This is a genomic window from Microbacterium sp. LCT-H2 (genome assembly GCF_001866135.1).
Classification (GTDB): Bacteria; Actinomycetota; Actinomycetes; order Actinomycetales; family Microbacteriaceae; genus Microbacterium.
Genome location: NZ_MODW01000004.1, coordinates 56,354 through 168,598 on the forward strand (window position 1 = coordinate 56,354; position 112,245 = coordinate 168,598).

The window sequence follows — 112,245 nt, forward strand, 5'->3', positions numbered from 1 at the left end:
CAGACGGCCGACCTTGGTCGAGAGCACGTACTCGTCCCGCGGCTTGGTCTGCAGGAAGGCTCCGAGCCGGCGCTCGGAGAGGCCGAGGCCATAATGCGGGGCAGTGTCGTAGAAGCGGATGCCGCTCTCCCACGCCGCGTCCAGCACCGCCCACGCGTCATCGTCGGACAGCTCACGGAACAGGTTGCCGACGTTCGCGGCACCGTAGCCGAGGGTCGGGACGGTCAGGCGGTCAGGCGTGGACATGCGCACCCGTCCAGGTGTACTCCGCGATGCTGTCGGCCTTCATCTCCATGCCCGTACCCGGCGCGGTCGGGGCCATGTAGGAGCCGCCCTGGATGTCGGTCGGCACGACGAAGTGCTCGTGCAGGTGGTCGACGAACTCGATCAGGCGGCCCTCGCGGGTACCGGAGACGGCCACGAAGTCGAACATCGACAGGTGCTGCACGGCCTCGCACAGCCCCACGCCGCCGGCATGCGGGCACACCGGCACGCCGAACTTCGCCGCGAGCAGCAGGTTGGCGATGTTCTCGTTGACCCCCGCGACGCGGACGGCGTCGATCTGCATGACCGAGATCGCGTCGGCCTGCAGGAGCTGCTTGAAGATCATCCGGTTCTGCGCGTGCTCACCGGTGGCGACACGGATGGGCGCGACGCCGCGGGCGATCTCGGCGTGGCCGAGGATGTCGTCGGGGCTCGTGGGCTCCTCGATCCAGGCGGGATGGAACTCGGCGAGCGCGTTGACCCACTCGATGGCCTCGGATACCTCCCAGCGCTGGTTGGCGTCGATCGCGATCGGGAAGTCGGGCCCGCACACCTCGCGCGCCTTGCGGAAGCGGCGGATGTCGTCCTGCAGGTCGGCGCCCACCTTGAGCTTGATCTGCGTGAAACCGTCGGCCATGGCCTCGCGGGCGAGGCGCTCGAGCTTCTCGTCGGAGTAGCCGAGCCAGCCGGGGCTGGTCGTGTAGCCGGGGTAGCCGGTGGCGAGGAGCTGCTGCTCGCGCTCGGCCCGGCCGGGCTCCGCCGCGCGCAGGATCTCCAGCGCCTCCTCGCGGGTGAGGGCGTTGGTGAGGTAGCGGAAGTCGACGAGGTCGACGAGCTCCTCCGAGGTCATCCGGGCGAGGAGCTGCCAGAGCGGCAGGCCTGCGCGCTTGGCCTTGATGTCCCACAGCGCGTTGACGACCGCGCCGATGGCCATGTGCATGACGCCCTTCTCCGGGCCCAGCCAGCGGAGCTGCGAGTCGCCGATGATCTCGCGGAACGTGCCGCCCATGTCGTCGAGGAGCGGTTCGATCTCGCGCCCGACGAGGTGCCCGGCGAGCGCGTCGATCGCGGCGACCTGCACATCGTTGCCCCGGCCGATCGTGAAGACGAAGGCGTGCCCCTCGATGCCGTCGCCGGCGTCCGTGCGGACGACGACGTACGCGGCGGAGTAGTCGGGGTCCGGGTTCATCGCGTCGGAGCCGTCCAGGCTCAGCGACGTGGGGAAGCGGATGTCGGTGGTGTCGAGGGCGACGATACGGCTCACGGGGTTCCTCTCCATGCGCGGGTCATTCTTCCGCGCGGATCTCTTGGAGTGTAAACATCCGATGTCTATACTGTCAACGAGACCGGCCGCTGAGCAGCGGCCTCCCGAACGATCAGGAGAATCATGAAGTTCGCGCGGCTCGGCACCCCGGGGGCGGAGATCCCCGTCCTCCTGGAGGGTGACCGCTACCTCGACCTCCGCCCGGTGACATCCGATGTCAACGGCGACTTCCTTGCGGGAGACTTCGTTTCCCGCGTCGCCGCCGCCCGCGACGCCGGGGAGCTCTCCGAGCTGCCGGACGCCGCGACGATGCGCATCGGCGCCCCGATCGCCCGCCCGAGCGCGGTGATCTGCATCGGCATGAACTACGCCGCCCACGCCGCGGAGTCGGGGTCGGAGCCGCCGACCATCCCCATCATCTTCCTCAAGACCCCCAACACCGTCGTCGGCCCGAACGACGCCGTGACCATCCCGCGCGGGAGCGAGAAGACCGACTGGGAGGTCGAGCTCGGCATCGTCATCGGCACCCGCACCGCGTACCTCGACTCCCCGGAGGAGTCGATGGCGCACGTCGCCGGCTTCGTCGCCGCGAACGACGTGTCGGAGCGCGACTTCCAGATGGCGGTCTCCGGCGGGCAGTGGTCGAAGGGCAAGATCGCCTTCGGCTTCAACCCCACGGGTCCGTGGCTGGTCACGCCCGACGAGGTCGACCACCAGGCGCTCGGCCTCCGCAGCTTCGTGAACGGCGAGCCGCGACAGGACTCGAACACGAGCGACATGATCTTCACGGTCGAGCAGATCGTGCACCACCTGTCGCAGTACGTGACGCTCGAGCCCGGTGACCTGATCCTCACCGGCACCCCGCAGGGCGTGGCCCTGTCCGGCAAATACCCCTACCTCAGCGCGGGCGACGTGGTCGAGATCGAGATCGACGGCCTCGGCCGTCAGCGCCAGGACTTCATCGCATGGGAGGCAGAGAAGTGACCCTTCGACAGGCTCAGGGACCCGACGCCGGCACGGAAGGCCTCGTGGCCATCGTCACCGGTGGCGCCTCCGGCATCGGCGCGGCGATCGCCGACCGTCTGCACGCGGACGGCGTCACCGTCGCGGTCCTCGACCGCGACACCACCCACGCCGACGAGCGCTTCGCCGCGTTCACCGCCGACGTCTCCGACCGCGCGAGCGTGGACGCCGCCGTGGCCGCCGTCGCCGAGCGCTTCGGCCGCATCGACATCGTCGTCAACAACGCCGGCATCGGTGCACAGGGCGACATCGCCGCGAACGACGACGACGAGTGGGCGCGCGTCCTCTCCATCAACGTCACCGGCATCGCGCGGGTGACGTCGGCGGCACTGCCCTGGCTGCGGAAGTCCCCGGCCGCCGCGGTGTGCAACACGGCCTCGATCGCGTCGACCACCGGGCTCCCGCAGCGGGCGCTGTACTCCGCGTCGAAGGGCGCCGTGTCGGCCCTGACCCGCGCGATGGCCGCCGACCACCTGCGTGAGGGCATCCGCGTCAATGCGGTCAACCCCGGCACCGCGGACACCCCCTGGGTCGGACGCCTGCTCGACTCCGCGGCCGACCCCGCCGCAGAGCGGGCCGCGTTGGAGGCACGACAGCCCCACGGACGCCTGGTGAGCCCGGACGAGGTCGCCGCCGCCGTGGCCTACCTCGTGAGCCCCGCCGCGGGCTCCACCACGGGCACCTTCATCGAGGTCGACGGGGGGATGGCGCAGCTCCGCCTCCGCCCCGAGTGACCCGATCTTCCCGACGGCCCGGTGTCTCCCCGCGAGACCCCGGGCCGTCCCCGTCCCGTCCCGCCGTTCCGCCCCCAGCCGGGATCAATCCCGCTCCCCCGCCCCGCCCCGCACGCCCCTTTCTCATCCCGCACGCCGCCCGCTCCCCGCCCACCTCACCATTCGGGATCAGAACCGCCCCTCCATCCCGATCCCCAGGCCCCTTTCTCATCCCGCACGCCGCCTCGCCGCGCGGGCGGGATCAGGATCGTTCCCCGGTCCCGCTGCCGCGGACCGTTTCCCACCCGGCACGCCCCGAGGCGCCCCGGCGGGACGACCGTGAGCGTTACGGCACCCATCCGGCCGGGATCAGAAACGGGCCCGGACGGGGCTCCGGAGGTGGCATATTGCACTCCCCGCGAAAGGGGGTGGGGGTTAGGGGGAGTAGACGGAGGTGGCGGTGGCGTGGAAGAGGGCGTCGTGATCGATGCCGCGGGAGGAGGCCCACGTCGCCACGGCGTCGGCCCAGCGGCTGCGCGCGGTCGGCTGATAGGTGGGCGTGCCGTCGGCGGGAGGCTGCGTGCCACCCGGCTCCGCGGGACCGACCGCCGACACGGGCCAGTCACTCCCCCACATCAGGCGCTCGGGACCGAAGACGTCGGCCGCGGTGTCGAGGAAGGGTTCGAGCTGCGCGAGGCTCCAGTCCCCTCCGGCCTCCGCGGGCAGCCCGGACACCTTGCAGAACACCCCGGGGTGTCGCGCGAGCTCGGCGAGGTCACGCTCCCACTCCACCGAGGGCGTGCGCGGAGCAGAAGCCGTCCCGACCTCCGGCTTACCCAGGTGGTCGAGCACGATCCGCAGCTCGGGGATCGCGCCCGACAGTCGTGCGACGTCGGGGAGCTGCCCCGCCCGCACGCACGCGTCGAAGGTCCACCCGTGCGCCGCGACCTCCCGGGCTCCGGTGATGAAGGCCGACGAGAGCATCGCGCCGTCCGGCTCCCCCTGCAGCAGGTGACGCACCCCGACCACCAGGGGCTCCGCGGTGAGACTCTCCAGGTGCACCGTGGTGTCGGTCCCGCGGTCGAGCCGAGCGCCGGCGACGATGCCGACCACCCCGAGGCGCTCCGCCTGCCCGGCCACCCACCGCACCTCCGCGAGGAAGTCGTCCTCGGTGGTCTCGGCCTGCACGAACACGGCCCGCTCGTCCGTCGCCCGCTCCACCCGCGCACGCTCGAGCTCGTCGGCGCCGAAGCGCCCCGCGAGCGGCCCTTCGAGCCACGTGTACCCGAGGGCTTCCGGGTCCCACAGGTGCAGGTGCGAGTCGAGGATGCGCATGTCCCCATCCTGCCGCAGACATCGGATGTTGTGCGAGGATGAGCGCCATGGCAGTCACGGACGAGGCGATCGAGAAGATCAAGGCGATGATCGTGTCGGGCGAACTGGCCCCCGGCGATCGCCTGCCCCCGGAGAAGGAGCTGTCCGAGCGTCTCGGCCTCTCCCGCAACTCCATGCGCGAGGCGGTCAAGGCGCTGGAGGTCATCCGCGTCCTCGACGTGCGGCGCGGCGACGGCACCTATGTCACGAGCCTGGAGCCGCACCTCCTGCTGGAGGCGATCGCGTTCGTCGTGGACATGCACGACGACGACTCGATGCTGGAGATGTTCGCCGTCCGCCGGATGCTCGAATCGCAGGCCACCGGTCTCGCGGCGACCCTCGGCACGGATGAGGCGATCGCGGCCCTGCAGGAGGAGGTGGAGGCCGTCGACGCGTCCGTCGGGATCGAGGAGCTCGTCGATCACGACATCCGCTTCCACCGCGAGATCGTGGGCATGGCGGGCAACGCCTACCTCGCGAGCCTCATCGAGCACCTGAGCAGCCAGACAGTCCGGGCGCGCGTGTGGCGGGGTCTCACGGAGGGCGGCGCCGTGGAGCGCACCCTGTCGGAGCACCGCGCCATCGCCGATGCCATCGCCCAGCGCGACTCGGCACTGGCGACCTCCCTCGCCACGGCCCACATCGCGGGTGTCGAGCGGTGGCTGCGACAGGCCGCGTCGGCCTGAGCCGTCAGGCCCCGAGGCGCTGCATCGCGGCGTCGAACTCCGCCGCCGAGCTGTCGCTCACCTCGTGGAACAGCAGCTCGTCGAGCACGTCGGGCGCGGCGGTGAAATACGGGATGCCGGCCGCGCGGAGCCCCGTGATGTGGTCGGCCGAGCGCAGGGAGGCGGCGAGGACGTTGGCGTCGCTGCCCGCGCACATCTCCTGCATCCGGGCGATGAGCGCGTCGCCGTCCATGCCCGCGTCGCGCATGCGCCCGAGGTAGGGCGCGATGTACTGGGCGCCGATCGAGGCGCACGCGAGCGCCTGCGCGACCGAGTAGACCGCCGTGACGAGGACCGTGGCCCCGTCGCGGACGAGGGCCGAGGCCGCCGCGAAACCGGCTGCGGTCGCGGGCACCTTGACCGCCACCCGGTCGCCGAGCGCACGGATGCCCTCCGCGTTCCGGAGGAAGGAGTCCGTGTCGCCGCCCCACGTCTGGAAGAACACCTCCCGTGCGCCCTCGTCCACCCAGCGCGCGTAGAGGTCGGGGATCTCCGCGGCCGTCCGCCCGCCGCGTTCGAGGATCGTGGGGTTCGTCGTCACGCCGTGCACCACCCCGGCGGAGAGGAGCCGCGAGACGCGGTCGGTGTCGGCGCTGTCGACGTACAGGCGGGGCGCGATCGCGGTCATCGGGGTCTCCTCGCGGGCAACCTGTCGTTACAGGTGGGGCTTCGGCTAATGTAATGACAGCTCCCGAACCTTGTCAAAGGACGGGAGTCCCGCGCTGTCGAGGAGGATCAGGAGCGAGATGACACCCGCACACCCCGGCGACCGCTCCGGCGTCGTCATCGTCGGCAGCGTGACGGCCGACGTCACGACCTTCTCCCAGCGGCTTCCCGCACGCGGCGAGACCATCCTCGGCGACGAGTTCACGCTGATGCTCGGCGGCAAGGGCGCGAACCAGGCCGTCGCGGCCGGACGCTCCGGAGCCCGCACGAGCTTCGTCGGCTGCGTCGGCGACGACCTGTTCCACGACCTGGTGGTGGACGGGCTCGCCGCGGCCGGCGTCGACCTGGCGCATCTGCGCACCGTGCCGGGCCCGACCGGCATCGCGCACATCCGTGTCGACGCCTCCGCGCAGAACGACATCGTCATGGTGCCGCTCGCCAACGCCGCCCTCAGCACGGCGCAGATCGACGAGGCCCTCGCGGCTCTCGCCCCGACGACCTCCGTCCTGCTCACCCAGCTCGAGACCCCGTCCGCCCTGACCGCCCACATCACCGCGCGCGGTCGCGAGCACGGGATGACCGTGATCCTCGATCCGGCACCGGCGGCGGAGCTGGCACCGGAGATCTGGCGGAGCATCGACATCGTCACCCCGAACGAGACGGAGGCGTCGCTCATCAGCGGCATCGAGGTGACCGACGCCGCCTCCGCCGAGCGCGCCGGGCACTGGTTCCTGGAGCAGGGCGTGGGCGCCGCGGTCATCACCCTGGCCGGGCAGGGGTCGTGCGTCGTCACCGCCGAGGGGGCCACCGTCGTCCCGCCGTTCCCCGTGGAGGCCGTCGACACCACCGCCGCGGGCGATGCCTATGCCGGCTACCTCGGTGCCGCGCTCGCGAGTGGAGCGGCCCTCACCGACGCGGTGCGGCTGGCGACCGCCGCGGGCGCCCTCACCGTCACGAAGCAGGGGGCCTCACCGAGCCTCCCCCACCGCGCCGACGTCGAGGCCTTCCTCGCCGCGCGCACCGCGGCCGCCGTCGCGAACTGAACCAGGAGCACACGATGCGCAAGACCTCGACCACGATCAACCCGGCGCTCTCCCGCGTCATCAGCGAGACCGGGCACACCGATCTGATCGTCGTGACCGACGCCGGGCTGCCGATCCCGCCGGGCTCCGAGCGCATCGACCTCGCCTACCGTCCCGGTGCCCCCGCCTTCCTCGACGTGCTCGACACGGTGCTCGCGGAGCTCGTGGTCGAGGGGGCGACGGTGTCGGCCGAGGTCGCCGAGAAGAGCCCGGAGGTGCTGGACGCCCTGCGCGAGCGCTTCGCCGATGCGGAGTTCGAGATCGAGCTCGTCCCGCACGTCGAGTTCAAGCAGCGCACGCACGCAGCCCGCGCCTTCGTGCGCTCGGGGGAGTTCACGCCGTACGCGAACGTGATCCTGCACGCGGGGGTGGCGTACTGATGTCCCTCATCGAGGATGCGATCGACCGCCACAGCGCGGCGCCGATGTACGACCAGCTCCGGCAGCTCATCATCGACGGCATCGCCCGCGACGGTCTGCAGCCGGGCGACCCTCTTCCCGGCGAGCACCGGCTGTGCGAGCGCTACGGCATCTCCCGCACGGTCGTGCGCCAGGCGCTCGCCCAGCTCGAGCACGAGGGACTCGTCGAGCGGGTGAAGGGCAAGGGCACCTTCGTCTCCCGCCCGCGCACGAGCGAGAGTCTCGTGCACACGCTCGTCGGGCTGTACGACGACGTCGAGCGGCGCGGCGGCCACGTGCACAGCGACGTCCTCCGGCACGAGCAGACCGTCGCCGACGAGGAGGTCGCCCTGGCGCTGGAGGTGCCGGTCGGATCGCCGGTGATCGTGCTAGAGCGACTGCGGCACGTCGACGGCGAGCCCTGGTCGCTCTCCACCACGTGGATGCCGGAGGCGGTGGGCGCGGTGACGCTCGGCGCCGACCTCACCGAGGCGTCGCTGTACCGGCTGCTCGCCGACCACGGCATCATCGCCACGCACGGCGTCCGCTCCGCCGAGGCGACGGTCGCCACGCACGAGCAGGCCCAGCATCTCGGTGTGAGTGCCGGCTCCGCCCTCCTCCGCCTGCGCAGCATCAGCCGCAGTGAGGACGGGCTGCCGATCGAGTACTTCATCGCGTATCACCGTGGCGACCGCTCGCGCTTCGAGTTCCAGCTCCAGCAGGAGCAGTCCCAGGCGTCGCTGATGCACGTGGACGGATCGGGCGGCGCCTCCCCCGCGGGCACGGTGGGCTGACCCCGGCCCCGGTACGCTCAAGGGCATGAGCGACTGGACCAGCACCGCGATCGCCCTGCTGGAAGCAGATGCCAACCGCAGCGCCGACACGCACCTGCACCTGTTCCCGCTGCCGCCGGAGTGGGGCATCGACCTCTACCTCAAGGACGAGTCGGTGCACCCGACCGGCTCGCTCAAGCACCGCCTCGCGCGCTCGCTCCTCCTCTACGGGCTCGTCAATGGGCGCATCCACGAGGACACCACCCTCGTGGAGTCGTCGAGCGGGTCGACCGCGGTGTCGGAGGCCTACTTCGCCCGGATGCTGGGGCTGACCTTCATCACCGTCGTACCCCGGTCGACGGTGCAGGAGAAGATCGACCTCATCGAGTTCTACGGCGGCACCTGCCATTTCGTGGACCGCGCGGAGGACATGTCCCCCGAGGCGCAGCGCCTGGCGGCGGACTGCACCGGGCACTACCTCGACCAGTTCACCTACGCGGAGCGTGCGACCGACTGGCGCGGCAACAACAACATCGCGGACAGCGTGTTCGGCCAGCTCGCCCAGGAGCGGCATCCGATCCCCCGCTGGATCGTCACGGGCGCCGGCACCGGGGGCACCAGCGCCACGTTCGGCCGCTACGTGAAGTACCGCCGCCATGACACCCGGATCGCCGTCGTCGACCCCGAGGGCTCGGCCTTCTACGACGGCTGGGCGGGCACGGTCGACCCGCCCGCCGGACGCCCGAGCCGCATCGAGGGCATCGGGCGGCCGCGGGTGGAGGCCTCCTTCGTGCCGTCCGTGATCGACGAGATGATCCAGGTGCCGGACGCGGGCTCCATCGCCGCGATCCGCCTCCTCCGCGAGCGCACCCTGCACTGGGCGGGCGGCTCCACCGGCACGAACCTCTACGGCGCGTTCCAGCTCATCGCCCGGATGCGTGCCGCGGGCGAGACCGGCAGCGTCGTGACCCTGATCTGCGACAGCGGTGTGCGGTACGCCGGCACGTACTACTCGGACGACTGGGTGGCACAGCAGGGGTGGGATCTCGCGCCGCACCGTGCGCGGCTGGAGCGGTTCCTGGAGACCGGGGTCTGGGCGGAGTGATCCTCGGGTTACGCTGACCCCATGACCACACTCATCCTCACTGTCGCGGGTGCCGATCGTCCGGGCCTGGTGGCCGCCGTCGCCGATGTCGTCGATGCCCATGGCGGCAACTGGGAGAACAGCTCCCTCGCCGAGCTCGCCGGCACGTTCGCGGGTGTCATCGAGGTGTCCGTGCCGACGGAGCGCACCGGGGAGCTCGAGACCGCGCTCCGCGGGATCCAGGGCCAGGGTCTGCTCACGCTCTCGGTGCTCACCGGCACGCCGGGGCCATCCGAGGACGAGGAGCAGCTGCTCGTGATGCAGGTGCTCGGCAACGACCGCCCCGGGATCGTGCGCGAGGTGTCGGCGGTGCTGAACGCGCACGCCCTGAGCATCGAGGAGCTCACGACCGAGACCCGGGAGGCCGCGATGGCCGGCGGGCGGCTGTTCGAGGCGTCGGTGATCGCGAAGGTCCCGCCGACGGTCGACCTCGACGCCCTGCGTGCCGACCTCGAGCGCCTCGCGTCGGAGATCCAGGTCGACATCAACCTCGGCTGACCCCCGTTCGAATCGCCTGAATGGCTCCATCCGGCCGCCGGATGGGACCAATCGGGCGATTCGAACGGGAGTCAGAGGCCGGAGTACCGCCGCACCCAGTACTCGGTGTAGGCGACGTGGGCGGACGCGGCGGCCGAGGCCGCGACGGGATCCGCGGCGGCGAGGCCGCGCAGGATCGCGCGGTGACCGGCGTCGGAGTGGATCTTGAGCTCCGCGGCATCCTCCGGGTCGGAGATCCGGTAGGCACGGGAGCGGGAGCGCAGCACGTCGATCAGGCTCGTCAGGGCCTCGTTGCCCGCCACCGACGAGATGGCCATGTGGAACTCGTGGTCGAGGCGGGACTGCGCCTCGAAGTCCGTCGTCGACTCGATCTCGGTGAGCACCGCGTCGAGCGCGGCAACCGTGTGCTCGTCGATCCGGGCCGCGGCGAGCGCCGCCGCATGCGGCTCGAGCACCCGTCGGAGCTCCGTCAGCTCCAGCACCCCGGCCATCGGCAGCAGTCCGACCGTGAGGGAGAGACTGCCGATGAGGTCGGCGGCGCGGAGCTCGCTGACGTAGCTGCCGGAGCCGTGCCGCGTCTCCAGCACGCCCAGTGCGGCGAGGGTGCGGATGGCTTCGCGGAGCGATCCCCGTGAGACGCCGAGCCGTTCGCACAGCTCCCCCTCGCTCGGCAGCCGGTCGCCGGGGCGCAGGGCACCGTCGGCGATGAGAGCCCGCAGGCCGTGCAGCGCCGTGTCGAGTGCGCTCATCGTCATCCTCTCTGCCACTCCCCCATCCCTCGTGAAGTCTGTCGGACACACCGGTCGCCGCAAACTCGTATGACAACTATGTTTCATCTCTCCGGTTTCGTAGCCAAAAGCGAAGGCGTGTGGCAAAGTTGTGCAACAACTCGCCCCCACTCATCGATGAGGTCCGATGCCCGCTCCGCAGTTCCCCGCTCCGCTCACGCTGAACTCCGGCCTGCGGGCGCGCGACGCCTGGCCGCTCGACCCGACCGTGATCCACCTCAACCACGGGTCGTTCGGGGCCGTGCCGTCGGTGGTGGTCGCCCACCAGGACGCGCTGCGCCGCCGCGCCGACCTGAGCCCCGTCGAGTGGTTCCCTCGGATCGCGGAGCGGGTGCAGGACGCCAGGCAGCGGACGGCCCCGTTCGTCGGAGCGCGCGCGGAGGACAGCGTGTTCGTGCCCAACGCCTCCGCCGCGGCCACCGTCGTCTACAACGCCCTCCAGCTCGACAGCGGCGACGAGATCCTCGTGACCGACCAGGGCTACGGCGCCATCACCATGGGCGCCGAGCGCCTCGCCCGACGCTTCGGCGCCTCCGTCCGCACGGTCGCCCTGCCCCTGCTCGCGGATGACGACGAGATCGTGCAGCTCTTCGCCGACGCCCTCACCCCGCGCACCCGGCTGCTCGTCGTCGACCAGATCACCTCGCCCACCGCCCGCCTGCTGCCCACCCGCCGCATCGCCGACCTCGCGGCCGAGCGCGGCGTGCGCACCCTCGTCGACGGCGCCCACGCTCCCGGTCTCATCCCGGACGCGGCAGCCGCCGCCGGCGGCGACTGGTGGTTCGGCAATCTGCACAAGTGGCCCTGCGCCCCGCGCGGCTCCGCCCTCCTCGTCACCACCGCCCCCGACCGCGACGAGCTCTGGCCGCTGATCGACTCCTGGGCCGCGCGCGAGCCGTACCCCGAGCGCTTCGACACGCAGGGCACGATCGACGCGACGACCTACCTCGCCACCCCCACCGCGATCGAGTTCATCGAGGCCGAGTTCGGATGGGCGGCCGCCCGCGACGCCATGGCCGCACGTGCCGACGCCGGTGCCGAGCTCATCGCGGAAGCCCTGCGCCCCTTCAGCGACGAGGACCCGCTGACCCCGCTCCCCTCCCCGGTGCCGTCCATGCGGCTCATCCGGCTGCCGCTCGGCCTCGGCGCCACCCGCGAGGAGGCCGACGCGCTGCGCATGGACCTCCTCGACGAGGTCGGCGTGGAGACCGCGTTCACCAGCTTCCGCGGCGTCGGCTACTTCCGCCTCTCCGCGCACCTGTACACGGAGGCGTCCGACATCGAGGCGTTCGTCGAGCGCTGCGTCCCCGCGATCCTGCGCCGCGCCGGCATCCGCCCCGCGGACGCCCTCATCCTCCCCTGACCCGCATCACCTCCCGCACGACCCACCCGAACACCCACCCACCCCCACCGAGAGGCACATCGTGAAGAACAAGATCTTGACGACCGCAGCCGGAGTCGGCACCGTCGCCGTCCTCGCACTCACCGGCTGCTCCGGAGGCTCCGGCTCGTCCGGCGGCGACGGCAGCGTCACCCTCCAGATGGTCGAGAGCCTGACGAATCCGGCGCGCACCGAGCTACTCCGCGGACTGCTCGACGAGTTCGAGAAGGACAACCCCGACATCACCGTCACCCTGGTCTCCCCGCCCACCGAGCAGGCCGACCAGAAGATCCAGCAGATGCTGCAGTCCGGCAAGGGCGTCGACGTGCTCGAGGTGCGCGACATCACCGTCGGGCCGTTCGCGAACAACGGCTGGCTCTACGACCTCGGTGCCGATCTGAAGAAGTGGGACGGCTGGGACGCGCTGACCGAGAACGCGCAGTCCGCCTCGGTCGCGGAGGACGGCAAGAGCTACTTCGTCCCCTACGGCTTCTACGGCCTGTCGCTGTTCTACCGCACCGACCTCGTCGAGCAGGCCGGCTTCGACGGCCCGCCGCACAGCTGGAAGGACCTGCTGGAGCAGGCGTCGGCGATCCAGGACCCGTCGAACAACATCTACGGGTACGCGTTCCGTGGCGGTCAGAACGCGAACAGCAACGTCGTCGCCGCGATCGAGGCCTACACGATCGACGGCCTCGACACGGAGGACGCGTTCCTCATGGAGGACGGCTCGACGATCTTCGCCGCCCCCGAAGCGCAGGAGGCCGTCGACGACTACTTCGACCTGTTCAAGGAAGCCTCGCCGCCGTCCGCCGTCTCGTGGGGCTACCCCGAGATGGTCGCCGGGTTCACCAACGGCACCACGGCCTTCCTCCTGCAGGACCCGGAGGTCATCGCGACGGTGCAGGACTCCTCGCTGACCGAGGACCAGTGGGACACCGCGCCGCTGCTCGTCGGCCCGTCCGGCAAGGCCGCACAGCCCCTCGCCGTCGCCGGCTGGGGTGTCGCGGAGAACAGCGAGCACAAGGAGGCCGCGGTGAAGCTCGTCGAGTTCCTGTCGTCCGCCGAGCCCGCCACCGAGTTCGCGCAGGCGAACAGCCTCGTCCCGATCATCGCGGCCGCCGCGGACGACGAGTTCTACTCCACCGGCCCCTGGACGAGCTACGTCACCATGACCGAGGACCCGGAGACCTACGTCAACGTGCGGCAGCCGCGCGGCGTGAGCTGGTGGACCGAGTGGATCCAGAAGTCCGACCAGGACGTGCAGAGCGTGCTGCTCGGCAACATGTCCACCAAGGACCTCCTCGCCTCGTGGGACGCGTTCTGGACCGAGAAGTACGCCGCGGAGAAGGGTTGATCCGTGGCCCGCACCATCCGTGAAGGGGGCTCCGTCGGCACCGCCGGCGGGGCCTCCCCGGCATCGCGTCGCCGCCCCTTCCGGGGCCGCACCGCCCTCACGCTGCTGGCCTTCCTCGCGCCCGCGATCGTCTTCGTCTGCTGGTTCACCTACTGGCCGATGCTGCAGGGCGCCCGCATGGCGTTCCACGACTGGAACCTGTGGGATCTCACGTCGACGCCGTTCGTCGGCTTCGACAACTTCCTCGCCGTCTTCCGCGACCCGGCGTTCCCGACCGTGGCCTGGAACTCGGTGCTCTGGGTGGTCGGCTCGCTCGTGCCGCAGCTCGTGATCGGGTTCCTCATCGCGCTCGCCCTGCGCAAGCGGTTCCGCTTCCGCGGCCTCTACCAGGCGCTGGTGTTCTTCCCGTGGGCGGTGTCCGGCTTCCTCATCGGCATGCTGTTCCGCTGGATGTTCAACGCCGAGTTCGGCGTCGTCAACGACCTGCTCATGAAGGCCGGTCTGATCGACGCCCCGCTGCCGTGGCTGGCCGACCCGAAGCTCGCGATGCTCGCCGTGATCGTCGCGAACATCTGGTACGGCGTGACCTTCTTCGCGATCATGATTTTGGCCGCTCTCCAGTCGGTGCCGGACGAGATGCTGGAGGCGGCGAGCCTCGACGGCGCCGGCAAGGTGCGGCAGCTGTTCTCGATCATCATCCCCTACATCTCGATGACGCTGCTGCTGACGATCCTGCTGCGCGTGATCTGGATCTTCAACTTCCCCGACATCATCTACGCGATGACGAACGGCGGCCCGGCCAACCAGACCCACATCATCACGACGTGGATGATCAACTACACGCAGCAGGGCAACTACGGCATCGCGAGCGCCATCGGGCTCATCGTCGTGGCGTTCCTCATGGTGTTCTGCGCGTTCTACCTGATGGCGATGCGGAGAGTGCAGCGATGACCATCACCTCATCCGTCCGGACCGGATCCTCGGTCACGGAGACCCGTCGCATCACGGTGCCCGACCCGAAGGCCGCCCCGCGTCCCAGGCCCCGCGTCACGGTGGGCGGCGTGGTGCGTATCGTCGGCCTGGGGCTGTGGCTGCTCGTCACGCTGTTCCCGCTGTACTGGATCACGCTCACCGCGTTCAAGTCGCCCGGGACCATCAACCGCTTCCCGATCGAGTACTGGCCGAGCGAACCCTCGCTCGACAACTTCACGAGCCTGTTCGAGAAGAGCTCGTTCGGGACGTTCCTGGCGAACTCGGCCATCGTGGCGGTGTCGGCGGGCGCGGTGGCGACGCTCATCGCCCTGCTCAGCGCCTACGTGCTGGCGCGGTTCGAGTTCCGCGGCAAGGGGGCGGTGCTCATCGCGTTCCTGTTGACGCAGATGATCCCGGCGTTCATCGCCCTCGGACCGCTGTACTCGATGATGACCGACCTCGGCCTCGTCGACACCAAGCCGGGCCTCATCCTCGTCTACATCGCGATCTGCATCCCGTTCTCCACGGTCATGCTGCGGGGCTTCTTCGAGAACGTCCCCGACGCGCTGGAGGAGGCGGCGATGATCGACGGCTGCTCGCGTCTCGGCGCCCTGTTCCGGGTGCTCGTGCCGGTGATGACCCCCGGCATCATCGCGGCGTTCATCTTCAACTTCGTGAACTGCTGGAACGAGCTGTTCCTGTCGGTCGTGCTGATGAACACCGACGCGAACCGCACCGTGCCCTCGGCACTGAACGGCTTCATCTCGACGTTCAACATCGACTGGGGCTCCATGAGCGCCGCGGCCGTGCTGACGATCCTCCCGACGATGGTGATGTTCGCCCTCGCCAGCCGCTGGATCGTCCAGGGCCTGACGGCCGGGGCCGTCAAGGAGTAACCCGCCCGAATCGCGCAAATGGTCCCATTCCCGGACGGAATGGGACCATTTGCGCGATTCGAAGGCCTAGACGAGCCGGGACTTCGGCGACACCGAGTACGTGTGCTCGGCGTCGCGGTTGACCGTGTCGCCGAGGGCCTCGTCGATCGCGGTCATGGTGTCGGCGTCGAGCTTCACGCCGGAGGCCTTGACCGTGTCGGCGAGCTGCTCCGGACGGGAGGCGCCGACGAGGGCCGCCGCGACGTTCGGGTTCTGCAGCACCCACGCGATCGCGAGCTGCGGCATCGACAGCCCCGCCTGCTCCGCGATCGGCTTGAGACGCTGCACCGCGGTGAGGATGTCGTCCTGCAGGAAGCTCTTGATGAAGCCCGCACCCGAGTTCTGATCCGTCGCCCGAGACCCCTCCGGCACCGGCTGACCCGGGAGGTACTTCCCGCTCAGCACGCCCTGCGCCATCGGCGACCAGACGATCTGCGAGATGCCGAGCTCCTCCGACGTGGGGACGACCTTGCCCTCGATGACCCGCCACAGCATGGAGTACTGCGGCTGGTTGGAGATGAGCTGGATGCCGAGCTGCTTCGCCAGGGCGTGCCCCTCACGGAGCTGCTCCGCGGTCCACTCCGAGACGCCGATGTAGAGCGCCTTGCCCTGACGGACGACGTCGGCGAAGGCCTGGAACGTCTCCTCCAGCGGGGTCTCGTAGTCGAAGCGGTGCGCCTGATACAGGTCGACGTAGTCGGTGCCGAGACGCGTCAGCGAACCGTTGATCGACTCGAAGATGTGCTTGCGGCTCAGGCCGGTGTCGTTCGGGCCCTTGGGGCCGGTCGGGAAGTAGACCTTGGTGAAGATCTCGAGGCTCTCGCGACGCTGGCCCTCCAGCGCCTTGCCAAGCACGACCTCAGCGGCCGTGTTGGCGTAGGTGTCCGCGGTGTCGAACGTGGTGATGCCGGCGTCCAGGGCGGCGTGCACGGTCTTGACCGCGGCGTCGTCCTCGACCTGCGAGGCGTGCGTGACCCAGTTGCCGTACGTGATCTCCGAGACCTTGAGACCGCTGTTGCCGAGATAGCGATAGTTGACCATGGACCCACGCTAGTCCCGCCAGGGGAACGGCGGGCCGGATCGGCCGCGATCGTCAGGCCGTGGCAGGGGTCGGCCCACGGCGGCCGGATGTGATCGCGGCCCCGACCAGCACGCCGACCGCGGAGAGCGCGCTGACCGCGTACAGGGGCAGGGCCCAGGGGGAGGCATCGGCGCCGCTGATCCCGAAGGTGTCGGCGAGGCCCATGCCCGGGCCGAACGACGCGACGAAGTAGGCCGGCGCCCCGCCCATGAGCAGCGCGAGGAACGTCATGCCGGCGACCACCGCGGGCGCCCGGGTGAGGAGGCAGACGACGGCCGTCCCGATGGCCAGGCACACGCCCGCACCGAGGATGCCGAGGACCGTCGGCGGCATGAGGCTCTCCCCGGCGTTCGACATCGCGGCCCGGACCTCGTCGAGCGAGAGGCCGCCCGGGGCCGCGGCGAGCGGATTGAGCACGAGGATCTGCACCGCGGCGAGGGCGGCGTACGCGGTGACGGCGAGCACGCCCGCGACGCAGATCCAGAGGGTGGGGCGCGGCACCGGTGTCATGCGGTCACCCTAGGCAGGGCTGCTGAGAGTCTCCCGGTACTCGCGCCAGGCGTCGCCCAGGCGGCGCACTCCCTCGGTGAGCACGTCGTCCGGCGCGGTGAACGGCAGGCGCACATGGTCGTCCGGCGCGGCGGCCGAGACCGCGAAGGCCCCGGTGCCCGCGATCGAGACCCCGTGCGCCGCGGCGACGCGCGCGAGAGCCGATGCGGAGCCGCGAGGCAGCGCCGCCCACAGCGCGAGTCCACCCCGTGGGGCGTCGGAGGTCCAGTCAGGGAGGTGCGCGGCCATCAGCTCCTGCAGCAGGAGGAGCCGCTGCTGGTGCACGCGGCTGTTGGCGCGGCGGAGCTCCGTCGCGTGCGCGATGAGGTCGAGCGCGAGGAGCTGGCCGGGCACGCTCGTGGACTGGTCGGCAAGCTGCCGGGCACCCCGGAGCCTCCGCACCAGCACGGGGTCGGCCCGCAGCCACCCGATCCGCAGCCCGGCCCAGGCCCACTTCGACACGGACTCGACGACGAGTACCGGGGCATCCGGCCGTTCCGACGCGAGCGTGGGCGGCACGACCCCGTCGAACGAGATCCCGGCGACGACACGGTCCTCGATCACGGGGACCCCGTACTGCGCGGCGAGCTCGGCCACGCGGTGCCGGGCCGCCGCGGGAAGTCGCGTCCCCGTCGGATTCTGGTGGTGCGGATTGAGCGCGACGAGCACAGGACGAAGCCGGGCCATCGCCTGCTCCAGCGCGTCGACGTCGAGGCCGTCCGCGCCCATCGGCACGCCGTGCACGGTGCCACCGCGCAGCCCCACGGAGTCGGTCACGCCCGGCCAGGTGATCTCCTCCGCGAGCACGACGTCACCCGGTTCCACGAGCGCGTTGACTACGAGGCTGATGGCCTGCTGCGCGCCATGGGTCACGAGGATCTGCTCGGGCGTGGTCGGCGTCCCCTCGGCACGGTACATGTCGGCGATGAGTTCGCGGAGCGCGGGGAGCCCGGCCGGGTCGGTCTCCGGGAGCAGGGCGAGGTCGAGCCGCGGCTGGTGGTCGCGGATGAGCTGGACACCGAGGTCCGGGATCTGCGGCACCGTGCGGAGCAGATCGATCGCGTTGGGGAGAGCCGAGAACAGGGCCTCGCCGCGGCCGGGACGGCGGTCAGCCGCGGGCGCCGTCCTCGCGCCCGAGACCCTCGTTCCGCTGCCCTGCCGGCGCTCGACGAGGCCCTGCTCGGCGAGAGAGGCATAGGCGGACACGACCGTGCCCCGCGAGACCGCGACCACCGCGGCGAGGGCGCGTTCGGCAGGCAGGCGGTCGGCGGGGCGCAGCTCACCGCCGCTGATCAGGGCGGCGATCGCCGCGGCGAGTCGCGTGGAGAGCGTGCCGTCGCCGTGCGCCCAGCGGCCGAGGCGTGCGGCGAGGGCGGTCGCGGACACCTCCCCGGCCTGGACGAGGGGCCCGGGGACCGATCCGTGGGCCACCGGCACCGCATTGGCCCTGTCGAGGGTGTCCATGAGATCCGATTCTGGACCAATGACAGTTCTCACGACCAGCTTCGGGCTCGATCTCGGTCCAATCGACCCGGATTGGACCATCGGCGAGCTCCTCGCATGGCTCGAGGACGACGCCCGCACGCACGACTCATCCCTCCGCGAACCGCTCGCCCGCATCGAGGCCGCCGTGACCGGCACCCCGTGGCCGACCGCCCCGTCCCCGGTGGCCCCGTCCACGGTCGCCCTGATCCGCTCCCTCGCGGTGGCGTCTCGGTCCGGGGGCCTCTCCCGCGTTCGAATCGCCCACTTTGCTCCGAATCCGGCCGGAATGGAGCAAAGTGCGCGACTCGAAACGAGTCAGGTGGCCTGAGCCCCGGCGCCGGAGGCGGGAGTGGTGACGATGTCGGCGCGGTCGCGGAAGCCCTCCGCCGTGACCCTGTCCAGCGCGACCTGCTTGCGGATGGCGAGCGCCTTCTCGTACAGGCTGGGGTCGCCGTAGCTCGTGAGCACCTTCACCAGCACCGGCAGCAGCTCGATCATGAAGAACAGCGCCGCGATGAGGATGTGCGCCCAGAGGATCGCGGGCTCCTTCTCACTCAGGCGGTTGAGGCCGCTGATCTGGCTCAGCAGCCCCACTGCCCCGGCGTTGCCCTGCGCCACGGAGTCCGCGCGGGCGTTGTAGGCCGCGAGCGCCTGCTCGTACGTGTCACGCGCGGCGGGGAGTTCATCCTTCGCCTGCTGACGGTTCTGGGACTCCGAGGCCGTGGTGTTCTCCTTGGCGGCGCTTCCGGCCGCGGCGAGCTCCTCGTTCGCGGTACGGAGCTGGGCCGCGAGCGCGTCGTAGGTCTGCTGGGCCTCGGCGAGCTGGGCCTGGGCGGCCTGAGAGCTCGCGCCCTCGCCGTTCACGCCGGTGCAGCCGGGGACGGTGCCCGCGCCCTCGCCCGTGAGCTCGCACTGGTACAGCGTGCGCGCCTGGTCGATCACGGCCTGCTGCTCCGTGAGCTTGGCCGTCAGGTCGTCGACCGTGGACTGGGCGGCGGACTCGGTCGCCGACGACGATTCGGTCCCCGCGACGATACCCGTGGCGGCCTGGTTCTCCAGTGCCGCGACGCGCTCGGACGCCGCGTCGAGCGCCTTCTTCTCGGGTCCGGTCTCGAGTGCCTCCTGATCGGCCTGCGCCTGGACGATGTTGGTCGCGGCGACCTCGCGGGAGATGTCGTTGTGGAAGATCTGCAGCACGAGCGGTTCCGCCACGACGAATCCGATGATCGCCGCCATGATCACGCGGGGGATCGCAAGGCCGATGAGCTTCCAGACGTTGCGGGTCGACGTCATGGTCGAGGTGAGGAAGCGGTCGAGGTTGAAGATGATCAGCGCCCACACGATCGCGAGCGGGATGGCGAGCCAGACCGCTGCGCGCACGCCGGTCGTGAGGGCGAAGAGCATGGAGATCGCGCTGACCAGGGCGGTGCCGGCGAGCACGAAGAACATCTGCACGAACCGCGGGGTCTCGCCGGGGACCCGGTCGAGGATCTCGCCCTCGGCCCCGCCGAGGATCGCGAGAGCACGGAGGCGCTCGGCGGCGGTGCGACGACGACGCGGCTTCCGAACGCGCTGCGGGCGGACCTTTCGCTCGGGGACGGGCTCCGCGTCGACCGGAGCGTCGGGCGCCGTCACCGGCTCGGGCGTCGGGTCGTCGGACGCGACGTCGGGCTGCGCGGACGTGTCGCCGGTCGGCTCGTACTCGCGCAGGAAGTCGAGGTCATCCGTCTCGGCGTTCGGGTCGCCGTCGAGGATGATCCGACCCTGCGAGTCGAAGCGACCCGGGCGGTGGGCGGAATAGGGCATCCCGATAATCTACGAAACTCCGCCTGTGCATACCGTGGAAGATCCCTTGGACGGGCCTTCGAGTCGCGCGAATGGTTGCATCCAGGCCGGATGTGGAGCCAGGTGAGCGATTCGAACCGGGGTCAGGCCATCGCCGCGGCGGCAGCCTCGTCCTCGGTCGTCGCGACGAGCTGCCCGCAGGCGCCGTCGATCTCCTTGCCGCGGGTGTCGCGGAGGGTCGTCGGGATGCCGGCGTCGTTCAGCCGCCGCACGAATTCGTCCGTGACGTCCTTCTCCGACGAGGTCCAGATCGAGCCCGGCGTCGGGTTCAGCGGGATCGGGTTCACGTGCACCCACCCGCGACCGCGCTGGTTGAGCTTGTCCGCCAGGAGGTCTGCCCGCCACGCATGGTCGTTCATGTCCTTGATGAGGGCGTACTCGATGGACACGCGGCGCCCGGTCTTGGCGTAGTAGTCGTAGGCCGCATCGAGCGCCTCGTCGACCTTCCACCGCGAGTTCACGGGGATGAGCTCGTCGCGCAGGTGGTCGTCGGGGGCGTGCAGCGACAGGGCGAACGTGACGGGGATGTTCTCGTCGGCGAGCTTGCGGATCGCGGGCACGAGTCCCACCGTCGACACGGTGATACCCCGGGCGCTCATGCCGAGACCGTCGGGCTGCGGGGCGACCATCGTGCGCACCGCGTCCATGACGCGCTTGTAGTTGGCGAGCGGCTCCCCCATGCCCATGAAGACGATGTTCGAGACGCGCTCCATGCTGTGATCGTCGCGCTTCTTGCCGCCCAGCTCGCCGTTCGCGATGGCCCGATTGGCCCGGACGATCTGCTCGATGATCTCGGCGGTGGACATGTTGCGCGTCAGCCCCGCCTGGCCCGTGGCGCAGAACGGGCAGTTCATGCCGCAGCCGGCCTGGCTCGACACGCACAGCGTGATGCGGCCGGGGTAGCGCATGAGGACCGACTCGACGAGCGCGCCGTCGTGCAGACGCCAGAGGAACTTGATGGTGTCGCCGCGGTCGGTCTCCAGCCGCCGCACCTCGGTCATGAGGGGCGGGAGCATGCCGGCGACGAGCTCGTCGCGGATGCCGGCGGGGAGGTCCGTCATCTCCGCGGGGTCGGACGTGTAGTGGCGGAAGTAGTGCGTGGCGAGCTGCTTGGCGCGGAACCCGGGGAGTCCGAGCTCCTTCACCTTGTCGATGCGCTCGGCCGGGGTGAGGTCGGCGAGGTGGACCGGCGGCTTGCCGCGCTTCGGGCTCGCGAACTGCAGCAGGGGGCGCCCCTCGGCGTCCTTCTTCTGGGTCCACCCCTCGGTCGCGGGGCGCACCTGTGGGGCCCGCGTCTCGCGGATCGCCCCCGAACGGGACGACGCGGGCGCGGTCGCGGGGCGCGTCTCGGGTGTGCGGGGGTTCTCGGCCATCCCTCCAGGGTACCGGGATGCGGGTGGGAGGCGCCTGGGCACGATCCCTGTCGCGGAGCGGGGCCGACACTACTTGTAATGACAAGTTGCGGTGCGGAAGAATGGGCGCATCCCCCTCGATCAAGGAGCAGCATGTCCGAACGTCTCGCCCGCGCCCGCACCACCGGCATCCTCGCCGTCCTCCGCGCCCCGTCGCCGGAGCTGGCTCTGGAGGCCTCGGAGGCGATCATCCGCGGCGGAGTCTCCGGCATCGAGGTGACCTTCTCGACCCCCGACGCGCCGGCCGTGATCCGTGAGCTCATTGCCCGCCACGGAGACGCCGCGTACATCGGCGCCGGCACCGTCACGACGGCGGAGCAGGCGACCCAGGCCGCCGACGCGGGTGCCGCGTTCCTCGTCAGCCCGGGAACCCTCCCCGACCTCACGCGCACCATGCTCGACACCGGCCGCGTCGTGATGACCGGCGCGATGACGCCGACGGAGGTCATGGGCGCCCTCGAACTCGGCGTCGACGTCGTGAAGATCTTCCCCGCCTCCCTCGGCGGCCCCTCCTACCTCGGTGCGCTGCGCGGGCCCTTCCCCGACGCCCCCCTGATGCCCACGGGAGGCGTGAAGCCCGACAACCTCGCCGACTGGTTCGCCGCCGGCGCGGTCGCCGTCGGTGCCGGTGGAGACCTCGCGAACGGCACCGCGATCGCGAACGCGGACTGGGCCGAGATCGAGGAGCGCGCGGCGCGCTTCGCGGCCGCGCTCGCTGCCACGCGGGGCTGAGCCGTCGACCTCCGGGATCATTTGGTATACCGGATGCATGTGGATGCGGCGGAGTGCGGCGGTGGGCGTGCTCGCGGGGACACTGCTCCTCGCCTCGGCCTGCACCGCTGCACCCTCGTCGCCCCACACGGCACCGATCCCGGAGGTTCCCATGACCGACGCCACGTCCGACCTGCTCGCCGCCGCCGCCGCGGGAGACGGTGACGCCGTCCGCCGCGCGCTCGACACGGGTGCCGACATCGAGGCCCGCGGCGACGGCGGCATGACTTCCCTGATCGCGGCAACCAAGGCGAACGACGTCGACGCGGCACGTCTCCTGATCGAGGCCGGCGCCGACGTGAACGCGAAGGACGACATCCAGGACTCCGCCTACCTCTACGCCGGCGCCCGCGGGCATGACGAGATCCTGCGGATGACCCTGGCGCACGGCGCCGACCTCCGCAGCACGAACCGCTTCGGCGGCACCGCGCTGATCCCCGCGTCCGAGCGCGGCCTGCTGCCGACGGTCGAGATCCTGCTGGACGCGGGAGTCGATCCGGATCACATCAACAACCTCGGCTGGACCGCCCTGCACGAGGCGATCGTGCTCGGCGATGGGTCCGCCCGCTACGTCGAGGTGGTGCGCGCTCTCCTCGACGGCGGCGCCGATGCGACCATCCGCGACGGCGACGGGGTGCTGCCGCTGGACCTTGCGACCGACCGCGGGTACGACGCCATCGCCGCTGAGCTCCGGCGGTGACAGCACTCGATCCCTGGGCCTGGGCCGCGCTCGGCGTGGCCGCGGTCGTCATCGGGATCTCGAAGACCGCTCTTCCGGGCGGCAGCATCCTCGCGATCGCCCTGTTCGCCGCGGTCCTCCCCGCCCGCACCTCCACGGCGGCGACACTTCTGCTGCTGATGGTGGGCGACGTCTTCGCGCTCCTCGCCTATCGACGGCACGCCCACTGGCCCACGCTGCTTCGGCTCGCACCGGCGGTCGTGGCCGGACTCCTCCTCGGCTTCGCCTTCCTCGCCCTGACCGGAGACGGGGTCGTGCGCCGCGCCATCGGCGTGACCCTGCTGCTGATGATCGCCGTGACGCTGTGGCGGCGATGGCGGCAGGCGCGGGCGGAGCAGGAGGCGGCGGCGCGGGGCGGCGCGCTGCTGGCCGGCGTCTACGGCACGCTCGGGGGCTTCACGACCATGGTGGCCAACGCGGGCGGGCCGGTCATGTCGATGTACTTCCTCGCCACGCGGACACCCGTCCAGGTCTTTCTCGGCACCTCCGCCTGGTTCTTCGCGATCATCAACGTGATCAAGGTGCCGTTCCTCGCCGGCATCGGACTGTTCACCGGGCCCGTGCTGCTCACCGATGCGATCCTCGCGCCGCTCGTGGTGCTCGGCGCGCTGCTCGGGCTGCGGGTGGCGCGGCGCCTGGACCAGCGGCTCTTCGACCGCATCGTGATCGTGCTGACGATCCTCGGCGCCGTGTACCTGCTGCTCTAGCCCTTGGACAGGCTCTAGCCCTTCGACGGACTCAGGGGCCCAAGCGTGGGTCGCTGAGCCTGTCGAAGCGCATCAGTCCAGGAAGATGTCCGGGAACAGCGCGCTGTCCGGAGTCCCGGGGACGGCGGCGTAGCCCGAGAAGTCGGTGACGCCGTTCGCCTCGAGCACGTCCTCCACGATCAGCGACTGTCCCGTGTACGTGCGCGCCGGCTGGGTGAGCACGGCGTAGGCGGCGTCGGCGTAGATGTCGGCGGTCCGACTCGCGGCCATCACCTTGTCGCCGCCGAGGAGGTTCTGCACCGCGGCCGTCGCGATCGTCGTGCGCGGCCACAGCGTGTTGGCGGCGATGCCGTCGGCCGCGAACTCCGCCGCGAGTCCGAGCGTGACCATCGTCATCCCGTACTTGGCCAGCGTGTACCCGGTGTGCGCGCCCAGCCACTTCGGCGTGGGATTCAGGGGCGGCGAGAGGGAGAGGATGTGCGGGTTCTCGGCGTCCTTGAGGATGGGCACGGCGGCCCGGGAGAGCATGAAGGTGCCGCGGACGTTCACGTCCTGCATCAGGTCGTACTTCTTCGCGGAGAGGTCGAGTGACCGGGAGAGGTCGATGACGCTGGCGTTGTTGAGGACGATGTCGATCCCGCCGAACTCGCCCTGCGTCTTCATGACGGCCTCGGTGATCTGGTCGTCGTCCCGCACGTCGCCCACGATCGGCAGGGCCTGGCCGCCGGCGGCGCGGATCTGCTCGGCCGCACTGTGCACGGTGCCCTCAAGTTTCGGGTGCGGGGTGTCCGTCTTCGCGAGCATCGCGATGTTCGCCCCGTCCGCGGCCGCGCGCAGGGCGATCGCGAGGCCGATCCCGCGGCTGCCGCCCGACATGAGGATGGTCTTTCCGGCGAGTGTGCTCATGGTTCTCGTTTCGAATCGCTTGATTGGCTGGATTTCCGGGTCGAATCGGGTCATTCGGGCGATTCGAAGCCGGGAGGGGTCACCGCGGGGCCATGCGGATGGCGCCGTCGAGGCGGATGGTCTCGCCGTTGAGGTAGCCGTTCTCGACGATCTGCTGCACGAGGGCGGCGTACTCGTCCGGGCGTCCGAGACGAGCGGGGAACGGCACCTGCTGTCCGAGGGAGTCCTGCGCCTCCTGCGGAAGCCCCATGAGCATCGGGGTCTCCATGATGCCGGGGGCGATCGTGCACACGCGGATGGCGTGACGGGCGAGCTCGCGGGCGATCGGCAGCGTCATGGCGTGCACGCCGCCCTTGGACGCCGAGTACGCCGGCTGCCCGATCTGTCCGTCGAACGCCGCGACGCTCGCGGTGTTGACGATGACGCCGCGCTCCTCGTCGTGCAGCTCGTTCGCGGCGATGACGGCGGCGGCCTGGGAGATCACGTTGAACGTGCCGACGAGGTTGATCCGCACGATCCGCTCGAAGTCGGCGAGCACGGCGGGCGTGCCGTCCCGGTCGAGCACCTTGGCGGGCGGGGCGATGCCGGCGCAGTTGACGACGACCCGCAGCGGTGCGGCGGCCTGTGCCGCGGCGACGGCGGCCTTGACCTCGTCGACGCTCGTCACATCCGCGGGCACGAAGAGACCGCCGAGCTCGGACGCGACCTCCTCCCCCTTCGACGAGCCGAGGTCGATGATCGTGACGTGGGCTCCGGCGGCGGTGAGCCGACGGGCGGCGGCCAGCCCGAGTCCGGAGGCGCCGCCGGTGACGAGGGCACCCTGTCCGCTGATCTGCATCTGAAGTTCTCCTTCGAACGTCGTCGTGCGACATGCCTGGAACGCAGTCCCAGCCTATGCGGTTCTTGGTGTCACCGCAGGCCCGCCGCGTCGACCCGAGCCTACGACACGGAGGTCGGGCAGGATGAGGAGGTGAGCATTCCCGCAGCCTCCGTCGAGATCCCCGCCCGGGTGCGCGAACTCGCCGCCGGGGCCGGGCTGACCCCGGTGTGGCGCAACGCGATCGGCGGCCTGACCTTCCGCACGGACGACGGCCGCTACATCAAATGGGGTCCCCGCGATCCCGAGGCGAACATGCGTGACGAGGCCGAGCGGATGCGCTGGGCCCGCACCTGGATCACGGTGCCCGAGGTGCTCTCCCAGGGCGAGGATGAGGCGCACGAGTGGCTCGTGACCGCGGCCCTCCCCGGCAGCAGTGCGGTGGATCCGCGCTGGGCGTCGTCCCCCGAGACCGCCGTCCGCGCAGTCGGGCTCGGCCTGCGCCTGCTGCACGACGCCCTCCCCGTCGCGGAGTGCCCGTGGACGTGGAGCCCGGCGGAGCGCATCGCGAACGCGGCCGCCCGCGGCACGCTGGTGCCGACCGACCTGCACACGCCGCCGTCGGTCGACCGGCTGGTGGTCTGCCACGGCGACGCGTGCCTGCCGAACACCCTGCTCGACGACGACGGCCACCCGCTCGCCCATGTCGACCTCGCCGCGCTCGGGGTCGCCGACCGATGGGCGGACATCGCCGTCGCCGCCATGAGCACGCTGTGGAACTTCGGACCCGGCTGGGAGGACACCCTCATCGCGGCCTACGGCGTCGAGCCCGACCACGTCCGGCTGGAGTACTACCGACGCCTCTGGAACGAGACCTGATCCCGCCCCGGCTCACGCCTCCGGGTGCGCGTCGCTCAAGAGGCTCCCGTCGGCGGGGCGCCGATCCCACGAGGGCTTCCGCAGCGCGTAGAAGAGCAGCGGCGGGGCGCCGAGCACGACGATCACCGCCCCGACGATCCACGGGTACGCGGCCGCCGGGAACGCGGTGAAGCCGTCGGGCGGGATGAAGGCGAGCAGGAACGCCGCGAGGCAGGCGAAGAACCCGACCCCGGCGACGAACGGGAGGGCCTTCACGCGGTAGGCACGGGGGACGTCCGGTGCCTTCCGCCGCAGCACCATCGCCGAGGCGAACATGAGCATGTACATGATGAGGTACAGCGCGGCGGCCATGTCGATCAGCGCGACGAAGGCCGCGCTGACGTTGGGCACGATGATGAAGATCGCCGCGAGGATCGTGACGATGGTCCCCTGGAGCATGAGGATGCCCGACTGGACCCCGGCCTTGTTCCGCTTCTGCAGCAGCGGCGGGAGCAGCCCCGTCTCCGCCGCCGCCAGCACGCCCTTGGACGGACCGGCGACCCACGTCACGACCGAGGCGAGGGCACCGGCGGCGATGAGCGCGGAGACCACGGCCGTCGCCCACCCCATGTCCCAGTGGTCGAAGTACTCCCCGAACGCGAGCATGATGCCGTTCGTCAGCCCGAGCTCCTTCTTCGGCACCGCGACTGCGATCGCGATGGTCGGCAGGATGAAGACGAGCAGGATGAGGCCGGCGGCGAGGAACACCGAGCGCGGGTAGCCCTTGCCCGGATCCTTCATCTGGTTCACGTGCACCGCGTTGACCTCCATGCCGGCGTAGGCCAGCACGTTCGACACGATCAGCACGATGGATGCGAGACCCGTGAACGGCGGGATCACCGCCGAGGCCTCGAGCGGCACCTGGCTCTTCTCTCCGCTGAAGACCCACACCGCGCCGAACACGATGAGCAGCACCGCGGGGAAGAGCGTGCCGAGGATGCCGCCCCAGGAGCCGAGCTTGGCGAAGAGATCGCCGCCGCGGAGGGTGACCAGGGTGGCGCCCCAGTAGCAGACGATGATGATGACGGCGGTGAAGAACCCGGAGCTGGACAGCGAGGGGTCGAGGAACACGAAGGCGAGAGCGCCGGCCACGAACGCGAGCTGCGTCGGGAACCAGACGACGTTCTGGATCCACTGCAGCCACACCGCGGTGAAGCCCCACCGGTTGCCGAGGGCCTCGCGCACCCACACGTACACCCCGCCCTTCCAGCCCGTCGCGAGCTCCGCGGCGACGAGGGCGGTGGGGACGAGGAAGAGCACCGCGGGGATGAGGTACAGCGTGATGCTGCCGAGGCCGTAGATCGCCATCGCGGGCAGGGACCGCAGGCTCGCCACGACGACGAGGGTGAGCAGGGCGAGCTGGCCGATGCCGAGGACGGCGACGGCGGGACGGGAGATGCGCGGCGTGGAGGTGGCGCCGGTGGCACCGGACTGCGGGGCGGACATGTCGGCCCCCTAGTGGTGGAACGCCGAGTCGGGGTGGTCGGACGGCATGGGAGCCGTGAGCGCGTCGAGGTGGGCCACCTCGGCGGTGATGGCGTCGAGCAGCTCGGCGGCCAGATCCATGCTGAGCCCGTTGCGCACGACGATCCGCTGCACCGTGAGGTCTTGGAGATCCGCGGGCATGGGGTAGGCGGGCACGAGCCAGCCGCGCATCCGGAGCCGATCCTGCAGGTGGTAGAGCGTCCACTTGTCGGTGTGCCCGTCCTTCAGGCGCCAGGCGAAGACGGGGATGTCGCTCCCGTCGTTCCACAGCTCGAACGCGTCGAGCTTCGCGATCCCCGCGGACAGGAACTTCGCCACGTCCTGCGAGGCCTGCTGCACGGCCCGGTAGCCCTCGAACCCGAGGCGGAGGAACAGGTAGTACTGCAGCAGCACCTGAGCGCCAGGGCGGGAGAAGTTCAGGGCGAAGGTCGGCATCTCCCCGCCGAGATAGCTCACCTGGAACACCAGGTCCTCCGGCAGCCACTGCGCGTCGCGCCAGACCACCCAGCCGAGACCGGGGTAGACGAGACCGTACTTGTGCCCCGAGGTGCTGATCGAGTGCACGCGCTCCAACCGGAAGTCCCAGACCAGGTCGGGCTGGAGGAACGGGGCGATCATCGCGCCCGAGGCGCCGTCCACGTGGATCGGGATGTCGAGACCCGTCTTCTCCTGGATCGCATCCAGCGCCGCGGCGATCTCGGCCACCGGCTCGTACATGCCGGTGTAGGTGACGCCCATGATGGCGACGACCCCGATGGTGTTCTCGTCCACGTACTTCTCGAGGTCGTGTCCGTCGAGCGTCTTGTGCTCCTCGCTGATGGGCACGTAGCGCGGTTCGACGTCGAAGTAGTTGCAGAACTTCTCCCAGCACACCTGCACGGCGCTCGACATCACGAGGTTCGGCGTGGAGGTGTCCTTGCCGGCGGCACGGCGGGCCTGCTGCCAGCGACGCTTGAACGCGAGACCGCCGAGCATGCACGCCTCGGAGGAGCCGATGGTCGAGGTGCCGATGCTCTTCGCCGCGTCCGGCGCCTTCCAGAGGTTCGCGAGCATGTGCCAGCAGTTGTCCTCGATGGCGGCGGTCTGCGGATACTCGTCCTTGTCGATCATGTTCTTGTCGAAGGAGGCCATGTAGACCTGCTTCGCCTCGTCGTCCATCCAGGTGCTGACGAAGGTGGCGAGGTTGAGGCGCGCGTTGCCGTCGAGGATGGTCTCGTCCTCGACGATCTGCTTCGCCGTCGCGGGAAGCGACTCGGAATCCGGGATGACGTGTCGCGGTGCGACGGTGGCCTCACCCGGCCGCGTGAAGAGCGGCTGGTCGTCGGCGGAGGAGATGCTCATGGGACGTCCCTTTCGGTCGGTGTCGATTGGCACTGTCTCCAGCGGACGCTAGACCGGCCACTCGCGCCACCTCTACGGGCCCTCGTCCGAAAGGGGTGAGGGTCAGGACGGCCCGAGGATGAAGTTCCAGGCGCCGGTCGCGACCGCAGCGGCGATCGCCGTCGCGGAGATCGCGGCCCCGACGGCGAGCAGAATCCACTCCGGCGCGCCGAAGCGCGACTCCCGCGCCCACGTCCGCCGTCCCGCCGCCCCGAAGCCGCGTGCCTCCATCGCGGTCGCGAGCTTGGCGCCGCGGCGGATCGACAGCACAAGCAGGGCGAAGGCCATGCCGATGAAGCGGCGGATGCGTCCGCGGTCGGCGACGCCGCGCGCCCGGCGGGCGAGCTCGAGGGCGCGCCAATCGTCGAGGAACAGTCCGGCCATGCGCAGGCCGGCGAGCGCACCCAGCACGAAACGGGCCGGAAGCCGAAGGATCTGCCCGAGGCCGTCGGCGAGGTCCGTGGGATCGACCGTGATGAAGAGCACCACCGAGGGCAGGGCGATCGCGAGCACCCGGAGCATCGTGGCGACGGCGAGCGCGAGCGACCCCTCGCTGATGCGGAGCACGAACCAGTCGACGTAGACGGTGCCGCTCGTCTCGCCGTAGAGGGCGATGGTGAGACCGGTCAGCGGCGCCGCGAGCCAGACCGGCCACGTGCGCACCCAGAACTCCCGCCAGCCGATGCCCGCGAAGAGGAACAGCACCGCTTCGAGCACCAGCGCGACAGCCGCCGACACCGGGTCGAGGGTGAGGACCAGCGGCACGGCGATGAGCGCGCTGACCCCGAGCTTCGCGACCGGATTGATCCGGGCGACGACGCCGGTGCGGGTGGGCGCGGGGGCGAGAGCCGTCATGCCGACGCCCCCAGCGCGAACCGCGTGGCGTGCAGGGCGCGCACCACGTCGAGATCGTGGGTGATGGTGACGATCGCGGAACCCTCGTCCCGCAGGGCGGCGAGCATCGCGACGAGCTCAGCCCAGGTGCGGGCGTCCTGACCGAACGTCGGCTCGTCGAGGATCAGCACCCGGGGTCGCGTGGCGATCGCGGCCGCGACCGTGAGCCGGCGCTTCTCTCCACCCGAGAGCGTGTACGGGTTCGCGGCCCTCAGATGCGCCAGCCGCAGCCGGTGGAGCAGCTCGTCGACACGGGCCTCGATCTCGCCTTCGGAAAGACCCAGGGCGCGGGGGCCGACCGCGAGCTCCTCGCGCACCGTCTTGCCGAGGAGCTGATGTTCCGGCTCCTGGAACACCATCCCGATCCGCGTGAGGAGTTCGCGGGAAGCCCAGCGGATCGGGGACGGATCCGCGCCCTGCGCGAGCACCGGGGCCGCGGACACGGCGCCGCTGACGGGAGGGAGGAGTCCGGCGAGGGTCAGACCCAGCGTGGACTTGCCTGCACCGTTGGGCCCGGTGATCGCGACGGCTTCACCCGCACGCACCTCCAGGTCGATGCCGTGTGCCACCGGACGCCCCTTCACCCGTGCGACCGCGAGGCCGCGCGCCGACAGCAGCACCTCCCCGGGAGCCGCCCGCGGTGCCGACGGCTCGGCGGGCGGCCGGCCGGGCACCCAGACGCCGTCCGCGGCCAGGCGCTCGCCCTGCGCACCGAGCACGTCCGCAGGAGTGCCGTCCGCCACCACCCCGCCGGCACCCAGCACGATGACCCGCGTGAGGAGCGGCAACCACACCTCGAGCCGATGCTCCACGACCACGAGGGTGGCGGGACGCGTGGCGAGCATCCGCTCCACCGCATCCCTGACCTCGCGCACGCCCTCCGGATCGAGGTTCGCCGTCGGCTCGTCGAGCAGCACCAGCCCGGGACCCATCGCCAGCATGCCGGCCAGGGCGAGGCGCTGCTTCTGACCGCCGGAGAGCGCCGCGGTCGGGTGATCGAGCGGCACGTCCAGTCCGACGCCGGCCATCGCGGCCTCGACGCGGGGCCAGATCTCGGCACGCGGCACCCCGAGGTTCTCGCACCCGAAGGCGACGTCATCGCCGGCACGGGCGAGGATCACCTGCGAGTCGGGATCTTGGAGCACGAGCCCGGCCCGCCCGCGGGCCGCCGCAGCGGGTTCGCCGTCGACGAGCAGCGCGCCTTCGCTCTCCCCCTCCTCCTCACCGCCGAGCACACCCGCGAGCCCGTGCAGCAGCGTCGACTTCCCCGCACCGGAGGCGCCGAGCACGAGCACGCGCTCGCCGGGCGCGATGCGGAACGAGACGTCGCGCAGCGCCCAGGCGAGGCGGCTCGCGTGTCGCCAGCCCCAGCCACGGGCCTCGACGCCGGCGGGAGCGAACTGCGCGGACATCAGACGCGGACGCGTGCCTCGCGCCCGGAGCCGAACCGGTCCAGAGCCCCGGTCGCCGCGATGCCGCGGGCGAGCACCCACGACAGCGCACCGGCGATGACCGCCCCGGAGATCACGGTGCTGACGAGGTAGATCGTCGTGAAGGCGGGACCGGAGCCGGCATACCAGAGGACGAGGTTGTTGATGCCGCCCGCGAGCGCGGCACCGGCCCCGGCGAGGATCGCGACGGGCAGCGACCAGCGGCGGTAGAAGAACAGCAGGAAGACCAGCTCGGCGCCGAGACCCTGCACGAGACCCGCCTCGAGCGTGAGGAAGCCGCCCCACTGGTTGCCGATGAGCGCCGAGACGACGGCGGCCAGCAGCTCGACGTAGATCGCGGCACCCGCCTTGCGGATGATGAGCCCGCCGAGCACACCCGCGAAGAGCCACGGGCCGTCGAGGAGCCCTTGGAGGCCGGGAAGCAACGGCTCGAGCAGGGCCTTCGGCCCCAGGTATCCGACGTTCCAGGCCAGGAAGATCAGACCGGCGGCGACACCGAGGACGCTGGCGACGACGATATCGATGACGCGCCAGCGCAGGTAGCCTCGCGCCGGAGCGGCCGTGGTGTTCCTCGACGGGGATGCGGACGTGGACGTACTCATGTGAACTCCTCCCTGCGCTGGCATGACCCAGATCAGGTTCGACGGTCGAAGCGCGATTCGCTCCCTCTCAGCCCGGCTCGCCGGACTCCCGTGGTTGTGCTGTCGATCCTACCGTCCGCGCGTCCCGCCCCGCGCACGGCGGATTCGGGGCCGGATTCGGTACCGTAAGCGAGTGACCGCTTCCGATCCCCCTGAAGAGGCGTCCGGCGGCGTCGGCGTCGACGCGCGGCCCGAAGACTCCGCACCCGCATCCGCCGCGCCCGCGGTCGATCATCCGGGTCCGGTTCCGGAAGCCGCGGCGTGGGCCGATGCCTCGGCACCGCCGACCGCACTGACCTGGGTGGACCCGTCGATCGTCGCTGCGGCCTCATCGACGCCCGAGTTCGATGCCTCGGCCGGCACGGAGGAGGAGACGGGATTGCTGCGCGACGCCCGGCTGCGGCCCGCGATCGCCGGACCCGGCCTGCTCGTCCCCCTCGGCGTCCTCGCCGGCCTCGTCGCCTCGTACGCCGGCACCACGCTGCTCTGGCCGCTGCATGAGATCGCCCCGACCGTCCAGGCGGTCGAGTTCACCCCCGTCGCCGCCCCCACCGCCGCGCTCGCCTGGCCGGCGGTCGGCGACGGGGCGGTCGGCATCGCCGGGATGACCACCGCGGCGTCGACCACCGCTCCGGTGAGCATCGCGAGCATCACGAAGGTCGTCAGCAGTCTCATGGTGCTGGACCGGCTGCCGCTGGCCCCCGGCGAACAGGGCCCGGAGTTCTCCTTCACCTACGCCGACAGCATCCGTTACTGGGACTATCGGATCGCCAATCAGTCAGCGCTCGATGTGCCGGTGGGCGGAGTGCTGACCGAGTACCAGCTTCTGCAGGGCACCCTGCTCGGTTCGGCGAACAACTACATCGACCGGCTGGCGTCGGAGATCTGGGGGTCCGACCGCGAGTTCGCCGCCGCGGCCGAGGTCTGGCTCGGCGAGCGCGGGCTCTCCGGCATCACCGTGGTCACGCCGTCCGGATTCGACGAGCGCAACGTCGCCACCCCGGAGGCCCTCGTGGCCCTGGGCGAGATGGCGATGCGGAATCCGGTGTTCGCCGAGATCGTGGGCACCCGGTCCGTCGACCTGCCCGGGGCCGGGACGGTCGAGAACACGAACGACATGCTCGCCGATCCGGGAGTCGTCGGCATCAAGACGGGCACCCTCGTCGGCTGGAACCTGTTGACCGCCAAGGACGTCGTCATCGGCGACGCGACGGTCCGGCTCTACGCCGCGGCATTGAACCAGGAGGACGACGAGGCGCGCCTCGCCCTCACCCGCGCCCTGTTCGCTCAGACGGAGGCAGCGTTGCAGGCCCAGGGCCCGGCCGTCCCGGCAGGCACGGTGGTCGGGCGCGTCCTCACCGTCTGGGGCGAGCGCGTCGATGTGGTCGCCGGTGAGGACGCCGATGTCGTGCTGTGGAACGGAGCGAGCGCGACGGCGACGCCGGTGTTCGATCTCGGAGAGGAACGCGAAGCGGACGGGACGGTCGGCACCCTGACCACGACCGGTCCCGTCGACAGCACCGAGACCGCCCTCGTCCTCGACGAGGACCTGGAGGGTCCGAGCCCGTGGTGGCGACTCACCCACCCCCTCGAGCTCTTCGGCATCGCCGGAGACGACTGAGCGCTGACGAACGACGCCCCACTCCGGATCCGGAGTGGGGCGTCGTTCGTGAGGCGGGTCAGGACGGAGACGTGGAGCCGTCAGCGCCGTCGTCGAGGAGTGCCCGAGCCGCTGCGGTCTCGGCCGCCGGGAGCTGGGCGCCGACCGCCGCTCCGGCCACCGCGTCCGTCGCCTGCTCCTGCGCGCTCGCCTCCTCGTCCGCGTCGCCGGTCACGACGACCGGCGAGGAGCCGGTGAGCGCGGCTTCGGCGTCGAGGTCGGTCGCCGCCTGCTCGAACTGCGACTGGTACAGGCGCCAGTACGCACCCTGCGCCGCGATGAGCTCGTCGTGCGTGCCCTTCTCCACGATGTCACCGTGCTCCATCACGAGAATGAGGTCCGCGTCGCGGATGGTCGACAGACGATGCGCGATGACGAACGAGGTGCGCCCCTGCCGGAGCGCGGCCATCGCGTGCTGCAGCAGCAGCTCGGTGCGGGTGTCGACCGCCGATGTGGCCTCGTCCAGGATGAGGATCGACGGCTGCGCCACGAAGGCCCGTGCGATCGTGATGAGCTGGCGTTCACCGGCCGAGACGTTCGACGCGTCCTCGTCGAGCACGGTGTCGTACCCGTCCGGAAGGGCGTGCACGAAGCGGTCGACGTAGGTCGCCTTCGCCGCGGCGAGCACCTCCTCGTCCGTCGCGGTCGAGCGCCCGTAGCGGATGTTCTCGCGGATGCTCCCGGCGAAGAGCCAGGGGTCCTGGAGCACCATGCCGGTGCGGGACCGCAGCTCGTCGCGCGTGATGGTCGAGATGTCCTGACCGTCGAGCGTGATCCGCCCGCCGCTGAGCTCGTAGAACCGCATGATGAGGTTCACGAGCGTCGTCTTGCCGGCGCCGGTCGGCCCGACGATGGCGACGGTCTGTCCCGGTTCGACGCGGAACGACAGATCGGTGATGAGCGGCCGCTCCGGCGAGTACGAGAACGAGACGTTCTCGAACTCGATCACGCCCTCCCCCTCGCGAAGCGCGGGGGCATCAGGGTCGTCGGCCTCCTGCTCGTCGGCATCGAGCAGGCCGAACACCCGCTCCGCCGACGCGGTGCCGGACTGCACGACCGCGGCCATGCCGCCCAGCTCCGACAGCGGCTGCGTGAACTGCTGCGAGTACTGGATGAAGGCCTGCACGTCGCCGAGGCGCAGTTGCCCGCTCGCGACCATGAGGCCGCCGAGCACCGCGATGCCGACATAGGTCAGGCTGCCGACGAAGGTCATCGCGGGCATGATGATGCCGGAGAGGAACTGCGCCTTGAAGCTCGCCTGGAACAGCTCCTCGTTCTCGGCCTTGAACTTGTCCAGAGCGTCCTGCTCACGGCCGAACACCTTGACCAGCGCGTGGCCGGAGAAGGCCTCCTCGACCCGGGCGTTGAGCCGGCCGACCTTGCGCCACTGCGTGCCGAAGGCCTTCTGCGACCGCGGTCCGATGACGCCGAAGATCACGCCCATGAGCGGGAGTGCCACGAGCGCCACGAGGGCGAGCTGCCACGAGATCGAGAACATCATCACGAGCACGCCGATCACCGTCAGCACGGCGGTGAGGGCACCGGACAGCGACTGCTGCATGGTCTGGGTGATGTTGTCGATGTCGTTCGTCACGCGGGAGATCAGCTCGCCGCGCTGCACCTTGTCGAAGTACGCCAGCGGGAGCCGGTTGATCTTCGCCTCGACGGACTCCCGCAGGCGCCACATGGTCCGGACCATGATGACGTTGATGACGTACCCCTGCAGCCAGCTGAGGAAGGCGGCCACGACGTAGATCGCCAGGACGGCGGCGATCACCCAGCGCAGCGCGTCGAAGTCGATGCCGTCGCCGACCCGGAAGTCGCCGAGCGCTCCGACCTGATTGGCGAAGTCGGTCTGTCCGGCGTCGCGCAGGGCGTCGACCACCACGTCCTGCGGCGTCCCTGCCGGGAATCCCGGGAAGTCGCCGCTGGGCTGGCCGAGCTGGATGGAGATGAAGCCGCGGTAGACGATGTTCGTCGCCTCGGCGAGCACCTTCGGGGCGGCGACGGTCAGCACGACCCCGATCGCTCCGAGGATCGACACGAAGACGAACCAGACCGCGGAGGGCTTGAGCAGCCCGATCATGCGGGCGAAGCTCGGACCGAAGTGGTCGGCCTTGCCCGGTGCGACGCTGTCCCAGTCGCCGGAGTTCTGCCGTGCGTGCTCGGCGAGCTCGGCCTCGTACTGCTCCTCGGCAGTGAGCTCCCGCTCGGTCGTGGGCGCGGCGGCCGCACCCCGTCCGCGACGGCGCCGGGTCTCGGCCCCCTGGGTCCCGGAGCTTGCCCCCTGGTTCCCCGAGCTTGTCGAAGGGTCCTGCTCGCTCATGCGTCCACCCCCAGCTGCGACTCGACGATCTCCCGGTAGGTCTCGCTGGTCTCCAACAGCTCCTCGTGCGTGCCGACTCCGACCATCGTGCCACCCTCCAGCACCACGATGCGGTCGGCATCGGTGATGGTGGAGATGCGCTGCGCGACCACGATCTTCGTCACGTGCGGGAGCTCCCGCCAGAGCGCCTGTCGCAGCCGGGCGTCCGTGGTGAGGTCGAGCGCGGAGAACGAGTCGTCGAACACGAGCACCTGCGGCCGGTGGACGAGGGCGCGCGCGATCGCGAGGCGCTGTCGCTGGCCGCCGGACACGTTCGTGCCGCCCTGGGCGATGCGGGAGTCGAGGCCGTCCGGCATCTCCTCCACGAAGTCGCGCCCCTGAGCGATCTCGAGCGCGTGCCAGAGCTCCTCGTCGGTGGCGTCCTCGCGGCCGTAGCGCAGGTTGGACGCGACGGTGCCCGTGAAGAGGAAGGGGCGCTGCGGCACGAGGCCGATGCTGTCCCACAGCGCCTCGACGTCGGCGTCGCGGACGTCCGTGCCGCCCACGTGCACCGCACCACCCGAGACGTCGAACAGGCGCGGGATGAGCGAGACGAGCGTAGTCTTCCCCGATCCGGTGGAGCCGACGATCGCGACGGTCTCGCCCGGCTCGGCGGCGAAGCTGATGCCGGTGAGGACCGGGGCGTCGGCGCCGGGGTAGGTGAACTCCACGTCGTCGAACGCGACCGCTCCCAGTGCCGGGAAGGCGGTGACGCCATCCGCCGGGCGGGTCATCGTCGACTCGGTGTTCAGCACTTCGCCGATGCGCTCGGCTGAGACGGCGGCGCGCGGGATCATCATCGCCATGAAACTCGCCATGATGACACCGCCCATGATCTGACCGATGTACTGCATGAAGGCGAACAGCGTTCCCACCTGCACGGTGCCGTTGTTGACCTCGATGCCGCCGAACCAGATGACGGCGACCACGGTCACGTTGAGGATGAGCATGAACAGTGGGAAGAGCAGCACGAACAGCGAGCCGACCTTGCGGCCGACGACCATGATGTCGGTGTTCGCGCCGCGGAAGCGCTCCTCCTCGATGCGCTCGCGGACGAAGGCCCGGACCACGCGCACGCCGGTGAGCTGCTCCCGCATGATGCGGTTCACGTTGTCGAGCTTGCCCTGGTAGCTGCGGAACAGCGGCACCATCCGTCCGATGACGAGGGCCGCGAGCAGGAGCAGCACCGGGACGGAGACGGCGATCAGCCAGCTCAGCCCGGCATTGGTCTGCACGGCGAAGATGATGCCGCCGATCGCGAGCAGCGGCGCTGTGACGAGCATGGTCGCGCCCATCATCGCGAGCATCTGCACCTGCTGCACGTCGTTCGTGTTGCGGGTGATGAGGGAACCGGCGCCGAACTGCGAGACCTCGCGCTCGGAGAAGCCGCTGACCTTGCCGAAGACGTCGGCGCGGATGTCGCGACCCGCCCCCATCGCGGCGCGGGCGGCGAAGTAGGTCGCGATGACCGAGGCGAGGATCTGGCCGAGCGACACCGCCAGCATGAACAGACCGGTGCGCCAGATGTACGCGGTGTCACCCTGCGCGACGCCGTTGTCGATAATGTCGGCGTTGAGGCGGGGCAGGTAGAGGGTGGCGGCCGCGCTGGCGAACTGGAAGACCAGCACGGCGACGAGGAGCCACTTGTAGCGAGACAGATATCGGAGGAGGAGTTTTCCCAGCACAGGCGTACTTTCTCGGAAGGAGGAGGTGGCGGATCTCCCGGCAGACGGATGCCGACCGACGACCGGCCATAGGACAGGGTGCCACGAAGCGGCGACATTCGGATCCCCCTCCGGGAGGACCTTCGCTCAGAGCGAACCGCTAACGCGTCACCGTTGTCTATCTGTTTGGGGGGCTCGACGCCGAGGCGCGCGTCAGAACAGCGCCGGCTGCGGGACGTAGTCGCGGGCGGGAGCCCCGGCGTCGGGTCCGAGCTCGGCAAGGGTGGCGGGCTGCCACCGCGGGTTGCGGTCCTTGTCCACGAGCTGCGCGCGGATGCCCTCCACGAGATCGGGGTGCTCGTTCACGAACCAGAGCACTCGGCGGTACTCGCCCTCCAGCGCGGCGCGGAGCCCGGTCATCTCCCGGGCCTCCCGCACCGCATCGAGCGTGACGACGAGCCCGGTCGGGGCCAGCCCGTCGAGCAGGTCGGCGACGGCCGCCGCCTCGTCGGTGCCGAGCGCGCGGAGCCGCTCCAGGATCTCGGGGACGGTCGGGGCGGCGAAGGCGTCGTCGATCCACTCCCGCGCGGCGGGGAGCGCAGACGGCTCCGGCGTCTCGTCGAACAGCAGGACGATCTCGCTGGGGCTCGTCGGGTCGGCGCGGTAGGCGAGAGCCTCGCGAAGGGCATCGAGGCGGTCGGAGGGGACGAAGTGGTCGGCGAATCCCGCGTACACGGCATCGGCACCGTTCATCGTCGTCCCGGTGAGACCGAGGTACTCGCCGAGGCGCCCCGGCGCCCGCCCCAGCAGCCACGTGCCGCCGACATCGGGCGTGAAGCCGATCCGGGTCTCCGGCATGGCGAGCTTCGAGCGCTCGGTGACCACGCGGATCGCGGCATGCCCCGCGAGACCGATGCCGCCGCCCATCGTGATGCCGTCGGCGAGCGCGACGACGGGCTTCGGATACTCCGCGATCATGGCGTTCATCGCGTACTCCCGGCGGAAGAACTCCGCGGACTGCTCCGGATGACCCGAGGTGATCTGGCTGTGCAGGCGGCGCACGTCGCCCCCTGCGCACATCCCACGCTCGCCCTCGCCGTCGATGAGGACGATCTGGACGTCGGAGTCGTCGCGCCACCCGGCGAGCGCCGCGGTGATATCCGCGATCATGTCCTCGTCGAGCGCATTGATCGCCTCAGGGCGGTTGAGCGTGAGCCGCCCGAGCGCTCCTTCGGTGCGGATGAGGACACGGGGCGCGGCGGGGGTATCGGTCACGGGTGCCAGGCTACCCCGTCGCGTGCGGCCGGATTCCGCACGAAATGCGGGTTCCGGGGCGGTTTTCCGGCAGGATAGGAGGAACTGTTCATCGCAACGAGAGGTCCCGGATGCCCGAAGGACAGGTGCTCGAATTCACGAATGTGACGAAGCGCTTCAACGAGGTGACCGCCGTCTCGGACTTCTCCGCACGGGTCGAGCCCGGCGCGGTCACCGCTTTCCTCGGCCCCAACGGCGCCGGTAAGACGACGACCCTGCGCATCCTGCTCGGCCAGGTGCGCGCCACGTCCGGCACCGCAACGATCGGCGGCGTCGCGTACGCCGAGCTGCGTCAGCCGCTGCGCACCATCGGCGCGGTGCTGGAGGAGACGGCCTACCGGCCGCGCCGCACGGCCAGCCGTCAGCTCACGATCGCCGCGAAGGCCAACGGCATCCGCCTGGCGCGCGTCGACGAGGTCATCTCCCTCGTCGGCCTGGAGGGCGAAGCAGATACCCGCATCGGCGGATTCTCGCTCGGCATGCGCCAGCGCCTCAGCGTCGCCCACGCACTCCTCGGCGACCCGGGAGCGCTCGTCTTCGACGAGCCGGCGAACGGTCTCGACCCGGAGGGCATCCGCTGGATGCGCCTGCTGATGCGTCGCCTCGCCGACGAAGGCCGGACGGTCCTGGTCTCCTCCCATGTGCTCAGCGAGATCGAGCAGGTCGCCGACCACGTGCTCGTGCTCTCCAAGGGACGCCTCGTGCTGTCCAGCGGCATCGAGACGCTGGCCGACCCGGCCGGCGGTTCGGTGGTGGTCGACTCCGTCGATCGTCCCGGCCTCACGACCGCCCTGGTCGCCGCGGGATTCGACATCGAGGTGCTCCGCTCCGGTCTGACCGTGCGGGGGACGGACGCGAGCCGGGTGGGCGCCGTTGCGGCGGACGCCGGCATCGCTCTCAGCACCCTTGTGCAGCGCGGTCCGACGTTGGAGGACGTGTTCATCGACCTCATGCGCGGCGGTCGATTCGACACGGCGCCTGCACTCGATCAGCCCGAGGACGCGGCAGAGTCCGCGACGGGCGAAGCGGCCGCCGGAGCTGCCGCCTCCGCTCTCGCCGCCGGCGGTGCCGCGGCTCTCGCCGACGATCTCAGCACGGAGACCCCCGGCGACGCCGCGGCCACCGAGTCCGACGACGACGAGGCGGTGGGAGCCGAGGGCCCGGCCGACGACGCGACGACCCCGCTCGTGACCGTGGTCGAGACCGCTGCGAACGACGACGCCACCCAGGTCGTCCCCGTCGTCGAGGAGACCGTCGCGCTGACGCTGCCCGAACCCGAGGATGAGACGGGCGCGACGCCCGACACCGCGTCCGATGCGAAGTCCGACTCCTCGCGCTCGTTCGACGACATCCTCTCCGGCACTCCCGCGCCGGTGTCCGCGACCGAGTCCCCGCGACGCTCTTTCGCCGCCCTGTTCGCGGCATCCTCCGCCGAGATGGCAGACGAAGACACGAAGGCCGGGGAGGCGCGCACGTCGCCCGAGCAGTCGGCGGGACAGGACGCTCCCACCCCAGGAGAGTCGGACGAGACGACGCCCGACGCGTCCCTCCCCGCAGAGGGCGCCGAGGCCGAGGCTGTTGAAGCTCCGTCTGAGATCGACGCCGCCGACGGCTCGATCGGCGCCGAGGACGCGGAGTCCGCAGCCGACGAGGCGGGCCCCGCGGGCGTGGAGTTCTTCTCCGAACTCGAAACCGCGGCCGCCCCGAACGACGAGGGCGCGACCGCCGACACGACGGAGCCGGCAGACGGGTTCGACCCCGCGAGCGACGACGAGGACCCGCGATCCGCGGCCGTGAGCTCCATGCTCGCCGCCGCCGCCCGCGCTTACTACGAGGACGAGCCCCGGGACTACCCGCTCGCTTCCGGGGAGGGCGACGCCCCCGCCGAGGCCGCATCGCCCGAAGAGCAGGCGTCCTCGGAGGGCGAGCCCTCGGAAGAGTCCGGTGCGCATGCTCCGGACCAGGATCAGGCGCCCGACACCGATGCGGACGAAGACCACAGCGCGCGCTCCGACGAGAACCACGGCTGAACCGCGCACACGAACGCCCTCCCGATCGGGAGGGCGTTCTGCGTCCGACCTCAGGCCGGGCGGGGCCGGATGACGGGCCGGCGACGGCCCTTCGAGACCGGCGTCGGGGCCGTGGCGACGATCTCCTCGACCGTTGCGGGCTCCTCGGAGACCGGAAGGCGGAGCGCCTGCGTCAGCGCGAGGCCGTGCCGTGTAGTCAGGATCAGACGGTTGTACTGCGGGTCGCCTTCGAGATCGACGACCACGCTGGGGCGTCGGCGGCGGATCAGCACGAAGTCGAGGCTGCCTGCCGCTTTCCAGCTCCCGGCTGCCAGGACGCCCGGGATGTGGGTACCCGGATTGGGGACCCCGCGAAGCCAGGTCCAGGCGTCATCCGTCAGCTGGACCTTGGTGATCGTGTCGCGCACGATGCGCACGTTCTCGCGGTGGAAGGTGGCGGCACGTTCGATGGGCGAGAGCACGACCTCGAGTTGCGTCTGGTCCAGCAACAACGTCACCATGCCCCCAGTCTGCCAGCGCCGCCCTCCCGGTTGGCTGGAAGTTGCTCACAGGAACGCAACGATCCCTTGTCGGAATCCCCCACGCTCCGCACGCACGGCTCCTTCGCGAGAACAGGCTGCCGCGCAAGAACAGGCGCTGCCGCGGGCGTACGCCTGACCCCGCGCGAAGGCCTGATGCCGACGCCCCTCGAGCCTGCAGGCGTTCACGAGAGATCAGGCAACGGGGTCAAAGGGTTCCTGTCCCCGCGCGGGTGCCTGTTCTCACGCGAACGAACCTCCCCGGCAGCCGTGGGAGCAGTGGTCAGGGACGCGCGGTCTGGGCCGCCTGGGCGGCGTGCGGCAGGGCCGCCTCGATGCGCTGGAGCTCGTCCTCGCCGTGGGCGGCGGTGAGGAACCAGGCCTCGAAGACGCTCGGCGGCAGCGCGACGCCGTGCTCGCGCATCGCGTGGAAGAACGCCGCGTACCGGAACGACTCCTGTGCCTGCGCCTCGGCGTAGTCGCGCGGAGCGGAGGCACGGAACGAGGCGCTGAAGAGGTTGCCGGCGGAGGCCAGAGCATGGGTCCCCCCGGCCTCGGTGAGCGCGCGGTCCAGCGCCGACGAGACCCGAGCGGCGGCGGCATCGACGGTCGCGTAGACCTCGGGCGTCGCGAGGCGGAGCGTGGCCAGGCCCGCAGCCACGGACAGCGGGTTCCCGGAGAGCGTGCCCGCCTGGTAGACCGGTCCGAGGGGCGCCAGGAGGTCCATGACCTCGGCACGACCGCCGAGGGCCGCGAGCGGCATACCGCCGCCGACGACCTTGCCGAACGTCAGGATGTCGGGCAGGTAGTCCTCTCCGGCCGCCGCCTGGAGGCCCCAGAAGCCGGCCGGATGCACCCGGAAGCCGGTGAGGACCTCGTCGAGGATCATCAGAGCACCGTGGGCGTGCGCGGTCTCCGCGATGAGGCGGTTGAAGCCCGGCAGCGGAGGGACGACGCCCATGTTCGCGGCCGAGGCCTCGACGATGACGGCCGCGATGCGGGGGCCGTGCTCGGCGAAGACGGCGGCGAGCGCCTCGGGGTCGTTGTAGCGGATCACGAGCGTCTGCGCGGCGATCGGCGCGGGCACGCCGGCCGAACCGGGAAGCGCCAGCGTGGCCACCCCGGACCCGGCTTCCGCGAGCAGGCCGTCGGAGTGGCCGTGATAGTGCCCGGCGAACTTCACGAGCAGATCGCGGCCGGTCGCGCCGCGGGCGAGACGGATCGCGGTCATCGTGGCCTCGGTGCCGGTCGACACGAGACGGACGCGCTCGACGGGACGGATCTCACCGAAGCGGACGCGGTCGGCGATGAGCGCCGCGAGCTCGACCTCCCCTTCGGTCGGAGCGCCGAAGGAGAGCCCCCGGGCGGCGGCCTCCTGCACCGCGGCGACGACCTCGGGCTGCGCGTGTCCGAGCAGCGCGGGGCCCCAGGAAGCGACGAGGTCGACGTACTCGCGTCCCGCGGCGTCGGTCACGGTGGCACCACGCGCCGAAGCGAGGAACCGGGGCGTCCCGCCGACCGACCCGTAGGCGCGCACCGGAGAGTTCACCCCACCGGGGATCACCGCTCGGGCGGCAGAGAAAAGGTCGTCATTGCGGTCGGTCATCGAGGCTCCTCCGTGATGCACGGAACTCTCCCGGCATCCCTTCCAGGCTAACCCGCCGCGTCTCCCCCGGAGGCCGCCGGCAGGCAGCAGGAAGACTCAGCCGCGCAGCCAGCGGGCCGCTTCGGTGGCCCAGTACGTCAGCACGGCATCGGCGCCCGCCCGGCGGATCGACAGCAGCGACTCGAGGACCGCGGCACGCCGATCGATCCAGCCATTCGCGGCGGCGGCCTCGATCATCGCGTACTCGCCCGACACCTGGTACGCCCAGACCGGGACGGTCACGGCGTCGCGCACCTCGCGCAGCACGTCGAGGAAGGCCATCGCCGGCTTCACCATGACGATGTCGGCGCCCTCATCCTCGTCGACCAGCGCCTCCCGTACGCCCTCGCGACGGTTGCCGGGGTCGAGCTGATACGTGCGGCGGTCGCCCTGGAGCTGCGAGTCCACGGCCTCGCGGAACGGGCCGTAGAACGCGCTGGCGTACTTCGCGGCGTACGCCAGGATGAGGGTGTCGGTGAAGCCCTCGGCGTCGAGCGCCTGACGGATCACGGCGACCTGGCCGTCCATCATCCCGGACAGCCCGAGCAGCTGCGAGCCCGCGCGCGCCTGGGCGAGGGCCATCGAGGCGTACCGCTCCAGGGTCGCGTCGTTGTCCACCGAGCCGTCGGAAGCGAGGACGCCGCAGTGACCGTGATCGGTGAATTCGTCGAGGCAGAGGTCGGTCTGCACGACGAGCGCGTCGCCGACCTCGGCTGCCAGCGCCTCGGTAGCGACGTTCAGGATGCCCTGCGGGTCGTCCGCGCCGGAGCCGCGGGCGTCGCGGACCGCGGGAACGCCGAACAGCATGACGCCGCCCACTCCGACCTCGGCGGCCTCGACGGCGGCCGCCCGCAGCGAGTCGATCGAGTGCTGAGCGACACCGGGCATCGATCCTATGGGGACTTGTTCGCTGAGGCCCTCGCGGACGAAGAGCGGGAGCACGAGCTGACGCGGCTCGAGGGAGGTCTCGCGCACGAGGTCGCGAACAGCGCGCGACTGGCGCAGTCGGCGCAGACGAATGTCGGGGAAGCTCACGGCGCGAACTCGTCTGCCGCGTGCGGAAGGGTGAATTGCGACACGGCATCGATCAGCGCGTCGATGGTCTGCCGATCGGCGACCACCGAGACGGGGAGACCGGCACGCTCGGCGTCCTTGGCTGTGCGCGGGCCGATGGCCGCGAGCAGCGTCTCGTCCGGGATCTCGGGGAACTGCTCGCGAACCTGCTCGGCCACCGATCCGCTGGTGATGAGGATCGCGTTGATCCGGCCGTTCTCGACGTCGCGGCGGATGCGCTCCGTCACCGGGACACCGACCGTGCGATAGGCGACGACGCCGTGCACGTCGTGCCCCGCGTCGGACAGGAGGAGGCTGAGGACGGGCTTGGCGATCTCGCTGCGCAGGGCCAGGATGCGACGCGGCTCGTGCTCCAGGGCGATGAGCTGCTGCGCCATGCCCTGCGCGGAGTTGTCCTGCTCCGGGACCAGGGCGACCTCGTAGCCCACGGCCTGCAGCGCCGCGGCCGTCGTCTCGCCCACCGCGGCGATCTTCGTGGTCTTGGGCACGACCGCGCGGTGCGCGAACAGGACGTCCACCGTGGTCGCGCTCGTGACGGTCAGCCAGTCGAACTCCCCGGCTGCGAGCTGCTCCAGCGCACGATCGAGGGTCGCCTGGTCGGTCGTCGGAGCGAAGTTGATGAGGGGGGCGACGACGGGAACGGCGCCGAGGGCCCGGAGGCTCGCGGCGACGCTGTCACCCCATGGGCCGCCACGGGGCACGAGGATGCGCCAGCCGTCCAGCGGTCGGTCCTGCTTGCTTTCAGAAGTGGTCATGACAATTCGGAGTGCTCTTGAGGGACGAGGTCAGCCGCCCCTTGATCGAGCAGCCGACGGGCAACAGCGAGCCCGAACTCACGCGCTGCGTGCATCGGGTCTGCACCATCGGCAGCATCCGCACCATTGCCACTGCCGTTCCGATGAATATACTCCCCGTTCAGGGCTTCCGTGACGTCCAGCCCGATCCGGCGACCGCCGTCCGGGGCGTAGACCACCGTCCTGACGCGGATCTCGGAGCCCTGGACGATCGCGTGCGCCGCCATGGGGGCTTGACAACCGGCATCCAGTCCCTCCAGGATGGCGCGCTCGACCGTGATCGCCAGCCGCGTCTCCCGATGGTCCAGCGCCGACAGCGCCGCGCGCAGCTCCTCCGGCGCATCCGCCCGCGTCTCGACCGCGAGCGACCCCTGGCCGGGCGCCGTCGGCCACTCCGCCAGGCCGAGCTCCTCGCGGTGCAACGGGGAGTCCGTGCCGAGCCGCGAGAGTCCGGCGGCGGCGAGGATCACGGCGTCCAGCTCGCCGGACGCCACCCGCGCGAGGCGGGAGTCGACGTTGCCGCGGATGTCCACGACGTGGGCACGGGGCGCCCGACGGTGGACCTGCGCGATGCGTCGCGGGGAGCCGGTGCCGACGGCGCTCCCTTCGGGCAGCTCGTGCAGGGGGATGCCGTGGCGGGTGAGCACGACATCACGGGCGTCTTCCCGTCGGGGCGTCGCCGCGATGACGAGCGACTCCGGCACCGCGGTCGGAAGGTCCTTCAGCGAGTGCACGAGGAAGTCGCACTCGCCGGCGAGGAGGGCCTCACGGAGCCGGGTGGCGAAGATGCCGAGGCCGCCGATCTCGGACAGCGAGGCGCGGTTGGTGTCGCCTTCGCTGGTGATCGGGACGAGCTCGACGCGGCGGCCGGTGACCTTCTCCAGCGCGGCGGCGACGTGACCGGACTGCGCCTGCGCGAGCGCGCTGCGACGGGTGCCGAGACGGATGGGGGTGCTCATGGCGCTTACTGCAGCACGTCCGCGATCTCGTCGAAGCGCAGGCGGCGCCCGGTGTAGAAGGGCACCTCCTCCTTCACGAACATGCGGGCGTCGGTGTAGCGGAGGTCGCGCATCATGTCGACGAGATCGGTCAGCTCGTCGGCCTCGAGCGGCAGCAGCCACTCGTAGTCACCGAGGGCGAAAGAGGCCACGGTGTTGGCGATGACGCCGGTGAACGCCGCGCCCTTGCGCCCGTGATCGGCGAGCATCGCACGACGATCGCTCTCCGGGGCGAGGTACCACTCCGGCGTGCGGACGAACGGGTAGAGGCAGAGCCAGTCCTTGGGCTCGATGCCGCGGAGGAAGCCGGGGACGTGCGCACGGTTGAACTCCGCATCGCGGTGGACGCCCATGACGTTCCACACTGGAAGGAGCGAGCGCAGCATCTCGGTGCGGCGCAGGCGGCGGAGGGCCTTCTGCAGCTCCTCGGCGGTGGCGCCGTGCAGCCACACCATGAGGTCGGCGTCGGCCTTGAGCCCGGAGACGTCGTAGAAGCCGCGGACGGTGACGCCGGAGTCCTCGACGTGCGAGACGATCGACTCGAGCTCGGTCGCATCGTTCTCGGTGACGGGGGCGTCGGGGTTACGTCGCCAGACGGCCCAGAGGGTGTAACCGGACGGGTTCTCTTCGCGCAGGTCGGACATGATCCCAGTCTGCCCCCTTTGCGGAGGAGCCGCTAATCAGGGGAATACTGCCCGCACGCGAGGGCGGTGCCCGGGTGGATCAGCGGGCGATGGCGCGGGCGATGGCCCACACGATCCCGCCGACAGCGGCGGCGACCCCGACCGTGGCGGCGATCGCCGCGGCGGGGTTGCGGTCCGCGAACGCGCGCGCCTTCACGGCGGCCCGCGCCGACGCCTTCTCGACGCGGCGCGGGATGTTCCCCTTGACCTCGATGGCGGCGAGGGCCGCCTTCAGCTCGGCGCGCGCAGAGGCGACGGGGTCGACGATGCCCGCGGGGACCGCGGTGCGCGGCAGCGACTCAGGGGTGCTCATCGCCGGCCTCCTTCACGATTCGGATGTCTTCGGCCACGGCCTGTGCCGGGTTCTGGCGGCGGAGCACCTTGCGGAACTTCAGGATGCCGAGCAGTGCGAACAGCAGCACGGCGACGATGAGGATGCCGAAGACCGCCAGTGCGGAGAGCCACACCGGCCACCACGACGACAGTCCCGCGATCGCGAAGACGAGGATCACGGGCACGGCCCAGAACAGGAAGAACAGCGCGACGAGGAACCAGACCGAGCCGACTCCCGCGTCCTTCGCCGTGCGCGACACCCATGCCTTGGCCGCGTCGATCTCGGCCTTGACCAGATTCGTGACGAGCTCCGGCAGGTCGCCGAGCAGCGTCAGGAGGCTGTCGTCGGCGCGATCCCGATATCCGCGGGGCATGTCAGTCGTCGGACTTCCGCGGGGCGGGCTTCTTCGCGGCCGGCTTCGAAACGGCCGGCTTCTGGGCGTCGGCGGCGCGCTCCTTGACCTCCTCGACAGCGTCCTCCGCTGCGTCCGAGATCTCCTCGGCGGCGTCCTTGCCGGAGGCGATGACCGCGTCAAGCTTCTGCCCTGGCGTGCCGTCGCCCGTGACGGACTTCACGATCTTCACGGCGCCGGTCCAGACGGCGCCCGGGACCGCGGCGGCCTTGTCGCCGACGAAGCCCTTGACCTTGTCCACGCGCTCCTGCACCGGGTCGGTGTTCCAGACCTTCAGCCACTGCGTCTTGATCTGCTCGTAGCGCTCGCGTCCTGCGCGGGTGCCGAGCACATAGCCGACGCCGAGTCCGACGACGAGTCCGATCTTCCCCTTCATGGGGTCTCCTCACGTTGTTCCGGCTGTGGTCCATCCCGGGGGGACGCCGATCGCCCGCGTCTCCACCGCGATCAGGTACCCAGCGTAACGCCGTATGCCGATTTCGGCATCAATCGATCAGAGGGTTGACACGGAGCGTCCGACCGCACTCGAACGCCACGCGTGCTCAGTCCCATAGGAGGGCGTGGCGCAGGCGCTCCGCTTCCTCCGCCGCATCCGGGACGACCTGCGCGAGCCCGGTGCCCGCGAGCCATGCGCCCACTGCGGCCAGTCCTGGCACGGCCTGCACGGCCTGACGCGCTGCGGCACGCCGCTCCCCCGAGCCGATGATCGACGCGGGCTGCGCCTGCACGAAGCGCCCACGATGACCCGCCACGACTTGATCGGCGGTCAGGGGGACCCCCAGGAGCGCCGACGCCTCCCGTCGGGCGAGGTCGATCGCGGCGTCGTCGTCCAGCGCCGCGGTGGCCGCCGGTTCCCCCTGGGCGCCGAACGAGACGCGCACGACCTCGCGGTCGCCGGCAGCCTCGCGCACCCACGACCACTTCGCCGTGGAGTGCGTGAGCGCCTTCGCCGTGTGGCTGTGCGGCACGGTGAGCACGCCGGTGCCCCGCGGTGGGGTGCGCAGCGCGGGCGCATCCAGCAGCAGGCTGATGATCTCGATCTCGGGAGCGGGCGCGGCGTCGGCCGCTGCGAGAGCGGGCACGACGCCCGCGAGCAGTTCCCGCGCCGTGTGCTCGGAGGTCGCGACGATCACCGCGTCAGCCACGAGTTCCGCCTCCTGGGTCGCCTCCTCCCCCTCGACCTGCTCCTCCGCGGCAGGCTCCTCGACCACCACGCGCCACGTGGTGCCATCAGTGGTGAGGCGACGGGCACGGACGCGGGTGCGCACGGTCGCGCCGAGCTCCTCGAGGTCGGCCGCCAGGGCGTCGACGAGCACGCTCATGCCGCCGACGAGGCCCTCCACGGCCGCGCCCGGGGTCTTCGCGCCGCGCGACACGCCCTCACCGCGGAGGGCCAGCACGGCCCCGGAGAGGGAGCCGACGCGCGTCAGGGCGGCGTTGAGTCCGGGGGCGGCGACATCGATGTCCACGTCGTCCGGGGATGCCGAGTAGACGCCCGTCGTGACGGGGGCGACGAGATGGTCGCGGACCTTCTCCCCCATGCGCGAGGCGACGAGGCGACCGAGGCTGAGCTGATGCCCGATCGTGAGCGGCGGGCGCACCCGGTCGAAATAGGCCCGCCAGGCGCCGGACCAGCCGATGATGCGGCGGACGTCGTCCTGGAACGGGTTGCCGGGGATACCGAGGATGCCCCCGGCAGGAAGCGGAGCCGCGCCGCCGCCGGGGAGTCCGGCGAGCCACGCCCCTCCCGCCTGCGGCGTCACGACGCGGTCGGAGAGGCCGAGGTCGTCCACGAGGGCGCGGACGTGCCCGCCCTTCGTCGCGTAGCTCTCCGCCCCGGCGTCGACGACGACCCCGTCCAGGGCGACCCGGCGGATCACGCCGCCCAGGGCCTCTGACCCCTCGAGCAGCGTCACCCGCATGCCGACCTTCGCGCATTCGCGGGCGGCCACCAGTCCGCCGACGCCGCCACCCACCACGACGACGTGCTTCCGTGCGGCACGGGCGGCCAGGTCGGCGGGTGCGGGGCGCTCAGGGCTCATGCCTCCATCCTTTCACCGCCCCTGTGCTTCGAATCGCCCGATTGGCCGGATAATCGCCGCGGATGCAGCCAGGTGAGCGATTCGAACGGAGGTCAGGCCCGACCGCGCTTGCGGACCTCGCGGAGGACGATCTGCTCGGGGCAGACGGTGGAGAGGAAGTCGCCCACGGAGAGGGCCAGGCGCTCGCCGACGAGCGAGTAGAGGATGCGGTTGGCGTCGCGGCGCTCGGAGACGAGGCCCGCCTGCCGCAGCACGCTCAGGTGCCGGGAGATGGTCGGCCCGCTCGCGGAGAACCGCGACGCGATCTCCCCGGCTGCGAGCTCCCCCTCCTTGAGGTCCTGCAGGATCTGCCTCCGGGTGGGGTGGGCGAGCGCCGCGAAGATGTCGGATGCGCTGTCGGCCATGCTTGCAATATAGCACCTTCGCTAGATACAGTTTCGCCAGATAGCTAATTAGCGAAGGGAAGCACCATGAAGGTCGCCATCACCGGAGGCAGTGGATTCGTCGGCCGCGCCCTCGCCGACCGCCTGGAGGAGCCCGTGGTGATCTCCCGACGCTCCGGCACGGACATCACGGACGTCGATGCGCTGACCGCGGCCTTCGCCGGATGCGACGCCGTGGCCCACTGCGCCGGGATCAACCGGGAGATCGGCGACCAGACCTTCCGCCGCGTGCACGTGGAGGGGACGGCCGCCGTCGTCGAAGCCGCCCGCCGCGCCGGTGTCCGACGCCTCGTCATGGTGAGCTTCCTCCGTGCCCGTCCCGACTGCGGCTCCGGCTACCACGAGTCGAAGTGGGAGGCCGAAGAGATCGTCCGCGGATCCGGGCTGCCGCACACGATCCTGAAATCCGGGATGATCTACGGCCCCGGCGATCACATGGTCGATCACGTGACCCGCGCCGTCCGCACCCTCCCCTTCTTCTGGACGGTCGGGTATCGCGAACGCACCGCCCGCCCTGTCCCGGTGGAGGATGCCGCGGACGTGCTGGTGGCCGCGCTCGAGGGGCGGATCCCGGAACCGACGGTCGCAGTGATGGGCGCGGACGAGGTGACGCTCGGGGAGGCCATCCGCCGGATCGCCCGCGTCGCCGGACGCCGTCCCGCCTTCCTCCCGGTGCCGACCTGGGTCGTGCGGGTGCTCGCGCAGCTCACGGAGTGGACCATGGTGGTTCCCCTGGTCGCGAAAGCACAGGCGCGGATGCTGGCGGAGGGCGTCAGCGAGCCGGCACCGTGGGCACCGGAGCCACCGGAGGGCATCCGCCCCTCGCGGCCGTTCGACGACGACAGCATCCGCGCGGCACTGCCCACCGGGCGCTTCGGTCTGTCTGACCTGCGGCTGGCGCGGGCGCTTCGAATCGCGTGAATGGCTGCATCTGGGCCGCAGATGCAGCAAAGCAGGCGATTCGAACGACGGTCAGCCGGCGCGCACGAGCTCGACGATGCGCGTGAGCTGATCGGGGTCGGTCTCCGGTGGCACGCCGTGGCCGAGGTTGAGGATGTGCCCGCGGGCCGCGCGACCGCGCTCGAGCACGTCGCGCACATGCGCTTCGAGCACCGGCCACGGCGCGCCGAGGAATGCGGGGTCGATGTTCCCCTGCACCGAGACGTCGGGGCCGAGGATCGCGGCGGCCTCATCGAGGGGCAGCCGCCAGTCGACCCCCACGCCGTCCGCGATGCCGTCGAGGCGCATGTCGCCGAGGAAGGGGCCGGTGCCGACGCCGAAGTGGATCGTCGGGACGCCGATGCCGTCCAGAGCCGTGCGGGAGTGCGGCGCCACGAAGGTGCGGTAGTCGGCGGGGCTGAGGGAGCCCGCCCAGCTGTCGAAGAGCTGCACGACCGCGGCGCCGGCATCGCGCTGCGTCTCCAGGAACCGCCGCGAGATCTGCGCCAGCCAGCCCGCGAGACGGTGCCAGGCCTCGGGCTCCGCGTGCATCATGCCGCGGGCGCGCAGGTGCTCCTTCGACGGACCGCCCTCGACGAGGTACGCGGCGAGGGTGAAGGGCGCTCCCGCGAAGCCGATGACCGGGGTGTCGCCGAGCTCCGCGACGACGATGCCGACGGCCTCCGCGATGGCGCTGCCGTCCAGGCTCTCCGGGTCGATGGCCGTGATGCGGTCGACGTCCGCGACCGTCCGCACCGGGTTCGCGAAGACAGGGCCGCGACCGGGCTCGATCTCGACCTCCACGCCGGCGAGACGCAGCGGGATGACGATGTCGCTGAAGAAGACGGCTGCGTCCACGCCGTGCCGCCGCACCGGCTGCAGAGTGATCTCGGCGGCGAGGTCAGGGGTGAGGCAGGCGTCGAGCATCCTCGTGCCGACCCGCAGCTCCCGGTACTCGGGCAGGGATCGGCCGGCCTGGCGCATGAACCAGACCGGAGCGGTGGCGGGGCGGTCGCCGGTGAGGGCGCGCAGCAGCGGGGCGTCGGAGAGTGCCATGCCTCCATCCTCCCATCCGGTGTATAGGGAGCAGCCGAGTCCCGGCTTCGGATGCTCGGGTACAATCGAAGGGTGCTGCTGTGTGTGACGGCGAGTCACAAGACCGCCTCCTTCGAACTGCTCGAACGCCTGAGCCGCACCCCCGACGACGTCGCTCCCACCATCGTGGGCATGGCGCCGTGCGTGCAGGGTGCCGTGGTCCTGGCGACGTGCAACCGCTTCGAGGCGTACGTGGAGATGGACGAGCCGGTGACCGCGGCCGGCGCCATCGGCGTGGAAGCCGTGATCGAGGCCGTCGAGTCCGCGACAGGCATCCCGGCCGCCGATCTGGACGGCGCCTATGCCGTGCACTCCGGCCGCCGCGTCGCCGAGCACCTGTTCTCCGTCGCCTCGGGCCTCGAGTCCGTCGTCTCCGGTGAGGGTGAGATCGCCGGCCAGGTCCGTCGGGCGCTGAAGTCCGCCCGGAAGGACGGCACCACGTCTCCGGAGCTCGAGCGGCTGTTCCAGCGCGCGAGCCAGGCCCAGCGCAAGGTCAAGAACGTCACCGCCCTCGGCCGCGCCGGGCGCTCGCTCGTGCGCCTCGCGCTGGAGCTCGCCGACAGCCGCATCGCCGATTGGTCCGCCGAACGCGTGCTGCTGGTCGGCACGGGCGCCTACGCGGCGGTCACCCTCGCGACCCTGCGCGAGCGCGGCGCCGTCGACATCTCCGTCTACTCCCCCTCCGGCCGCGCGGAGATCTTCGCGACGAAGCACGACATCCGCCCGGTGCCGGCCGAGGAGTATGCCCGCACGGCAGCGCACTCCACGCTGCTGATCACCTGCACCACCGCGACCGAGCCCGTGCTGGGCCCGGAGCATCTGCAGCTGCCGGTCGGCCTCGCCGCTGCGGGCTGCCCCGTCGTCGCGACCAGCGGTACGACCGGGGTCCCGAGCCGGCTGGTGGTCGACCTCGGCATGCCGCGGAACGTCGACCCGGCCGTGGCTGCGCTGGAGGGCGTCGCGCTGCTCGACCTGGAGACCATCCGCCTGCACGCTCCGCTGGAGGAGCTGCAGGCGACGGACGCCGCCCGGAGCGTCGTCCGCGAGGCCGCGGAGACCTTCCACGTGGTCGGTGCGCGCCAGAGCGTGACCCCGTCGGTCGTGGCCTTCCGCTCGCACATCTTCGAGCTGCTGGAGCGCGAGATCGACCGCGCCCGTGCCCGTGGCGACGAAGACGGCAAGGTCGAGCAGGCCCTGCGGCACCTCTCGGGCGTGCTGCTGCACACGCCGACCGTGCGGGCTCATGAGCTCGCCGCCGCCGGTCGCGCGGACGAGTTCGCCGCCGCACTGTCGACGCTGTACGGGATCGCCCCTGCCGCGGACGCCGTCGAGGACGCCGCCACAGCCTGACCCGGCGGGGTGGGAGACTGGAGGCATGGCCCTTCACATCACCGGAGACACCGCCGCCGACGCCCTGCTGACCGAGAACCCGACGGCTCTGCTGATCGGCATGCTGCTGGACCAGCAGATCCCCATGGAGACCGCGTTCACCGGACCGCTCAAGATCGAGCAGCGGACGGGAGCCGCGGATGCTGCGGCGATCGCGGGCATGGCACCCGAGGAGTTCCTGGAGGCCTTCCGCCAGACCCCCGCGGTGCACCGGTTCCCCGGCTCCATGGCGACGCGGGTGCAGACGCTGTGCCAGGCGCTCGTCGACGACTGGGACGGGGACGCCGCCGCCCTCTGGACGCGCCCTTCGGCAGGCTCAGGGACCCAGCCGAGCGGCGCCGAGGTGCTCAGACGGCTCAAGGACCTTCCCGGCTTCGGCGAGCAGAAGGCGAAGATCTTCCTCGCCCTCCTCGGCAAGCAGTATGGATTCACCGGCGAAGGGTGGCGCGAGGCCTCGGCGCCCTACGGCGAGGACGGCTCGTACCGGAGCGTCGCCGACATCGTGTCGCCGGAGTCGCTGACGAAGGTGCGCGAGTACAAGAAGGCGATGAAGGCCGCGGCGAAGGCGGCGAAGTAGTGCAGCCAACCGGGGACGACGTCGCGGGCCTGATCGCCCGCTCCTCCCCGGCCGTGCGTCGCCGTGATGCGGAGACGCTGACCGCTCTCCTGCAGGACATCACCGGGCGCGAGCCGCAGACGTGGGGGGCGATCATCGGGTTCGGCTCCTGCCACTACCGCTATCCCACCGGGACGGAGGGCGACAGCGGCATTCTGAGCTTCGCCCCCCGGAAGGCCGCGACCACGATCTACCTCCTCGACGGGGTGGACGCCCACGCGGAGGCTCTCGGCGCGCTCGGCCCGCACACGACAGGGGTGGGCTGCCTCTACCTCAAGGACCTCGACGAGGTCGACCTCGACGTGCTGCGCGGGATCCTCGAGCGTTCGCGCGCCTGGGTCGAGTCCGGCGGCGACGCGCGTATGCAGCTGACCGTCACGTCGTAGCCGAGACCCCGGGTTCCCGCCGAAACCCCGGGGGGGCGGACGTTGGGAGCCCGGGGTCTCGGCGGGAAGGCGGGGCCTCAGGTGGTGGCCACCCCCTCGTCAACCTGCACGCGCCGTGCGTCCGCCGCGTGACGCCGCCACCGCCGGTCGTGCGTCACCGTGACGACGGCGGCAGGATGGTCGACGAGGGCGTGCTCGAGCTGCTCCACGAGCTCAGGATCGAGATGGTTCGTCGGCTCATCGAGCAGCAGCAGATCGAACGGTGTCGCCAAGGCGACCGCGAGATCCAGCCGCCGGCGCTGCCCGACGGAGAGGGTCCGCACGTCGCGGTCCGCCTCCGGCCCGCGGAAGAGTCCATGAGCCAGGAGAGCGTCGTGCGCCTCCGCCGGCGGCGTCCCGGTCCGGGCCGCGAAGACCGCGACGGCGGTACCCCGCAGGCGCGTGTCGACCTCCTGCCGGAGGAACGCGATCCGCAGCCCGTCGGCGCGGAGGAGCGCCCCGGATGCGGGGCGGAGCTCGCCGACGAGGAGTCGGAGGAGCGTCGTCTTCCCGGCCCCGTTCGGCCCCGTCACGAGCCACCGCGAACCGGCCCCGATCGTCCAGTGCGACACGTCGAGCCGTCGTCCCGGCTCGCGGAGGGACACGGCATCGAGGGTCAGGAGCGGGTCGTCGAGCGGCGCCCGGTCCTCTGCCGCGACCACGAACCGCAGCGGCTCGGGCGGCGCCGGGCACGGGTTCTCCCGCAGCCGCGACAACCTCTCCTTCGCCATGCGGATGCGCCCGACGGCACCGTGGTCGCGGCTCCGCGCCCGGAACGCGCCGTGACCGAAACCGTCGAGCTCGAGCTTCCGCGGGATCGCCTCCAGCCGGAACGCGTTGGCCGCGAGCAGGGACTCGGCGCGGGAGAGCTCGGCCTTCCACTCCTCGTGGCGCGCGACTGCAGCCCGGCGTTCGGCCTCGCGCGCCCGCAGGAACCCGGCGTAACCATCGCCGTAGCGACGGATCCGACCGTCCTCCACCTGCACGACGGCCGTCGCGAAACGGTCCAGGAAGTCACGGTCGTGCGTCACGACCACCAGCGCTCCCCGATGCGCCGCGAGACGGTCCTCGAGCCAGGTCAGCGCCCGGTCGTCGAGGTCGTTCGTGGGCTCGTCGAGGAGCAGGAGCTCGGCTCCGGAAGAGAGGGCGACCGCGAGAGCGAGCCGCGCCCGCTCTCCGCCTGACAGCGCGGCCACGGATCGCCCGCGGTCCAGACCACCCAGCCCGACCTGTTCGAGGGCGGTGTCGATGCGACGGTCGACCTCGTAGCCGCCACGGGACTCGAAACGGTCCTGCAACAGGGCCACGGCAGCCATCTGCGACTCGCGCTCCGAAGGTGTCGCAGCGGCGAGGAGGTCGTAGGCATGGCCGAGTTCGCGCTCCAGCTCGCGGAGGTCGCCGAGGAGATCGTCGACGGCATCGGCCACCGTCGCCCCGTCTGCGAACACCGGGTGCTGCCGGGCATGCGCGACCCCGCCGGGGAGGTCGAGCCGCACTTCCCCCGCCGTCGGCAGGAGAGCACCGGCGAGCAGGTCGAGCAGGGTCGACTTGCCGGCGCCGTTGTCGCCGATGACCGCGAGGCGATCGGCGGGGCCGACGCCGAGATCGATGCGGTCCAGCACGAGACGGTCGGCGAACCGGACGGACGCAGCTCGGATCGCGCACTCGCGATGAGCGCGGGCCGAGGAGTCGGAAGGGGTCGAGAGTACAGGGAACATGAGGGGTCCTCTCCAGCGGCGCACGCGCACCACCGGGATCTGCGTCGATGACGCGGGGAACAGGAACCTCGACCGCGCTCGGAGTCGGGCGCGTTCGCTCAGGACCCACCGCGGAGAAGAGCTCTCGACGCGGCGTCCCGATCTAGCGAATCAGAGTACCCACGAGGAGCGACCATAGCAGGGTCCCTCAACGCCCGCCAGACCCCGCCTTCCCGGCGAGACCCCGACGTACCCCCGCCCGCGCCCCGGGGTCTCGACGGAAACCCGGGGTCTCGGCGTCAATTGCGGGGGCGGGAGAGGCGGGAGGAGAGGCGGGGGAGGGCGAAGAGGAGGATGATCGCGAGGACGATGCCGCGGACGATCCAGAGGCCGGGCTCCCAGAGCACCTCATAGTTCCCCGGGAGGCCGAGGAACGCGGCGATGATCGATCCCCACGACGCGCGGCCGCTGCTGTCGGTGTCGATCGAGAGTCCGCCCACGATGCTCAGCACGCCCAGGCTCAGCAGCACGATCGGCATGATGAGGGCGCCAGGCTTGGCCTCCCCGCGCGCGATCAAGCGGATCACCGTCACGAGCGACACGAGCGGGAACACGAAGAAGAACCAGACGAGGGCGCCGAGCAGCAGCCCCACGACGATGAAGACCGGCACCCAGAGGAGCATCCAGGGGCCTTCGTCCGCGATGAAGTAGTCCGGGTCCCGCAGGATCGCGACGACGAAGCCCGCCAGGGTCCCGAGCGGCAGCACCGCGAGCACCCACCAGAACACGGCCTTCGGCACGCGCTTGCGCTCCCCCAGCCGCGCCATCACGATCTGGATGATGACCGCGGCGGCGAGCGCGGGGATGCCGAACATCGCGATGATGGGCCCCGCGCCGTCGTTCTCGCGCAGGTCGAGCACCGTGAGGATCATCCACGACACGGCGAGCGCGCCGAGCACGATAGCCGCGACCGGACGCACGGGCGAGGCCTCTCCCCGTGCGCCGGCTCCCCCCGGCGCCGTCACGTCAGGCGCCGCGGAGGCGCTCCGCCAGGTAGGCGTGCAGCTCGTCGATCGGGACGCGCTCCTGCGCCATCGTGTCGCGGTCGCGCACGGTCACCGCACGGTCGTCGAGCGAGTCGAAGTCGACCGTGACGCAGAACGGCGTGCCGATCTCGTCCTGACGGCGGTAGCGACGACCGATCGCACCGGCGTCGTCGAAGTCCACGGCCCACGAGCCGCGGAGCGTGTCGGCGACCTCGCGGGCGAGCGGCGACAGCTTCTCGTTGCGCGACAGCGGGAGCACCGCCGCCTTGACCGGAGCCAGGCGCGGGTCGAGCTTGAGCACGGTGCGGGTGTCGGTCCCGCCCTTGGCGTTGGGCACCTGCTCCTCGACGTACGCGTCGACGAGGAAGGCCATCATCGCGCGGGTGAGGCCGAAGGACGGCTCGATCACATACGGCGTGTAGCGCTCGCCCGTGGCCTGGTCGAAGTAGGTCAGGCTCTGGCCGGAAGCCTCGCTGTGGCTGGAGAGGTCGTAGTCGGTGCGGTTGGCGACACCCATGAGCTCGCCCCACTCCTTGCCCGCGAAGCCGAAGCGGTACTCGACGTCGATGGTGCCGGCCGAGTAGTGCGCGCGGTCCTCCTCCGGCACGTCGAACTGACGCATGTTCTCCGGGTCGATGCCGAGGTCGATGAACCAGTTCCAGCATGCCTCGACCCAGTGGTCGAACCACTGCGGCGCCTCGGCGGGCGGCGTGAAGAACTCGATCTCCATCTGCTCGAACTCGCGGGTGCGGAAGATGAAGTTGCCGGGGGTGATCTCGTTGCGGAACGCCTTGCCGACCTGGCCGATGCCGAACGGCGGCTTCTTGCGGCTCGCGGTGAGCACGTTCGAGAAGTTCACGAAGATGCCCTGCGCGGTCTCGGGGCGCAGGTAGTAGAGGCCGGACTCGTCGTCGACGACGCCGAGGTACGTCTTCACAAGACCGGAGAAGGCCTTCGGCTCGGTGTACTGCCCCTTGGTGCCGCAGTTCGGGCAGGGGATGTCGGCGAGACCGTTCTCGGCCTTGCGACCCTTGCGCGCCTCGAAGTCCTCGATGAGGTTGTCGGCACGGAAGCGCTTGTGGCACTGCAGGCACTCGACGAGCGGGTCGGTGAAGGTCGCGACGTGACCCGAGGCCTCCCACACGCGCTTCGGCAGGATGATGCTGGAGTCGAGACCGACCATGTCGCCGCGGCCGCGCACGAAGGTCTGCCACCACTGCCGCCGGATGTTCTCCTTCAGCTCGGTGCCGAGGGGTCCGTAGTCCCAGGCCGACCGGGAACCGCCGTAGATCTCACCCGCCTGGAACACGAAACCGCGGTGGCGGGCGAGGGCGATGACCTTGTCGAGGCGGGACTGTTCGGCCACGGTGGCTCCAATGGTCGGATGCGGAGAATGCCCGTGAGCACGGGCACCCCCATTCTATCCGGGGCCGGAGCGCAACCCCTGGCCGCGGGACCCGCGGGAGGAGTACCGTCCCACGCATGAGCACCACCGCGCAGCCACCCGCCTCCCGCGACGAGGACACCCGCTTCTTCGGACAGCCGTGGTCGCTCGTGCACATCTTCGGCGTGGAGATGTGGGAGCGCTTCAGCTTCTACGGCATGCAGGGCATCCTGCTCATCTACCTGTACTTCTCGGTAGCCGATGGCGGCCTCGGCCTCCCGGAGGCGGTGGCGGGCGGGATCGTCGGCGCGTATGGCGGCTCGGTGTACCTGTCGACCATCCTCGGGGCCTGGCTCGCCGATCGGCTGTTTGGCTCCGAGCGGGTGCTGTTCGTCAGCGCCATCGTCATCGTCTCGGGACACCTCGCCCTCGCCCTCCTGCCGGGGTTCGTCGGCGTGGGGGTCGGCCTGGTGCTCGTGGCCCTGGGCTCGGGAGGCCTGAAGGCGAACGCCACCTCGGTCGTGGGGACGCTGTACCGTCCGGACGACGTGCGGCGCGACGCCGGGTTCTCGCTGTTCTACCTCGGCATCAACCTGGGCGCCTTCCTCGGTCCGATCCTCACCGGACTGCTGCAGTCGACCCTCGGCTTCCACTGGGGGTTCGGCCTCGCCGCCCTCGGCATGACCCTGGGTCTCGTGCAGTACTCGTTCGGCCGCCGCGGCCTGCCCGCCTCCGCGCGTGAGGTGCCGAACCCGCTCCCCCGCTCGCGCTACCCGCTGGTCGCCGGCATCGCGGTCGGCGCAGTCGTCGTGATCGCGGTGCTCGTGCTGACCGGGGTCATCCAGGCCGACAACCTCGCCACCATCGTGATCGTGGTCACGGTGGTCGCCGCCGTCGCCTACTTCGCGGTGATCCTCGGCAGCCGCCGCATCGACGCCACCGAACGCTCGCGGGTCTGGGGGTTCCTGCCGCTGTTCCTCACCAGCGTCGCGTTCTGGTCGCTGTACCAGCAGCAGTTCACGGTGCTGACGATCTACTCCGACAAGCGCCTCGACCGCGACCTGTTCGGGTGGGAGATGCCGGTGTCGTGGGTGCAGTCGATCAACCCGGTGTTCATCATCATCCTGTCCGGGGTCTTCGCGGCGATCTGGACGAAGCTGGGGACGCGCCAGCCGTCGACCCCCGTCAAGTTCGGGCTGGCCGCCATCATCATGGGCTCCGCGTTTCTGCTGTTCCTGCCGTTCTCCGGCGGCGGTGCGAATTCGACGCCGCTGCTCGCGATCGTCGGCATCCTCTTCGTGTTCACCGTCGCCGAGCTGCTGCTCTCGCCCGTCGGGCTGTCGGTGACGACGAAGCTCGCCCCCGCCGTCTTCCACACGCAGATGGTCGCGCTGTTCTTCCTGTCGATCGCCCTCGGCACCGCCATCTCGGGCGAGCTCGTGAAGTTCTACGATCCGGAGAACGAGGTGCCGTACTTCTCGATCCTCGGCGGCATCGCGATCCTCGTCGGCATCGGACTGCTGCTGAGCGTGAAGCCGGTGCTGCGGCTCATGCGGGGCGTGCGCTGACGGCCCCGGCGATCACGCGGTGAAGAGGTAGCCGCGGCCGGTCTCGAAGCCCGCGATGAGCAGGCCGCTGCCGAGTAGGCCCTCCATCTGCGCGCGCAGCCGCAGCCGCCACTCGTGCGCGGCCGCGGGGTCGGACTCCCGCAGGCCCTCGATGTCGTCCGGGATCTCCAGCGTCTCCACGACGGCGTCCTCCGCCGGGGGCTTGGCGATGTCCGCGAGCGCCCACTCGACGTCGAGGCGGTCGCTCTCGTCGCCCGCGTCGCCGCCGCCGAAGATGCCGTACCGGTTCACCGAGTAGCCCGTGGCGCGCGCGCCGAGGACGGTGAGGAAGAAGTGCGCGTTCCGGGCGACCAGCGGGTCGAAGGTCCAGGTGATGCGGCCGACGTCGCGGGAGAACGCCCATTGCCGCTGGTGCTCCTTGAGCTCACGGCCCCAGCCGCGCCCCCGGTACTCGGGCAGCAGAGCCGTGATATGCGAGTGCATGGCACGGCGGGCCGGTTCGCCGAAGAAGGCGATCGAGGCGCCGACCATGCGCTCCTCGTCGCCCTCGCCGTCGAAGAAGCCGACGACGTAGTTGCCCGACTGCTGCAGGGCACGGAGGGTCCCGGCGTCCACCACGCGCTGCGGGCCCCGGATGGAGTCGAGCAGGCTCTGGGCGTCGAGGATGAGTTCAACGGTGTCGAGATCGCGGATGGTTCGCACGATCCCAGTCTGCCCCTCCTCCGCCCGTTCGCGGAAACCGACTCCGGCTCACCGGTACGGGAAGGCCTCGCCCCCGCCCGCGGCGAGCGCCTCCGCGACGATGCGCAGGTGGTCCTCGGCCATCTCCGCCGGCAGCGGCGGCAGGATCCCGTCCCAGAACGCGAGCACCGCACCGCGTCCCTGCATCATCCCGGCCGGACGGCCCAGCGCCCACATGTGCATGTGCGCGGAGCCGTCGTTCCAGCGCCCGAAGTGGCAGCGGGCGACGCCGGGGATGCTCTTCACCGCCTCCGACACGCGCTGCATCAGCGGTCCGAGGGCGGCGAGCACGTCGTGCGGCGCGTTCTCCAGGAGCCAGTGCTCGCGCGGCGCGACCCCGCCGATGAAGGGCAGTCCGCCGACGTCCCACCCGGCACGCACCTGCCAGAGGTCGTCGTGCCAGATGGTGTGCACGCTCGGACCGCAGTGGCCGCACGCGGCCGGGTCGTGCTCGCCGGCGCGGGGCTTCTCCGGCACGAGCATCGGCTCGAGCGGCCGCATCGCGACACTCTCGAACGCCCAGGGCAGCCCCTCCGCGAGCGCCGAGGCGTCGAGCACCTCGCCGATCGGGAGCCGGCGGTGGTATGCGGTGTCGGCGGGGTGCTGCGCGGGCGCGGTGTCGTCGGTCATCCGGCCATGCAACCACATCGGCCCCTCCCCTCCGGGAACGCCGATAGCCTGAGCCGGTGGGTGCGAACGACGACAGAGCCAGGAAACGCCTCTCCCGTACCCCTCCGCGGTGGGCGATCATCGCGGTGCTGGCGTTCGCGGGCCTGTGCTCCTCGTTCATGTTCACCCTCGTCGTGCCGCTGCAGGCCGAGCTGCCGCAGCTGCTGAACTCCTCCCGCGAGGACACCACCTGGGTGGTCACGATCACCCTGCTCGTGGCCGCCGTCGCGACCCCGATCTCCGGCCGTCTGGGCGACATGTACGGCAAGCGCCGCGTCGTCATCGTGCTCCTCGCGATCCTCATCCTGGGGTCGGTCATCGCCGCACTCTCCGGATCCATCGTCGGCGTCATCATCGGCCGCGCCCTCCAGGGGGCCGTGACCGGCGTCGTCCCCCTCGGCATCGCGATCATGCGCGACGTGCTGCCGCCCGAACGCCTCGGCACCGCGGTGGCCCTGATGAGCGCCACCATGGGCGTCGGCGGGGCGATCGGCATGCCCGTCGCCGCGCTGCTCGCCGAGAACGCCGACTGGCACATGCTGTTCTGGCTCGCCGCCGCCCTCGGAGTCCTCGGGCTGCTCCTGGTGCTCGCCGTGGTGCCGGAGGACGTGCTCCGCTCCCCCGGACGCCTCGACGTGCTCGGGGCCATCGGACTCGCGATCGGCCTCACGGGCCTGCTGCTGTTCGTCTCCCGCGGCGCCGAGTGGGGCTGGACGGCACCGCTCACCCTCGTCTGCGTGATCGGCGGCGTCGCCGTGCTGCTGCTGTGGGGCTGGTACCAGCTGCGCACGGACGATCCGCTGCTCGACCTCCGGGTCGCGGCCCGGCCCGCCGTCCTCTTCACCAACATCGCCGCCATCGGCATGGGCTTCGCCCTGTTCGCCTCGAACGTCACGTTCCCGCAGATGCTGGAGATGCCGGCGGTGAGCGGCGCCGGCTTCGGGCTCGACATGGTGGCCGCCTCCCTCGTGATCATGCCGGCGGGTCTGGTCATGATGGTGATCTCCCCGCTGTCCGGGTGGCTGGAGCGCACCGTGGGGCCGCGTCCGCTCTTCACCGTCGGGGCCGGCGCGATCGTCCTTGCCTACGTCTTCGTGCTGCTGTGGTCGACCGAGGTATGGCACATCTTCGTCGCCAACATCTTCATCGGCGTCGGCATCGGGTTCACCTTCGCCGCGATGCCCATGATCATCATGCGCTCCGTGCCCGCGAACGAGACCGGGGCGTCGAACGGCCTCAACGCGCTGTTCCGCTCCGTGGGCACCTCGACGGCCTCGGCCGTGATGGGCGGCGTGCTCGCGGCGATGAGCGTCGACGTCGGCGGGGTGGCCGTGCCGACGAGGACCGCGTTCGAGGTGTGCTTCTGGCTCGCGATCGCCGCCGGCATCGTGGCCGTGGTCCTGTCCCTGTTGATCCCGCGGCGGCGCGCCGAGGAGCAGCACCCGTCACTCCCGGGCTGACTCGCGCCGGTCCGGGATCCGCGCGGGTCCGGGATTCACGCGGGTCCGGGATTCACGCGAGGTCGAAATTCGCGCGAGGTCGCAAGGATTCCCGTAAGACGTGCGACGTGCGGCGGATCTGCGACGTGCGGCGGAGGGTCAGCGGGAGATCGTGCGCGGGTCCGGGTCGTCGGCGTGCGGCGGCCGCAGCCGGGCGGGCAGCGGCCACGGCAGAGTGAACCGTGCGGTCGCGGGTCGGGTCATGTCCCCGAAGTCGTCGACCTTCACGACGATGCGCCCCGGCGCGCCCTCTTCGTCCGGCGTCACTTCGAGGATGCGCACCCGCAGCGGGCGGTCGTCCTCTCCCTCGAGCATCCACGGATCAGCGAGCCAGGCGATGCCGTGCTCCTCCAGCGCGGCCTCCGCGTCGAGCCACTCGCCCGGGCCGGAGACCCGGCGCCCGAGGACATCGACGGCGATCCACTCCTCGCCCTCCGGATGGATCCAGCCGAGCAGCTCGCCGTCGTCGCGGCGATGCGGGGTCCAGGCAGAGGGCATGTCCCGATGCTAGCCCGTGCGTCGCGCGATCAGGCGAGCACGCCACCTCAGGCTCTCGCACGACATCAGGCGAGCACGCGACATCAGGCTGGCTGCACCCCTGAGCGCCCGATGCCACGCGGGTGCCTGCGCTCGCGCGCGGGACCCAGCGGACACGGAGACAGGGGGAACGCGCGAGGTCAGGCGACCGCGGGAGGTCAGGCTCATTGCCACCCGGGAAGCCTGATGCCGCGCGGATGCCTGCGTTCGCGCGGGGTCAGGGGGTCAGTGCGTGTATTCCATGAGCTCGACGCCGAGCACGCGGAAGGCGTCGTGCGCGCGGAGACGGTGGCTGATCGACAGGTCGTCGAAGCACACGATCATCGAGTAGGCGACACCGGCCCTCGGCCCCGCGAGCACCCCCGCCTCGGCGCGCACGCCCCGGTCTCGCCCGGTCTTGTTCACGAACAGCAGGCCGTGCGCGTCGTGCTCGTGTGCGAAGGGGTCGAGTCCGGTCGAGGCGGCCACGAGGCTGAGGTCCTGGTTGAGGCTGAGCCACTCCGAGACCTGCGCGCTGACGGCGGCATCCACGACCTGGGAGTTCACGAGCGCGGAGAACAGTCCGGCCAGCTCGCGTGCCGACCCCACGGCGACCTGCGGGGCGTCGTCCGGACCACGGCGGTCGCGGAACCGGTCGAGCAGGGCGGTGCGACGCAGCCCCAGCCCCTCGATGCGCTCCCGCACCCGGTCGTGCCCCACCTTCTCCAGCAGGATGTTCACGGCGATCGGGTCGCCGGCCGTCGCGGCGAGCACGGCGAGGTCTTCCAGCGGCAGCGCCGGGGCCCGCAGGTGCCGCCACAGCCCGGAGCTCTCCACGGCCTCGACGCTCGTGCGCTCCACGATCTCGAGAGGGTCGAGGGCACCGGACTCGAACGCCGCGGCCACCTCGATGAGCAGCGGGACCACCCCCAGGCCGGCGACGGGCATGGTCACGTGGTCGTCTCCCGCCAGCACGTGCACATGGGAGTCGAGGTCGACCACGTGCACCGACACTTGCGCCCCGGAGTTCGCGAGGCCTTCGAGGGCCTTCAGCGTCGACGTGAACGACCGCCGGCCGACGGCCACGCGGCGGGGCAGCCGACGGGCTCCCGGCCGCTGCGAACGGCGACCGCTGGACGACTCGGGCGCGCTCCCGGACGCTCCGGGAGCCGAGGGGTTCCGGAACGCGTCACCAGGGTCGGTCGCACCCACGCGTGGTCCTTCAGGAGGGGGAGGGATACTGCACATCCGGGAAGGGGCGCCCGGCGGCAGGGCTATCGTAACCCCACCGCCGGAGCGTGCCTCACAGAGTCCGGAGGTTCGTCACCAGATGGTCACCCGGGACGACTCCGGCAGCCAGAGGGCATCCTTCTCGGTGACGCCGAAGGCGTCGTAGAACGCATCGATGTTGCGGACGATCTGGTTGCACCGGAACTCGTTGGGCGAGTGCGGGTCGATCGTCAGCAGGCGCAGCGTCTCGGCCTCGCGGCTCTTCTGCTGCCAGACCTGCGCCCAGGACAGGAGCAGCCGCTGCACACCGGTGTAGCCGTCGATGACCGGCCCTTCGACGGGCTCCGGCACCGACGGATCGGCCCGCAGCGACAGCTCGTACGCCTTCAGCGCGATCCCGAGGCCGCCGAGATCGCCGATGTTCTCACCGATGGTGAGGGCGCCGTTCACGTGATGCTCGGCGTCCAGTCCCTCCGGCACGAGGGCGTCGTACTGCGCGATGAGCGCCTTCGTGCGCTCCTCGAAGGCCGCGCGATCCGCGTCGGTCCACCAGTCCTGCAGGCGCCCCTCGCCGTCGTATCGGCTGCCCTGATCGTCGAAACCGTGGCCGATCTCATGCCCGATCACCGCGCCGATCCCGCCGTAGTTCGCGGCCGCGTCCCGTCCGGCGTCGAAGAACGGGTACTGGAGGATGGCCGCGGGGAAGACGATCTCGTTCATCGAGGGGTTGTAGTAGGCGTTGACCATCTGCGGCGGCATGTGCCACTCGGTGCGGTCGATCGGCTTCCCGACCTTGTCGATGTTGCGGTCGTGCTCGAAGATCGCCGCGCGGCGCACGTTGCCGAGGAGATCGGTCCGGTCGATCACGAGGGCCGAGTAGTCACGCCACACCTCGGGGTGCCCGATCTTCGGGGTGAACGCGTCCAGCTTCGCCAGCGCCCGCTGCCGGGTCTCCGCGGTCATCCACTCCAGGGTCTCGATGCTCTGCCGATAGGCCTCGACGAGGTTCGCGACGAGCTCGTCCATGGCCGCCTTCGCCGTCGGCGGGTAGTGCCGCTCGACGTAGACCTTGCCGATCGCCTCGCCCAGGGCCCCTTCGGTGACGGAGACGCCGCGCTTCCAGCGCTCGCGGATCGTGGGGACGCCGGTGAGCTGGGTGCCGTAGAACGAGAAGTTCTCCTGCACGAGCTCGTCGGTGAGGTAGGGCGCCGCCGCGTGCACGACCTTCGCACGCAGCCAGGCCTTCCAGTCGTCCAGCCGCTCGGGAGTGAGCAGAGCGCCCAGCCCCTCGAAGAAGCTCGGCTGCGCGACGACGACCTCGTCGAACGCCTGCGGGTTCGTCGGCGTCACGGCTTCGCGCCACGGACTGAGGTCGACGCCGGCGAGCTCCTGCAGCTCGTCCCACGTCTTGAGGTTGTATGTCGCCACCGCGTCACGGCTGCGCACGTTGTCCCAGTGGTGTCCGGCGAGCTCGGTCTCCAGCGCGATGGAGCGCTCGGCCTGCGCCGCGGCATCGGTCACGCCGGCGAGAGCGAGCAGGCGCTCCAGGTGCTCCCGGTACGCCGCGCGGGTCTCCGCGAAGGTGTCGAGACGGAAGTAGCTCTCGTCCGGCAGCGAGAGCCCGGCCTGCACGAGCACCGGGAGGTAGCGCTCCGGGTTCCCGGGGTCGCCGTCGACGTAGAGGCCGATCACCGCCGCCCGGCCCTCCCGGTCGTAGGCGCCCACGGTGCGCAGGAAGGCCGGGATACCGTCGATCGCGTCGATCTCGGCGAACGTCTCGGCCAGCGGGGTCACGCCGGCCGCGGCGATGCGGTCGGTGTCCATGAAGCTCGCGAAGAGGTCGCCGATCTTGCGGGCGAGGGTGCCCTCCTCCGCCTCCTGCGACTCCTCGACGATCGCGCGGACGTCCTTCTCGGCCTGCTCGGCCAGCAGATGGAAGGAGCCCCAGCGCGCCTTGTCCCCCGGGATGTCGGTGCGAGCGATCCAGGCGCCGTTCACGTGACGATACAGATCGTCCTGCGGGCGGATGTCGGGGCTGAGGTCGTCGAGCGCGAGGCCCGCGGGAAGCACGTCGGTCATGCGCTCCAGCCTATGGCCGGGGTCCCCCACGGTGTCCAGACCAGGTCACTCCGCGGGTCCAGGCACCCCCAGCGGGAGGGACACGTTCATGCGGAAGCCCGCGTCGGTGCGCTCCGCGAAGACGTCGCCGCCGTGCGCTCGTGCGAGCCCGCGCGCGATCGACAGCCCGAGGCCGGCCCCGGAGGCGACGCCGTCGTCGCCACCGGCCGCGGGCCGGGCCGGATCCTCACGCCAGCCGACGTCGAACATCCGATCCAGATCCTCCACCGCCACGCCCGCCCCCTGGTCCAGCACGCCGAGCACGAGGCGATCCCGGTCGACCATAGACGCGGACAGCACGACCTCCGTGCCCGCAGGCGCATGCCGGACGGCGTTCGTGAGCAGGTTCACCACGATCCGCCCGAGCTGATGCGGATCGGCCCACAGCACCGGACCGGCGATCCCCCGCTCCACGATCCGGACATCACGCGTCGCCGCGGCCGCCGCGACATCGGCGACCGCATCGGACACGACATCACGGAGGATCACCTGCTCCGTCTGCAGCTGCACAGCGCCGGAGGTGAGGCGAGAGAGCTCGAAGAGGTCGTCCACCATCCGACTCATCGTCTCGACCTGCCCCCGCACCTGGCCGGCGAAACGCTCCGGGGCGGCCGCCGTGCCGTCCTCCACCGCTTCGGCGAGCACGCGGAGAGCGGTGAGCGGCGTGCGCAGGTCGTGCGAGATCCAGGCGAAGAAGCGCCGACGGGCGGAGTCCAGCCGCACCAGCTCGGCCCTCGCCGCGTCCACCTCGGCCGAGACCACCGCGAGCTGTGTCGAGAGGCCGGCGAGCTCCCGAGAGGCCGCCGCGTCCGCCACCGCGTCGTCCATCCGACCGATCCTGCCCAGCGACACCGAGAACCCCTCGACCCAGGCGCGCACCGTGCGCGCCATGCACCATGCCATGCCCAGACCGAGCACGAGCGACACAGCGATCACGGTGAGGAGGATGGTCAGGTCGTGGGCGGAGAGGTACATCTCGAGCCCGATGGCCACCACGGACCCCGCCATCGCGACGGTGCCCGCGCTGGCGACGACCATCAGCTGGGCACGGAGCCCGCGACGCCGCAGGGCTCGCAGGAGCAGCACGGCGACGACGGCGACGACGATCGCCACCGCCAAGCTCGTGAGGACGATCTGCAGGATCACCCCACCGGAGATCATCGTCATCAGCCGATCCCTCTCGACAGGAAGCGATAGCCGACGCCCCACTCGGTGAGCAGATGGCGAGGGTCCTGCGGGTCCTCCTCGATCTTCTCCCGCAGACGCCGCACGTGCACGGTGACCGTCGAACGCTCGCCGACGGTCCACCCCCACACCTCGCGAAGGATCTCCTCGCGACCCAGCGCGCGACCGTCGTTGCGGACGAGGAAGAGGAGCAGGTCGTACTCCCTGCCCGTCAACACCATCTCCTCTCCGCGCACCCAGGCGCGGCGCCGCAGCAGGTCGATCACGAACGCGCCCCTCCGGAGCTCCCCGGACGACGTCTGCGCGACCTGGGACCGACGGACCAGTGCCGCGACGCGCATCGACAGCTCCCTCATCGAGAACGGCTTGGCGAGATAGTCGTCGACACCGAACGCGAAGCCGTCGATGCGATCCTCCACCTCCCCCAGGGCAGTGAGCACCATGATGGGCACGTCGGAGACGGCGCGCAGCTCGCGGCAGAGCTCGTCGCCGCTGAGGCCGGGCAGCATCCGGTCGACGATCACCACATCCGGGACGGCCTCCCGCAGCGCAGTCCGTGCGGAGACGCCGTCCCCGAAGCTCGACACCGCATAGCCGTGGGCCTGAAGGTACGCCCCCACGGCCTCGCGCACCGTGGGATCGTCCTCCACGACGGCGACTCTGATGACCCCTTCCATGCCGTCGAGGGTAACCCCCACGCGACAACGCACCGACGGATCCTTACGGTTCCGAAAGGTCTTCCCCACGGCCCGCTTCCGCTTCCTAGCGTGCTGTGCAGCACCTCCGCCGCGGCATCCGCCACGACGGCGTTCCATCGAACAGGAGACCATCATGCGCAAGACCCTTCTCGCCACCACCGCCGCCCTCGGGCTCGCCCTGACGCTCGCAGCCTGCAGCCCGCAGGACACGGCCGACACGTCGACCCCTTCCTCCTCGGCCTCGCAGAGCACCGCAGAGAGCGACGCCACCACCACGGACACGACCGCGAAGAGCGGGGAGTTCGCGGGCCTGAACGGCAAGAAGGTCGCCGGCATGGTCTCCGTCTCCGACACGGAGGTGATGCTGTCGGAGTTCTCCTCGGACGAGGGCCCCGATCTGCACGTCTACCTGACGGACGGCACGGACGAGGCGGCGATCGCCTCCGGCATGCTCGTCGACGCGGTCTCGTACGACACCGCGACGCAGACCTTCACCCTGGACGGCGTCGACGCGGAGGACTACTCCCACGTCGTCATCTACTGCGACAAGGCGAAGGCCGTGTTCGGGGCAGCCGAGCTGTCATGACCGCGCCACGATCCACTCGTCTTCTGATCGGCTCGCTGCTGGGAGCGGCCGCTCGGGTGGCGGTCGGGGTGCTGTGGCTCATCGAGGGGACGCTGAAGTATCGGGCGGGATTCGGGGCGGCCGACATCGAACTCGTGGCGCAGAGCGCGCAGGGGAACACGAGGGTGCCGGACTTCTTCGACCCGCTCGGGGCGGCGATGGCCTCGGCACCGGCGTTCTTCGGGGTCGCGATCCCGGCACTGGAGGTCGGATTGGGCGTCCTCCTCGTGTCGGGGCTGCTCACCCGAACGGCCGCGTTCGTCTCGGTCGGGACCCTGGCGCTCTACTGGAGCGCGGACCAGCTGATCGCGCAGTACCCCGTGATGGCGGTGCTGTCCGCGATGGTGCTGGCGATCGTCGCCGCCGGGCGGCTCGGGGTGGACGGCTGGGTGCGGGCGCGGCGGGCGCGTCCGGTGGAGGGACCGGAGGCCTGAGTCATCCCCGGCGTCGACGACCGAAACGTCGGCGCCGGGATGGCGTCTCGGACGGGGCGGGCCGCGTCGCCCGGCGCTGCGCCCACGCGACGACCTCGGCGTCGACGTCGCGCAACGGCGTCACGACCGGGGGTCCGCCCTGGAGCTGGCGTCGGGCCTCGCGCACACGCCGATTGAAGTCCTCGAGCACCTCGCGCACATCGGACTCGCGACCGAGGAGGTCGAGCTGTCCGTCGAGCTCGCGGTCCTCCGTGCGCAGGAGGATGGCGGGAGGACCGAGCCCGGTCAGGCCCTCGGTCTCGATCTTGCGACGGATCCACCAGTCCGGGTCGTGGTGGTCGCCGAGCCCTTCGAGCGGCTTGCCTGCTCCCGGAAGGTCATCGAAGTCGCCACGGCGGATGGCGACCTGGATGGCGGATTCCACGAAGGCGGCGCGGTCCACCGCGGCAGCGGCACCGGGAGGTGCGGCGGTGTCCGCGTCGTCGGCGACATCATCGCCCTGCTGCTGTCGGGCCCGATAGCGCGCGGCCGCCTCCCGGGGATCCGTCATGATGCGCCTCCGTCCGCTCGGAGCTCCTCCTCTCACCCTACGTCCGGTCGAGGCCGGAGGTCTCGGGTGTCGACGACAGGTCATAGGCTCGGAGGATGGCCGCCCGCACCTCTCTGAACCGCGAGATCCTGCGCCTGGCCGTCCCCGCGCTCGGTGCGCTTATCGCGGAGCCGGCGTTCCTCATCGTCGATGCCGCCCTCGTCGGCCACCTCGGCACCGTCCCCCTCGCCGGGCTCGGCATCGCCGGAGCCGTGCTGCAGACGATCGTCGGCCTCATGGTGTTCCTCGCGTACTCCACGACCCCCGCGGTCGCGCGACGGTTCGGGGCCGGGCGTCCGGGGGAGGCGGTCTCGGTCGGGATCAACGGCATGTGGCTCGCGCTCGGCCTGGGTGCCGTGCTCGCCGTCGTCGGCGCCGTCTCGTCCCCCTGGCTCGTGTCCCTGTTCGGCGCGAGCGCCGAGGTCGCAGCACAGGCCAACGAATACCTCGTGATCTCGATGTGGGGCCTCCCCGCGATGCTCATCGTGTTCGCGGCCACCGGTCTCCTGCGCGGGATGCAGGACACCATGACGCCACTGTGGATCGCGGGACTCGGCTTCGCGGCGAACGCCCTGCTGAACTGGCTCTTCATCTACGGGCTCGGCTGGGGCATCGCCGGCTCCGCGGCGGGCACCGTGACGGCGCAGTGGGGCATGGTGGCGGCGTACGCGCTCGTGGTCCGGCGCCTCGCGACCCGGCACAGCGCCTCGTTGCGTGCCCAACGGGACGGTCTGCGCCACACCGCGACGTCGGGCGGCTGGCTGTTCCTCCGCACCGTGAGCCTGCGCGTCGCCCTGCTCGCGACCGTGGCGGTGGCGACCGGGATCGGCACCGAGGAGCTCGCCGGGTGGCAGATCGTGTTCACCATCTTCTCGGCGGCGGCCTTCGCCCTCGACGCGCTCGCGATCGCGGCGCAGGCACTGATCGGCAAAGAGCTCGGCGCCGGGGATGAGGCTCAGGTGCGCCGGGTGCTGGGGCGGACGGTCGCCTGGGGGGCGTGGTTCGGCGTCGTGGTCGGCGGCGTCATCGCCGCCCTCTCCGGGGTGCTCGGCATCGTCTTCACCGGCGACCGGGCCGTGGCGGAGGTGGTGCAGCCGGCCCTGCTCGTGCTCGCGGTGGCGCAGCCGATCGCAGGCGTGGTGTTCGTGCTCGACGGCGTGCTCATGGGGGCCGACGACGCCCGGTACCTGGCGATCGCGGGCGGACTGAACCTCGTGCCGTTCCTGCCCACGCTGGCGATCATCGCCGCGACGGGGGTCGACGGCACCGCCGGCCTCGTGTGGCTCGCCGTCGCGTTCTTCGGGGTGTACCTGCTCGCACGGCTGGCGACGCTGGGGTGGCGAGTGCGCTCCGGGCGCTGGCTCGCCGCGTCGGCATAAGTCCTCCACAGTCGACGGAGAGAACGACTTATCCCCTGTCGCCGGGCAGAGCGGAATACAGCGCCCCGCCCCTCTCGCCCTCCGGTGCAGCATGGAGCGACACTGAAGGGATGCTGGGGATGAACGACGCACAGGTATGGACCACGATCGGGGTTCTCGCCTCGGGCATGTACGCCACGATCACGCTCATGGCGACGATGTTTGTGAGGATCATCAAGACGGAGATCGGCACGGTCCGCACGGAGATCGGCGGGATCCACACGGAGATCGGCGGGATCAAGGGCGAGATCGGCGGGATCAAGGGCGAGATCGTCGGGATCAAGGGCGAGATCGTCGGCGTGAAAGCCGAGATCGGAGATCTCCGGAAGGAGGTGCATGGCCTGAGCCGGCGCATGGACGGTCTCGACCGCGACGTCAGCGCGATCTCGCGACACCTGTTCGGGATCGATCCGGCCTGACGGAGCAGGCGCGACCGCTCCTCGTGGTCACTCCGCGTGGCGACGGCACCACTCGTACATGATGACGGCGGCGGCGGCACTCGCGTTGATCGAGCGGGTCGAGCCGTACTGCGTGATCTCGATGTGACCCGAAGCGGCGGTCAGCGCCTCCGGCGACAGCCCAGGCCCTTCCTGCCCGAACAGGAGCACGCACGAGCGCGGCAGGTCGGCGCGGTCCACCGGCACGGCCCCGTCGACGTTGTCGATCGCGATGACGGGCAGGCCCTCCGCGGCAGCCCAGGCGGCGAAGGTCGCGATGTCCTCATGGTGCACGACGTGCTGGTAGCGGTCGGTCACCATGGCGCCGCGCTTGTTCCAGCGACGGCGGCCGATGATGTGCACCGTGTCGGCGAGGAACGCGTTGGCGCTGCGCACGATGGAACCGATGTTCATGTCGTGCTGCCAGTTCTCGATCGCGACGTGGAACGGATGACGCCGCGTATCGAGGTCGGCGACGATCGCCTCCATGCGCCAGTAGCGATAGCGGTCGATGACGTTCCGCGTGTCGCCGTGCGCGAGGAGCTCGGGATCGTACTGCTCTCCCTCGGGCCAGGCAGACGGCCCTCCGGGCCACGGGCCGACGCCATATCCGGGCTGCGCCGAGGACCCCCCGGAGGCGGTCGGTTCCGGGCTCTCGGGGCGCTGCGCATCCATCCCGCCAGGCTATCGCCGCGTCGGCCCGGCCGCCGTCCGGCGGAGGGGCCGCACACCGGCCGAGAATATTTAGGTATACCGAAAAATACGCTACGGTTTCGGTGTGCCTAAAAATCCCACCGCCTCTCTCCTGATCCCCGCTCGCACCGCTTCGCCGCGCCTGCTGTGGCTGCTGGGACCGGCGCTGGTGGCGGGTGTCGCCTACCTCGACCCGGGCAACGTCGCCAGCAACATGACCGCGGGGGCGCAGTACGGCTACCTGCTCGTGTGGGTGGTCGTCGCCGGCAACGTGATGGCCTGGCTGATCCAATACCTGTCCGCGAAGCTCGGCGTCGTCACCGGCCAGAGCCTCCCGGAGGTGCTGGGCCGGCGGCTGCACCGTCCCTGGGCCCGCCGCGCGTACTGGCTGCAGGCGGAGCTGGTCGCGATGGCGACCGACCTCGCCGAGGTCATCGGCGGCGCCGTCGCCCTGAACCTGCTCTTCGGCGTCCCGCTGCTGTGGGGCGGACTCATCACCGGGGCCGTGTCGATGGCCCTGCTCGCGGTGCAGAACCGTCGCGGCGCCCGTCCCTTCGAGTTCGCGATCATCGGACTCATGCTCGTGATCACGATCGGCTTCATGGCCGGCCTGTTCCTCGCGCCGCCCGACCCAGCCGGCGTGGTGAGCGGCCTCGTGCCGCGCTTCGAGGACACGGGGTCCGTACTCCTCGCCGCCTCGATCCTCGGCGCGACGATCATGCCGCACGCGATCTACGCGCACTCCTCCCTGGCCCGCGACCGGTTCGGTGCGACGAGCGCCGAGACAACCGAGGAGGCCGCCCGGGTCGAGACGTCGCGGATCCGCCGCCTGCTCACGGCGACACGGTGGGATGTGACGATCGCGATGGTCATCGCGGGCTCCGTGAACCTCGGCATCCTGCTCCTCGCGGCGGCGAACCTCGCGGGCGTCGCGGGGACCGACTCCCTGGAGGGCGCACACGCCGCCCTTGCCGCGGGCCTCGGTCCGGCCGTGGCGACCTTCTTCGCCGTGGGGCTGCTCGCCTCCGGTCTCGCCTCGACCTCCGTCGGCGCGTACGCGGGCGCCGAGATCATGCACGGCCTGCTGCACGTACGCATCCCCCTGCTGGCCCGGCGCCTGGTGACGCTCATCCCCGCGCTGGTGATCCTCGGCATCGGGGTGGACCCGACGCTCGCCCTCGTCCTCAGCCAGGTCGTGCTGTCGTTCGGCATCCCGTTCGCGCTGATCCCGCTCGTCGCCCTCACCGCACAGCGCCGCACGCTCGGCGTCTGGGTCAACCGGGTGTGGACGACGGTCGCCGGCATCGCGGCCTCCGTGCTCCTCATCGCCCTGAACGGCGCCCTGCTCTGGCTGGTGCTGACCGGGTCATGACGCCGGATAGGCTCGACATCATGTCTGCCACCTCCGCCCGTCGCACCGTCCGCTTCCTCACCTGGAGCGGCTTCGCGACCGGCGTCATCGGCGGTCTGCTCATCGCTTTCCCGAAGGTCATCGGCCCCGCCAGCCCGTGGGTGCAGCTCGCCCTCGGCGTCGCCACCCTGATCTTCGCCTTCCGTGCCCGCAAGGTGGGCATCGCCGAGGTGGAGGGCTTCGACGGGCGCCTGTCGCTCGCCGCCGCCCTCCTGGGGTTCCTCGTGCTCTTCTTCGCGGGGCAGGCGGCCGTGATCCTGCTCGGCTCCGCGAGCGCCTGACTCAGGCCGCGAGGCCGGCCGACCCGGACACGTAAGGTGGTGGGGTGGCATCCCCGGCAGCTGACGACTATCTGAAGACCGTCTACGCGCACACCGAGTGGCAGGATGCGCCGATCACCCCCTCGGTCCTGGCGGCCAAGCTCGGCATCGCGCCGTCGTCGGTCACGGAGATGGTGAAGAAGCTCGCCGCGGCGGGACTCGTGTCGCACGTGCCGTATGGAGCGGTCCGGCTGACGGACGCGGGGATCACCCGGGCCCTCGCGATGGTCCGCCGCCACCGCCTCATCGAGACCTGGCTCGTGCAGGAGTTCGGGTACGGGTGGGATGAGGTGCACGACGAGGCCGAGGTGCTGGAGCACACCATCAGCGACCGGCTGCTCGAGGGCATCGACGAGCGCCTGGGCCGCCCGCGCTTCGACCCGCACGGAGACGCCATCCCGGACGCGGAGGGCCGCATCGAACGGGAGCCCTTCGTCCTGCTCGCCGATGCCCCGGACGGACACACCGGCCGCGTGCTCCGCGTCGACGACCGCGACCCGGAGCTCCTGCGGACCCTCGACTCCCACGGGATCGTCGTGGGGACGACCGTGACCGTGACCCCGACCGGCATCACCCTCGACGGCACCGAGCCTCCGCTGCCCCCCGCCGCCCGCGACGTGGTGTGGTTGTCGGCCTGACCCCCGGCTTCGAATCGCGCACTTTGCGGCAGATCGGCCGGGGATGGGGCCAATCAGGCGATTCGAAAGGAAAGGTGGGGCCTCTAGGCTGAGCACATGGCACACCGTGACGACATCGAATGCTGGCTCACCGACATGGACGGCGTGCTCGTCCATGAGAACGACGCCATCCCCGGGGCCTCCGAACTCCTCGCCGGATGGGAGCGCAACGAGATCCCCTACCTCGTGCTCACGAACAACTCGATCTTCACCGCCCGCGACCTCTCCGCCCGCCTCCGTGCGAGCGGCCTGATCGTGCCGGAAGAGCGCATCTGGACGTCAGCGCTCGCGACCGCCGACTTCCTCGCGCAGCAGCTCCCCGGCGGCTCCGCGTTCGTCATCGGCGAGGCCGGCATCCTCACCGCGCTGCACGAGGCCGGCTTCATCATGACCGAGACGAACCCCGATTTCGTCGTCGTCGGCGAGACCCGCAACTACTCGTTCGAGGCCATCACGAAGGCCATCCGCCACATCATCAACGGGTCGCGCTTCATCGTGACCAACCCGGACGCCACCGGCCCGAGCGCCGACGGGGTGCTGCCGGCCACGGGAGCGATCGCCGCCCTCATCACCAAGGCCACCGGCAAGGAGCCCTACGTCGTCGGCAAGCCCAATCCGATGATGTTCCGTTCGGCCCTGAACAAGATCGGCGCGCACTCGAAGAAGACCGGCATGATCGGCGACCGGATGGACACGGACATCGTCGCCGGCATCGAGGCGGGTCTGCACACGGTGCTCGTCCTCACCGGCATCAGCGACCAGCGGATCATCGAGCAGTACCCCTTCCGACCGGACGAGATCGTCGACTCGGTCGCCGACCTGCTGCCGACCATCACCGACTCGATCCCCACCCTCGACGAGGACTGACGTGGGCGCCCTCGACGACGGCGAGCGGGTCACGGCGGCGGACGCCGCGGCCTGGCGCGCCTGGCTCGAGGCGAACCACGAACGCACGGCCGGGGTGTGGCTGCTGAGCGTGCGCGGCCGATCCGCCCTCGGCGTCGGCTACGAGGACGCCGTCCGTCAGGCGCTGTGCTTCGGGTGGATCGACGGCCCGGTGCGCACGTTCGACGACGAGACCGGCGGCCAGTGGTTCTCCCCTCGACGCCCTGGCAGCGGCTGGGCGGCGACGAACAAGGCCCGTATCGCGGAGCTGGAGGCCGCGGGGCTCCTCGCCCCCGCCGGCATCCGGGCGCTGGAGACGGCGAAGGCGAACGGTTCGTGGACCCTGCTCGACGGCCCCGAGGCCGGCATCGAGCCGCCGGAGCTCACGGCCGCCCTCGACGCAGTACCGGCGGCGAGGGCGAGCTGGGATGCGTTCCCGAAGTCGGTGAAGAAGTTCGGCCTCACGCACATCGCGATGGCCAAGCGTCCGGAGACCAAGGCCGCCCGCATCGCGAAGATCGTGGCGGATGCCGCGGAGGGGAAGCGCCCATGAACCAGAGCGACCTGCTGTTCCTCGTCCTGATCCTCATCACGCTCACGTCGCTGACGGTCTTCGTCGTGCAGTTCGTGCGCTCCCGCCGCCGCGGCGGCGAGGATGACGACCGCTCCGGCTGGTGGGAGGGTCCCTGGGACGACGACGACCGCCGGCGCTGAGCCGACGGTCGCCGTCCCGAGGCCTCAGGAGGCGAGCGACGCTCCGGGGATCGCGGCGAGCAGCTCCCGGGTGTACGGATGCTGCGGCGTGTCGAAGATGCTCTCCGGGGTGCCGCTCTCGACCACGACGCCGCGCTGCATCACGTGCACCTCGTCCGAGATCATGCGCACGACCGCGAGGTCGTGGCTGATGAAGAGGTAGCTGAGCCCGAGGTTCTTCTGCAGGTCGGCGAGGAGCTCGAGGATCTGCGCCTGCACCAGCACGTCGAGCGCGGAGACCGCCTCGTCCAGCACGACGAGCTCGGGCTCCAGGGCCAGGGCGCGGGCGATCGCGACCCGCTGCCGCTGTCCGCCGGAGAGCTCGTGCGGCAGTCGCTCGGCCATGGCCGCGGGCAGCGCGACCTGCTCCAGGAGTTCCAGGACGCGGGCGTGCCGGGTGGCGCCGGTCCCGATCCGGTGCACGCGCAGCGGCTCGGCGATCGACTGCTCCACGGTGTACCGCGGGTCGAGCGAGGCATAGGGGTTCTGGAAGACGGGCTGCACGCGGCGGCGCAGCGCGAAGAGCTCCGTGCGGCGGAGGGCCGTGAGGTCGGTGCCGTCGAAGAGGATGGCCCCGGAGGTCGCGTCCTCCAATCCCAGCACCATGTTCGCCGTGGTGGACTTGCCCGAACCCGACTCGCCCACGATGGACACGGTCGTGCCGCGGCGGATCGAGAAGCTCACACCGTCGACCGCCGTGAAGGTCTGCGGCTCCCCGGCCTTCGCATTCCGGAGCGGGAACTCCTTGCGCAGGTCCCGGATCTCGACGAACGGCACGGCGTCGGCGGTGACCTCGCGCGTCGGGAGGGCGTCGCGGCGGGACGCGAGGCTCGGCGCGGCCGCGAGCAGCTGCCGGGTGTACTCGTGCTGCGGGTTGCCGAGGACGTCCGCCGACGTGCCCTCCTCCACGACACGGCCACGGAACATCACGACGATGCGGTCGGCGCGCTCGGCGGCGAGGGCGAGGTCGTGGGTGATGAGGAACACCGCGGTGCCCAGCTCGTCGGTCAGCTGGTCGAGCTGGTCGAGGATCCGCCGCTGCACGGTGACGTCGAGCGCCGAGGTGGGCTCGTCGGCGATGAGCAGCCGCGGCTTGCAGGCGAGCCCCATCGCGATGAGCGCACGCTGCCGCATGCCTCCGGAGAACTCGTGCGGGTACTGGGTCGCCCGGCGGGCGGCATCGGGGATCCCGACCATCTCCAGCAGCTCGACGACGCGGGCCTTCGTCCCGTCGCCGCTGGTGTACCCGTGCACTTCGAGGGCCTCGCCGATCTGCTCTCCGACGCGCATGAGGGGGTTGAGGTTCGACATCGGGTCCTGCGGCACGAGGCCGATTCCGGCTCCGCGGAGGGACACCATCGCGTTCTCGGGGAGGTCGGTGAGCTCGCGGCCCTCGAAGCGGATGCTCCCCGCGGTGATGACGCCGTTCTCGGGCAGCAGACGGTTGACCGCGGCCGCGGTGGTGGACTTCCCGGAGCCGGATTCGCCGACCACGGCGACCGTCTCGCCGGCGGCGATGTCGATCGTGATGTCGCTGATCGCGGTGACCAGCTCGGAGCCGGTCCGGAAGGCGACCGCGAGGCCGTCGATGCTCAGCACGGGCGGGGTGGTGCTCATGGGGTACTCGTTCCTTCGGGGTCGAGGAGTGCGGGCAGCGCTGCGCGCCACAGGGTCTCGGTGGGGGCGATCTCGTCGGCGAACAGCCGGTTGGCGAGCAGGACGACGGCGGTCCCGGTGGCGGGGACCACGCCGAGCGCGCACCCCGTGTAGCCGGGATGCCAGAGCATCCGGGTCGGGCGTCCGTCCGCCGTCACGGTGTCGCTGCGCCAGCCGAGGGCCTGACCGGGGTCCGGGCCGTCGCGGAACAGCTCGGCCACGAGCGCCGGGTCCCAGAGGTCGTGGGGCACCTCGGGGTCGGCGAGCGCGACGCCGAGGGTCAGCAGCTCGTCGACCGTGCCGAACAGGCCGGCGTGCCCCGAGACGCCGTGCAGGGCGTGGAAGCAGTTGCCGTCGTTGACGACGCCGGTGATCTCGCCCTCGCGCCAGGGGAAGTGCCGGCGAGAGGTGAGGATCGGGTAGGGCGTGCCGGTGGCGACCATCCGTCGCTCGGCGGCATCGCCGTCGCCCGTGGACGACGCGACCGGCCCGGGGACGGGCCCGTAGCCCGTGCGCGTGAGGCCGAGGGGCCCGGTCACGAGCTCGCGCACGGCGGCGTCCAGGGAGAGGCCGGTCACGGCGGCGATGATCCGTCCGAGGATCAGGAAGCCCAGGTCGGAGTAGTGCCGCCCGTCGTCCACGCCGTAGCGGAGCGGGAGCGTGTCGGCGGCGGCCGCGCCGTCGACATGCGTGCCGTCGAGGTAGAGCGGCTGCCACTCCCAGAGCCCCGCCCGGTGCAGGAGCAGGTGCCGCACGGTCGTCCCTGGGGCGCAGGCGGTTCCGGAGACGAAGCGGTCCACCGGATCGTCGAACCGGAGGTCCCCCCGGGAGGCCAGCCCGAGGAGCGCGGTGGTGGTCGCGGCGACCTTGGTGACCGAGGCGAGGTCGAACGCCGTCTCCGTCGTGACCGGCGTCCCCGCGAGGTCGGCGAAGCCGCCGGCGGCCGTGTCCCGGCTCGTGCGGGTGGCGACACCGGCGACGGCTCCCCGCGGCGCGGTCGGCCCGGTGAGGACCGCGGCGATCGCCTCGGCGGCGCTCATACGAGAGCTCCTGTGCGGGAGCGGTCGAGCAGCACCTCGGCGTCGGGGGCGATCCCGGTGATCCCCAGTCCTGCGGCCGGGGCGAGGGTGAGCCACTCCGCGTCGGCGGTGAGCCCTCCGGTCACCGGCGACCGGCGCAGCCACGACGCCGCGTCGAGGTCGTGCACGACGTCCGGAGCGACCGCGGCGGCGAGGTGCACCGCGGCGGCCACCCCGACGTGCGACTCCATCATGCAGCCGACGATGATGCCGAGTCCGGCGGAGCGGGCGGCCTGCACGCAGGCGAGCGCCTCGCGGAGCCCGCCGGTCTTGGCGAGCTTGACGTTCACGAGCCCGGCAGCTCCGCGCACGGCGATGTCGCGGACATCCTGCGCGGTGCGGACCGATTCGTCCGCCATGATCCGGGTGTCGACGGCGGCGGTCACCGCGGCCAGCGCATCCAGGTCGCGCGCGGCGACGGGCTGCTCGACGAACTCGAGCCCGAGACCGGCGTCCTCCGCCGCTTGGATGACGCGGATCGCGGTCTCGGCGTCCCACGCCTGGTTCGCGTCCACGCGCAGCGTGATGTCGGCGCCGACGGCGGCGCGGACGGCCAGGAGACCCGCGACCGTGTCGTGTTCGCGGGACGCCTTGATCTTGAGACAGCGGAATCCCGCCGCCGCGTGCTCGACGGCGGTCGCGGCCAGCGCGGCCGGCCTCGCCACGGACAGCGTCATGTCGGTGCGGATGCGCGGGGGCGCGTCTGCGTGCGGGGCGAGCGTCGGTGCGAGCGGCTCATCCCGGTGCTGCGCGGCGAGGTCGGCGAGCGCGCAGGCCACCGCGCTGCGGGCGGCGGCGTTTCCCCAGGCGGCCGCAGCGAGGGCGTCCGGCAGCCCGGGATCGTCGACGGAGCGCCCGAGCACGGCGTCGGCGAAGGTACCGGCGACCACGGCCGTCACGCTCTCGGGGCTCTCCCCGGTGACGCGCCAGCTCGTCGCGGCCTCCCCGTACCCGCGACGGCCGTCGGCGTCGGTCACCTCCACGAGCACGACGTCGAGGTGGTCCGTACGACGGACGGCCGTGACGAAGGGACGCGCCAGGGGCGAAGGCACCCGCAGCACGCGCATCCGCTCGACGACGGTCACGATCCCGCCGCCTCCGTGAGGGTGAGGGAATCGACGGCCGCGACCGGCTCGGGCATCTGCAGCGGACCGGCGCCGGGCGTGATCGTGCCGAGGATGCGCGGCTCGCGCGCCCCCGTCCCTCCGGGGACGATGGCGGGGACGCCGTGCAGGGTCGACCAGCCGATGAGCGCGAGGAGGATGGCCTCCTTGCTGTCGGCGGGGGCGCCGAGCTCGTCGGCCAGGACGACCTCCGTCTGCGGCAGCGCGGTCCGCAGCCCGTCGAGGATCAGCGGGTTGCGGCAGCCGCCGCCGGACACCGCGAGGAAGCCGATCCCGGCGGCCTCGACGTCGCGGGCGACCGTGCGGACCGTGAGCTCGGTGAGCGTGCGCACGACGTCGGCGACCGCGATCTCGCGTCCCTGCGCCGCGAGGTGCTCCTGCACGTAGGCGAGGTGGAAGTGCTCCTTGCCCGTGCTCTTCGGCGGGGTGAGCGCGTAGTAGGGGTCTGCGAGCATCGCGTCCAGCAGCGCCTCGTCGACCCGTCCGGTCCGAGCGATCGCCGCATCGTCGTCATAGCCGAGCGGGTTGAGGTCGTGCGCGACGATGACCGCGTCGACCAGGGCGTTCGCGGGGCCGATGTCGTAGGCGACGAGGCCGTCGGGGCGGACGACGGTCATGTTCGAGATGCCGCCGAGGTTCAGCGCCGCCGAGATGCCGGCGCGGCCACGGAGCAGCAGCTCGTCGAGGAACGACACGAGCGGAGCGCCGTGGCCGCCCGCGGTGATGTCGCGGATGCGGATGTCGGAGACGACGGGCACCCCGGTCTTCTCGGCGATCCAGGCCGGCTGCCCGATCTGGAGGGTGCCGAGCGCGTGGGCGCCGTCGACCCAGTGGTACACGGTCTGGCCGTGCGAGCACACCGCGTCGACACCGCCGACCTCGGCCGCGACCTCGGCCGCGACCTCGGCGAATGCCTGCCCGATGAGGGTGTCGAGCTCGGCCACCTCGGCCAGGGTGGTCTGCGCCGGAGGGAGCGCGGCGATGAGTCGTGCCCGCAGCTCGGGGTCGTAGGGGACGCTCGTGGACGCGAGCACCGTGCCCCGGAGATCGACACCGTGCGCCGTGAAGCCCCCGTTGGTGGCGAAGTCGACGACGGCGGCGTCGATCCCGTCGTGCGAGGTGCCGGAGATCAGTCCCAGGACGCGCATCAGTTCTCCTCCAGTGCGGTGCGCAGACGGCCGTCGGCCGCCGCGAGTCGGTCGGTGGCCGCGGCGAGGTCCTCCCCGCGGCGGATCATGATGGTGGCGAGCTTCACGTCCCACCCTGCGCTCTCCAGCGCGGCGGCCGCCGTGTCGCGATCGACGTCGGCGATCGTCCGCACCATGCGGATCGCGCGCTCGCGGAGCTTGTGGTTCGTGGCCTTCACGTCGACCATCAGGTTGCCGTAGGCCTTGCCGTTCCGGACCATCGCGATGGTCGAGAACATGTTCAGGACCAGTTTCTGGGCCGTGCCGGACTTGAGGCGCGTGGAGCCGGCGAGCACCTCGGGGCCGACCTCGACCTCGATGCCGTGCTCGGCGACCGCGCTCAGCGCGGTGCCGGTGTTGCACGACAGGCCGACGCCGAGCGCCCCGCGCTCCCGCGCCCGCCGGACGGCGGCGACCACGTACGGCGTGCGGCCGCTGGACGCGATGCCGATCACGGTGTCGAGCGGGCCGATGCCCGCGGAGTCGATGGCCGCAGCCCCGGCCTCCGCGTCGTCCTCCGCGCCTTCGACGGGGTTCACGATCGCACCGGGACCGCCGGCCATGATCGCGAACACCAGCTCCGGCGGGGTGCTGAACGTGGGCGGGCACTCCGAGGCGTCGAGCACGCCGATGCGTCCGGGGGTGCCTGCGCCGACGTAGACCAGGCGTCCGCCCTGCGCCATGCGCGCGGCCGTCTGCTCGATCGCCGGGACGATCTGCGGGAGAGCGCGCTGCACGGCCGCGGGCACGGTGGCGTCGGCCTCGTTCATGGTCTGCGCGAGCTCGGCCACGCTCATCTGGTCGAGGCGGGCGTACCGGGGGTCGCTCGCCTCGGTGGCGAGGGCGCCGAGGTCTTCCGCGATCATCGCTTGCCCCTATTCCGCGGGTCGAGGCTGTCGCGCAGCCCGTCGCCCAGCAGGTTCAGGCCGACGACGAGGAGCACGACGACCACGCCGGGGGCGATCATCGTCCACGGGGCGATGGTCACGAGGGTCCGCGCCTCGAAGATCATGGAGCCGAGCGAGGGCGCGGGCGGCGGAGTCCCGAGTCCGAGGAAGCTCAGCGACGCCTCCGTGAGCACCGCCCACGAGAGGGAGAGCGTGACCTGCACGATGATGATCGAGGTGATGTTCGGCAGGACGTGGCGGAACATGGTCGCCATGCGGCTCTGCCCCGTGCTCTTGGCCGCCTTGACGTACTCCACCTCGCGCAGCGACAGCACGGGGCCGCGGGTCACGCGGATGAAGATCGGCACGTAGACGATCGCGATGGCCACGGCGATCGTGAACCAGTTGCGGTCGAACACCGAGGCGAGCGACAGGGCGAGCAGCAGCGGCGGGAACGCGAACAGCACGTTGGTGACCGCCGTGATCGCACCGTCGGAGAAGCCGCGGTAGAAACCGGCGATGAGTCCGCAGACCGTGCCGACCACGGTCGCGAACGCCACGGCGACCACGGAGATGAGCGCCGAGTTGGCGACACCGGCTGCTACCCGCGAGAACACGTCGCGGCCGAACTGGTCGGTGCCGAACCAGTGCACCGCGGACGGCGGCTGCAGCCGGGACGGCGGGTCCTGCGCGAGCGGGTCGAACGGCAGCAGGCCGAACGCCGAGACGAGGCTGAGCACCGCGAGCAGCGCGACGATGATGAGGCCGGAGAGACCGCTGCGGCTGCGCAGCAGGAGACGCACGCGCTCCATGGTGCGTCCGCCGCCGGGGGCGAGGGTCGGGGTCTGAGAGATGTCGGTCATGCGGCACGCACCCGAGGATCGATGACCCGGTAGAGCAGGTCGGTGAGCAGGTTGACGATGACGAAGGCGAGCGCGATCACGAGCACGGTGCTCTGCACGAGCGCGTACTCCTTCTGCTGGATGCCGAGCAGCACCTGGCGCCCGATGCCGGGGAGCGAGAAGATCTGCTCCACCACGACGGCACCGCCGAGGAGGTAGCCGAACTGCAGACCGGTCATCGTGACGATGGGCACCAGGGCGTTGCCGAGCACGTGACGCACCTGCAGCCGACGCGGGGGCACGCCCTTCGCCCTGGCGGTGCGGATGAAGTCGTTGGAGCGGATCTCGAGCACCGCCGTGCGGGTCGTGCGCATGATCGGTGCGGCGATGCCGAAGCCGAGCACGATCGAGGGCAGCAGCATCTGCTGGAGGTTCAGCAGCGGGTTCTCGAAGAGCGTGGCGTACGCCTGCCCGTTGGGGTTGAATCCGAACGACTGGGCGAGGATCGCGAGCAGTGCCGTGCCGAGCAGGAAGGCAGGGATCGAGAGCCCGGCGAGGCCGACGACCTGACCGACGCCGTCACGGAACGAGTCGGGCTTCGAGGCGGACAGCATGCCGAGCGGGATGCCGATGGCCAGCGCGATCACGATGGAGATGATCGCGAGCTCGAAAGTCACGGGAAGAGCGGCGGCGGTGAGGTCGAGGACGCTCGTCTGCGCCCGGGAGGAGAAGCCGAGGTTGCCGGTGAAGATGTTGCCGAGCCACGAGAAGAACTGCACGACGAGCGGCTGGTCGAGACCGTAGTACGCCTCGAGGGCGGCGCGCTGCGCCGGTGTGAGGGCCGCCGCCTCGGTACCGAGACCGGAGCTGATCTGGTCGCCGGGGATGGCGCGCAGCATCAGGAAGACGAAGACGGCGACGCCGAAGAGGGTGCCGAGGGCTGCGAGGATGCGTCGCAGCACGCTGTTGCGGAGGAGCTGTCTGAACATGCGCGTGGGAGAGATGCCTGTCGTCGGGGAGCCGAGGGGGCGCGGACGTCCGCGCCCCCTCGTTCCACTACTGGATGGAGGTGGTCCGCAGGTACTGCAGCGAGCCGTTCGCCATCGGGGTGAAGCCGTCGACGGTCGAGGCCGTCGCCGTGTAGGTGTAGCTGGTGAACAGCCAGATCCAGGCGGCGTTGTCCTCGAGGTTCTCGGAGACCTGCGCGTAGATGTCCTTGCGCTTCTCGGGGTCGGCCGTCTCGCGTCCCTCGGCGAAGAGCGCGTCGAGCTCGGGCGAGGAGTACCCCGCGACCTGGTTCAGGTTGCCGGTGCTGGTGAAGTAACGGCCGTACATGCCGTCCGGGTCCGGGCGTCCGCCGTTGAGGGCGACCGCGGCGTCGAAGTCGGCCGCGATCCAGCGGTCCACGAACGCGCCGGACTCGAGCACCTCGAGGTCGAGCGTGATGTTCGCGTCGGCGAGCTGCGCCTTGAGGTTCTGCGCCTCGTTGACGGAGGTGGCGTACTCGCCCTGGGACACGATCGTCTTGACGGTGACGCCGTCCTCCTTGCCGGCCTTCTTCAGGTACTCGGCCGCCTTGTCGAGGTCACGCTCGGGGCACGGGCGCGCGTCCGGGTCGGACTTGAACGCCGGAGAGGTGATCGGACCGGTGACCTCGCCCTCGCCGAGCGCGGCGGTGTCGAGCACCTCCTGACGGTCGATCGCGCACTGCATCGCGAGGCGCACGTTCACGTCGGCGAGGTCGCCGCGCTGCGCATTCAGCTGCAGGGCGTGGTAGCTGAGCTGCGGGGTGGTGGCGACCTCGACGTTCGCGCCCTCGGCCGTCTGCGCGACGAGCGGGTCGTCGAACACGGCCAGCTGCACGTTGCCGGACTGCATCGCCGAGACGATGGACGACTCGTCGGGGATCACGCGGAACTCGACGGTGTCGAGCAGCGCGGTGTCGCCCCAGTAGTCCTCGTTCTTGGCGAGGGTGAGCGACTGGCTCGCCTTCCGGTCCTCCAGCACGAACGGGCCGGTGCCGTTCGGGGTGGTGTTGAGCGCCTCCTCGGTGTCGTCCGACGAGAGCATCGCCATGTTGATGACGGCGAGGTTCGCGGGGAGCGCGGCATCGGGGGCACTGAGGGTGAGGGTGACGGTGCTCTCGTCGGTGGCCTCGACGGCGGCGACCGAGGCGAGGGAGCTCGCGGCCACGGCAGCGGTCGCCTCATCGGCGATCGCGTCCAGCGAGTACTTCACGTCGGCGGAGTCGAAGGCGCTGCCGTCCGCGAACGTGACGCCCTCGCGGAGGTGGAGGGTGACCGTGAGGCCGTCCTCGGAGACGTCCCACGACTCGGCGAGACCGGGGACGACGTTGAGCTCCTCGTCGAACTCGGTCAGGGTGCCGTACAGGTTCTGCAGGACGTTGACCGCCTGGAACTGGGTGGCCTTCCACGGGAAGAGGGTGTCGGGATCGCTCGTGACGCCGATGACCAGGTCGCCGCCGGCGGCTCCGGATCCGGTGTCGGACGGGTTCGACGCCGGCGCGGAACACCCGGTGATGACGAGCGCCGCGGCGAGGCCGGTGGCGGTGAGGGCGCCGAGAGACGCCCACCGTGCTGTGCTCATTGCTGTTTCCTCCTGGCTGGGACCGCGTCGCCCTGGCTCGGATCAGGCGGTGCTGCCTGATGCCCCGCGAACATCGTCGGTCTGGGTAAGTACCAAAAGTACACGAAAGTACCTACGCGTGTAACAGAAGTTCCTCTAGTGTTATGAACACCGATCGGAGACCCCATGCCCCACGATGCCGCTCGCGACGACGCCGGCACCCACCTCGTGCTCGTGCGGATGCGCGCCCTGCGCCCCGAACTCCGTCCGAGCGAGCAGCGCATCGCCGACCTGTTCCTCGCCGACCCCGCCGGGACCGCCGGGCTCTCCGTCGCCGAGCTCGCGCACCGCTGCGACACCTCGACCACGTCCGTCGTGCGGTTCTGCAAACGACTCGGGTACGACCATGTGCGCGAGCTGCGCAACCATGTGCTGCGGGAGGTCGAGCGCGAGACGTTCGACACCGCCGCGCTCCCCGCGGTGTCCGGCGACATCGACCGCAACGACACCCTCGCCGACATCGTCGCGAAGGTGTCGCTCGCCGAGACGCTCTCCCTCGCCGACACTGCCAAGGTGCTCGACACCGACGCGCTCCGCGCCACGGTCGAGGCGATCACCTCCTCCACCCGGGTGGACATCTTCGGCGTGGGGGCGAGCTCCATCGTCGGGCTCGACCTCCAGCGCAAGCTCACCCGGATCGGGCGGACGGCGTTGGAATGGTCCGACCCGCACGCCGCCTGGACCTCCGCTGCCACCCTCGGACCGGGGAACGTCGCGATCGCCGTCTCGCACACGGGCGCCACGACAGACACCATCGAGTTCCTCCTGCTCGCCCGACAGGCGGGCGCGACGACCATCGCCATCACCAACCACGCCGGCTCCCCGCTCGCCGGTCAGGCCGACATCGTGCTGACCACCGCCGCGCGCGAGACGGGCTTCCGCTCCGGAGCCCTGGGCAGCCGGATCGCCCAGCTCATGGTCGTCGACTGCATCTTCATCGGGGTCGCGCAGTCCAACTACGACCGATCGATGGAGGCCCTCCGCGACACCTTCGCCGCCGTACATCACGTGCGCGCGGGCGGTGCCTGAGATGAGCGCGCGCCGACTCCGCGTCGGGCTGTTCACGGCGTTCGGCGGCCTCGGCGTGACCGCGGCGTTCGTCCCGGCCGTCCTTCCCTCCGCGGAGCACGCGACGGACGCCGACCTGAGTGCCGCCGTGCCCGTCCTCTTCGCGGGACTCCTCGTGGGCGTGCTGCTGTCGGGTCCGCTCCTGGTGCGCCGCCCACCCCGGACGACGCTCGTGCTGGGCAGCCTCCTGCAGGCGGCCGCCATCGTCGGTGTCGCCCTCGCGACGGATCCGGGCGTCTTCCTCGCGGCCGCCGCGCTCGCGGGGCTCGGGTTCGGTCTCGTCGAGGCAGCGGGCTCCGTGGCAGCCAAGGCCGCCAGCGCGGCGAGCACGACCGGGATGCTGAGCGCCCTGATGGGCACGGTCGCCGTGTGCGCCGCCGTCACACCACTCGTGGTGGCGCTCGGGGCCGGCGCCCGTCCGGCCCTGACGCTGCTCGCGACCGTACCCCTGGCGACCGCCGCGGTGCTCGCCGGCGCCACCACTCTCGCCCGTCTGGCCGAGGCCCCGGCACGACGGGACGCACGCTCCCTGCTCGTCCTCCTCCCCTTCGCGCTGGCGCTGCCGCTCTACGTCGGCGTGGAGACCGTCCTGTCGGGCTGGTCGGCCGTGATCCCGGAGCGGGCGCTCGTGATCGAACCCGCCACCGCCGCGCTTGGCACCTCCGCCTTCTGGGCGCTGATGGCCGTCGGCCGCTTCGGCGCCGCCGCTCTCCGGCGGGCGGCGGTTCCGCCGCTCGCCCTGCTGGCGACCGCGACGGGGGCTGCCGCCGTCCTCCTGGTGCTCGCCGGCGTGCTCCTCGGCGATCAGCCGGTCGCGGCGCTGATCATCCTCGCCGTCGTCGTGGTCCTGCTGGCCCCGAGCTACGGCCTCATCCTCGGACTCGCGCTCGACCGACTCGATCCGGCCCGCAGCGCCGCGGTCACCGGGGCGCTCGTGGCCTGCGGCGCGGTCGGCGGCACGTTCGCCCCGACGCTCGTCCTGCTGATCGGGCGCGACCCGGCGTCGAGCGTCACGTTCCTCGTGTCCGCCGTCCTGTGCGCGGTCATCCCCGTGCTCATGCTCGTGGCGTCACGCTCCGGGCGCGCCGTCCCGGCGCTGCGGTGACGCACTCTTCCTCCCCCATCGGGCCTGCACACGACCTCTTCACAGATGCCGGAATTTCGAGCGGCGCCCGCACGGCGACCCCGTATCGTCGAAGCCACACCCGCACCGAGGAAGGGAGCACCGTGTCCGCGGACACCCTCACGATCATCGTCAGCGCGATCGGCGTCGTGCTCACCCTCGGCGCGAGTCTGTTCGCGGCAGGGGCGTGGATGATCCGTCGCATCGATGAGCGTCTCGGCACCGTCGACCACCGGCTCTCCACAGGCATCGACACGGTCGAAGAGAAGCTCGCCGCACGCATCGGCTCCGTCGAAGAGAAGCTCGCCGCACGCATCGGCTCCGTCGAAGATAAGCTCACCACACGCATCGACTCGGTCGAAGAGAAGCTCACCACACACATCGATGCGGTGGCGGCGGACGTCACGGATCTGAAGATCGCCGTCGCCCGGCTCGAGGGGCCCCCGCGACACCTGCTCGTATCGGGGAGCTGAGCCTCCCGTCAGCGCAGGACGAGGGCGGCGGCGCCGATCAACGGCCCCTCGTCGCCCAGGCCCGAGCGGACGACGCGGGTGCGACGGGAGTACTCGTGCACGGCGCTGGCGGTGAGAGCCTGCTGGACGAGGTCGATGTAGTCCGCCGACACCCGCGAGAAGCCGCCGCCGATGGCGACGGCGTCGAGGTCGACGAGGGTGGCGGCATCGGCCAGCGCCTCGCCGACGGCGCGGGCCGAGCGCTCGATCGCCGCACGGGCGACGGCGACACCGGCCGCGGCATCCCGGGCCAGGTCCTCCCCGGTCGCGCCTGACCAGCCCTGCTCCCGCGCCCAGGCGGCACTGGCAGGTCCGGAGGCGATCTCCTCGAGAGTGAGCCCGCCCTCGCGGCGCACCTGGCCGAGGTGCCCGGCGTTGCCGCTCGCCCCGGGCACATACGCACCTCCCACGACGAAACCGCCGCCGACGCCGGTGGAGACGACGATCGACAGGGAGGCTCCCGCCTGCTGCGTCGCCCCCAGCCACGACTCCGCGAGCGCGAGCGCGCCGCCGTCGTGACCCAGGACCGCCGGGACGTCCCGGCCGAGTGCGGTCGAGGCCGCACGGGCGACCGCGTCGACGAGGCCGAACCCCCGCGCGAGGGGCATGTTCACCGGCAGGATCTCACCGCGGGTCCGATCCACGGGACCCGCGCTGCCGATCCCGGCGCCGACGAGCTCCGCGTCGGCGGGAAGGACGGCGAGCGCATGCCGCACGATGGCGTCGACCGCCGCCGTCAACGACGCGGACGTCGCCTCCCGACCGGTGGGCTGCCGGCTGCGGCTGCCGGGGACGAGCGTGCCGTCGTCGGCGACGAGGGCGGCCTCCATCTTCGTGCCGCCCACGTCGACAGCCAGCGCGTAGCGGGTCACTGCGGGTCGAGTCCGAGGTCGTCGAGGTCGAAGGCCGCGCGCCACTCCAGGCCTTCGGCCTCGATGGCGGCCTGCGCGCCGGTCTTGCGGTCGACGATCACCGCGACCGCGACGACCTCCGCGCCTTCCTTGCGCAGCGCCTCGACCGCCTTGAGCGCGGACTGCCCGGTGGTCGAGGTGTCCTCCAGCACGACCACGCGCTTGCCCTTCACGTCGGCGCCCTCGATCTGGCGACCGCGACCGTGGTCCTTCGGCTCCTTGCGCACCACGAACGCGTCCAGCGGACGATCGGTGCCGACCGAGGCATGCAGGACGGCGTTCGCGATCGGGTCGGCGCCGAGCGTCAGACCGCCGACGGCGACGACGTCGAGATCGGCGATCAGGTCGAGCATGATGCGGCCGATGGCCGGGGCGGCGCGGTGGTCGAGGGTGAGCTTGCGCATGTCGACGTAGTACGTCGCCTTCTTGCCGCTGGAGAGGGTGAAATCGCCGTGGAACACCGCCTCGTCCGTGATGAGAGCGAGGAGGGTCTGGCGGTCTGCGTCGAGTGCGGTCACGGCATCCAGTGTAGGAGGCACACCCTAGGCTGGACGCATGCGCTTGGCCACCTGGAACGTCAACTCCATCCGCACCCGCGTCACCCGCACCGTCGAGTTCGCCGTCCGTGAAGACATCGACGTGCTCGCGATGCAGGAGGTGAAGTGCAAGCCGGAGCAGTTCCCGTATGCACCGTTCGAGGAGGCCGGCTATCACGTCGAGGTGCACGGCCTGAATCAGTGGAACGGCGTCGCCATCGCCAGCCGGCTGCCCATCACCGACGTGCGCACCGCGTTCGACGGCATGCCCGGGTTCGCGAAGGGCCACGAGGGCCCCGACGCCCCGCAGGAGGCGCGCGCGCTGGGCGTCATGGTCGACGGCGTGCGCGTCTGGAGCCTGTACGTGCCCAACGGCCGCTCGCTCGACGACCCGCACTACGCTTACAAGCTGCACTGGCTCGAGCAGCTCAAGCAGTCCACCGCCGCCGAGCTGTCGGCGAATCCCGACCTTCCGCTCGCCCTCGTCGGCGACTTCAACATCATCCCGTTCGACCACGACAACGGCGATCCCGACATCGTGGTCGGCCGCTCCACCCACGTCTCCCCCGCCGAGCGTGACGCGTTCTTCGCGCTGACCGACGCGGGCGTGACCGACGTCGTGCGGCCGCTGCTCCCCGAGGGCTACACCTACTGGGACTATCAGCGGTTGAAGTTCCCACGCAACGAGGGCATCCGCATCGACTTCATCCTCGGCTCGAAGACGTTCGCCGATGCCGTCACCGGCGCCTCGATCCACCGCAACGAGCGCAAGGGCGAGCAGCCCAGCGACCACGTGCCCGTGGTGGTCGATCTGGACTTCGGCGGCGACGACGCCGACGACGACCTGCCGATGATCTTCTCCTGACTCTTCGACAGGCTCAGGGACCTACCCCGTGCGGCTGATCGCGACCGACCTCGACGGCACGCTGCTCGACAGCTCGTCCGCGGTGTCTCCGCGCACCCGTGCGGCGCTCGATGCCGCGCGGGATGCGGGCGTCGCGGTGGTGCCCGTCACCGCCCGCCAGCCGATCGGCCTGCGCGTGATCGCCGCCGACGCCGGCTTCGACGGGTGGGCGCTGTGCGGCAACGGCGCGTACGCGACGCACCTCACCGAGGGCCGCATGCTGTTCGCCGAGGAGCTGCCGCCCGCCACCCTCCGCACTCTCGCCGACGCGCTGCGCGCCAGCGTCCCCGGTCTGCTCTTCGCGAGCGTACGGGAGGGCGGCGAGACGTTCGTGGCGCAGCACGGCTATGCGGCGATCGCGCAGCTGTCCGATCACAAGCGCGACCCCGCGACGATGGGCGGCGTGCCGCTGGACGAGGTGCTGGCCGCGCCGACGCTCAAGCTCGTGATCCGGCACCCCGAGCTCGCCCCCGCCGCACTCTTCGAGACCCTGCGGTCCCTCGGGCTCACCGGGTTCGAGGCCACGCTGTCCGGCGCCCCGTTCGTCGAGGTCATGGCGCAGGGCGTCACGAAGGCGACGGGTCTCGCGCGCCTCTGCACGCACCTCGGCATCGATCGCGCCGACGTCGTGGCGTTCGGAGACGCCCTCAACGACGTCGAGATGCTCCGCTGGGCCGGTCACGGCGTGGCCATGGCGCACGCGGAACCCGTCGTGCAGGAGGCCGCCGACGAGACCACCGCGACCAACGACGAGGACGGCGTGGCCCGCGTGATCGAGCGCCTGCTCAGCCCCTGAACCGGGCCACCGCGGTCAGTCGGCCCCGTTCGGACGCGCCTCGGCACGCGGCGGTCGCAGCCCGAGGAGAGCCAGGGCGCCTGCCCCCGCCGTGAGCACCGCGATGACGCCGATCCCGACCGCCGGCACCGTCGCCGTCGCCACGGCCCCCGCGACGAGCGGGCCACCCGCGTCGCCCAGTTCCCGGCCCAGCTCCGCGCTGCCCATCGTGCGTCCCATGCGCTCCGCGGGCGTCGATGCCGCGAGGTGCGAGAACGCCACCGGCGTAGCCAGCCCCACCCCGGCGCCGACCAGCACGCCCGTGAGGCCCAGGACGACAGGCGTCACCCAGAGGGCCGAGAGGCCTATGCCCACGCCGATGAGAAGCAGCCCGCCGACCGCGCCGAGGCGGACCGAGAGCCGGCCGCGGTCGTGCGCCGATCCGACCAGCGGCTGCACGATGCTCGACACGACCGCCAGCACCGTGACGATCGCCATGCTGCCCACCGTGCCGAGTCCGGTCTCCCGGCCGAGCAGGGGCAGGAATCCGACGGCCACGGCGAGCGCGCCGGTCGTGGCCGCCAGCACGAGGGTCGGGACGAGGAACCCCGGGGCGAGGAGCTCACGTCCGAGGTCGACGAGGGTCACCCGTTTCCGGGGCAGCACGGGCACGGCCGGGACGGCGATCAGCACCCATCCGGCCGCGGCCAGCCCGAGCACGGCGAGGGCCCAGAACAGCGCCGGGATCCCGCCCGCCACCACGAGCACCGCACCGAGCAGGGGGCCGAGCGCATATCCGAGACTCTTCCAGGAGCCGTAGCGGCCGAAGTACCGGCCACGCGACGCCTCGTCCGTCAGCCGCGCCACCGCAGCGGACGACGCCGGGGAGAACGCCGAGGCCGCCGCCCCCTGGCCGAAGCGCGCGATCACGAGGCCGATCATGCCCGGGGCCAGGGATCCGACCGCCGAGAACGCCGCGAAGGCCAGCAGGCCGCCGACGACCACCGGGCGCACTCCGACCCGGTCGCTGAGCGCCCCGAAGAGCGGCTTCAGCAGCACCTCGGCGAGGTCGTACAGCGCGAGCGTGAAGCCGAACGCCAGCAGCGTCCAGCCGATGTCCTCGGTCTCGGCGCCCAGGGCGGCTGCGATGCCGTGCGCGCCGAACGCGGTGGTGAAGCCGGCGAGGTAGAGCGGTGCCAGGCGCGGGCGCGTCGAGGAGGTCACACCTGATCCTGGCAGACGCACCCTCCGCCTCCGTCGCGCGGGGGATGCCGTGCGACGACCCCCGCCCTACGGTGGAGGGATGGCTTTCACCCGGACGCCGACCCTGCGCGACCAGCGCGGCGACCTCCTCCTCGCGCTCGTCCTCTTCGTCGGCGCGATCCTCAGCGCGGCGCTCTCCTCCATCGCCCAGGTCTACGGCGACGAACAGGCTCCGCTGTGGACCGCCCTCGTCTACGCCGTCGTGGTGGCGGCGCCGCTCGGGTTCCGTCGGCGCTGGCCCGGCACCGTGGCCGTCGTGGTGTCGCTGGCGTACTTCACGGCGGTGACGGTCCGGGTACCGGAGATCTACGTCGGCAACATCGCGATGTTCATCGCGCTCTACACGGTCGGCGCCTGGATGAACGACCGCCGGAAGGCCCTGGTCGTCCGTGTCGCGATCATCGTCGGCATGTTCGTGTGGCTCCTCATCACCATGTACCGCGACGCCATCAGCGAGGCGGACAAGGCGGACGTCGTCGCCGGTGCCATGTCGCCCTATGTGGCCTTCATGCTCATCCAGATCCTCCTCAACGTCTTGTACTTCGGAGGGGCTTACTACTTCGGCGAGCGCTCCTGGGCGGCGGCGGAGCAGCGCACCGTGCTGGAGGAGCGCACCCGCGAACTGGAGCGCGAGCGCGAGGTCACGGCGGCGCAGGCGGTGGCACTCGACCGGGTGCGGATCGCCCGGGAGCTGCACGACGTCGTCGCCCACCACGTGTCGGTGATGGGGGTGCAGGCGGGCGCCGCGCGCCTCGTGCTCGAGAGCGATCCGGCCCAGTCGGCGCGCATCCTCTCCGGGATCGAGTCCTCCGCGCGGGACGCGATTCAGGAGCTGCGCCAACTGCTGGAGACGCTGCGGACTCCCGGCGGCGACACGACCGAGCCGGCGTCGACCGTCTCCCTCGACGACATCGCCGCCCTCGCGGAGGCATCGACCGAGGCCGGCCTCCCCACCGCGTACACCGTTATCGGCGATCCGGTGCCGGTGCCCTCGCTCGTCGCGGTGAACCTGTACCGGATCGCGCAGGAGTCGCTGACCAACGCCCGTCGGCACGCCGGGCCAGGGGCGACCGCGGACGTGCGCGTGCGCTACGACGACGACGGCGTGGAAGTCGAGGTCGTGAACACCGGCCGTGCCATCGCCCAGCTGCGTCCCGGCCTCGGCCAGCTCGGTATGCGGGAGCGCGCGGCGGCCTCTGGCGGCACGTTCGAGATCGCTCCCCGCGCGCCCGGCGGGGTGCGGGTGCGAGCGCGGGTGCCACTCGGCGCGCCCGTGCCGGAGGACGCCCGGTGACCGCGCCGATCCGGGTCCTCCTCGTCGACGACCACGCCCTCCTCCGCGCCGGTTTCCGCACGATCCTCGACACCCAGCCCGACATCACCGTCGTCGGCGAGGCCTCGACCGGGGCGGAGGCCGTCGCACAGGCCGCCGCCCTGCGCCCTGACGTCATCACGATGGACGTGCAGATGCCGGACATGGACGGGATCGAGGCGACGCGACGTCTCGTGGCCGACCCCGCGGTGAGCGCCGCGATCGCGATCGTGACGACGTTCGATCGCGACGACTACCTCTATCAGGCGCTCGAAGCCGGCGCGAGCGGATTCCTCCTCAAGAACGCGGGTGCCGAGGATCTCATCTCCGCGGTGCGCGCGCTCGCGGCCGGGGACGGCATGCTGGCGCCCGAGGTGACGCGCCGGGTCCTCACCCGCTTCGCCGGCACGACTCCGGAGACCGGCGCCGCTCCCGCTCGCGCGGTGGCGGAGGCGCCCACGGCCCGCGTCCTCGCCGAGCCGCTGACCGAGCGCGAGTCCGAGGTGCTGACCCTGCTCGCCGACGCCCGCAGCAACGCCGAGATCGCCCGCGCCCTGTTCATCGGGGAGGCTACCGTGAAGACCCACGTCTCGCGCATCCTGCAGAAGCTCGGTGCCAGGGACCGCGTGCAGGCCGTCGTGCTCGCGCATCGGATGGGGCTGGCCTGACCGGAAGGGGACCGCTCCCCCGCGATACTCTCGGAGCCATGCCCGCCGCCGTCCCCGTGTCCCGTCCGATCGTCGCCGGGATCGTCACGGCGCTCGTGGGGTTCACGAGCACCTTCGCGGTGGTGCTCACGGGCCTCGATGCCGTCGGCGCGTCGCCGGCGCAGGCGGCCAGCGGACTCCTCGCCGTGAGCCTCGCGATGGGGCTCGCCTGCATCGTTCTGGCCTGGCGCTACCGGATGCCGATCACGGCCGCGTGGTCCACTCCCGGCGCCGCACTGCTCGTGGCGACCGGCAGCGTCGAGGGCGGCTGGCCCGCTGCCGTCGGAGCCTTCCTCGTGACCGCGGCCCTCATCCTCCTCACGGCGCTCTGGCCCGCGCTCGGAGCCCTGATCGCGCGGATCCCGCCGTCGATCGCCCAGGCCATGCTGGCGGGAGTGCTGCTGCCGCTCTGCCTCGCGCCGATCACGGGGGTGGTTGCGAACCCATGGGGCGTGCTCCCGGTGGTGCTGACCTGGCTGGTCTTCGCCCGGCTGGCTCCCCGATGGGCCGTGCCGCTGGCCTTCGTCGCCGCAGCAGTGGTCGTCGCCGTCTCGCTGGTCTCCGCGGGGACCCCGGTCGACCCGGCCGCCCTCCTGCCGCGGTTCGAGCTGACGATGCCCGCCTTCACGGTCGGGGCCCTGGTCGGCATCGCCCTGCCGCTGTTCATCGTGACCATGGCGTCGCAGAACGTGCCGGGCATCGCGATCATGCGCAGCTTCGGCTACGAGGTCCCGTGGCGTCCGGCGATGCTCGTGACCGGTCTCGGCACGGCCCTCGGCGCTCCGGCGGGCGGGCACGCCATCAACCTCGCCGCCATCAGCGCGGCCCTCGCCGCGTCCCCCGACGCCGACCCCGACCCCGTCCGGCGCTGGCTCGCCGGGGTCTCGACCGGGGCGTCCTACCTCGTGCTGGGCGCGTTCTCCGCCGCGTTCGCCACACTCGTGGTGCTCGCCCCGACGGCGGTGATCCCGGCGGTCGCGGGGCTGGCGCTGTTCGGCGCCTTCGGCGCGGCCGTCCAGCAGGCGATCGACGACCCCGGCGAGCGCCTCCCCGCGGTCGTCACGTTCCTCGTCGCCGCCTCCGGCATCGCCGTGCTCGGGGTGAGCGCGGCGTTCTGGGCGCTGGTCGCCGGCCTGCTCGTGCGCACGGTGCTGCACGCCGGCCGTCCGCCCCGCGGCTGATCCGTGGCAGTCCGCCCTGCGGGGGATGCCCCACCCCGCCCGTGCTCAATAGCGTGAAGATCATGCGGATCACCATCGGACGGAGCACCACGACATGACCACCGGACTGCTGGAACTCTCCGGCATCACCAAGACCTACGGCAGCCGCCGGGTGCTGGACGACGTGTCGTTCACGGTCGCGCCGGGCCGGCTCACCGGTTTCGTCGGCGGCAACGGCGCCGGCAAGACCACGACCATGCGCATCATCCTCGGGCTGCTGTCGTCGGACGGTGGACGAGTCGACCTCGACGGGACGCCCCTCACCACCGCCGACCGCCGCCGCTTCGGCTACATGCCCGAGGAGCGCGGCCTGTACCCGAAGATGAAGGTGCGGGAGCAGATCGTCTACCTCGCCCGACTGCACGGGTTCAGCAAGCCGCAGGCGACGGAGCGGGCGACCGCGCTGCTCACGGAGCTCGGACTCGGCGAGCGCCTCGACGACACGATCGAGTCGCTGTCGCTGGGCAACCAGCAGCGGGCGCAGGTCGCCGCGTCGCTCGTGCACGACCCCGAGGTGCTGATCCTCGACGAGCCCTTCTCCGGCCTGGACCCCCTCGCGGTGGACGTCGTCGCCGGGGTCCTGCAGGCCAGCGCAGCCCGCGGCGCGTCCATCCTCTTCTCCTCTCACCAGCTCGACGTGGTCGAGCGTCTCTGCGACGACCTCGTCATCCTCGCCGGGGGCACCATCCGTGCCGCCGGTTCCCGGGACGGCCTCCGCGCCGAGCACGCCCGCGACCGGTACGAGCTCATCTCCGCGGGCGACGCCGGGTGGCTGCGCACCGAGCCCGGGGTCACGGTCGTCGACTTCGAAGGGGGGTACGCACTCTTCGACGCGGACGGCCCCGAGACCGCCCAGCGCGTGCTGCAGTCGGCGGTCGCGCGCGGCGACGTCGCGAGCTTCGCCCCCAAGCATCCCTCCCTCGCCCAGATCTTCAAGGAGGTCATCCAGTGAACGCCTCGACCCCCGCACGGAACGGGATCTGGCTGGTCGCCGAGCGGGAGATCGGCTCCAAGCTCCGCAGCAAGGCGTTCCTGATCTCGACCGGCATCCTGCTCGTCCTCGCCCTCGCCGGCGTGCTGTTCGGCGGCTTCGCGAGTCAGAACACCGACGCCATGCCCGTCGCGGTGACCGCGGAGACCACGGGCGCCGTCTCCGCGCTGCCCGACGTCGAGGTGACCGAGGTCGCTTCCCGCGCCGAGGCCGAGGAGCTGGTGCGCGACGGCGACGTCGACGCGGCGGTGCTCCCGGGCGACAACGCCGCGGGCTACACGATCGTCGCCCTGGAGGATGCGCCCTCATCGCTCGTGTCCGCGCTGTCGCTGTCCCCCGAGGTCGTGATCCTCGAACCGGTCACCACCAACCCGCTGCTGCGCTACTTCATCGCGATCGCCTTCGGGCTCGTGTTCATGATGGCCGCGGCGACCTTCGGCGGCACCATCGCGCAGAGCGTGGTCGAGGAGAAGCAGACCCGGGTCGTGGAGGTGCTGCTGTCGGCGATCCCGGCGCGCACGCTGCTCGCCGGCAAGGTGATCGGCAACACGGTGCTCGCGATGGGACAGATCCTCGCCCTCGCGGCCGTCGCCACGATCGGCCTCATCGTGACGGGTCAGCGGGAGGTGCTGACCACCCTCGGCGCCCCCATCATCTGGTTCGCGGTGTTCTTCCTGTTCGGATTCATCCTGCTCGCGGCGATGTTCGCGGCGGCGGCCTCCATGGTCTCCCGGCAGGAGGACATCGGCGCGACGACGACCCCCATCACGATGCTGATCATGGCGCCGTACGTGCTGGTGATCGTGTTCAACGACAACCCGCTGGTGCTGACCATCATGTCCTACGTGCCGTTCTCGGCTCCGGTCGGCATGCCCATGCGTCTCTTCGTCGGGGAGGCGCAGTGGTGGGAGCCGCTCCTGAGCCTCGCGATCCTCCTGGCGAGCTGCGTCGCGGCGATCGTCATCGGCGCAAAGATCTACGAGAACTCCCTGCTCCGGATGGGCTCGCGCGTGAAGCTCGTGGAGGCTCTGCGCGGCTGATCCCGAGACCCCGCTTTCGCGCCGAGACCCCCTGCTGCACGCGTGTGCAGCAGGGGGTCTCGACGTGTCCCCGGGGTCTCGGCGTCAGAGGAGGCCGTCGGAGAGGGTGGTGGGGTTGCCGAAGCGGTGGTTGGTGATCGACACGGCCTGCTCATGCAGGAACGGGAGCATCTCGACCCGGCCCGCTCCGGTCACGGCGTGCGACCACACCGCGACGTCGGGGCTGCCGTCGAGGGCCGTGTGCAGCGCGGCGGCATCCCCACCGACGAGCCGCACCCGCTGCCACGACCGGGCGCCCTTCGCGTAGCGCTTGGTCCACGCGGCATCGGACTCGGTCTTCACGCTCACGCCCTGGGCCTTGAGCGCCTTCTCCACGCGGGACGGCAGCGACGCGGCCGACAGGGTGAACGGACTGCCGCTGCGCAGGGCGGCGGCGAGCACCCGGACCCCCTCGGCCAACGGCGCGTCCTCGGCGATGCGCACATCGACGGCCACCGGACGGTACCGGAACACGTTGCGCTCGACGCCGAGTCCGGACTTGTCGCTCACGGCGCCGAACTCGTCGATCCACGCGCGCTCATCGGCGGCCGCGGCGCGGTGCAGCCACTCGATGCCCACGGGGTCGAGCTCGGGAGCAGCCGCCTCCAGCAGCCCGGTCACGGCGGGGGTCACCGCCGCCCCCGGAGCCGCGGCGGGCAGCTCGCCCGCACGCCACTCGCCCAGACCGAAGAGGTAGTTCGGGCCGCCGGCCTTGGCTCCGGCGCCCACGGCCGAGCGCTTCCACCCGCCGAACGGCTGACGCTGCACGATGGCGCCGGTGATGCCCCGATTCACGTACAGGTTGCCGGCCTCGACACGGTCCAGCCAGGTCGCGACCTCGGCGGAGTCCAGCGAGTGCAGCCCCGCGGTGAGGCCGTAGTCGACGGCGTTCTGCAGCCGGATGGCTTCGTCGAGGTCCTTCGCGTGCATGATGCCGAGCACGGGTCCGAAGAACTCGGTCAGGTGGAAGTACGAGCCCTCGCGCACGCCGGTCTTCACCCCCGGCGTCCACTGCTTCCCCTCGGCGTCGAGCTTCCGGGGCTCCACGAGCCAGCGCTCGCCCTTGTCGAGCGTGGTGAGCGCGGTGAGGAGCTTGCCGTTCGCGGGCTCGATGATCGGCCCCATCTGCGTGGCGGGGTCATCGGGAAGCCCGACGCGCATCGAGGTGACCGCGTCCACGAGCTGTCGCTCGAAGCGCTTCGAGTCGGCCACCGACCCGACGAGGATCGCCAGCGACGCGGCCGAGCACTTCTGCCCGGCGTGGCCGAACGCGCTGCGGGCGACGTCGGCGGCCGCGAGGTCGAGGTCGGCCGACGGCGTCACGATGATGGCGTTCTTGCCGCTGGTCTCGGCGAGCAGCGGCAGGTCGGCGCGGAAGGAGCGGAAGAGCTGCGCGGTCTCGTAGGCCCCGGTGAGGATGACCCGGTCGACCTGGGGGCTCGCGACCAGGCGGGTGCCGAGGACGCGGGAGGCGAGGTCGACGAGGGCGAGCAGATCGCGCGGGACGCCCGCGGCCCACAGCGCCTCGACCATCACGGCACCGCACCGCTGGGTGAGCTTCGCGGGCTTGATGATCACACCGGATCCGGAGGCGAGGCCGGCGAGCACACCGCCGGCGGGGATCGCCACGGGGAAGTTCCACGGCGGCGTGACCACGGTCACCTTCGACGGCACGAACTCGGCACCGGGGATGGCCTCGAGGTCCTTCGCGCGCTCGGCGTAGTAGTGCGCGAAGTCGATCGCCTCGCTGACCTCGGGGTCGGCCTCGGCGATGGTCTTGCCGGCCTCGTGCGCCATGATCTCCAGCAGCTCGCCGCGGCGAGCGGCCAGCTCGTCGCCCGCACGGTGCAGGACGGCGGCGCGCTCGGCGGCGGGGAGCGCCGCCCATCTCCCGGCGGCGGACGTGGCGGCGGCGAACACGGCGTCCAGCTCGGCGTCGGTCTCGATGCGGGCCGCGGCGATCGCGTCCCGGCCGAGCGTGGAGGACACCGAACGCTGCAGGATCTCCCGACCCCACGCGCGGTTCGCGGCGAGGGCGGGATCGGTGTCAGGCTCGTTCGCGAAGCCGTCCGTGGTGTTCTCGGGGCGCGGAGCCGTGCGGTCCTGCGTGCGGTTCGGGCCCGGCACTGACGGGTCGGCGACGAGCGCGGCGAGAGAGCGCTCGAAGCGCTCCCGTTCGCGGGTGAGCAGGGTCGGGTTCGAGGCCAGCTCGAACACCGCCGACATGAAGTTCTCGGGGCTCGCGTTCTCCTCGAGGCGCCGCACGAGATAGGCGATCGCGACGTCGAACTCCGCCGGGTTGACGACCGGCGTGTAGAGCAGGAGGCGGCCGACGTCCTTGCGGACGGCCTCGGCCTGCCCGGTCGCCATGCCGAGCAGCATCTCGTACTCCACGGCCTCGGTCACGCCACGGGCCTTCGCGAGGAGCCAGGTGTAGGCGATGTCGAAGAGGTTGTGACCGGCGACGCCGATGCGGACGGCGTCGAGCCGCTCGGGGGTCATCGCCCAGTCGAGCACGCGCTTGTAGTTCGTGTCGGAGTCCTGCTTGGTGCCGTAGGTCGCGAGCGGCCAGCCGTGCACCTTCGCGTCAACCTCCTCCATCGCGAGGTTCGCGCCCTTGACCACGCGTACCTTGATCGGCGCTCCGCCCTTGGCTCGGCGAGCGGCGGCCCACTCCTGGAGACGCTGCATGGCGCCGAGCGCATCGGGGAGGTACGCCTGCAGCACGATGCCCGCCTCGAGGTCTTCCAGGCCGGGCTGGTCGAGGATGCTCGTGAAGGCCGCGATCGTCAGGTCGAGGTCGCGGTACTCCTCCATGTCGAGGTTGATGAACTTCTGGGTCCCGGTGCGGGCCCCCTTCGCCTCGGCCTTGGCCGCGAGCCGGTACAGCGGGGTGAGCTTCTCGACGACGTCGGCGACGGCCTCGTCGAACGACCACATGGAGAGCTGGCTGACGACGCTCGAGACCTTGATCGAGACGTAGTCGACGTCCGGACGGGCGAGGAAGTCGTACGTGCCCTGCAGCCGACGTCCCGCCTCGCGCTCGCCGAGCACGGCCTCGCCGAGGAGGTTCAGGTTGAGGCGGTTGCCGGTCTTGCGGAGCTTGGCGATCGCGGGGCCGAGCTTGGACGGCGTGGCGTCGAGCACGAGGTGGCCGACCATGGCCCGCAGCACGCGCCGCGAGATCGGCACAACGACGTTCGGGAGCTTCGGCGCCCAGAACCCGCCCGCCTTGATGGCGGCCCGGAGATAGCCGGGAAGCAGCGTGGGCGTGATGTCGGAGAGCTCGGCGAGCTTGCGGCCGGCGACCCGCAGATCCTCCGGACGCATGACGCCGTCCACGAAGCCGACGGTGAAGGCCAGACCGTTCGGGTCTTTGAGCACCTCGGAGAGGCGCTGGGCTGCGGGCTCGACCGGGTGGGTCTCGCTTTCGGCGAGCCAGCGCTGCACGAGCGCGGCGACCTCTTCGGTGCGGGGGGTGGTGTCGTCGATGACGGTCATGAAGCGGGGTACCTTCCTCGGCCTCGCACACCCGGGTGTCGTGTGTGGCTGGATCATTGTCCAGCCGCTCGGTAGACTCCGTCTATCAACCGATTCGAGTGGATTCTGTTCACTCATCCCGAACGATCGGAACGGCCGTGCTCGATGTCCATCGCCTGCGTCTGCTGGTGGAGCTGTCGCGGCGCGGCACGCTCTCCGCCGTGGCCGATGCGCTGTCCTACAGCAAGGCCTCCGTGTCTCAGCAGCTCGCCGCGCTGGAGCGCGATGTCGGGGTGCCGCTGCTGCGTCGGGTCGGTCGCGGCGTGCAGTTCACGCCGCAGGGGAATGTGCTGGTCGCCGAGGCCATCGGCATCCTCGATCAGCTCGAGCACGCCCAGGTCGCCGTCGCCGAATCGCTCACCGAGGTGACCGGCACCGTGCGCCTCGCGGTGTTCCAGTCCACCGCGCACTCCCTGCTGCCCCGCGCCCTCGCAGCCCTCGGCGAGCGCCACCCCGCCCTGCGCGTCGAGGTGACCGAGCGCGACCCGGAGTCCGGCCTGGTCGGCGTCTCCAGCCGCGACTACGACCTCATCCTCGCGGAGCAGTATCCGGGCCACACGCGCCCCATCCACGCCGATCTCGACCGCGTGGTGCTCGCGCATGACGCCATCGCCCTCGCCCGGCGCCCGGGAGCGTCGGAAGCCGCCGATCCCGTGGCCGCCCTGTGGGCGACCCGCGCCGAGCCGTGGGTGCTCGAACCCGCCGGGACCGCCTCCCGCGCGTGGGCCGAGCAGCTCTGCCGCACCGCCGGGTTCGAGCCCGACGTGCGCTTCGAGCTGGCCGACCTCACCGCGCACGTCCGGCTCATCCACGCGGGACTCGCGGTCGGGCTGCTCCCCGAGCTCGTGTGGGCGGGCGACACCCCGACGGTCGACCTGGCACCACTGCCGCAGGAACCGCGCCGGGAGATCTTCTCCTCCGCGCGGCGGGTCTCCGCGGACGCCCCGTCGATCCGCGCCGTCCGCGCCGCGCTCGCCGACGCCGCCTCCCGCAACCTCCTGGACTGACGCCGCTCCGATCTCCGGGAATATGCATGCACATGCATCGGTTCATCCCCCGTGTACGCGGACGACGGTGTCCGACCCCCCACCCCGTCCGAAAGGCACTTCCGTGAGCACTCCCGTCATCGACCGCACCGCCCCGACCGAGCACCCCGTCCTCGACGTCCTCGCCGGCCGCTGGAGCCCCCGCGCCTATGACGCGCAGCACCCGATCGACGAGGCCAAGCTCGCCACCGCCCTCGAGGCCGCACGCTGGAGCCCGTCCGCCAACAACATCCAGCCCTGGCGCTTCATCGTCGCCCGCCGCGGCACTGCCCTGCACGCCCAGATCGTCGACGCGCTGATGGGCTTCAACCAGGCCTGGGCCGGCAACGCGGCCGTCCTCGTCGTCGCGATCGCCGAGACCGCGACCGCCGACGGCACGCCGATCAGCCACGCGTTCTACGACCTCGGCCAGGCCGTGGCGCACTTCTCCGTGCAGGCCCACCACGACGGCCTCGTCGTGCACCAGATGAGCGGCTTCGACCCCGAGGTCGTCCGCGAGTTCGCCGACCTGGACGCCCGTTTCACCCCCGCCACCGTCATCGCCGTCGGCGAGTTCGGCGACATCGAGGCTCTGCCGGAGGTGCTGCAGGAGCGCGAGGTCGCCCCGCGCGTGCGCCGTCCGATCGCGGAGACGGTCGTCCTCAGCGCCTGAGCATCGACGCACGAAAGGCCCGGCAGGCGTCACGCCTACCGGGCCTTTCGTCGTCTCTGCCGATCCCGATCAGTCGTCGAGCAGCTCGGCCTCGATCACGTCGTCCTCGTCCTCGGGCTCCGGCTCCGGGGTGGTCGCGGTGAGCACGAGGCCCGTGCCGTCGGCCGCCACGTCCACCCGGACGGTGTCGCCGTCGTGCACGCCACCCGAGAGGAGGGCGGTCGCCAGCTTGTTCTGCACCTCGGTCTGGATGAGGCGACGCAGCGGGCGGGCGCCGAACACCGGGTCGTAGCCGCGCTCGGCCAGCCACGACCGCGCCCCGGGAGTGACCGCGAGCGTGAGGCGACGGTCGCGCAGCCGGTCGTGCAGCTGGTCGACCGACAGCTCCACGATCTGCGCGAGGTCGTCCTCGGTGAGCGCCTGGAACATCACGATGTCGTCGAGACGGTTCAGGAACTCCGGCCGGAACGCCTGGCGCACGAGCGCCATCACCTGCTCCCGCTTCTCCTCCACGGAGAGCACGGGGTCGATGAGGATCGGCGAGCCGAGGTTCGAGGTCAGGATGAGGATCACGTTCGAGAAGTCGACCGTGCGCCCCTGCCCGTCGGTCAGCCGCCCGTCGTCGAGCACCTGAAGCAGCACGTCGAACACCTCGGGGTGCGCCTTCTCGACCTCGTCGAGCAGGATCACGCTGTACGGACGACGCCGCACGGCCTCGGTGAGCTGACCGCCCTGCTCGTAGCCGACGTACCCGGGAGGGGCACCGACGAGCCGCGAGACCGAGTGCTTCTCGCCGTACTCCGACATGTCGATGCGCACCATGGCGTGCTCGTCGTCGAAGAGGAACTGCGCGAGCGCCTTGGCCAGCTCGGTCTTGCCGACACCGGTCGGGCCGAGGAACAGGAACGAGCCGGTGGGACGACCGGGATCGCTGATGCCCGCACGCGAGCGGCGCACCGCGTCGGACACCGCCTTGACGGCGTCCTTCTGTCCGATGAGGCGCTTGCCGAGCTCGTTCTCCAGATGCAGGAGCTTCTCGCTCTCCCCCTGCAGCAGCCGCCCGACCGGAATGCCGGTCCAGGCCGCGATCACGGCTGCGATGTCTTCCTCGGTGACCTGCTCGTTCACCATGCGCGGCTCGCTCGAGGCGGTGGCCTCGGCCTGCTCGGCCTCGGCGATGTCGCGCTCCAGGCGCTTGATCGTCTCGTACTCGAGCTTCGACGCCTTCGTGTAGTCGGCGTTGCGCATGGCGAGGTCGCGCTGGGTAATCGCGTCGTCGAGCTGCTTCTTCAGCTCCCCGACCCGGTTCAGGCCCTGCCGCTCCCGCGCCCACCGCGCTTCGAGTCCGGCGAGCTCCTTCTCGAGCTCGACGAGGTGCTCGCGGAGGGTGCCGAGGCGCTCCTTGGACGCGGCGTCCTTCTCCCGCTTGAGCGCGAGCTCCTCCAGCTTGAGCCGGTCGACCTGACGCTTGAGCTGGTCGATCTCGACGGGAGAGGAGTCGATCTCCATCTTCAGGCGCGACATCGACTCGTCGATCAGGTCGATGGCCTTGTCCGGCAGCTGCCGCGCGGGCAGATACCGGTTGGAGAGGGAGGCCGCGGCCACGAGCGCACTGTCGGAGATGGTCACCCCGTGGTGCGCCTCGTACCGCCCCTTGAGCCCGCGGAGGATCGCGATCGTGTCCTCGACCGTCGGCTCGCCGACGTACACCTGCTGGAAGCGCCGCTCGAGGGCGGCGTCCTTCTCGATGAACTCGCGGTACTCGTTGAGCGTGGTGGCGCCGATGAGCCGCAGCTCGCCGCGCGCCAGCATCGGCTTGAGCATGTTCGAGGCCGCGACAGACCCCTCGCCTCCGCCTGCGCCCATGAGCACGTGCAGCTCGTCGATGAACGTGATGACCTGGCCGTCCGACTCGGTGATCTCCTTGAGCACCTGCTTCAGACGCTCCTCGAACTGGCCGCGGTACATCGCACCCGCGACGAGCGCGGAGATGTCGAGCGAGACGAGCTCCTTGTCCTTGAGGGACTCGGCGACGTCGCCCGCGACGATGCGCTGCGCGAGGCCTTCGACCACCGCGGTCTTGCCGACGCCGGGCTCACCGATCAGCACCGGGTTGTTCTTGGTGCGGCGGGTGAGCACCTGGCTGACGCGCCGGATCTCACTGTCCCGTCCGATGACGGGGTCGAGCTTGCCCTCCCGGGCGCGGTCGGTCAGGTTGATGCCGAACTGCTCGAGGGCGGACTGCTGTTCCTGGTTCGGGGATCCGGTCTGCGGGGTGGTCATGCGCTCCTCCTGGAGATGCTCCTTCTGAAAGTTGAGTTTGGTTGACTCAAGTTTAGCATTCGGCGGTGCGCGGCTCCACCACCTCTCACCTCTCGCGGGCGACCTCGTCCCAGACGGCCGCCGCCACCTCACGCTTGGTCCCGGCCGCGCTCCGTGCCAGGGCTCCTCCGCGACCGAGGATGTGCACGGCGTTCTCGCCGCGTTCGAACCCCTGCTCCCAGCCGACCTCGTTCACCACCAGCAGGTCGACCCCCTTGCGCTCCTGCTTGCCGCGTGCGCGGGCGAGCAGCTCGGCCTCGTCCTCCGGGGTCTCCGCCGCGAACGCGACGATGAGCTGCCCTTCCCGTCGGGAGTCCACGAGCGCGGCGACGATGTCCTCGTTCTCGACGAGTTCGATCGTGCCGACGCCGCCGCGGTCCTTGGTGAGCTTGCGGGCGGAGACCTCGACCGGTCGATAGTCGGCCACCGCCGCCGCCATCAGCACGACGTCGGCCGCCGCGGACTCCTCCTTCATCGCCCCGGACAGCTCGGCTGCCGTGCCGACCCGGACGATCCGGATGTGCGGGTGGCGGGCCTCCGCGAGCACGTTCCCGGAGACGTTCGCCGCGACGAGCGCCACCTCCGCGCCGCGCGCCGCCGCCTCCGCCGCGAGCGCGACTCCCTGGCGGCCGCTGCTCCGGTTGCCGAGGAAGCGCACCGGATCGATGGGTTCCCTCGTCCCACCCGCCGAGACGACGACCCGCACGCCTCCGAGGTCGCCCGGCGTGATCAGCGCCTGGGCGGCGGCGAGGATCTCCTCCGGCTCGACCATGCGACCGGGGCCGCTGTCGCCGCCGGCCAGCTCGCCGTCGCCCGGTCCGACCACGTGCACGCCGCGGTCCCGGAGCGTCGCCATGTTCGCCTGCGTGGCGGGGTTCCGCCACATCTCCGCGTGCATCGCGGGGGCGACGAGCACCGGCGCCTCGGTCGCGAGCAGCGTCGTGCCGAGGAGGTCGTCGGCGAGGCCCGCGGCCATCTTCGCGAGGGAGTTCGCCGTGGCCGGGGCGATCACGACGAGGTCCGCCCCCTGCCCCAGGGCGACATGCCGGACGCGGGCGACGTCCTCGTGCACGCTCGTCGTCACCGGGTGCCGGCTCAGTGCCTCCCAGGTCGGCAGGCCCACGAAGCGCAGCGCATCCTCCGTAGGCACGACGGTCACGTCGTGACCGGCCTTGATGAGCAGGCGCACGAGGTGCACCGTCTTGTACGCGGCGATGCCGCCCGTGACTCCGACGACGATGTTCACGCCTCGATTCTGCCCCAGGGTGCGGACGCCCGGGTCGTCGCGCACCGATCCGACCTCGGCCGCCTCGGCCGACCTCGACCTAGACTCGGAGGCGTGTGCACGGTGGTGATCGATGTCGAGGCTGCGGGATCCGCGCGGCTGCTGGCCGTCCGCGACGAGGACCCGGCCCGGGAGTGGGACGCCCTGGGCGAGTGGTGGCCCGAGGAGCATCCGGGGGTGATCGGCATCCGCGACCGCCGCGCCGGTGGGGCCTGGCTCGCCGTGAACCCCGCCGAACGACGCCTCGCCGTGCTCCTCAACCGCGCCGACGTGCAGGACCTCTCCGCGACCGCGGCCGTCTCCCGCGGCACCCTTCCGCTCGCCGCGGTCACCGGTCGCTCTCCGCAGGGCGTGCCGCCGATGCACGGCTTCAATCTGCTCGAGGTCGGTCCGGAGGGCGCGCGAGTGCTCTCGTGGGACGGTGCCGAGCTGCGGGAGACCCCGATCGAGCCCGGGACGCACATGATCGCCCACGACGACCTCGACGACGAGGAGACCCCGCGCATCGCCGCGTGGCTCCCGGAGTTCCGGGCGCTCGGGCCCGCCGCGGCGAGCGCGGACTGGGCGGCCGAGTGGACCGCGCTCCTCGGATCCTCAGCGGCCCTGCCCCCGGAAGACGACCGCGCCATCATCCGCGACAACCGCCCGCACGGCTACCCGACGCAGTCCCTCCTCTACGCGGTCGCCACGGTCACGCCCGCCGGGGTCGACGTCCGCGACGTCACCCTCCCCTCCCCCGCCCACTGGCACTGACCCCCTCTGTCTCCCCCTTCTCCCCCTTCTCCCCCTTCTCCCCCTCCACCCCTCCGCCCCTCCGCCCCTCGCGCCGCGGGATCAAAACCGCTCCCCCACCCCGCCTGCGGTCCCTTTCTGATCCCGCCCGCCCCGCCGCATCCCGCGCAGGATCGAAAACGCACCCGACCGCCCATCCCGCGGGGCCTTTCTGATCCCGCACCGATGCGGGCGCCCGCGCCCTCGGTTCGACGAGCACCCTGCGGACGTGCGGTGCGATACCCGCGCGGCGCGGCTGGGACCAGAATGCCGCGGCCTGCGGCGGGACCGTTCGGGCCGATGTGGGACGGTAAACGCTCCGGACGCGGCGCGCTCGCGCGCGTTTTCGATCCCGCATGACAGCGGGGGACGGTGGCGGAATCGTGGCGGGACGGAAAGGGGCCCGGATGCGTGGGAACGGGGCACGAAAATGATCCCGCACGGCTGAAGGAGGGAGGGGGTCAGGCGGCGGGGAGGGCGTCGGCGCAGGAGAAGCGGGCGCGGTAGGCGGTGGGGGTCACACCCAGCACGCGGGCGAAGTTCTGCCGGAGGACGGCCGCGGAACCGAAGCCGCAGTCCGTCGCGATGTGTTCGAGCGGAAGATCGGTGCGCTCGAGGAGACGCTGGGCCCTGATGATCCGCTGCCGACCGAGCCACGCGGCGGGGGTCGCCCCGTACTCGGCCTTGAAGCGGCGCGCGAAGGTCCGCGGCGACATGAGCGCCCGCGCCGCGAGCTGGTCGACCGTCAGGTCTTCGCGGAGGTTCTCCACCGCCCAGTCGGCCACCACGGCGAGCGAATCCGTGGGCGCGACCGGGATGGGGCGATCGATGAACTGCGCCTGACCCCCGTCCCGCTGCGGCGGCACGACCATCCGACGCGCGATCCGGTTGGTGATCTCCGCCCCGAGCTCCTGTCGCAGCAGGTGCAGGCAGGCGTCGATGCCGGCAGCGGTGCCTGCACTCGTGATGATGCGGCCGTCCTGGACGAAGAGCACGTCCGGATCGATGTCGACGGCGGGGTACATGTCGGCCATCGTGTGCGCGTACATCCAGTGCGTCGTCGCCCGCCGCCCGTCCAGCACTCCGGCCGCGGCGAGGATGAACGACCCGCTGCACACGCTCATGACCCAGGCGCCGCGCTCGACGGCCGCACGCGCGACCTCGACGAGGAGAGGATCGATGTCGCCCCAGACCTCGCGCGGCACCGGGCAGAACACGACGAGATCGGCGTCCGCGGCGAACGACAGATCATGCTCCACGTTGATGGAGAAGCCGATCTTGGAGCGCACGACCCCGGGCCGCGGCGCGACGATGCGGAAGTCGAAGTTCGGCACGCCGTCGGCCGACCGGTCGAGGCCGAACGCCTCGCAGGCGACCCCGAACTCGAACGGCGCGAAGCCGTCCTGCACCACGCACGCGACGGTCTTCATCACACTCCCGGAATGGCAGTTTTCCTACGCACGGTGCCCGAACCGCCACTCGTGGCAGCATCGCATCGAGCGTAGCTTTTCTGCCATGCTACTCCTCATCCTCCTCCTCGCCCTCGCCATCTGGGCGCTCGTCGCCACGTTCGTCGAACTGCGGCGGGACGGCTATCGTCGCGCCCCCACCGACTGGAGCCGCGTCGCCGGACAGGACGCCCTGTCGCAGGCCGACCCCGGCCACCTCTACCGCTGACCTCCCGACTGTCCGGGAGGAGGGCTACGCTCGGGTCATGAGCGACCCGCAGCAGCCCGGACACCCCTCGCGCGACGGCGCCGGCGACCCGGCCGCCCCGACCCTTCCGTCGCTCCCGGCGGAGCCGCAGTACCCCGGCGCCCAGGCCCCCGCCCCGGGGGCACCGTACGCCCCCGCTCCCGGCGGCGGCCACATGTTCCCGACCGCGCCCCCGCAGACCTTCCCCACGGCGGCCCCGCAGCCGTCACCGACCGCGCCCGGGTTCGTGCCCGGACCCGCCGGCATCCCGCCCTACGGCACCCCGACCCCACGCGCGTCCGGCACCGGCCTCGGGCGCGCCGCGCTCATCGTCGCACTGGTGACCCTCGCGATCGACGTGTTCCTGATCCTCGCGCGACCGTTCGTCTACATGTCGGACCGGACCTACAGCATCATCGGCCTGATCGAAGGGGCATCGGGCATCCTCACGTTCCTCGGCTACGGGGCGGCGCTCGTGCTCGGCCTCATCGCGGCGCGACGCCCGGGTCCGCGACTGCTCGCCGGGATCGCCATCGGCATCTCGGGCGCCGGTCTGCTGACGATCGTGCTGAGCTGGCTCTCGTCGACGTTCTACGGGTTCCTGTGACCGCTCAGGATCGGGTGAGCACCCGCTCGTAGACCTCGATCATGGCGCCCGTCCGCGACGACTGCCGGAAGGCGTCCGCCACGGCGGGCACCGGCTGCGGGGCGGTCCCGTCCGCGATGTCCGCGGCCGCCCGCTGCAGCGTCGCGGCGAGCGCGTCGATCCGTTGTGTCTCGAGGTCCCGTCCGCGCGCGTGCGGATCCGCCGTCGGCACCGCCCAGAGCCCGCCCTGGAGTTCCGCGGCGATGTCGGGGTCGCACACGACGGAGGGCGTGCCGAGGGTGGCCGCCTCGAACGGCGTCATGCCCTGGGTCTCGAACCCGATGGACGTCTGCACGAGCGCATCGGCGGCGGCGATCCGCTCCAGCGTCTGCGCATAGGAGAGCCGACCGGCGAACCGTACGTCCGCACGCCCCGCGACGATGCGCGCGGCCGCGGCGCGCTGTCCGCCGCCGCCGATCACCTCGAGCTCTGCGTCGATGCCCGCGTCAACCCAGGCCTGGAGGAACGGGAGCAGGCGCTTCTCCGGACTCATCCGCCCGAGCCAGACGAAGCGCGGGCGCCCCGGTGCCCGCTCGGCGGGGGTCGCCGCGAGGGTCTGCGCGCGGACGTCGTCGTCGATGCCGTTCCACACGACGTCGACCGTCCGCGCCACGCCGTTCTGCTCCAGGCGTCGCGCGAAGTGCCCGGACGGGGCCGTGACGGCAGCGGCGCCCGACGCGAGACCGCGGAGGTACGACCACCCGTCGCTGCCACCGACCGGCACACCGACGCCTCGGAGGGCGGCGCGGCGCCACAGGTTGAGCACGGCCAGCACGGGACGGTGCAGCGGAGTGACCGCGGCCAGTCCCACGTCGACGCGGTTGTGCATCGTGTGCACGACCGGGATCCCGTGGCGGGCGGCGAAACGGTGCCCGATGAAGGCGCCCCAGAAGTCGGCCTGCACGTGCACGAGGTCGACGGGCGGGCGATGCGCCATGGCGCGGTCGAGAGTCCGATCGGTCGCCCGCCCCGGCCAGGTCATCGCGTACTCCCGG

At 71.3% G+C, this 112,245-nt stretch carries 110 protein-coding genes and 1 riboswitch (2 of these 111 only partly in view); of the genes, 50 read left to right on the forward strand and 60 right to left on the reverse strand.

All coding sequences use genetic code 11. From position 1 onward, the window contains the following. Both BK819_RS10985 and BK819_RS10990 read right to left on the reverse strand, forming a co-directional pair. On the reverse strand, positions 1 to 246 hold the 5' end (the start) of the coding sequence (locus BK819_RS10985) for an aldo/keto reductase (protein WP_071329182.1). Its footprint begins 723 nt before the window's first position; 246 of the gene's 969 nt are visible here — the first part of the coding sequence; the start codon lies at positions 244 to 246; its stop codon lies beyond the left edge, outside the window. Continuing rightward, positions 233 to 1,528, reverse strand: a complete 1,296-nt coding sequence (locus BK819_RS10990; protein ID WP_071329407.1) for an L-fuconate dehydratase — start codon at positions 1,526 to 1,528, stop codon at positions 233 to 235. Before BK819_RS10990 ends, BK819_RS10985 begins: the two co-directional genes overlap by 14 nt. A gap of 123 nt (positions 1,529 to 1,651) precedes the next feature. On the opposite strand from BK819_RS10990, the gene BK819_RS10995 reads away from it, so the two are divergent. Together BK819_RS10995 and BK819_RS11000 are read left to right on the forward strand one after the other, a co-directional pair. Continuing rightward, positions 1,652 to 2,512, forward strand: coding sequence for a fumarylacetoacetate hydrolase family protein (locus tag BK819_RS10995; RefSeq protein ID WP_071329183.1), 861 nt, complete (start codon positions 1,652 to 1,654; stop codon positions 2,510 to 2,512). Continuing rightward, positions 2,494 to 3,285: an SDR family NAD(P)-dependent oxidoreductase gene (locus BK819_RS11000; RefSeq protein ID WP_071329184.1), complete on the forward strand. Its 792-nt coding sequence runs from the start codon at positions 2,494 to 2,496 to the stop codon at positions 3,283 to 3,285. Before BK819_RS10995 ends, BK819_RS11000 begins: the two co-directional genes overlap by 19 nt. Before the next feature lie 414 nt (positions 3,286 to 3,699). Here the strand turns inward: BK819_RS11000 and BK819_RS11005 are convergent, their stop codons facing one another. Continuing rightward, on the reverse strand, positions 3,700 to 4,599 hold the full coding sequence (locus BK819_RS11005) for an amidohydrolase (protein WP_083391756.1): 900 nt from the start codon (positions 4,597 to 4,599) through the stop codon (positions 3,700 to 3,702). A 47-nt stretch (positions 4,600 to 4,646) separates the two neighbouring features. On the opposite strand from BK819_RS11005, the gene BK819_RS11010 reads away from it, so the two are divergent. Next, on the forward strand, positions 4,647 to 5,324 hold the full coding sequence (locus BK819_RS11010; protein WP_025105368.1) for a FadR/GntR family transcriptional regulator: 678 nt from the start codon (positions 4,647 to 4,649) through the stop codon (positions 5,322 to 5,324). A gap of 4 nt (positions 5,325 to 5,328) precedes the next feature. Here BK819_RS11010 and BK819_RS11015 read toward each other — a convergent pair whose 3' ends face one another. Next, positions 5,329 to 5,991, reverse strand: coding sequence for a transaldolase family protein (locus tag BK819_RS11015; protein ID WP_071329185.1), 663 nt, complete (start codon positions 5,989 to 5,991; stop codon positions 5,329 to 5,331). 118 nt (positions 5,992 to 6,109) lie between these two features. On the opposite strand from BK819_RS11015, the gene BK819_RS11020 reads away from it, so the two are divergent. From BK819_RS11020 to BK819_RS11040, 5 genes are read left to right on the forward strand one after another with little or no spacing between them, the layout of a single operon-like run. Further along, positions 6,110 to 7,072, forward strand: a complete 963-nt coding sequence (locus BK819_RS11020) for a ribokinase (protein WP_071329186.1) — start codon at positions 6,110 to 6,112, stop codon at positions 7,070 to 7,072. A 14-nt stretch (positions 7,073 to 7,086) separates the two neighbouring features. Then, positions 7,087 to 7,491, forward strand: coding sequence for a D-ribose pyranase (rbsD, locus tag BK819_RS11025; protein ID WP_071329187.1), 405 nt, complete (start codon positions 7,087 to 7,089; stop codon positions 7,489 to 7,491). After that, positions 7,491 to 8,303, forward strand: a complete 813-nt coding sequence (locus BK819_RS11030) for a GntR family transcriptional regulator (protein WP_025105364.1) — start codon at positions 7,491 to 7,493, stop codon at positions 8,301 to 8,303. Before rbsD ends, BK819_RS11030 begins: the two co-directional genes overlap by 1 nt. Positions 8,304 to 8,328: 25 nt before the next feature. Beyond that, complete coding sequence (locus BK819_RS11035) at positions 8,329 to 9,387, forward strand: PLP-dependent cysteine synthase family protein (protein WP_071329188.1); 1,059 nt, start codon at positions 8,329 to 8,331, stop codon at positions 9,385 to 9,387. Between the two features lie 21 nt (positions 9,388 to 9,408). Next, a complete protein-coding gene (locus tag BK819_RS11040) occupies positions 9,409 to 9,924 on the forward strand; it encodes a glycine cleavage system protein R (protein ID WP_062637081.1) in 516 nt (171 codons plus the stop codon). Positions 9,925 to 9,995: 71 nt separating this feature from the next. Here the strand turns inward: BK819_RS11040 and BK819_RS11045 are convergent, their stop codons facing one another. Then, positions 9,996 to 10,673: a FadR/GntR family transcriptional regulator gene (locus BK819_RS11045; RefSeq protein ID WP_071329189.1), complete on the reverse strand. Its 678-nt coding sequence runs from the start codon at positions 10,671 to 10,673 to the stop codon at positions 9,996 to 9,998. A 166-nt stretch (positions 10,674 to 10,839) separates the two neighbouring features. Here BK819_RS11045 and BK819_RS11050 point away from each other — a divergent pair, with 166 nt between their 5' ends. From BK819_RS11050 to BK819_RS11065, 4 genes are all read left to right on the forward strand, one after another. Then, positions 10,840 to 12,075, forward strand: a complete 1,236-nt coding sequence (locus BK819_RS11050) for an aminotransferase class V-fold PLP-dependent enzyme (protein WP_071329190.1) — start codon at positions 10,840 to 10,842, stop codon at positions 12,073 to 12,075. A gap of 61 nt (positions 12,076 to 12,136) precedes the next feature. Continuing rightward, positions 12,137 to 13,450 (forward strand): sugar ABC transporter substrate-binding protein, encoded by a 1,314-nt coding sequence (locus tag BK819_RS11055; RefSeq protein ID WP_071329191.1) that lies wholly within the window; start codon positions 12,137 to 12,139, stop codon positions 13,448 to 13,450. 3 nt (positions 13,451 to 13,453) lie between these two features. After that, positions 13,454 to 14,401 carry a carbohydrate ABC transporter permease gene (locus BK819_RS11060; RefSeq protein WP_071329192.1) on the forward strand — a complete coding sequence of 316 codons (948 nt, stop codon included), beginning with the start codon at positions 13,454 to 13,456 and terminating at the stop codon, positions 14,399 to 14,401. Next, positions 14,398 to 15,318 carry a carbohydrate ABC transporter permease gene (locus tag BK819_RS11065; RefSeq protein ID WP_218138560.1) on the forward strand — a complete coding sequence of 307 codons (921 nt, stop codon included), beginning with the start codon at positions 14,398 to 14,400 and terminating at the stop codon, positions 15,316 to 15,318. The genes BK819_RS11060 and BK819_RS11065 overlap by 4 nt, the downstream gene beginning before the upstream one ends. 66 nt (positions 15,319 to 15,384) lie before the next feature. On the opposite strand, the gene BK819_RS11070 is transcribed toward BK819_RS11065, so the two are convergent. Genes BK819_RS11070 through BK819_RS11080 form a run of 3 tightly spaced genes read right to left on the reverse strand, consistent with a single transcriptional unit; the run spans position 15,385 to position 18,451 of the window. Further along, entirely contained in the window at positions 15,385 to 16,398 is a 1,014-nt protein-coding gene (locus BK819_RS11070) for an aldo/keto reductase family protein (protein ID WP_071329193.1), read from the reverse strand. Positions 16,399 to 16,450: 52 nt separating this feature from the next. Next, positions 16,451 to 16,948, reverse strand: coding sequence for a hypothetical protein (locus BK819_RS11075; RefSeq protein ID WP_071329194.1), 498 nt, complete (start codon positions 16,946 to 16,948; stop codon positions 16,451 to 16,453). Positions 16,949 to 16,957: 9 nt separating this feature from the next. Continuing rightward, positions 16,958 to 18,451, reverse strand: coding sequence for a PLP-dependent aminotransferase family protein (locus BK819_RS11080; RefSeq protein ID WP_083391757.1), 1,494 nt, complete (start codon positions 18,449 to 18,451; stop codon positions 16,958 to 16,960). Between the two features lie 19 nt (positions 18,452 to 18,470). Here BK819_RS11080 and BK819_RS11085 point away from each other — a divergent pair, with 19 nt between their 5' ends. Continuing rightward, a complete protein-coding gene (locus tag BK819_RS11085) occupies positions 18,471 to 18,800 on the forward strand; it encodes a hypothetical protein (RefSeq protein WP_071329195.1) in 330 nt (109 codons plus the stop codon). Here BK819_RS11085 and BK819_RS11090 read toward each other — a convergent pair. Together BK819_RS11090 and rlmN are read right to left on the reverse strand one after the other, a co-directional pair. Beyond that, complete coding sequence (locus BK819_RS11090) at positions 18,788 to 20,278, reverse strand: DUF4407 domain-containing protein (RefSeq protein ID WP_071329196.1); 1,491 nt, start codon at positions 20,276 to 20,278, stop codon at positions 18,788 to 18,790. The genes BK819_RS11085 and BK819_RS11090 overlap by 13 nt on opposite strands. Before the next feature lie 122 nt (positions 20,279 to 20,400). Beyond that, complete coding sequence (gene rlmN, locus BK819_RS11095; protein WP_256209448.1) at positions 20,401 to 21,690, reverse strand: 23S rRNA (adenine(2503)-C(2))-methyltransferase RlmN; 1,290 nt, start codon at positions 21,688 to 21,690, stop codon at positions 20,401 to 20,403. Positions 21,691 to 21,822: 132 nt separating this feature from the next. Between rlmN and BK819_RS11100 the strand changes: the two genes are divergently transcribed. The 3 genes from BK819_RS11100 (at position 21,823) to BK819_RS11110 (ending at position 23,946) form a co-directional block, all read left to right on the forward strand. Further along, positions 21,823 to 22,461 carry a bifunctional 4-hydroxy-2-oxoglutarate aldolase/2-dehydro-3-deoxy-phosphogluconate aldolase gene (locus BK819_RS11100; RefSeq protein WP_071329197.1) on the forward strand — a complete coding sequence of 213 codons (639 nt, stop codon included), beginning with the start codon at positions 21,823 to 21,825 and terminating at the stop codon, positions 22,459 to 22,461. 151 nt (positions 22,462 to 22,612) lie between these two features. Further along, positions 22,613 to 23,200, forward strand: coding sequence for an ankyrin repeat domain-containing protein (locus tag BK819_RS11105; RefSeq protein ID WP_256209449.1), 588 nt, complete (start codon positions 22,613 to 22,615; stop codon positions 23,198 to 23,200). Continuing rightward, positions 23,197 to 23,946: a sulfite exporter TauE/SafE family protein gene (locus tag BK819_RS11110; protein WP_071329199.1), complete on the forward strand. Its 750-nt coding sequence runs from the start codon at positions 23,197 to 23,199 to the stop codon at positions 23,944 to 23,946. The genes BK819_RS11105 and BK819_RS11110 overlap by 4 nt, the downstream gene beginning before the upstream one ends. Positions 23,947 to 24,018: 72 nt before the next feature. Here BK819_RS11110 and BK819_RS11115 read toward each other — a convergent pair whose 3' ends face one another. Beyond that, on the reverse strand, positions 24,019 to 24,852 hold the full coding sequence (locus BK819_RS11115; RefSeq protein WP_071329200.1) for an NAD(P)-dependent oxidoreductase: 834 nt from the start codon (positions 24,850 to 24,852) through the stop codon (positions 24,019 to 24,021). A gap of 79 nt (positions 24,853 to 24,931) precedes the next feature. Continuing rightward, positions 24,932 to 25,690 carry an SDR family NAD(P)-dependent oxidoreductase gene (locus BK819_RS11120; protein ID WP_071329201.1) on the reverse strand — a complete coding sequence of 253 codons (759 nt, stop codon included), beginning with the start codon at positions 25,688 to 25,690 and terminating at the stop codon, positions 24,932 to 24,934. A 132-nt stretch (positions 25,691 to 25,822) separates the two neighbouring features. Here BK819_RS11120 and BK819_RS11125 point away from each other — a divergent pair, with 132 nt between their 5' ends. After that, positions 25,823 to 26,548: an aminoglycoside 3'-phosphotransferase gene (locus BK819_RS11125; RefSeq protein WP_071329202.1), complete on the forward strand. Its 726-nt coding sequence runs from the start codon at positions 25,823 to 25,825 to the stop codon at positions 26,546 to 26,548. A 12-nt stretch (positions 26,549 to 26,560) separates the two neighbouring features. Here the strand turns inward: BK819_RS11125 and BK819_RS11130 are convergent, their stop codons facing one another. From BK819_RS11130 to BK819_RS11150, 5 genes are all read right to left on the reverse strand, one after another. Further along, positions 26,561 to 28,033, reverse strand: coding sequence for an amino acid permease (locus BK819_RS11130; protein WP_256209450.1), 1,473 nt, complete (start codon positions 28,031 to 28,033; stop codon positions 26,561 to 26,563). Between the two features lie 9 nt (positions 28,034 to 28,042). Then, complete coding sequence (locus BK819_RS11135) at positions 28,043 to 29,413, reverse strand: glutamate decarboxylase (protein WP_071329203.1); 1,371 nt, start codon at positions 29,411 to 29,413, stop codon at positions 28,043 to 28,045. Positions 29,414 to 29,515: 102 nt separating this feature from the next. Then, complete coding sequence (locus BK819_RS11140; RefSeq protein WP_071329204.1) at positions 29,516 to 30,307, reverse strand: energy-coupling factor transporter transmembrane protein EcfT; 792 nt, start codon at positions 30,305 to 30,307, stop codon at positions 29,516 to 29,518. Next, on the reverse strand, positions 30,304 to 31,758 hold the full coding sequence (locus BK819_RS11145; protein WP_177173829.1) for an ABC transporter ATP-binding protein: 1,455 nt from the start codon (positions 31,756 to 31,758) through the stop codon (positions 30,304 to 30,306). Before BK819_RS11145 ends, BK819_RS11140 begins: the two co-directional genes overlap by 4 nt. Beyond that, complete coding sequence (locus tag BK819_RS11150) at positions 31,758 to 32,399, reverse strand: ECF transporter S component (RefSeq protein ID WP_071329205.1); 642 nt, start codon at positions 32,397 to 32,399, stop codon at positions 31,758 to 31,760. Before BK819_RS11150 ends, BK819_RS11145 begins: the two co-directional genes overlap by 1 nt. Beyond that, positions 32,392 to 32,501, reverse strand: a riboswitch (TPP riboswitch). It overlaps the preceding gene by 8 nt. Before the next feature lie 70 nt (positions 32,502 to 32,571). Here BK819_RS11150 and BK819_RS11155 point away from each other — a divergent pair. Then, complete coding sequence (locus BK819_RS11155; RefSeq protein ID WP_071329206.1) at positions 32,572 to 34,059, forward strand: D-alanyl-D-alanine carboxypeptidase family protein; 1,488 nt, start codon at positions 32,572 to 32,574, stop codon at positions 34,057 to 34,059. Positions 34,060 to 34,117: 58 nt separating this feature from the next. Here the strand turns inward: BK819_RS11155 and BK819_RS11160 are convergent, their stop codons facing one another. The 3 genes from BK819_RS11160 to BK819_RS11170 form a co-directional block, all read right to left on the reverse strand. Continuing rightward, positions 34,118 to 36,424: an ABC transporter ATP-binding protein gene (locus BK819_RS11160; RefSeq protein ID WP_071329207.1), complete on the reverse strand. Its 2,307-nt coding sequence runs from the start codon at positions 36,422 to 36,424 to the stop codon at positions 34,118 to 34,120. Further along, complete coding sequence (locus BK819_RS11165) at positions 36,421 to 38,148, reverse strand: ABC transporter ATP-binding protein (RefSeq protein WP_071329208.1); 1,728 nt, start codon at positions 38,146 to 38,148, stop codon at positions 36,421 to 36,423. The genes BK819_RS11160 and BK819_RS11165 overlap by 4 nt, the downstream gene beginning before the upstream one ends. Before the next feature lie 192 nt (positions 38,149 to 38,340). After that, the gene (locus BK819_RS11170) at positions 38,341 to 39,402 is read right to left on the reverse strand and encodes an enoyl-CoA hydratase/isomerase family protein (protein ID WP_071329209.1); all 1,062 of its coding nucleotides are present in this window, start codon (positions 39,400 to 39,402) and stop codon (positions 38,341 to 38,343) included. A gap of 110 nt (positions 39,403 to 39,512) precedes the next feature. Here BK819_RS11170 and BK819_RS16845 point away from each other — a divergent pair, with 110 nt between their 5' ends. Next, positions 39,513 to 41,471: an ATP-binding cassette domain-containing protein gene (locus BK819_RS16845; RefSeq protein WP_071329210.1), complete on the forward strand. Its 1,959-nt coding sequence runs from the start codon at positions 39,513 to 39,515 to the stop codon at positions 41,469 to 41,471. A gap of 50 nt (positions 41,472 to 41,521) precedes the next feature. Here the strand turns inward: BK819_RS16845 and BK819_RS11180 are convergent, their stop codons facing one another. From BK819_RS11180 to BK819_RS11230, 11 genes are all read right to left on the reverse strand, one after another. Next, entirely contained in the window at positions 41,522 to 41,971 is a 450-nt protein-coding gene (locus BK819_RS11180; RefSeq protein WP_071329211.1) for a hypothetical protein, read from the reverse strand. Positions 41,972 to 42,272: 301 nt separating this feature from the next. Further along, positions 42,273 to 43,595, reverse strand: a complete 1,323-nt coding sequence (locus BK819_RS11185; RefSeq protein ID WP_071329212.1) for a glutamate-1-semialdehyde 2,1-aminomutase — start codon at positions 43,593 to 43,595, stop codon at positions 42,273 to 42,275. Between the two features lie 96 nt (positions 43,596 to 43,691). Next, entirely contained in the window at positions 43,692 to 44,669 is a 978-nt protein-coding gene (hemB, locus tag BK819_RS11190) for a porphobilinogen synthase (protein WP_071329213.1), read from the reverse strand. Beyond that, entirely contained in the window at positions 44,666 to 45,463 is a 798-nt protein-coding gene (locus BK819_RS11195) for a uroporphyrinogen-III synthase (protein ID WP_071329214.1), read from the reverse strand. Before BK819_RS11195 ends, hemB begins: the two co-directional genes overlap by 4 nt. After that, the gene (gene hemC, locus BK819_RS11200; RefSeq protein WP_071329215.1) at positions 45,460 to 46,461 is read right to left on the reverse strand and encodes a hydroxymethylbilane synthase; all 1,002 of its coding nucleotides are present in this window, start codon (positions 46,459 to 46,461) and stop codon (positions 45,460 to 45,462) included. The genes BK819_RS11195 and hemC overlap by 4 nt, the downstream gene beginning before the upstream one ends. Before the next feature lie 5 nt (positions 46,462 to 46,466). Next, entirely contained in the window at positions 46,467 to 47,144 is a 678-nt protein-coding gene (gene hemQ, locus BK819_RS11205) for a hydrogen peroxide-dependent heme synthase (RefSeq protein WP_256209451.1), read from the reverse strand. A 79-nt stretch (positions 47,145 to 47,223) separates the two neighbouring features. Further along, a complete protein-coding gene (locus BK819_RS11210; protein ID WP_071329217.1) occupies positions 47,224 to 47,496 on the reverse strand; it encodes a hypothetical protein in 273 nt (90 codons plus the stop codon). Further along, the gene (locus BK819_RS11215) at positions 47,483 to 47,890 is read right to left on the reverse strand and encodes a phage holin family protein (protein ID WP_071329218.1); all 408 of its coding nucleotides are present in this window, start codon (positions 47,888 to 47,890) and stop codon (positions 47,483 to 47,485) included. The genes BK819_RS11210 and BK819_RS11215 overlap by 14 nt, the downstream gene beginning before the upstream one ends. A 1-nt stretch (position 47,891) precedes the next feature. Continuing rightward, the gene (locus BK819_RS11220; protein ID WP_071329219.1) at positions 47,892 to 48,305 is read right to left on the reverse strand and encodes a hypothetical protein; all 414 of its coding nucleotides are present in this window, start codon (positions 48,303 to 48,305) and stop codon (positions 47,892 to 47,894) included. Between the two features lie 166 nt (positions 48,306 to 48,471). Next, positions 48,472 to 49,971, reverse strand: coding sequence for an NAD(P)/FAD-dependent oxidoreductase (locus tag BK819_RS11225; protein ID WP_071329220.1), 1,500 nt, complete (start codon positions 49,969 to 49,971; stop codon positions 48,472 to 48,474). A gap of 92 nt (positions 49,972 to 50,063) precedes the next feature. Continuing rightward, positions 50,064 to 50,375 (reverse strand): metalloregulator ArsR/SmtB family transcription factor, encoded by a 312-nt coding sequence (locus tag BK819_RS11230; RefSeq protein WP_071329221.1) that lies wholly within the window; start codon positions 50,373 to 50,375, stop codon positions 50,064 to 50,066. Positions 50,376 to 50,441: 66 nt separating this feature from the next. Here BK819_RS11230 and BK819_RS11235 point away from each other — a divergent pair, with 66 nt between their 5' ends. Next, positions 50,442 to 51,335 (forward strand): NAD(P)H-binding protein, encoded by an 894-nt coding sequence (locus BK819_RS11235; RefSeq protein ID WP_071329222.1) that lies wholly within the window; start codon positions 50,442 to 50,444, stop codon positions 51,333 to 51,335. Positions 51,336 to 51,386: 51 nt separating this feature from the next. On the opposite strand, the gene hemE is transcribed toward BK819_RS11235, so the two are convergent. Then, positions 51,387 to 52,409 carry a uroporphyrinogen decarboxylase gene (hemE, locus tag BK819_RS11240; protein WP_071329223.1) on the reverse strand — a complete coding sequence of 341 codons (1,023 nt, stop codon included), beginning with the start codon at positions 52,407 to 52,409 and terminating at the stop codon, positions 51,387 to 51,389. A 72-nt stretch (positions 52,410 to 52,481) separates the two neighbouring features. Between hemE and BK819_RS11245 the strand changes: the two genes are divergently transcribed. Genes BK819_RS11245 through BK819_RS11255 form a run of 3 tightly spaced genes read left to right on the forward strand, consistent with a single transcriptional unit; the run spans position 52,482 to position 54,839 of the window. Then, a complete protein-coding gene (locus tag BK819_RS11245; RefSeq protein ID WP_071329413.1) occupies positions 52,482 to 53,798 on the forward strand; it encodes a glutamyl-tRNA reductase in 1,317 nt (438 codons plus the stop codon). A 25-nt stretch (positions 53,799 to 53,823) separates the two neighbouring features. Then, positions 53,824 to 54,414, forward strand: a complete 591-nt coding sequence (locus BK819_RS11250; protein ID WP_071329224.1) for an HhH-GPD-type base excision DNA repair protein — start codon at positions 53,824 to 53,826, stop codon at positions 54,412 to 54,414. After that, entirely contained in the window at positions 54,414 to 54,839 is a 426-nt protein-coding gene (locus BK819_RS11255; protein ID WP_071329225.1) for a DUF1801 domain-containing protein, read from the forward strand. The genes BK819_RS11250 and BK819_RS11255 overlap by 1 nt, the downstream gene beginning before the upstream one ends. Positions 54,840 to 54,916: 77 nt before the next feature. Here BK819_RS11255 and BK819_RS11260 read toward each other — a convergent pair whose 3' ends face one another. From BK819_RS11260 to BK819_RS11270, 3 genes are all read right to left on the reverse strand, one after another. Continuing rightward, positions 54,917 to 56,596 carry an ABC-F family ATP-binding cassette domain-containing protein gene (locus BK819_RS11260; protein WP_071329226.1) on the reverse strand — a complete coding sequence of 560 codons (1,680 nt, stop codon included), beginning with the start codon at positions 56,594 to 56,596 and terminating at the stop codon, positions 54,917 to 54,919. A 278-nt stretch (positions 56,597 to 56,874) separates the two neighbouring features. After that, the gene (locus BK819_RS11265) at positions 56,875 to 57,600 is read right to left on the reverse strand and encodes a hypothetical protein (RefSeq protein WP_071329227.1); all 726 of its coding nucleotides are present in this window, start codon (positions 57,598 to 57,600) and stop codon (positions 56,875 to 56,877) included. A gap of 1 nt (position 57,601) precedes the next feature. Then, complete coding sequence (locus BK819_RS11270; RefSeq protein WP_071329228.1) at positions 57,602 to 58,987, reverse strand: glycine--tRNA ligase; 1,386 nt, start codon at positions 58,985 to 58,987, stop codon at positions 57,602 to 57,604. Between the two features lie 116 nt (positions 58,988 to 59,103). Here BK819_RS11270 and BK819_RS11275 point away from each other — a divergent pair, with 116 nt between their 5' ends. Beyond that, entirely contained in the window at positions 59,104 to 60,573 is a 1,470-nt protein-coding gene (locus BK819_RS11275; RefSeq protein ID WP_071329229.1) for a peptide MFS transporter, read from the forward strand. A gap of 12 nt (positions 60,574 to 60,585) precedes the next feature. Here the strand turns inward: BK819_RS11275 and BK819_RS11280 are convergent, their stop codons facing one another. Continuing rightward, positions 60,586 to 61,275 carry a GNAT family N-acetyltransferase gene (locus tag BK819_RS11280; protein ID WP_071329230.1) on the reverse strand — a complete coding sequence of 230 codons (690 nt, stop codon included), beginning with the start codon at positions 61,273 to 61,275 and terminating at the stop codon, positions 60,586 to 60,588. A gap of 48 nt (positions 61,276 to 61,323) precedes the next feature. Next, positions 61,324 to 61,944: a hypothetical protein gene (locus BK819_RS11285; RefSeq protein ID WP_071329231.1), complete on the reverse strand. Its 621-nt coding sequence runs from the start codon at positions 61,942 to 61,944 to the stop codon at positions 61,324 to 61,326. A 56-nt stretch (positions 61,945 to 62,000) separates the two neighbouring features. Between BK819_RS11285 and BK819_RS11290 the strand changes: the two genes are divergently transcribed. Continuing rightward, the gene (locus BK819_RS11290) at positions 62,001 to 63,443 is read left to right on the forward strand and encodes an MFS transporter (protein ID WP_083391758.1); all 1,443 of its coding nucleotides are present in this window, start codon (positions 62,001 to 62,003) and stop codon (positions 63,441 to 63,443) included. 138 nt (positions 63,444 to 63,581) lie between these two features. Here the strand turns inward: BK819_RS11290 and BK819_RS11295 are convergent, their stop codons facing one another. The 5 genes from BK819_RS11295 to BK819_RS11315 form a co-directional block, all read right to left on the reverse strand. Beyond that, positions 63,582 to 63,980, reverse strand: a complete 399-nt coding sequence (locus BK819_RS11295) for a hypothetical protein (RefSeq protein WP_071329232.1) — start codon at positions 63,978 to 63,980, stop codon at positions 63,582 to 63,584. Between the two features lie 264 nt (positions 63,981 to 64,244). Then, entirely contained in the window at positions 64,245 to 65,210 is a 966-nt protein-coding gene (locus BK819_RS11300) for a serine hydrolase (protein ID WP_025104889.1), read from the reverse strand. A gap of 111 nt (positions 65,211 to 65,321) precedes the next feature. Next, positions 65,322 to 67,307, reverse strand: a complete 1,986-nt coding sequence (locus tag BK819_RS11305) for a M13 family metallopeptidase (protein WP_071329233.1) — start codon at positions 67,305 to 67,307, stop codon at positions 65,322 to 65,324. A 45-nt stretch (positions 67,308 to 67,352) separates the two neighbouring features. Beyond that, positions 67,353 to 68,513, reverse strand: a complete 1,161-nt coding sequence (locus BK819_RS11310; RefSeq protein ID WP_083391759.1) for a sensor histidine kinase KdpD — start codon at positions 68,511 to 68,513, stop codon at positions 67,353 to 67,355. Next, on the reverse strand, positions 68,513 to 69,208 hold the full coding sequence (locus BK819_RS11315; RefSeq protein ID WP_071329416.1) for a response regulator transcription factor: 696 nt from the start codon (positions 69,206 to 69,208) through the stop codon (positions 68,513 to 68,515). Before BK819_RS11315 ends, BK819_RS11310 begins: the two co-directional genes overlap by 1 nt. 154 nt (positions 69,209 to 69,362) lie before the next feature. Between BK819_RS11315 and BK819_RS11320 the strand changes: the two genes are divergently transcribed. Together BK819_RS11320 and BK819_RS11325 are read left to right on the forward strand one after the other, a co-directional pair. Beyond that, positions 69,363 to 69,815 (forward strand): DM13 domain-containing protein, encoded by a 453-nt coding sequence (locus BK819_RS11320; protein ID WP_071329234.1) that lies wholly within the window; start codon positions 69,363 to 69,365, stop codon positions 69,813 to 69,815. Next, the gene (locus BK819_RS11325) at positions 69,812 to 70,288 is read left to right on the forward strand and encodes a DoxX family membrane protein (protein WP_071329235.1); all 477 of its coding nucleotides are present in this window, start codon (positions 69,812 to 69,814) and stop codon (positions 70,286 to 70,288) included. Before BK819_RS11320 ends, BK819_RS11325 begins: the two co-directional genes overlap by 4 nt. Position 70,289: 1 nt before the next feature. Here the strand turns inward: BK819_RS11325 and BK819_RS11330 are convergent, their stop codons facing one another. Further along, entirely contained in the window at positions 70,290 to 70,838 is a 549-nt protein-coding gene (locus BK819_RS11330; protein ID WP_071329236.1) for a DUF1992 domain-containing protein, read from the reverse strand. 95 nt (positions 70,839 to 70,933) lie between these two features. On the opposite strand from BK819_RS11330, the gene BK819_RS11335 reads away from it, so the two are divergent. Together BK819_RS11335 and BK819_RS11340 are read left to right on the forward strand one after the other, a co-directional pair. Beyond that, positions 70,934 to 72,256: an MATE family efflux transporter gene (locus tag BK819_RS11335; protein ID WP_071329237.1), complete on the forward strand. Its 1,323-nt coding sequence runs from the start codon at positions 70,934 to 70,936 to the stop codon at positions 72,254 to 72,256. A 119-nt stretch (positions 72,257 to 72,375) separates the two neighbouring features. Beyond that, positions 72,376 to 72,714: a hypothetical protein gene (locus BK819_RS11340; RefSeq protein WP_071329417.1), complete on the forward strand. Its 339-nt coding sequence runs from the start codon at positions 72,376 to 72,378 to the stop codon at positions 72,712 to 72,714. Between the two features lie 27 nt (positions 72,715 to 72,741). Here BK819_RS11340 and BK819_RS11345 read toward each other — a convergent pair whose 3' ends face one another. Continuing rightward, complete coding sequence (locus BK819_RS11345; protein WP_071329238.1) at positions 72,742 to 73,407, reverse strand: TrmH family RNA methyltransferase; 666 nt, start codon at positions 73,405 to 73,407, stop codon at positions 72,742 to 72,744. Between the two features lie 103 nt (positions 73,408 to 73,510). Here BK819_RS11345 and BK819_RS11350 point away from each other — a divergent pair, with 103 nt between their 5' ends. From BK819_RS11350 to BK819_RS16850, 6 genes are all read left to right on the forward strand, one after another. Beyond that, positions 73,511 to 74,797, forward strand: coding sequence for an Nramp family divalent metal transporter (locus BK819_RS11350; protein WP_371259842.1), 1,287 nt, complete (start codon positions 73,511 to 73,513; stop codon positions 74,795 to 74,797). A 20-nt stretch (positions 74,798 to 74,817) separates the two neighbouring features. Further along, positions 74,818 to 75,117 (forward strand): hypothetical protein, encoded by a 300-nt coding sequence (locus tag BK819_RS11355; protein WP_071329239.1) that lies wholly within the window; start codon positions 74,818 to 74,820, stop codon positions 75,115 to 75,117. A gap of 44 nt (positions 75,118 to 75,161) precedes the next feature. Then, positions 75,162 to 75,794: a metal-dependent transcriptional regulator gene (locus BK819_RS11360; RefSeq protein ID WP_071329240.1), complete on the forward strand. Its 633-nt coding sequence runs from the start codon at positions 75,162 to 75,164 to the stop codon at positions 75,792 to 75,794. Between the two features lie 96 nt (positions 75,795 to 75,890). After that, positions 75,891 to 76,700, forward strand: coding sequence for an HAD-IIA family hydrolase (locus tag BK819_RS11365; protein WP_025104898.1), 810 nt, complete (start codon positions 75,891 to 75,893; stop codon positions 76,698 to 76,700). A gap of 1 nt (position 76,701) precedes the next feature. Next, positions 76,702 to 77,271, forward strand: a complete 570-nt coding sequence (locus BK819_RS11370; RefSeq protein WP_071329241.1) for a YdeI family protein — start codon at positions 76,702 to 76,704, stop codon at positions 77,269 to 77,271. Continuing rightward, a complete protein-coding gene (locus BK819_RS16850; protein WP_177173830.1) occupies positions 77,268 to 77,432 on the forward strand; it encodes a hypothetical protein in 165 nt (54 codons plus the stop codon). Before BK819_RS11370 ends, BK819_RS16850 begins: the two co-directional genes overlap by 4 nt. 24 nt (positions 77,433 to 77,456) lie before the next feature. Here the strand turns inward: BK819_RS16850 and BK819_RS11375 are convergent, their stop codons facing one another. The 8 genes from BK819_RS11375 to BK819_RS11410 form a co-directional block, all read right to left on the reverse strand. Continuing rightward, on the reverse strand, positions 77,457 to 79,088 hold the full coding sequence (locus BK819_RS11375; RefSeq protein ID WP_071329242.1) for an ABC transporter ATP-binding protein: 1,632 nt from the start codon (positions 79,086 to 79,088) through the stop codon (positions 77,457 to 77,459). Further along, a complete protein-coding gene (locus BK819_RS11380; RefSeq protein WP_071329243.1) occupies positions 79,085 to 80,167 on the reverse strand; it encodes a serine hydrolase in 1,083 nt (360 codons plus the stop codon). Before BK819_RS11380 ends, BK819_RS11375 begins: the two co-directional genes overlap by 4 nt. Next, positions 80,164 to 81,291 (reverse strand): enolase C-terminal domain-like protein, encoded by a 1,128-nt coding sequence (locus BK819_RS11385; protein WP_143049282.1) that lies wholly within the window; start codon positions 81,289 to 81,291, stop codon positions 80,164 to 80,166. The genes BK819_RS11380 and BK819_RS11385 overlap by 4 nt, the downstream gene beginning before the upstream one ends. Then, the gene (locus BK819_RS11390) at positions 81,288 to 82,478 is read right to left on the reverse strand and encodes an anhydro-N-acetylmuramic acid kinase (RefSeq protein WP_071329244.1); all 1,191 of its coding nucleotides are present in this window, start codon (positions 82,476 to 82,478) and stop codon (positions 81,288 to 81,290) included. The genes BK819_RS11385 and BK819_RS11390 overlap by 4 nt, the downstream gene beginning before the upstream one ends. Then, on the reverse strand, positions 82,478 to 83,383 hold the full coding sequence (gene murQ / locus BK819_RS11395) for an N-acetylmuramic acid 6-phosphate etherase (RefSeq protein WP_071329245.1): 906 nt from the start codon (positions 83,381 to 83,383) through the stop codon (positions 82,478 to 82,480). The genes BK819_RS11390 and murQ overlap by 1 nt, the downstream gene beginning before the upstream one ends. Continuing rightward, entirely contained in the window at positions 83,380 to 84,267 is an 888-nt protein-coding gene (locus BK819_RS11400; protein WP_071329246.1) for an ABC transporter permease, read from the reverse strand. Before BK819_RS11400 ends, murQ begins: the two co-directional genes overlap by 4 nt. Then, on the reverse strand, positions 84,264 to 85,235 hold the full coding sequence (locus BK819_RS11405) for an ABC transporter permease (RefSeq protein ID WP_071329247.1): 972 nt from the start codon (positions 85,233 to 85,235) through the stop codon (positions 84,264 to 84,266). The genes BK819_RS11400 and BK819_RS11405 overlap by 4 nt, the downstream gene beginning before the upstream one ends. A 67-nt stretch (positions 85,236 to 85,302) precedes the next feature. Then, positions 85,303 to 86,853, reverse strand: coding sequence for an ABC transporter substrate-binding protein (locus tag BK819_RS11410; RefSeq protein ID WP_071329248.1), 1,551 nt, complete (start codon positions 86,851 to 86,853; stop codon positions 85,303 to 85,305). Between the two features lie 165 nt (positions 86,854 to 87,018). Here BK819_RS11410 and BK819_RS11415 point away from each other — a divergent pair, with 165 nt between their 5' ends. From BK819_RS11415 to BK819_RS11425, 3 genes are all read left to right on the forward strand, one after another. After that, the gene (locus tag BK819_RS11415) at positions 87,019 to 87,921 is read left to right on the forward strand and encodes a MurR/RpiR family transcriptional regulator (protein WP_071329249.1); all 903 of its coding nucleotides are present in this window, start codon (positions 87,019 to 87,021) and stop codon (positions 87,919 to 87,921) included. A gap of 1 nt (position 87,922) precedes the next feature. Continuing rightward, on the forward strand, positions 87,923 to 89,065 hold the full coding sequence (locus BK819_RS11420; protein ID WP_071329250.1) for a sugar MFS transporter: 1,143 nt from the start codon (positions 87,923 to 87,925) through the stop codon (positions 89,063 to 89,065). Positions 89,066 to 89,187: 122 nt separating this feature from the next. Beyond that, positions 89,188 to 89,556 carry a hypothetical protein gene (locus tag BK819_RS11425; protein ID WP_071329251.1) on the forward strand — a complete coding sequence of 123 codons (369 nt, stop codon included), beginning with the start codon at positions 89,188 to 89,190 and terminating at the stop codon, positions 89,554 to 89,556. An 8-nt stretch (positions 89,557 to 89,564) separates the two neighbouring features. On the opposite strand, the gene BK819_RS11430 is transcribed toward BK819_RS11425, so the two are convergent. Together BK819_RS11430 and pyrE are read right to left on the reverse strand one after the other, a co-directional pair. Next, a complete protein-coding gene (locus BK819_RS11430) occupies positions 89,565 to 90,467 on the reverse strand; it encodes an ROK family protein (protein ID WP_071329252.1) in 903 nt (300 codons plus the stop codon). Further along, entirely contained in the window at positions 90,464 to 91,024 is a 561-nt protein-coding gene (gene pyrE / locus BK819_RS11435) for an orotate phosphoribosyltransferase (protein ID WP_025104912.1), read from the reverse strand. The genes BK819_RS11430 and pyrE overlap by 4 nt, the downstream gene beginning before the upstream one ends. A 37-nt stretch (positions 91,025 to 91,061) precedes the next feature. On the opposite strand from pyrE, the gene BK819_RS11440 reads away from it, so the two are divergent. Together BK819_RS11440 and BK819_RS11445 are read left to right on the forward strand one after the other, a co-directional pair. Next, the gene (locus BK819_RS11440; protein ID WP_071329253.1) at positions 91,062 to 91,907 is read left to right on the forward strand and encodes an exodeoxyribonuclease III; all 846 of its coding nucleotides are present in this window, start codon (positions 91,062 to 91,064) and stop codon (positions 91,905 to 91,907) included. Positions 91,908 to 91,935: 28 nt separating this feature from the next. Beyond that, positions 91,936 to 92,742 carry a Cof-type HAD-IIB family hydrolase gene (locus tag BK819_RS11445; RefSeq protein WP_071329254.1) on the forward strand — a complete coding sequence of 269 codons (807 nt, stop codon included), beginning with the start codon at positions 91,936 to 91,938 and terminating at the stop codon, positions 92,740 to 92,742. A 15-nt stretch (positions 92,743 to 92,757) separates the two neighbouring features. On the opposite strand, the gene BK819_RS11450 is transcribed toward BK819_RS11445, so the two are convergent. Further along, a complete protein-coding gene (locus BK819_RS11450) occupies positions 92,758 to 93,945 on the reverse strand; it encodes an MFS transporter (protein ID WP_071329255.1) in 1,188 nt (395 codons plus the stop codon). Between the two features lie 79 nt (positions 93,946 to 94,024). Between BK819_RS11450 and BK819_RS11455 the strand changes: the two genes are divergently transcribed. The 5 genes from BK819_RS11455 to BK819_RS11475 all read left to right on the forward strand — a co-directional run bounded on the left by BK819_RS11455 (position 94,025) and on the right by BK819_RS11475 (position 99,254). Beyond that, positions 94,025 to 95,278 carry a sensor histidine kinase gene (locus BK819_RS11455; RefSeq protein ID WP_071329256.1) on the forward strand — a complete coding sequence of 418 codons (1,254 nt, stop codon included), beginning with the start codon at positions 94,025 to 94,027 and terminating at the stop codon, positions 95,276 to 95,278. Next, entirely contained in the window at positions 95,275 to 95,964 is a 690-nt protein-coding gene (locus tag BK819_RS11460) for a response regulator transcription factor (protein ID WP_071329257.1), read from the forward strand. Before BK819_RS11455 ends, BK819_RS11460 begins: the two co-directional genes overlap by 4 nt. A 38-nt stretch (positions 95,965 to 96,002) precedes the next feature. Further along, positions 96,003 to 97,184: a benzoate/H(+) symporter BenE family transporter gene (locus BK819_RS11465; RefSeq protein WP_071329258.1), complete on the forward strand. Its 1,182-nt coding sequence runs from the start codon at positions 96,003 to 96,005 to the stop codon at positions 97,182 to 97,184. Positions 97,185 to 97,290: 106 nt separating this feature from the next. Further along, positions 97,291 to 98,175 (forward strand): ABC transporter ATP-binding protein, encoded by an 885-nt coding sequence (locus BK819_RS11470; RefSeq protein ID WP_071329420.1) that lies wholly within the window; start codon positions 97,291 to 97,293, stop codon positions 98,173 to 98,175. Next, entirely contained in the window at positions 98,172 to 99,254 is a 1,083-nt protein-coding gene (locus tag BK819_RS11475) for an ABC transporter permease (protein WP_071329259.1), read from the forward strand. Before BK819_RS11470 ends, BK819_RS11475 begins: the two co-directional genes overlap by 4 nt. A gap of 84 nt (positions 99,255 to 99,338) precedes the next feature. Here the strand turns inward: BK819_RS11475 and BK819_RS11480 are convergent, their stop codons facing one another. Next, positions 99,339 to 102,794 carry a bifunctional proline dehydrogenase/L-glutamate gamma-semialdehyde dehydrogenase gene (locus BK819_RS11480; protein ID WP_071329260.1) on the reverse strand — a complete coding sequence of 1,152 codons (3,456 nt, stop codon included), beginning with the start codon at positions 102,792 to 102,794 and terminating at the stop codon, positions 99,339 to 99,341. Positions 102,795 to 102,931: 137 nt separating this feature from the next. On the opposite strand from BK819_RS11480, the gene BK819_RS11485 reads away from it, so the two are divergent. Together BK819_RS11485 and BK819_RS11490 are read left to right on the forward strand one after the other, a co-directional pair. Further along, positions 102,932 to 103,840 (forward strand): LysR family transcriptional regulator, encoded by a 909-nt coding sequence (locus tag BK819_RS11485; RefSeq protein WP_071329261.1) that lies wholly within the window; start codon positions 102,932 to 102,934, stop codon positions 103,838 to 103,840. Positions 103,841 to 103,943: 103 nt separating this feature from the next. Beyond that, positions 103,944 to 104,531, forward strand: coding sequence for a nitroreductase family protein (locus tag BK819_RS11490; protein WP_071329262.1), 588 nt, complete (start codon positions 103,944 to 103,946; stop codon positions 104,529 to 104,531). Between the two features lie 69 nt (positions 104,532 to 104,600). Here BK819_RS11490 and BK819_RS11495 read toward each other — a convergent pair whose 3' ends face one another. Together BK819_RS11495 and coaBC are read right to left on the reverse strand one after the other, a co-directional pair. Continuing rightward, complete coding sequence (locus tag BK819_RS11495; RefSeq protein WP_082750120.1) at positions 104,601 to 106,814, reverse strand: ATP-dependent Clp protease ATP-binding subunit; 2,214 nt, start codon at positions 106,812 to 106,814, stop codon at positions 104,601 to 104,603. An 85-nt stretch (positions 106,815 to 106,899) separates the two neighbouring features. Continuing rightward, a complete protein-coding gene (gene coaBC, locus BK819_RS11500) occupies positions 106,900 to 108,099 on the reverse strand; it encodes a bifunctional phosphopantothenoylcysteine decarboxylase/phosphopantothenate--cysteine ligase CoaBC (protein WP_071329421.1) in 1,200 nt (399 codons plus the stop codon). Positions 108,100 to 108,192: 93 nt separating this feature from the next. Between coaBC and BK819_RS11505 the strand changes: the two genes are divergently transcribed. Beyond that, complete coding sequence (locus BK819_RS11505; protein ID WP_071329263.1) at positions 108,193 to 108,891, forward strand: NRDE family protein; 699 nt, start codon at positions 108,193 to 108,195, stop codon at positions 108,889 to 108,891. A gap of 479 nt (positions 108,892 to 109,370) precedes the next feature. Here the strand turns inward: BK819_RS11505 and BK819_RS11510 are convergent, their stop codons facing one another. Then, the gene (locus BK819_RS11510) at positions 109,371 to 110,339 is read right to left on the reverse strand and encodes a GlxA family transcriptional regulator (protein ID WP_071329264.1); all 969 of its coding nucleotides are present in this window, start codon (positions 110,337 to 110,339) and stop codon (positions 109,371 to 109,373) included. An 85-nt stretch (positions 110,340 to 110,424) separates the two neighbouring features. On the opposite strand from BK819_RS11510, the gene BK819_RS16855 reads away from it, so the two are divergent. Together BK819_RS16855 and BK819_RS11515 are read left to right on the forward strand one after the other, a co-directional pair. After that, entirely contained in the window at positions 110,425 to 110,586 is a 162-nt protein-coding gene (locus tag BK819_RS16855) for a hypothetical protein (RefSeq protein WP_177173831.1), read from the forward strand. A gap of 37 nt (positions 110,587 to 110,623) precedes the next feature. Next, positions 110,624 to 111,211, forward strand: a complete 588-nt coding sequence (locus tag BK819_RS11515) for a hypothetical protein (RefSeq protein ID WP_071329265.1) — start codon at positions 110,624 to 110,626, stop codon at positions 111,209 to 111,211. 4 nt (positions 111,212 to 111,215) lie between these two features. On the opposite strand, the gene BK819_RS11520 is transcribed toward BK819_RS11515, so the two are convergent. After that, a protein-coding gene (locus tag BK819_RS11520; protein WP_071329266.1) for a glycosyltransferase crosses the window boundary here: on the reverse strand, positions 111,216 to 112,245 show its 3' portion. It continues 197 nt past the right edge of the window; only the last 1,030 of its 1,227 coding nucleotides appear in the window; its start codon lies beyond the right edge, outside the window; its stop codon occupies positions 111,216 to 111,218.

Bases quoted from the DNA above. Each gene is read 5' to 3' on its own strand.
- BK819_RS11085 (WP_071329195.1), top strand. From the start codon at position 18,471: ATGACAGTTCTCACGACCAGCTTCGGGCTCGATCTCGGTCCAATCGAC.
- BK819_RS11015 (WP_071329185.1), bottom strand. From the start codon at position 5,991: ATGACCGCGATCGCGCCCCGCCTGTACGTCGACAGCGCCGACACCGAC.
- BK819_RS11455 (WP_071329256.1), top strand. From the start codon at position 94,025: ATGGCTTTCACCCGGACGCCGACCCTGCGCGACCAGCGCGGCGACCTC.
- BK819_RS11440 (WP_071329253.1), top strand. From the start codon at position 91,062: ATGCGCTTGGCCACCTGGAACGTCAACTCCATCCGCACCCGCGTCACC.
- BK819_RS11070 (WP_071329193.1), bottom strand. From the start codon at position 16,398: ATGGTCAACTATCGCTATCTCGGCAACAGCGGTCTCAAGGTCTCGGAG.
- BK819_RS11220 (WP_071329219.1), bottom strand. From the start codon at position 48,305: ATGAAGGGGAAGATCGGACTCGTCGTCGGACTCGGCGTCGGCTATGTG.
- BK819_RS11315 (WP_071329416.1), bottom strand. From the start codon at position 69,208: ATGGAAGGGGTCATCAGAGTCGCCGTCGTGGAGGACGATCCCACGGTG.
- BK819_RS11225 (WP_071329220.1), bottom strand. From the start codon at position 49,971: ATGAGCCCTGAGCGCCCCGCACCCGCCGACCTGGCCGCCCGTGCCGCA.
- BK819_RS11365 (WP_025104898.1), top strand. From the start codon at position 75,891: ATGGCACACCGTGACGACATCGAATGCTGGCTCACCGACATGGACGGC.
- rlmN (WP_256209448.1), bottom strand. From the start codon at position 21,690: ATGGCCGAGAACCCCCGCACACCCGAGACGCGCCCCGCGACCGCGCCC.
- BK819_RS11320 (WP_071329234.1), top strand. From the start codon at position 69,363: ATGCGCAAGACCCTTCTCGCCACCACCGCCGCCCTCGGGCTCGCCCTG.
- BK819_RS11410 (WP_071329248.1), bottom strand. From the start codon at position 86,853: ATGAGCACAGCACGGTGGGCGTCTCTCGGCGCCCTCACCGCCACCGGC.
- BK819_RS11235 (WP_071329222.1), top strand. From the start codon at position 50,442: ATGAAGGTCGCCATCACCGGAGGCAGTGGATTCGTCGGCCGCGCCCTC.
- BK819_RS16855 (WP_177173831.1), top strand. From the start codon at position 110,425: ATGCTACTCCTCATCCTCCTCCTCGCCCTCGCCATCTGGGCGCTCGTC.
- BK819_RS11105 (WP_256209449.1), top strand. From the start codon at position 22,613: ATGACCGACGCCACGTCCGACCTGCTCGCCGCCGCCGCCGCGGGAGAC.
- BK819_RS11340 (WP_071329417.1), top strand. From the start codon at position 72,376: ATGAACGACGCACAGGTATGGACCACGATCGGGGTTCTCGCCTCGGGC.
- BK819_RS11210 (WP_071329217.1), bottom strand. From the start codon at position 47,496: ATGAGCACCCCTGAGTCGCTGCCGCGCACCGCGGTCCCCGCGGGCATC.
- BK819_RS11160 (WP_071329207.1), bottom strand. From the start codon at position 36,424: ATGAGCGAGCAGGACCCTTCGACAAGCTCGGGGAACCAGGGGGCAAGC.
- BK819_RS11215 (WP_071329218.1), bottom strand. From the start codon at position 47,890: ATGCCCCGCGGATATCGGGATCGCGCCGACGACAGCCTCCTGACGCTG.
- BK819_RS11515 (WP_071329265.1), top strand. From the start codon at position 110,624: ATGAGCGACCCGCAGCAGCCCGGACACCCCTCGCGCGACGGCGCCGGC.
- BK819_RS11375 (WP_071329242.1), bottom strand. From the start codon at position 79,088: ATGAGCACCACCCCGCCCGTGCTGAGCATCGACGGCCTCGCGGTCGCC.
- BK819_RS11115 (WP_071329200.1), bottom strand. From the start codon at position 24,852: ATGAGCACACTCGCCGGAAAGACCATCCTCATGTCGGGCGGCAGCCGC.
- BK819_RS11020 (WP_071329186.1), top strand. From the start codon at position 6,110: ATGACACCCGCACACCCCGGCGACCGCTCCGGCGTCGTCATCGTCGGC.
- BK819_RS11400 (WP_071329246.1), bottom strand. From the start codon at position 84,267: ATGACCGACATCTCTCAGACCCCGACCCTCGCCCCCGGCGGCGGACGC.
- BK819_RS11140 (WP_071329204.1), bottom strand. From the start codon at position 30,307: ATGACGGCTCTCGCCCCCGCGCCCACCCGCACCGGCGTCGTCGCCCGG.
- BK819_RS11295 (WP_071329232.1), bottom strand. From the start codon at position 63,980: ATGCCCTCTGCCTGGACCCCGCATCGCCGCGACGACGGCGAGCTGCTC.
- BK819_RS11090 (WP_071329196.1), bottom strand. From the start codon at position 20,278: ATGCCCTATTCCGCCCACCGCCCGGGTCGCTTCGACTCGCAGGGTCGG.
- BK819_RS11135 (WP_071329203.1), bottom strand. From the start codon at position 29,413: ATGAGCATCTCCTCCGCCGACGACCAGCCGCTCTTCACGCGGCCGGGT.
- BK819_RS11345 (WP_071329238.1), bottom strand. From the start codon at position 73,407: ATGGATGCGCAGCGCCCCGAGAGCCCGGAACCGACCGCCTCCGGGGGG.
- BK819_RS11405 (WP_071329247.1), bottom strand. From the start codon at position 85,235: ATGTTCAGACAGCTCCTCCGCAACAGCGTGCTGCGACGCATCCTCGCA.
- BK819_RS11325 (WP_071329235.1), top strand. From the start codon at position 69,812: ATGACCGCGCCACGATCCACTCGTCTTCTGATCGGCTCGCTGCTGGGA.
- hemE (WP_071329223.1), bottom strand. From the start codon at position 52,409: ATGGCACTCTCCGACGCCCCGCTGCTGCGCGCCCTCACCGGCGACCGC.
- BK819_RS11050 (WP_071329190.1), top strand. From the start codon at position 10,840: ATGCCCGCTCCGCAGTTCCCCGCTCCGCTCACGCTGAACTCCGGCCTG.
- BK819_RS11010 (WP_025105368.1), top strand. From the start codon at position 4,647: ATGGCAGTCACGGACGAGGCGATCGAGAAGATCAAGGCGATGATCGTG.
- BK819_RS11495 (WP_082750120.1), bottom strand. From the start codon at position 106,814: ATGACCACCCCGCAGACCGGATCCCCGAACCAGGAACAGCAGTCCGCC.
- BK819_RS11305 (WP_071329233.1), bottom strand. From the start codon at position 67,307: ATGACCGACGTGCTTCCCGCGGGCCTCGCGCTCGACGACCTCAGCCCC.
- BK819_RS10995 (WP_071329183.1), top strand. From the start codon at position 1,652: ATGAAGTTCGCGCGGCTCGGCACCCCGGGGGCGGAGATCCCCGTCCTC.
- BK819_RS11195 (WP_071329214.1), bottom strand. From the start codon at position 45,463: ATGACCACTTCTGAAAGCAAGCAGGACCGACCGCTGGACGGCTGGCGC.
- BK819_RS11005 (WP_083391756.1), bottom strand. From the start codon at position 4,599: ATGCGCATCCTCGACTCGCACCTGCACCTGTGGGACCCGGAAGCCCTC.
- hemQ (WP_256209451.1), bottom strand. From the start codon at position 47,144: ATGTCCGACCTGCGCGAAGAGAACCCGTCCGGTTACACCCTCTGGGCC.
- BK819_RS11145 (WP_177173829.1), bottom strand. From the start codon at position 31,758: ATGTCCGCGCAGTTCGCTCCCGCCGGCGTCGAGGCCCGTGGCTGGGGC.
- BK819_RS11185 (WP_071329212.1), bottom strand. From the start codon at position 43,595: ATGACCGACCGCAATGACGACCTTTTCTCTGCCGCCCGAGCGGTGATC.
- BK819_RS11120 (WP_071329201.1), bottom strand. From the start codon at position 25,690: ATGCAGATCAGCGGACAGGGTGCCCTCGTCACCGGCGGCGCCTCCGGA.
- BK819_RS11250 (WP_071329224.1), top strand. From the start codon at position 53,824: ATGGCCCTTCACATCACCGGAGACACCGCCGCCGACGCCCTGCTGACC.
- BK819_RS11480 (WP_071329260.1), bottom strand. From the start codon at position 102,794: ATGACCGTCATCGACGACACCACCCCCCGCACCGAAGAGGTCGCCGCG.
- BK819_RS11230 (WP_071329221.1), bottom strand. From the start codon at position 50,375: ATGGCCGACAGCGCATCCGACATCTTCGCGGCGCTCGCCCACCCCACC.
- BK819_RS11045 (WP_071329189.1), bottom strand. From the start codon at position 10,673: ATGAGCGCACTCGACACGGCGCTGCACGGCCTGCGGGCTCTCATCGCC.
- BK819_RS11420 (WP_071329250.1), top strand. From the start codon at position 87,923: ATGAGCGCGCGCCGACTCCGCGTCGGGCTGTTCACGGCGTTCGGCGGC.
- BK819_RS16845 (WP_071329210.1), top strand. From the start codon at position 39,513: ATGCCCGAAGGACAGGTGCTCGAATTCACGAATGTGACGAAGCGCTTC.
- BK819_RS11465 (WP_071329258.1), top strand. From the start codon at position 96,003: ATGCCCGCCGCCGTCCCCGTGTCCCGTCCGATCGTCGCCGGGATCGTC.
- BK819_RS11065 (WP_218138560.1), top strand. From the start codon at position 14,398: ATGACCATCACCTCATCCGTCCGGACCGGATCCTCGGTCACGGAGACC.
- BK819_RS11275 (WP_071329229.1), top strand. From the start codon at position 59,104: ATGAGCACCACCGCGCAGCCACCCGCCTCCCGCGACGAGGACACCCGC.
- BK819_RS11260 (WP_071329226.1), bottom strand. From the start codon at position 56,596: ATGTTCCCTGTACTCTCGACCCCTTCCGACTCCTCGGCCCGCGCTCAT.
- BK819_RS11030 (WP_025105364.1), top strand. From the start codon at position 7,491: ATGTCCCTCATCGAGGATGCGATCGACCGCCACAGCGCGGCGCCGATG.
- BK819_RS16850 (WP_177173830.1), top strand. From the start codon at position 77,268: ATGAACCAGAGCGACCTGCTGTTCCTCGTCCTGATCCTCATCACGCTC.
- BK819_RS11330 (WP_071329236.1), bottom strand. From the start codon at position 70,838: ATGACGGATCCCCGGGAGGCGGCCGCGCGCTATCGGGCCCGACAGCAG.
- BK819_RS11075 (WP_071329194.1), bottom strand. From the start codon at position 16,948: ATGACACCGGTGCCGCGCCCCACCCTCTGGATCTGCGTCGCGGGCGTG.
- BK819_RS11310 (WP_083391759.1), bottom strand. From the start codon at position 68,513: ATGACGATGATCTCCGGTGGGGTGATCCTGCAGATCGTCCTCACGAGC.
- BK819_RS11035 (WP_071329188.1), top strand. From the start codon at position 8,329: ATGAGCGACTGGACCAGCACCGCGATCGCCCTGCTGGAAGCAGATGCC.
- BK819_RS11040 (WP_062637081.1), top strand. From the start codon at position 9,409: ATGACCACACTCATCCTCACTGTCGCGGGTGCCGATCGTCCGGGCCTG.
- BK819_RS11355 (WP_071329239.1), top strand. From the start codon at position 74,818: ATGTCTGCCACCTCCGCCCGTCGCACCGTCCGCTTCCTCACCTGGAGC.
- BK819_RS11100 (WP_071329197.1), top strand. From the start codon at position 21,823: ATGTCCGAACGTCTCGCCCGCGCCCGCACCACCGGCATCCTCGCCGTC.
- BK819_RS11335 (WP_071329237.1), top strand. From the start codon at position 70,934: ATGGCCGCCCGCACCTCTCTGAACCGCGAGATCCTGCGCCTGGCCGTC.
- hemC (WP_071329215.1), bottom strand. From the start codon at position 46,461: ATGAGCACCCCCATCCGTCTCGGCACCCGTCGCAGCGCGCTCGCGCAG.
- BK819_RS11380 (WP_071329243.1), bottom strand. From the start codon at position 80,167: ATGAGCGCCGCCGAGGCGATCGCCGCGGTCCTCACCGGGCCGACCGCG.
- BK819_RS11510 (WP_071329264.1), bottom strand. From the start codon at position 110,339: ATGAAGACCGTCGCGTGCGTGGTGCAGGACGGCTTCGCGCCGTTCGAG.
- BK819_RS11150 (WP_071329205.1), bottom strand. From the start codon at position 32,399: ATGAGTACGTCCACGTCCGCATCCCCGTCGAGGAACACCACGGCCGCT.
- murQ (WP_071329245.1), bottom strand. From the start codon at position 83,383: ATGATCGCGGAAGACCTCGGCGCCCTCGCCACCGAGGCGAGCGACCCC.
- BK819_RS11130 (WP_256209450.1), bottom strand. From the start codon at position 28,033: ATGTCCGCCCCGCAGTCCGGTGCCACCGGCGCCACCTCCACGCCGCGC.
- BK819_RS11285 (WP_071329231.1), bottom strand. From the start codon at position 61,944: ATGACCGACGACACCGCGCCCGCGCAGCACCCCGCCGACACCGCATAC.
- BK819_RS11180 (WP_071329211.1), bottom strand. From the start codon at position 41,971: ATGGTGACGTTGTTGCTGGACCAGACGCAACTCGAGGTCGTGCTCTCG.
- BK819_RS11415 (WP_071329249.1), top strand. From the start codon at position 87,019: ATGCCCCACGATGCCGCTCGCGACGACGCCGGCACCCACCTCGTGCTC.
- BK819_RS11000 (WP_071329184.1), top strand. From the start codon at position 2,494: ATGGGAGGCAGAGAAGTGACCCTTCGACAGGCTCAGGGACCCGACGCC.
- rbsD (WP_071329187.1), top strand. From the start codon at position 7,087: ATGCGCAAGACCTCGACCACGATCAACCCGGCGCTCTCCCGCGTCATC.
- BK819_RS11080 (WP_083391757.1), bottom strand. From the start codon at position 18,451: ATGGACACCCTCGACAGGGCCAATGCGGTGCCGGTGGCCCACGGATCG.
- BK819_RS11390 (WP_071329244.1), bottom strand. From the start codon at position 82,478: ATGCGCGTCCTGGGACTGATCTCCGGCACCTCGCACGACGGGATCGAC.